This window comes from Streptomyces sp. NPDC048636, assembly GCF_040650655.1.
Classification (GTDB): domain Bacteria; phylum Actinomycetota; class Actinomycetes; order Streptomycetales; family Streptomycetaceae; genus Streptomyces.
The window spans coordinates 907,272-1,022,614 of record NZ_JBEZHR010000001.1; the positions used below are offsets into that span (position 1 = coordinate 907,272).

Consider the following 115,343-nt stretch of genomic DNA (forward strand, 5'->3'; position numbering starts at 1 on the left):
CGCTGGCCTCGGTCCGCGAGGCGTACAACGCCGTGTTCGTGGAGGCCGAGGCCGCCGGTCAGCTGATGTTCTACGGGCCGGGGGCCGGTGGCTCGCCGACCGCCTCGGCGGTGCTGGGCGATCTGGTCGCCGCCTGCCGCAACAGGCTGGCGGGCGCCACCGGACCGGGGGAGTCCGCCTACAGCAGGCTTCCGGTGAGCCCCATGGGCGATGTCGTGACTCGATACCACATCAGCCTCGATGTCGCCGATAAGCCGGGCGTTCTCGCTCAGGTCGCGACAGTCTTCGCCGAGCACGGAGTGTCGATCGATACGGTCCGCCAGCAGGGGAAGGACGGCGAGGCCTCCCTCGTGGTCGTGACCCACCGCGCGAGCGACGCCGCGCTGTCGGCGACCGTGGAGACGCTGCGCCGCCTCGACACGGTCCGCGATGTCGCCAGCATCATGCGGGTCGAGGGTGAGTAGAGAGCGGGTGGAGCGTGGGACGCGGGCATACCGCACAGCAGCGGGGTCAGTAGCAGGGGAGTAAGGAAACCATGAACGCAATCGCCGACGCCGGGCCGCTCATGTCCGGCACCCGCCAGTGGCACGGCTGGCGGGGCATCATCGAGGAGTACCGCGACCGTCTTCCGGTCGGCGGGACGACGCCCGTCGTCACCCTCCGCGAGGGCGGTACCCCGCTCGTTCCCGCGCAGGTGCTCTCCGAGCGCACCGGCTGCGAGGTCCACCTCAAGGTCGAGGGCGCCAACCCCACCGGATCCTTCAAGGACCGCGGGATGACGATGGCCATCAGCGCGGCCAAGGAGGCCGGTGCCAAGGCCGTCATCTGCGCCTCCACCGGCAACACCTCGGCCTCGGCCGCGGCGTACGCGGTGCGGGCCGGGATGGTCTGCGCGGTGCTGGTGCCGCAGGGGAAGATCGCGCTGGGCAAGATGGGCCAGGCCCTGGTGCACGGTGCGAAGATCCTCCAGGTCGACGGCAATTTCGACGACTGCCTGACGCTGGCGCGGGGGCTGTCCGAGAAGTACCCGGTGGCACTGGTCAATTCGGTCAACCCGGCACGTATCGAGGGGCAGAAGACCGCGGCCTTCGAAATCGTCGACATGCTCGGCGACGCGCCCGACATCCATGTGCTCCCGGTGGGCAACGCGGGCAACATCACGGCCTACTGGAAGGGCTACCAGGAGTACGCGGCGCCCTTCGGGGGCCAGGACCCCCGGTCCACCCGCACCCCCCGGATGTGGGGCTTCCAGGCGTCCGGCGCGGCGCCGATCGTACGCGGTGAGCCGGTCCGCGAGCCCAGCACCATCGCCACCGCGATCCGCATCGGCAACCCCGCCTCCTGGACCTTCGCCGAGCGGGCCCGGGACGAGTCGGGCGGCCTCATCGACGAGGTGACCGACCGTCAGATCCTTGCCGCCTACCGGCTGCTCGCCTCCCAGGAGGGCGTCTTCGTGGAGCCGGCCTCCGCGGCGAGCGTGGCGGGCCTGCTGAAGGCGGCCGAGCAGGGGCTGGTCGACCCGGGCCAGCGCATCGTCTGTACGGTGACGGGCAACGGGCTCAAGGACCCCGACTGGGCGGTCGCGGGAGCGCCGCAGCCCGTCGTGGTCCCGGTGGACGCGGACGCCGCGGCCGTGCGGCTCGGACTGGTCTAGTACGGCGCGGGCCGGGGTCCAACGGATCCCGGCCCGTTCCGCACCGGTGCCCGAACCGGCTCCCACCGGCGGCTTTCTCGCAATCCACTCGAGTGGTGGAGGAGATGCACGGGAGCGACGAGGGCGCGCGGAACGCTCCAGTAGAGTGGGCGCGGATGACGGCAGGGAGCGCGACACGCATCGTGCGCCTCCCGTGCGCCCTATGTCGCCACAGAACCTTCCTTCGATAGGCTGTACTGAATCCGCCCCGACGCAGAGTTCCCACCTCTGCGCGGCGTCGCCGTACTTCGCGTGACAACCCCCGCGGTTTTCCGTACCTCTTCGAGCAATCTCACGCACACACAAGGAGAGTCATCGAGCGATGGCCGGTCCAGCGTTCCGCGCCGCCGCCGTCCGAGTGCGCGTCCCCGCCTCGAGCGCCAATCTCGGCCCCGGCTTCGACGCCCTCGGTCTGGCCCTGGGGCTCTACGACGACGTGGTGGTCCGGGTGGCCGACTCCGGTCTGCATGTCGACATCGCGGGCGAAGGCGCACAGACCCTGCCGCGCGACGAGAGCCATCTGCTCGTACGGTCCTTGCGCACCGCGTTCGACCTGCTGGGCGGACAGCCGCGGGGTCTCGAGGTGGTGTGCGCCAACCGCATTCCGCACGGCCGGGGCCTCGGCTCCTCCTCCGCCGCCATCTGCGCCGGGATCGTCGCCGCCCGCGCGGTGACGATAGGCGGCGCCGAAAGGCTCGACGACGCGGCGCTGCTGGAGCTGGCCACCGAGATCGAGGGCCACCCCGACAATGTCGCCGCATGCCTGCTCGGCGGCTTCACCCTCGCCTGGACGGACGCGGGAGCCGCGCGGGCGATCAAGATGGACCCAGCCGATTCCATCGTTCCGGTGGTCTTCGTCCCGAGCCGCCCGGTGCTCACGGAGACCGCCCGCGGACTGCTGCCGCGCACCGTCCCGCATGTGGACGCGGCGGTCAACGCGGGGCGGGCGGCCCTGCTCGTGGAGGCCCTGACCAGGCGTCCCGAGCTGCTGCTCGCGGCGACGGAGGACCGGCTGCACCAGGAATACCGCGCTCCGGCGATGCCCGAGAGCGTGGCCCTGGTGAACCGACTGCGCGCGGACGGCGTCCCCGCGGTCATCTCCGGTGCGGGCCCCACGGTGCTCGCGCTGGTCGAAGACGGTGCGGCCGACAAGGTCGCACGACTGGCGGGTGAGGGATGGGCGGCCAACCGGCTGGCTCTCGACGCCGGGGGGGCGAGCGTTCTGCCGCTCAGCTGACACCACGCCCGGAACCGCCCGGGCGCTGGGAAAACTCGATAGCCGGTCTTGTGAGAGGGGGAATGTTTGTTGGATCCGGTAGTGTTAACCTCAAGTCTGCACTGGATGCCTCTTGGATGTACTCGGAGGCGAGGTGCTCAGTGTCCCCATCCGGGACCACCCTTCTTCCGGGAGCCTCCCAGCACTGCCTGAGCAGCCTGCCTGAGCAGTATCGAGCACGCTCCGGAATCGGCGCGGCGGAGCCGAGGAAAGTCTTCCGTCTCGCCGGAACCATGAATTGATCTTTCCGCCGTAACCCGGCGGACCACCGCCCCGGCCCGGTCCGTAACGGAAGGACCACAGCCGGACAGCACAACCGGTCGCCGAGCCAGACAGGCCGACGCCCGCTCCAGGGAAGGACCCTTCGTGAGCGACACCACCGATCTGATGGGCGTGAACGCCTCCGGCACCTCCGACAGCAGTGTCGGCAATGCCGCCGCGCCCGCTACGGACGCTCCCGCCGCGCCTGCCACCGGTGCTGCCACTGGCGCTGCCCCGCGGCGACGCCGCTCGGGCACCGGCCTTGACGCCATGGTCCTGGCGGAGCTCCAGCAGCTCGCCTCGAGCCTCGGTATCAAGGGCACCGCGCGGATGCGCAAGAGCCAGCTGATCGAGGTCATCAAGGAGAAGCAGGCCGCGGGCTCCGGCGGAGCCCAGAGCTCCGATTCCGCCTCCGACGAGGGGGGGAGCAAGCCCAAGCGCCGTGCCACCTCCCGGGTCCGTACGGGCGATGACAGCGCCGACGCGGCCAAGGAGAAGGCCGCGAAGACCGCCAAGGCCGAGAAGAACGACAAGGCCGACAAGGCCAAGGCGGAGAAGAGCGACAAGGCCGAGAAGGCCGTGGCGCAGGCGCAGATCGAGATCCCGGGCCAGCCGGGTGAGCCGGCCGCCGATGAGCAGCCCGCCGGTGAGCGCCGCCGTCGTCGTGCGACCGCGCCGGCCGCCAGCCCCGAGCAGGGGGCCACGGCCACCGCCGTCGAGACCAAGGCGGACAGCAGGACCGACACCGCGGCCGGTGCCCGCACCGAGGCCAAGGCGGACGCGAAGGCCGAGGCCGCCGTGGACACCGCCGACGGCAAGGGCGGCAAGGGCGGCGACCGTCAGGACCGCGGCCAGAAGGGCGACCGCCGGGAGCGCGGCGGCCAGCGTGACCGCCGCGGCGGCAAGGGGGACGACGGCCAGCAGGGCGGCGGCCGCCAGCAGCGCGACGGACGCGGCCAGGGCCAGCAGCGAGCCGCCGCCGCCGTCGATGACGCGGACGACGACTTCGAGGGCGGGCGCCGCGGGCGCCGCGGCCGTTACCGGGACCGCCGTGGCCGCCGTGGCCGCGACGACTTCGGCAATGAGCCGCAGGTGTCCGAGGACGATGTGCTGATCCCGGTCGCGGGCATCCTCGACATCCTCGACAACTACGCGTTCATCCGGACCTCCGGTTACCTCCCGGGCCCGAACGACGTCTATGTCTCGCTGGCCCAGGTCCGTAAGAACGGTCTGCGCAAGGGTGACCACGTCACCGGCGCGGTCCGGCAGCCGCGTGAGGGCGAGCGCCGCGAGAAGTTCAACGCGCTGGTCCGGCTGGACTCGGTCAACGGCATGGCGCCCGAAACCGGGCGCGGGCGGCCGGAGTTCGGGAAGCTGACGCCGCTTTACCCGCAGGATCGGCTCCGTCTGGAGACCGAGGCCGGCGGGCTGACGACCCGGATCATCGACCTGGTCGCGCCGATCGGCAAGGGCCAGCGCGGTCTGATCGTGGCCCCGCCGAAGACCGGTAAGACCATGATCATGCAGGCGATCGCCAATGCGATCACCCGCAACAGCCCCGAGTGCCATCTGATGGTCGTCCTCGTCGACGAGCGGCCGGAAGAGGTCACCGATATGCAGCGGTCGGTCAAGGGCGAGGTCATCTCCTCGACCTTCGACCGCCCGGCCGAGGACCACACCACCGTCGCCGAGCTGGCGATCGAGCGGGCCAAGCGCCTGGTCGAGCTGGGTCATGACGTGGTGGTGCTGCTGGACTCGATCACGCGTCTGGGCCGTGCCTACAACCTGGCGGCGCCCGCCTCCGGCCGTATCCTCTCCGGTGGTGTCGACTCGACCGCGCTCTACCCGCCGAAGAAGTTCTTCGGCGCCGCGCGCAACATCGAGGACGGCGGCTCGCTGACCATCCTGGCCACCGCGCTGGTCGAGACCGGCTCGCGGATGGACGAGGTGATCTTCGAGGAGTTCAAGGGCACCGGCAACATGGAGCTCAAGCTGGACCGGAAGCTCGCCGACAAGCGCATCTTCCCGGCGGTGGACGTCGACCCGTCCAGCACCCGTAAGGAAGAGATCCTGCTGGCGCCGGAGGAGCTGAGCATCGTCTGGAAGCTCCGCCGGGTGCTGCACGCGCTGGACTCGCAGCAGGCCATCGAGCTGCTGCTGGACAAGATGAAGCAGACCAAGTCCAACGCCGAGTTCCTGATGCAGATCGCCAAGACCACGCCCACCCCGGGCAACGGCGACTGATCCGGCACGCTCCGTAGATCCGTAGAAGGGCCCTCCCGCCACGGCGGGAGGGCCCTTCTGTCATGCGGAACGCCCGCCCGGAACGTCCGTCGGAACGGCCATGGAGATCGTCGCCGACTTTGTCGTTGAGATCTGAACCACAGCGGGCGCACCCCTCACGGACCGGCCGCGAGGGTGTGGTGGACGGCAAACGCGCAGCTCAGGGCGGCGAGAAGGACGAAGGGGACGAACGGCACCGGGTGGTGCGCGGGCGGAAATCCAGAAAAGAACATATGCAACCCTTGCGCTCGGCCTTTCGTCTGTCTGGGCGACACCGATCCGGACCGCGACGCCAGGCCTGACCGTGACGGCAGGGGGTACCCGGGGGACGAGGACTGAGGAGCACATGGCTGACGACAGCAGCAGCACGCCGGTGGACCCGGGCCGTCCACGAGCGCGCGGAGCCGGTGGCCGCCGCCGTAAACGCCCCAGCACGCGCCGCCGTGCCGTGCACTACACGATATGGACCCTGGCCGCCGTGCTGGTCCTCGGAGGCGCCGGACTCGGGTACCTCTACTACAAGCTCAACGGCAATCTCACCAGCGTCGACATCAACGCGGCCCTCGGCTCCGACCGCCCCAAGAACGTCGACAACGGTTCGATGGACATCCTCGTCCTCGGCTCCGACTCCCGGGCCGGGAAGAACGCCAAGTACGGTAAGGACGAGGGCACTTCGCGCTCCGACACCGCGATGATCGTCCATGTCTACCAGGGCCGCAAGAAGGCCAGCGTGGTCAGCATCCCGCGGGACACCATGGTCAAGCGCCCCTCCTGTGTGAAGGACGGCAAGGAGACCCCCGAGGCGCGGCTGGCCATGTTCAACAGCGCCTACGAGGTCGGCGGCCCGGCCTGTGCGGTCAAGACCGTCGAGTCCATGACCCACATACGCATGGACCACTACCTCGAGGTCGACTTCTCCGGCTTCAAGCAGCTGATCAACGACCTCGGCGGCGTCGACATCACCACCACCTCGCCGATCCACGACAAGAAGAGCCACCTCGACCTCGAGCCCGGTCCGCACAACCTCAACGGTGAGCAGTCCCTGGGCCTGGTGCGGACCCGGCACGGTGTCGGCGACGGCAGCGACCTCGGCCGGATCAAGCTCCAGCAGGCGTTCGTCAAGGCGCTGCTGGACCAGATCAAGCAGGTCGACCTGTTCGGCAGCCCGAAGAAGCTCTACGACCTGGCGGACACCTCCACCAAGGCCCTCACCACCGACTCCGAGCTGGGTTCGGTCAACAAGCTGAAGGGCTTCGCCCAGAGCGTCAAGGGCATCGGTTCGGGCGATATGAAGATGACCACGCTGCCGGTCATGTACGACCCCGACGACCCCGACCGGGTGCTGCCCATGGAGCGCAAGTCCGAGCTGATGTGGCGGGCCCTGCGCCAGGACCGGCCGATCCCCGCCTCCGCCACCAAGGGCTCGGCCGGTGAGGCCACCAGCGCGGGCAAGGTCGTCAAGTAGCGCGGGTCCGCACCGCCCCGGCGGGTGCGGCCGGGGCCCGGGAATATCCGGGCCCCACCCCCGGTTTTGGGGGATACGGCCAGTGCTGGCAGACTGGACCGTCGGTCCCGGTTCACGACGGACAACCCGCCCGTCGACCCGGTGCCCTCCCGAATCTAGGAGAATCCCTTGAAGCGCGACATCCACCCGGAGTACGTCGAGACGCAGGTCAGCTGCACCTGTGGCGCGTCCTTCACCACCCGTAGCACCGTGAGCGGCGGCAGCATCCGCGCCGACATCTGCTCCGAGTGCCACCCGTTCTACACGGGCAAGCAGAAGATCCTCGACACCGGTGGCCGTGTGGCGCGGTTCGAGGCCCGCTTCGGCAAGAAGGCTGGGTCCGCCCAGAAGTAGCGACCCGTACGGCGCCGGTCTTCGGTCGCCCCGTCCTGGGGCGACCGGACCGGCGTTTTGTCGTCACCGGCCCTCCCGGCTCTTCCCCGCACGCCCCACCCGCAGACCACCCAGGGAGCCCCGATGTTCGAGGCGGTCGAGGAACTCATCGGCGAACACGCCGACCTCGAGAAGCGGCTCGCCGACCCCGCGGTCCACGCCGACCAGCGCGAAGCGATGCGGCTCAACAAGCGCTACGCCGAGCTGACCCCGATCCTCACCGTCTACCGCGACTGGAAGCGGACGGGCGACGACATCGGAACGGCCCAGGAGCTCGCCCAGGACGACCCGGAATTCGCCGACGAGGTCAAGGAGCTGGAGCTGCGGCGCGAGGAGCTCACCGAGCGGCTCCGGCTGCTGCTGGTGCCCCGCGACCCGAGCGACGACAAGGACGTGATCCTCGAGGTCAAGGCGGGCGAGGGCGGTGAGGAGTCCGCCCTGTTCGCGGGCGACCTGCTGCGGATGTATCTGCGCTACGCCGAGCGCGTGGGCTGGAAGACCGAGATCCTCGAGGCCAACGAGTCCGACCTCGGCGGCTACAAGGACGTCCAGGTCGCGGTGAAGACCAAGGGCTCGACCGAACCCGGTCAGGGCGTCTGGGCGCGGCTGAAGTACGAGGGCGGGGTGCACCGCGTACAGCGGGTGCCGGCCACCGAGTCGCAGGGCCGTATCCACACCTCCGCCGCCGGCGTGCTGGTCACCCCGGAGGCCGAGGAGGTCGAGGTCGAGATCGGCCCCAACGATCTGCGGATCGACGTCTACCGCTCGTCCGGGCCCGGCGGCCAGTCGGTCAACACCACCGACTCCGCGGTGCGCATCACCCACCTGCCCACCGGCATCGTCGTCTCCTGCCAGAACGAGAAGAGCCAGCTCCAGAACAAGGAGCAGGCGCTGCGTATCCTGCGCTCGCGGCTGCTGGCCGCGGCCCAGGAGGAGGCTGAGAAGGAGGCGTCCGACGCCCGCCGCAGCCAGGTCCGCACGGTTGACCGCTCCGAGCGCATCCGTACGTACAACTTCCCGGAAAACCGGATCTCGGACCACCGGGTCGGCTTCAAGGCGTACAACTTGGACCAGGTGCTCGACGGCGAACTCGACCCGGTGATCCAGGCGTGTGTCGACGCGGACGCGGCCGCCAAGCTGGCCGCGGCGTAGCAGAGCACCGACCGGGAACACCCGTGCCCTTGTCCGGACCGGCTGGAGGAATTCAGTGAACGTGCTGCTCGCCGAGGTGGCCCAGGCCACCCAGCGGCTGGCCGACGCGGGCGTGCCCTCTCCGCGCTTCGACGCCGAGGAGCTCGCCGCCTTCGTGCACGGCGTCAAGCGGGGTGAGCTGCACGGCGTCGCCGACGCCGACTTCGACGCCCGCTACTGGGAGGCGGTCGCCCGCCGCGAGGCCCGCGAGCCCCTTCAGCACATCACCGGCCGGACCTTCTTCCGGTATCTGGAGCTCCAGGTCGGACCGGGCGTCTTCGTCCCCCGCCCGGAGACCGAGTCGGTGGTCGGCTGGGCCATAGACGCGGTCCGGGCCATGGACGTCGTCGAACCGCTCATCGTGGACCTGTGCACCGGCTCCGGGGCCATCGCCCTCGCCCTCGCCCAGGAGGTGCCGCGCTCCCGGGTGCACGCCGTGGAGCTGGACGAGGGCGCCCTCCAGTGGGCCCGCAAGAACGTCGAGGGGTCCCGCGTCGTTCTCCAGCAAGGAGACGCGTTGACGGCCCTGCCCGAGCTCGACGGGCAGGTGGACCTCGTCATCAGCAATCCGCCGTACATCCCGCTGACCGAGTGGGAGTACGTCGCACCGGAGGCCCGCGACCACGACCCCCAGCTCGCGCTGTTCTCCGGCGAGGACGGCCTCGATGTGATCCGCGGCCTGGAGCGCACGGCCCACCGGCTGCTGCGTCCGGGAGGCGTCGTCGTCATCGAGCACGCAGACACCCAGGGCGGCCAGGTGCCATGGATCTTCACGGAGGAGCGTGGCTGGGCGGACGCCGCCGACCACCCCGACCTGAACAACCGGCCCCGGTTCGCCACCGCGCGGAAGGCCATGCCGTGACGGCGGCACCGCACCCCACCCTGGCCACGTACGAGGAGGTCCGTTAATGGCACGGCGCTACGACTGCGGGGACGCCACCGATCGCAAGACCGGCCTGCGCGAGGCCGCGTCCGCGGTCCGCCGCGGCGAACTGGTCGTGCTGCCCACCGACACCGTCTACGGGATCGGTGCGGACGCCTTCAGCGCCGAGGCGGTCGGCGATCTGCTGGAGGCCAAGGGCCGGGGCCGCAATATGCCCACCCCCGTCCTCGTCGGCTCTCCGAACACCCTGCACGGGCTGGTCACCGACTTCTCCGAGCAGGCCTGGGAGCTGGTCGACGCCTTCTGGCCGGGCGCGCTCACCCTGGTCGCCCGGCATCAGCCGTCGCTCACCTGGGACCTGGGGGAGACCCGTGGCACCGTGGCGATCCGGATGCCGCTGCACCCGGTCGCCATCGAACTGCTCACGGACTTCGGGCCGATGGCGGTCTCCAGCGCCAACCTCACCGGACATCCGTCCCCCCAGGACTGCGACGCCGCCCAGGAGATGCTCGGCGACTCCGTCTCGGTCTACCTCGACGGCGGGCCCACCCCCGCCGCCGTCCCGTCCTCCATCGTCGACGTCACCGGCAAGGTGCCGGTGCTGCTGCGCCCGGGCGCGCTCACCGCGGAGCAGCTCCGCGAGGTCGTCCCCGACCTCGAGGTGGCCAATTGACAGCCCCTGAGACGGGGCGTGGCATAGCGGAACACCGGGCGAAGCACGCCGAGACCTCCTTCCGCATCCTCCACGTCAGCACCGGCAACGTCTGCCGCTCGCCGATCACCGAGCGGCTGACCCGGCATGCCCTCACCCACCGCCTCGGCAGCGCCCGTACCAGCGGACTGATCGTGGAGAGCGCGGGCACCTGGGGGCATGAGGGCGCGCCCATGGAGGCGCATGCCGCGACCGTCCTGACCGACTTCGGCGCCGACCCGGCGGGCTTCCTCGGCCGCGAACTGCTCGACGAGCACGTGATCCGGGCCGATCTGGTGCTCACCGCGACCCGCGACCACCGCGCCCAGGTCATCTCGATGGGGCACTCGGCGGGTCTGCGCACCTTCACCCTCAAGGAGTTCACCCGGCTGGTGCGGGCCATAGACCCGGCCACCCTCCCCGACCCGGAGGAGACCGGCGGAGTGGTCGAGCGCGCCCGCGCCCTGGTGCAGGCGGCGGCCGCGCTGCGCGGCTGGCTGCTGGCCCCCACCGAGGAGGCGGACGAGGTGCACGACCCCTACGGCGCCCCCATCACCTTCTTCCGCTCCATCGGCGATGAGATCCACCAGGCGCTGGACCCGGTCGTCACGGCCCTGACGGGGGTCCCCGCCCCGGCCTGAGCGCCGCCGCGGCCGCATGGGGGCCACCGGGGGCACGGTGGCCGCACGGCGCGCACCGACGGCCCGCCCGGCCTACATTTGGGGGTGACGCCCGACCGACCCTCCCAAGGCTGTGAGCAGCGATGGCCGTCACCTCCGCGGGGACCAGGGGCGGCGCTCCCGCCGATCCCTCCGGTGCCCCGGGCCGTACCCCCTGGGGCCCCGACTTCGACGCGCTGGCCCGCCAGGACCCCGAGCTCGCGGGGATCATCCTGAGTGAAATGGACCGCGTCTCCAGCGGGCTCCAGCTGATCGCCGCGGAGAACTTCACCTCGCCCGCCGTACTCGCCGCGCTGGCCTCCCCGCTCGCCAACAAGTACGCCGAGGGCTATCCCGGAGCCCGCCACCACGGCGGCTGTGAACTGGTCGACATCGCCGAGCGGGTCGCCCAGGACCGTGCGAAGGCCCTGTTCGGCGCCGAGCACGCCAATGTGCAGCCGCATTCGGGCTCCTCGGCGGTGCTGGCCGCGTACGCCGCGCTGCTGCGGCCCGGTGACACCGTGCTGGCGATGGCGCTGCCGCACGGCGGCCATCTCACCCATGGCTCCCCGGCGAACTTCTCCGGCCGCTGGTTCGACTTCGTCGGCTACCACGTCGACCCGGCCACCGGGCTCATCGACTACGACCAGCTCCGCATGCTGGCCCGGGTGCACCGGCCGAAGGCCATCGTGTGCGGTTCCATCTCCTATCCCCGCCACCCCGACTACGCCGCCTTCCGGGATGTCGCGGACGAGGTCGGGGCGTACCTCATCGCCGACGCCGCGCACCCCATCGGTCTGGTCGCGGGCAAGGCGGCGCCCAGTCCGGTGCCGTACGCCGACGTGGTGTGCGCAACGACACACAAGGTGTTGCGCGGGCCGCGCGGCGGGATGCTGCTGTGCGGCGCGGAGCTGGCCGAGCGCATCGACCGGGCGGTGTTCCCGTTCACCCAGGGCGGTGCCCAGATGCACACCGTGGCGGCCAAGGCGGTGGCGTTCGGCGAGGCCGCCGCGCCCGCCTTCACCGGCTATGCGCAGCGGGTGGTGGCCAATGCCCGGGTGCTGGCGGACGCGCTGGTCGCGGAGGGTCTCGCGGTCGCCACCGGCGGTACCGACACCCATATGATCACCGCGGATCCGGCCCCGCTGGGGCTGGACGGACGCACCGCACGGGGCCGCTGCGCCGGTTCCGGGATCGTGCTGGACACCTGTGCCCTGGCCTCCGCGACGGAGCCCGGAGAGTGCGTCAAGGGGCTGCGGCTGGGCACCGCGGCGGTGACCACCCAGGGCATGGGAGCGCCCGAGATGGAGCGCATAGCCGCCCTGATCGGAACCGCGCTGCGGGACGAGCGCGTCGTACGGGAGAAGGTGGCGGAACTGGCCGGCAGATTTCCGCCCTATCCGGACGAGGGCCGGCGCATGCAACCATCCGAAGGTGTAGGACGTCTGTAAGTACGTTCACCGGTTGCGGTCCGACACGCATAGGGTGTGTGGCTGTGATGGCCAGCGATACCTCTGGGGCAGCCTGTGCGTGAATACCTGCTCACTCTGTGCATCACGGCCGCGGTCACCTATCTCCTGACCGGGCCGGTGCGGAAGTTCGCCATCGCGGCTGGCGCGATGCCGGAGATCCGTGCCCGTGATGTGCACCGCGAGCCCACCCCGCGGCTCGGTGGCATCGCCATGTTCGGCGGGCTCTGCGCGGGGCTGCTGGTCGCCGCCCACCTCACCAACCTCAAGGACGTCTTCGAGCTGTCCAACGAGCCGCGGGCGCTGCTGTCCGGCGCCGGGCTGATCTGGCTGCTCGGTGTGCTGGACGACAAGTGGGGCGTGGACGCGCTGATCAAGCTGGGCGGCCAGATGATCGCCGCGGGTGTGATGGTGCTCCAGGGTCTGACCATTCTGTGGCTGCCGGTGCCCGGTGTGGGACCGGTCTCGCTCACCCCCTGGCAGGGCACGCTGCTGACGGTGGCGCTCGTCGTCATCACCATCAACGCGGTCAACTTCGTTGACGGGCTGGACGGTTTGGCCTCCGGCATGGTGTGCATCGCCGCCGCCGCGTTCTTCATGTACGCCTACCGCATCTGGTACGGCTACGGACTGGAGTCGGCCGCTCCCGCGACGCTGTTCGCCGCCGTGCTGATGGGTATGTGCCTGGGGTTCCTGCCGCACAACATCCACCCCGCGCGGATCTTCATGGGCGACTCCGGCTCGATGCTGATCGGCCTGGTGCTGGCGGCGGGTGCCATCTCCATCACCGGCCAGGTGGACCCCGACGCGATGAAGCTGTTCGCCGGGTCCGAGACGGCCGCGGTGCACGCCACCGTGCCCGTCTACATCCCGCTGCTGCTGCCGCTGACCGTGATCGCTGTGCCCTTCGCCGACTTGGTGCTGGCCATCGTGCGCCGCACCTGGCGCGGTCAGTCGCCGTTCGCGGCCGACCGCGGCCATCTCCACCACCGGCTGCTGGAGATCGGCCACTCGCACAGCCGGGCCGTGTTGATCATGTACTTCTGGTCGGCGCTGATCGCCTTCGGCGCGGTGGCGTACTCGGTGAACTCCGTCGGTACGTGGTTCGTGCTGGCGATCGTGGCGCTGAGCGGAGTGGGCCTGGTGCTGTTGCTGCTGCCGCGCTTCACCCCCCGGGTGCCGCGCTGGGCCGAGGGGTTCGTACCGCCGCGCTACCGCCGCGGATACCGGGACGCGCGAGCCCGGGAAGAGGCGGCGGTCATGGCGGACGGTGAGGCGGAGCCGGCCGTGGCGGCCGGGGAGTCGGCGGCCGAGGCCGAAGCCGGTACCGCTCAGGAGCCGTCGGAGGAGTCCGGGCGCCACCCGGTACCGGCCGGGATCAACGGCGCCACCGCGATCGGCGACCGCTCCCGGTTCACCCACCGCCGGAGGATCGGCACCCCGCGGTAACGCCGCGGTGAACTCCCCGATGATCACTGGGTGATCTCGGCCGAGGAGGACCCCACGGCGTCAGCACGGCGTCGAGTCCATAACTCCTGTGTGTGACGGGCAGCACACTTGGCAGGTAAAGACCTCATCAAATAGTTTGTGATACCGTTCACTAAACCCGGTGCCAGAGCCGAGGGACCGTAGTGCGACGGCCCTTCGTCGCGAGGTTCCCTCATCCCCGGGGATACGCTCGTCCACGACGAAAAGCTGCTTCCGACTCTTGCCGGAGAACCCTTCATGCAGTCCAACGACGCCCGAACGCTTCTGAGTTGCGCCGCGCCCACGGCCGTTGCCGGGGTGGTCGCTGTCGCTGTCAGTGCTGCGGTCGCCGGTGGCAAGGGCGCGCTCGGCGCCGCCTTCGGGGCGTTGCTGGGTGCCGCGGTGATGGCCACGGGCCTCATCGTGCTGGAGCGCACCGCCAAGCACCTGCCGCAGTTGTTCCAGATGATGGGCCTGGTTCTCTATATGGCCCAGTTCCTGCTGGTCGCGGTGGCGCTCGCGGTGTTCAGGGACACCACCTTGTTCTCCACCAAAGCCTTCGGCCTCGCACTGCTCGCCGCGGTACTCGTGTGGATCGCCGCACAGGCCCGCGCGCATATGAAGGCCAAGATCCTTTACGTGCAGCCCGAAGCCGAGGACGAACGTAAGCCCGGGGGGGCGAACAAGTCCGCTCCCGCCGGGACCACATCGTGATCGGTAGGGCCGGTATAAAGGCACGTCCGCTCACCTGCTATCGTCCGGTGCCATCTGAGGCACAGCGGGCGCAGGTAGCCGAACCCCCGTTTTCCGCGGGATGGAATCGGCGGCCCATGCAGCTGATGCCCGACACAGCATTCGGCTCCCCGCCGATCAGCCGCCCCCACATCCGTAAGACCAGTCCAGTGCCGCTCCGTGGCCGCGTGCCGCGCCGACACAACGAGGTTGCCGTACCCATGCGCCACGCTGAAGGAGCTCGCGGTGAGTGCTGACCAGACGCTCGCCTTCGAGACGAACTGCCACATCTTCGATGGGTGCGGCTTCCCGGCACCCGGACTTCATTCGTTCAAGTTCGAGCCGCTCTTCACGGTGGGCGGATTCGAGTTCAACAAGCCCATGCTGCTGGCCCTGCTGGGCACCGTCGCCGTCATCTGGTTCTTCTGGGCCGCCTTCGGCCGCGCCAAGGTCGTCCCGGGCAAGCTCCAGATGGTCGGCGAGGCGGGCTATGACTTCGTGCGCCGCGGGCTGGTCTACGAGGCCCTCGGCAAGGAGAAGGGTGAGAAGTACGTCCCCTTCATGGTCTCGCTGTTCTTCTTCGTCTGGATCATGAACCTCTGGTCGATCATCCCGGTCGCCCAGTTCCCGGTGACGTCGATCATCGCCTTCCCGGCCGGTCTCGCCCTGATCGTCTACGTCATGTGGATGTACCTGACGTTCAAGAACCACGGCTTCGTCGGCGGCTGGAAGAACATCACCGGCTACGACAAGGACCTCGGCGCGATCCTCCCGCTGATCGTGGTCATCGAGTTCTTCTCGAACGTGATCATCCGGCCCTTCACCCACGCGGTCCGGCTCTTCGCCAACATGTTCGCGGGCCACCTGCTGCTGCTGATGTTCACCATCGGCACCTGGTACCTGCTGAACGGGATCGGGATCGCCTACGCGGGCGCGTCGTTCGTGATGACGATCCTGCTGACCGCGTTCGAGCTCTTCATCCAGGCTGTCCAGGCGTACGTCTTCGTGCTCTTGGCCTGCAACTACGTTCAGGGCGCGCTCTCCAAAGGCCACTGAGCAGCCCAGTCCTCGCCCATCAGACGTCCGGTGGCCAACCCCCACCGGTCCATGAAACAGAAGGAAGAACCGGCATGTCCGCTCTCCAGACCCTCGCCGCCGACGGCGTCACCGGCAACCTCGGCTCGATCGGTTACGGTCTCGCCGCCATCGGCCCCGGCGTCGGCGTCGGCATCATCTTCGGTAACGGCACCCAGGCCCTCGCCCGTCAGCCCGAGGCGGCCGGCCTGATCCGTGCCAACCAGATCATGGGCTTCGCCTTCTGTGAGGCGCTCGCACTGATCGGTATCGTCATGGGCTTCCTCTTCAAGTCCTGACGCACCGCGTTGACCACCACAGACGGAAGGCACTGAGATGAACGCCCTGGTACAGGTGGCGGCTGAGGAGGAGAACCCCCTCATCCCGCCGATCCCGGAGCTGGTCATCGGCCTGATCGCCTTTGCCATCGTCTTCGTATTCCTCGCGAAGAAGCTCCTCCCGAACATCAACCGTGTTCTGGACGAGCGTCGCGCGGCGATCGAGGGCGGGATGGAGGAGGCCGAGGCCGCCAAGGCCGAGGCCCAGCAGGTCCTCGAGGACTACCGCGCCCAGCTCGCGGACGCTCGTCATGAGGCCGCGCGCCTGCGCCAGGAGGCGCAGGAGCAGGGTGCCGCGCTCATCGCCGAGATGCGCGCGGAAGGCCAGCAGCAGCGTGAGGAGATCATCGCTGCCGGTCACGCCCAGCTCGCGGCCGACCGCAAGCAGGCCGCTCAGGCGCTGCGGCAGGACGTGGGCAAGCTCGCCACCGACCTGGCCGGCAAGATCGTCGGCGAGTCCGTCGAGGACGTCGCCCGGCAGAGCCGCACGATCGACCGGTTCCTCGATGACCTCGAGGCCAAGGCCGCCGATGGTTCGAAGGCCGAGGCCGGCCGATGAACGGAGCGAGCAGGGAGGCACTGGCAGCCGCGCGTGAGCGCTTCGACGCCTTGACGGACAACACCTCCGTCGACGCGTCGGCGCTCGCCGATGGGCTGGCCGCCGTCACCGCGCTGCTCGACCGCGAGGTCTCCCTGCGTCGGGTCCTCACCGACCCGGCGCAGCCCGGCGAGGCCAAGGCCGAGCTGGCCGGACGCCTGCTGGGCGGGCAGGTCGGCGGCGAGACCGTCGACCTGGTCTCCGGCATGGTCCGCTCCCGCTGGTCGCGCCCGCGCGATCTGGCGGACGCGGTCGAGGAGCTGGCGGCCGCCGCCGACCTCGTGGCGGCCCAGCGGGCCGGCACTCTCGACAATGTCGAGGACGAGCTGTTCCGGTTCGGCCGGATCGTCGCCTCCACGCCGGAGCTGCGCAGCGCGCTGGCCGACCGGAGCGCGAGCGCCACGGCCAAGGCCGACCTGGTGCGCCGGCTGCTCGGCGGCCGGGCCGACCAGGTCACCGAGCGTCTGGTGGTGCGTCTGGTCACCCACCCGCGCGGACGTAGCCTGGAAGCGGGTCTCGACGAGCTCACCAAGCTGGCCGCGGCGCGCCGCGACCGGACGGTAGCGGTCGTGACCTCGGCGGTACCGCTCAGCGATCAGCAGAAGCAGCGCCTCGGCGCGGCTCTTGCCCAGCTGTACGGCCGCCAGGTCCACCTCAACCTCGATGTGGACCCGGAGGTCCTCGGCGGGATCGCCGTGCGCATCGGCGACGAGGTCATCAACGGGACCATCGCGGACCGCCTCGACGAGGCGGCCCGCCGGATGGCCGGCTGACACAGCCACCAACTCAACAAGCATGTAAGCGGCCCGAGTTGGGCCGTAGTCAGATACTTCGGGCCCAACAAGGAGAGCAGGGAACCCAGATGGCGGAGCTCACGATCCGGCCGGAGGAGATCCGGGACGCGCTGGAGAACTTTGTCCAGGCGTACAAGCCGGACGCGGCCTCGCGCGAGGAGGTCGGTACGGTCAGCGTTGCCGGCGACGGCATCGCGAAGGTCGAGGGGCTTCCCTCGGCCATGGCGAACGAACTGCTGAAGTTCGAGGACGGGACCCTCGGTCTCGCCCTGAACCTCGAGGAGCGCGAGATCGGCGCGGTTGTCCTCGGTGAATTCAGCGGGATCGAGCAGGGCCAGCAGGTGCACCGCACCGGCGAGGTCCTTTCGGTCGCCGTCGGCGAGGGCTACCTCGGCCGCGTCGTCGACCCGCTGGGTGCCCCGATCGACGGCCTCGGCGAGATCGAGACCGACAGCCGTCGCGCCCTCGAGTTGCAGGCCCCCACGGTGATGGACCGCAAGTCGGTGCACGAGCCGATGGAGACCGGCTACAAGGCCGTCGACGCGATGACCCCGATCGGCCGCGGCCAGCGTCAGCTGGTCATCGGTGACCGTCAGACCGGCAAGACCGCGCTGGCCGTCGACACGATCATCAACCAGCGCGACAACTGGCGCTCCGGCGACCCGAAGAAGCAGGTCCGCTGCATCTACGTCGCCATCGGCCAGAAGGGCTCCACCATCGCCGGCGTGCGCGCCGCGCTGGAGGAGGCCGGTGCGCTGGAGTACACCACCATCGTCGCCGCCCCGGCGTCCGACCCGGCGGGCTTCAAGTACCTGGCCCCCTACACCGGCTCGGCCATCGGTCAGCACTGGATGTACCAGGGCAAGCACGTCCTGATCGTCTTCGACGACCTGTCCAAGCAGGCCGACGCCTACCGCGCCGTCTCCCTGCTGCTGCGCCGTCCGCCGGGCCGTGAGGCGTACCCGGGTGACGTCTTCTACCTGCACTCCCGGCTGCTGGAGCGCTGCGCCAAGCTCTCCGACGAGATGGGCTCCGGTTCGATGACCGGTCTGCCGATCGTCGAGACCAAGGCCAACGACGTGTCGGCGTTCATTCCGACCAACGTCATCTCCATCACCGACGGCCAGTGCTTCCTGGAGTCGGACCTGTTCAACGCCGGTCAGCGCCCCGCGCTGAACGTCGGTATCTCGGTCTCCCGAGTCGGTGGCTCCGCGCAGCACAAGGCGATGCGCCAGGTCTCCGGCCGGCTCCGGGTGGACCTCGCCCAGTACCGCGAGCTCGAGGCGTTCGCCGCCTTCGGCTCCGACCTGGACGCGGCCTCCAAGGCGTCGCTGGAGCGCGGTGCGCGCATGGTCGAGCTGCTGAAGCAGACGCAGTACGCGCCGTTCTCCACCGAGGACCAGGTCGTCTCCGTCTGGGCCGGTACCAACGGCAAGATGGACGACGTTCCGGTCGAGGACATCCGCCGGTTCGAGCGTGAGCTGCTGGACCACCTGCACCGTGAGCAGAAGGGCCTGCTGACCTCCATCGTCGAGGGCGGCAAGATGTCCGACGACACCATCGCGGCGCTCGGCGAAGCGGTGGACTCCTTCAAGCGGCAGTTCGAGACCTCGGACGGCAAGCTGCTGGGCGAGGGCTGAGCATGGGCGCCCAGGTCAAGGTCTACAAGAGGCGGATCAAGTCCGTCTCCGCGACCAAAAAGATCACCAAGGCGATGGAGATGATCGCCGCCTCGCGCGTCGTCAAGGCGCAGCGCCGGGTGGCGGCCTCGACTCCGTACGCCGAGGAGCTCACCCGGGCGGTGACCGCGGTCGCCACCGGCTCCAACACCCAGCACCCGCTGACGACGGAGGCCGACAACCCGGCGCGGGCCGCCGTGCTGCTCGTCACGAGCGACCGGGGTCTGGCCGGCGGTTACTCCTCCAACGTCATCAAGGCGGCCGAGCAGCTCACCGGGCGGCTCACCGCGCAGGGCAAGGAGGTCGACACCTACATCGTCGGCCGCAAGGGCGTGGCCTACTACGGCTTCCGTGAGCGCAAGGTCACGGAGTCGTGGACCGGCTTCACCGACAACCCGACCTACGCGGACGCCAAGAAGATCGCGGGTCCGCTGATCGAGGCCGTGCTCCAGCAGACGGCCGAGGGCGGTGTGGACGAGCTCCACATCGTGTACACCGAGTTCGTGTCGATGCTGACGCAGTCGCCGGTCGAGAGCCGACTGCTGCCGCTCAGCCTCGAGGACACGGCGGAGGAGCAGACCAAGAAGGGCGAGATCCTCCCGCTGTTCGACTTCGAGCCGTCGGCGGAGGACGTCCTCGACGCCCTGCTGCCGCGGTACGTCGAGTCGCGCATCTACAACGCTCTCCTCCAGGCCGCCGCCTCCAAGCACGCGGCCACCCGGCGGGCGATGAAGTCGGCGACCGACAATGCCGAAGAACTGATCAAGTCGCTCACGCGGCTTGCCAACGCGGCCCGCCAGGCCGATATCACCCAGGAAATCAGCGAGATCGTCGGTGGCGCGAGCGCCCTGGCCGACGCCTCTGCGGGGAGTGACTGACACTATGACCACCACTGTTGAGCCGACCGCTGCTGGTGGCGTGGCCACTGGCCGCGTCGCGCGGGTCATCGGCCCGGTTGTCGACGTGGAGTTCCCCGTCGACGCGATGCCGGACATCTACAACGCGCTGACCGTCGAGGTCGCCGACCCCTCCGCCGAGGGTGCGACCAAGGTCCTCACCCTCGAGGTCGCCCAGCACCTCGGTGAGGGCGTCGTCCGCGCCATCTCCATGGAGCCCACCGACGGTCTGGTCCGCCAGGCCGTGGTGACCGACACCGGCGACGGCATCACGGTGCCGGTCGGCGATGTCACCAAGGGCCGGGTGTTCAACACCCTCGGCAAGATCCTCAACGACCCCGAGGCCGAGTCCGAGGTCACCGAGCGCTGGTCCATCCACCGCAAGGCCCCGGCCTTCGACCAGCTCGAGTCCAAGACCGAGATGTTCGAGACCGGTCTGAAGGTCGTCGACCTGCTGACCCCGTACGTCAAGGGCGGCAAGATCGGTCTGTTCGGCGGCGCGGGCGTCGGCAAGACCGTCCTCATCCAGGAAATGATCATGCGTGTGGCCAAGCTGCACGAGGGCGTTTCCGTGTTCGCCGGTGTCGGTGAGCGCACCCGTGAGGGCAACGACCTGATCGAGGAGATGGCCGAGTCCGGCGTTCTCCCGCAGACCGCGCTGGTCTTCGGTCAGATGGACGAGCCCCCGGGCACCCGTCTGCGGGTCGCCCTGGCCGGTCTGACCATGGCGGAGTACTTCCGCGATGTGCAGAAGCAGGACGTGCTGTTCTTCATCGACAACATCTTCCGCTTCACCCAGGCCGGTTCCGAGGTCTCGACCCTGCTCGGCCGGATGCCCTCCGCGGTGGGCTACCAGCCGAACCTGGCCGACGAGATGGGCATCCTCCAGGAGCGCATCACCTCGACCCGTGGACACTCGATCACCTCGATGCAGGCGATCTACGTCCCCGCGGACGACCTGACCGACCCGGCCCCGGCGACCACCTTCGCGCACCTCGACGCGACGACGGTGCTCTCCCGGCCGATCTCGGAGAAGGGCATCTACCCGGCGGTGGACCCGCTGGACTCGACGTCCCGGATCCTGGACCCGCGCTACATCTCGCAGGACCACTACGACTGCGCCTCGCGCGTGAAGTCGATCCTCCAGAAGTACAAGGACCTCCAGGACATCATCAACATCCTGGGCATCGACGAGCTCGGCGAGGAGGACAAGCTCACCGTCTTCCGCGCCCGCCGTATCGAGCGCTTCCTGTCGCAGAACACCCACGCGGCGAAGCAGTTCACCGGCCTCGACGGATCGGATGTGCCGCTGGACGAGTCCATCGCCGCGTTCAACGCGATCGCCGACGGTGAGTTCGACCACTTCCCCGAGCAGGCGTTCTTCATGTGCGGTGGCCTGGACGACCTCAAGGCGAAGGCCAAGGAGCTGGGCGTCTCCTGACCCGGTGACTCCTGGAGAGGGGTGGGCCCGGTCCCGCCCCTCTCCGAACGCCCGTTATTCTGTGACGAAAGCCCTGTCGTACCCGGCAGGTAGACCCGAGGAGCCACATGGCTGCTGAGCTGCATGTCGAGCTGGTCGCGGCGGACCGTAGTGTCTGGTCCGGCACGGCCTCCTTGGTCATCGCCCGCACCACATCGGGTGACATCGGCGTGATGCCCGGCCACCAGCCGCTGCTCGGTGTCCTGGAGTCCGGCCCGGTGACCATCCGGACGAGCGACGGCGGAACCGTTGTCACCGCGGTGCACGGCGGATTCATCTCGTTCGCGGACGACAAGCTCTCGCTGCTGGCCGAGGTCGCGGAGCTGTCCGACGAGATCGATGTCAAGCGTGCGGAGCGTGCGTTGGAGCGTGCCAAGGCGGAGGCGGACGCCGCCGCCGAGCGGCGCGCCGACGTCCGGCTGCGCGCGGTGGCGGGAGTGCACTGAGCCTGTCACGTACGGTCGAGAACCTCAGCCGCGGACCTCGCTGGAATTTTGCTTCAGCGGTCCGCGGCTGAGGTGATGCAGGTGCGGTTTTCCGGATGACGCGAGGAGGTCGGTGAAGATGGTCCTCGCTCTGCTTGTGGGCGGCGTGGTCGTCGCGCTGGTGGTGGTGGGACTCTTCGTCTTCGGTCTGCGGCGGCGGCTGATCCAGCGCTCCGGCGGAACCTTCGACTGTTCCCTCCGCTGGGGCACGGACGGTACCGAGAGCCGGGCCGAGCCGAGCGGCAAGGGGTGGGTGTACGGGGTCGCCCGCTACAACGGGGACCGCGTCGAGTGGTTCCGCGTCTTCTCCTATGCCTTCCGGCCCCGCCAGGTGCTCGAGCGCGACGCCATCGAGGTACTGGAGCGGCGTACGCCCAAGGGTGAGGAAGAGCTGGCGCTGCTCTCCGACGCGGTGGTGCTCGCCTGCCTGCACCATGGCACCCGGCTGGAGCTGGCGATGAGCGAGGACGCCCTGACCGGCTTCCTGGCCTGGCTGGAGGCGGCCCCGCCCGGCCGTCGGGTCAACGTGGCCTAGGCCCCCGTCGGGTCGACGTGGCCCAGGGCTCCGGCGGGTTCAACGCGGTCCAGGGCCCTCCACGCCCAGCTCCTGGGCCAGTACCGCGGCCTGCACCCGGCTGCGCAGCCCCAGTTTGGCCAGCACCCTGCTGACATGGGTCTTCACCGTGGCCTCCGCCATGGTCAGCCGTTCCGCGATCTCCGCGTTGGACAGCCCCTGCCCCAGACAGCCCAGCACCTCCCGTTCGCGCGGGGTGAGCGAGGCGAGCGCCTGGGCGTCCGCGCCGTCACCCGCGGAGGGCGGGGCACCGGTCCGGCCGAACTCGGCGATCAGACGGCGGGTCACCGCCGGGGCGATCAGCCCCTCACCGCGGCCGACCGTACGGACGGCCTCGATCAGCGTCGCCGCGTCGCTGTCCTTGAGCAGAAAGCCCGCGGCACCGGCGCGCAAGGCGCCGAAGACATACTCGTCGAGGTCGAAGGTGGTCAGCACCAGCACATCGGCGAGACCTTCCGAGACCACCTCACGGGTGGCCGACACCCCGTCCAGGCGCGGCATCTGCACATCCATCAGCACCAGATCGGGGCGCAGCGCCCGGGCCATCTCCACCGCCCGGCGGCCGTCGGTGGCCTCGCCGACCACCTCGATGTCGGGTGCCGAGCGCAGGATGAGAACGAGCCCGGAGCGCACCGCGGCCTGGTCCTCGGCGACGAGCACCCGGAGGGTCCGCGGTGGGCTGGCTGGCTGGGTCACTGCGGCTCCTGGTCGCTCGGGGAGTGGGCGGTGTTTCCGGCGTTTCCGGTGGTCGTGGTGTTCCGGGCGGTCTCGGCGGCGAGCGGCAGGGTGGCCCGGACCCGCCAGACCCTGCCCGCGGGGCCGTCGGCCGGTCCGGCGTCGAGGGCGCCCTCGAGCAGCGAGACCCGCTCCCGCATCCCGATCAGCCCGCTGCCGGAGCCCGGTGCCCGGGGCGCCGCGCGGTCCTCGCCGTACGGACTGGTGACGCAGACCTCCAGCGGGCCGTCCGGGAGCCGGGCCAGCCGGACGTCCACCCGGCCGGGCCCGGCGTGCTTGACCGCGTTGGTCAGGGACTCCTGGACGATGCGGTACGCGGCCAGCTCGACCGGCGCGGGCAGTGGCGCGGCGTCCCCGGGGCGCTCGTCGCGCAGGACGAACTCCTGGCCGCCGGAGCCCGCCACGGCCGTGGCACGCGCCTGGTCCAGCAGGCTGTCCAGGGCGTCCAGGGTGGGCGCGGGCGCCGGTGCGCCCTCGTCCCCGGCGTCCCGCAGCAGGCCGATCAGCCGTCGCATCTCGGCGAGGCCGCGCACGCTGTTCTCCCGGATGACGCCGAGCGCCTGGTCGGTGGCGGCGGCGTCCTTCAGCGAGAGCGCGGCGGTGGAGTGGATGGCGATGGCGGACAGATGGTTGGCCACCATGTCGTGGAGTTCGCGGGCCATCCGGGCGCGTTCGGCGGTGACCGCCTCCCGGCGGTCCAGTTCGGCCAGGAGCGCGGTCTGCTCGGCGCGCAGCCGTTCGGCGGCGGCGGTGTCGCGGTGCTCGCGGATGGCCCAGCCGGTCCAGGCGGGGGTCAGCACCACCAGTCCGACGACGACTCCGATGAGCAGGGACGCCGGGGTGCGGTAGACCGCGATCGGTACGAGCGTGGCCACGACCGTCAGATAGACCGTGGCCAGTGGAATCTTGCGGCCCATCGCGGGGGTGCCGTACACCACGGCCGCGTACAGCACATCGGTGAACATCACGATGGTGGCGATCAGCGAGCCCGCCAGCTGGTCGGCGGCGAGCGCGGGCACCGCCACGCACAGCGCGACCGCGGGCGCGGTTCTGCGCAGCAGCTCCGCCCCGGCCATCACCACCAGCGGGATCAGGGTCAGGGCCGTCGGTTCCCGGGGGAACTCGTCCCCGCCGATCAGTCCGAGGGACCACATGATCACTCCACCGGCCAGACCGGCGAGAGCGATCAGCACATCGTCGCGGTGCGGACGCTGGAGCAGACGGGGGCGGGACGGCATGCACCCATCCCATCACGGGCGAGGGAGGCGATCCTCGGCTCGCGGGCGGGCTCGGGCGGGCCGTGCCTACATCGAAGGATGCAGTCGGCTTTCATCGCCTCCGACGACGCGGCGGCCCGGATCGCACGGGAGCGTTGAGGGCGGAGCGAGAGGAGCCATCCGTGATTGTCGCGTTGATCATCGCCTGCGAGGTCGGGTTCTGGGTACTGCTGGCCGTCGGTCTCGGCCTGCGGTACCTGGCGAAGATGCCGAAGGCGAGCGTCGTGGTGCTGTTGTGCGAGCCGCTGCTGGAGCTGGTGCTGTTCGTGGCCACCGCGATCGACCTCAAGAACGGGGCGGAACCGGACTGGAAGCACGGGCTCGCCGCCGTCTACATCGGCTTCTCGGCGGCGCTCGGCCATCAGACGGTCAGGTGGGTGGACGCCCGGGTGGCCCACCGCTTCTTCGGCGGTCCGCCGCCGGTCAAGCCGCCGAGGTACGGGACGGCGCGCGCGGTGCACGAGTGGAAGACCGCGCTGCGCTGGATGCTGGCGGCGGTGATCGCGATGGCGCTGTTGCAGGGGGCGATCTGGTACGTGGGGGACGACGGGGACATCGGCTCGCTGCGGGCCTGGCAGACGAAGATGCTGTACCTCATCGGCATCAACGCGATCATCGCGACGAGCTACACGCTGTGGCCCAAGCGGGAGCCCGAGGGCGCCCGGTCCTCGCTGCTGAAGTGAGCCACCTCGCGCACGGGGCCGGGGCCGGGGCCGTGTCAGTGGCCCCGGCCCGTACGCGTCGGCGCCCTGGGGGTGTCAGCGGTTCTCGCCGGGCACCCAGAGCACGTCGCCGGCCTCCTTGTTGGCCGAACGGGCCAGGATGAACAGCAGGTCCGACAGCCGGTTCAGATAGGTGGCGGTGAGCGGGTTCATGGAGTCCGCGTACGTCTCCAGCGCCGCCCAGGTGGAGCGTTCGGCGCGGCGCACCACCGTGCACGCCTGGTGCAGCAGGGCGGCGCCGGGGGTGCCGCCGGGGAGGATGAAGCTGCGCAGCTTCTCCAGCTCCGCCAGGAAGCGGTCGCAGTCCGCCTCCAGCTTGTCGATATAGCTCTGCTCGACGCGCAGCGGCGGGTGTTCGGGGTTCTCCACCACGGGGGTGCACAGGTCCGCGCCCACGTCGAACAGGTCGTTCTGGACGCGGACCAGGACGGTGGCGAGCTCGGCGGGCAGCCCGCCCAGCGCGATGGCCACCCCGATCGCGGCGTTCGCCTCGTTCGCGTCGGCGTAGGCGGAGATCCGCGGATCGGTCTTGGCGGTGCGGCTCATATCGCCGAGGGCGGTGGTGCCCGAGTCCCCGGTGCGCGTGTAGATACGGGTGAGATTGACCATGGGGCCGAGCCTACGCGCCGTGGCTCATGCCCCGGCCTGCCGGAAGAGCCGGGCGCCGAGCGTCACCGCGACCACCGCGAGCCCGGTGGCGACCAGTGCCGCCAGCGCGATCTTGCCGTCCCCGTACTCACCGGCGAAGGCGGCCCGTACGCCGTCCACGAGATAGCGGAACGGTACGCAGTGCGAGGCCACGTCGAGCCAGCGCGGCCCGAGCGTCATCGGCAGCAGCACTCCGGACAGCAGCATCGCGGGCATGGTGAGGGAGTTGATGACGGGGGCGAACTCCTGCGGGGTGGCGACCCGCATGGCCAGCGCGTACGACAGCGAGGCGAGCGAGAGGGTGAGCACGCCGACGAAGACGAAGCCGATCGCCACCCCCGCCACGGGGCGCGCAGCCCCATCACCGTGGCGACGGCCACCAGCACCAGGGACTGTGTCAGCAGCTGGACGACGTCCTTGAGCACCCGGCCCATGAGCAGCGCCAGCCTGCTGACCGGGGTGACCCGCATCCGCTCGATGATGCCGAGGCGCTTCTCCAGCACCAGGCCGATCCCCGCGAACGACGCGCTGAACAGGCCGAGTTGGATGAGGATGCCGGGGACGACGATCCGCCAGGAGTCGCCGTCGCCGTTCAGCGGCAGATCCTCCAGCAGCGGGCCGAAGAAGACCAGGAAGAGCAGCGGCTGGACCAGCCCGAAGACCAGGGCGGGGGTGGAGCGCAGCGTCTGGCGGGCGTAGCGGCCGAAGACGAGCGCGGTGTCGGACAGGACGTGGGGCACGGATTTCCCTTCCGGGAGCATGGGTTGGCCGGTGTGGCCGGCCGGGACGCGGGTTCAGACGGTGAGCGGGGCGGGGTCGGGCCGTGGGGTGCCGCGGCCGGTGAGGGCGATGAAGGTGTCCTGGAGGGTCGCCTCCGGTGAGCCCCCGTACGCGGCCTTGAGCTCTGCCGAGGTGCCCTCGGCGGCGACCCGCCCGTGGTCGACGATGACCAGCCGGTCGGCGAGCGCGTCGGCCTCGTCGAGGTAGTGGGTGGTCAGGAACACCGTCATCCCGTCGTCGTCGCGCAGCGCGCGGATCAGGTCCCACAGATCGGCGCGGCTGCCGGGGTCGAGGCCGGTGGTCGGTTCGTCGAGGAAGAGGATCTTGGGCCGGTGGACCAGGCCCAGGGCTATGTCCAGACGCCGCCGCTGGCCGCCGGAGAGCGCGCCGCAGGGGCGGTCGAGCAGGTCGGCGAGGCCGAGGTCCCGGGCCAGCTCGGTGGCGCGGGCGGCGGCCCGGCCCCGGGCGAGCCGGTACAGCCTGCCCTGGGTGACCAGTTCCTCCCGTACGGAGACGGTCGGGTCGACCCCGCCGGTCTGGGCGACGTAGCCGATCTCGCGGCGTACCCCGGCGGGGTCGCGGGCCAGGTCGTGCCCGGCGACGGTGGCGGTGCCCCCGGTGGGCGGGAGCAGGGTGGTGAGCATGCGCAGCGTGGTGGTCTTGCCCGCGCCGTTGGGCCCCAGGAAGCCGAGGATCTCGCCCGGTTCGACGGTCAGATCGATGCCCCGTACGGCCTCGACGGGGCCGCGCTTGGTACGGAAGGCGCGGGCGAGCCCGCTGGTGGTGAGGACTGCCATGCTCCACAGAAAACCAGGCACAGCCCAAATTTGCAATGACCCCAAAATTTCAACGGCCCCAGCGAAGCTAGGATGGGCGCTATGGCGGAAGGGCTCAGGGAGCGGAAGAAGCGGCAGACCAGGCAGTACATCTCGGACGTGGCGACCGGGCTGTTCCTGGAGCGCGGGTTCGACGCGGTCACGATCGCGGAGATCGCGGAGGCCGCCGAGGTGTCCGTGAACACGGTCTACAACTACTTCCCGGCCAAGGAGGATCTGTTCTTCGACCGCGAGCAGGACATGGTCGAGGGCCCCTCGCGGTGTGTGCTGGCCCGGAGGCCGGGGGAGTCGGCCGCGCACGCGCTGCTGGAGTGTCTGCGCCGGGACATCCGCGACCGGAGCCCGTATGTCGGTCTCGACCCGGGCTTCCCGCGGTTCATGCGGACCGTGCAGGAGTCGTCGACGCTGGTGGCCCGGTTGTTCCGGATGCAGGGACGCACCGTCGACCGGCTCGCGGCCGTGCTGCGTGACGAGACCGGGGCCGCGCCCGAGGACCCGGCGCCCGACTTCGTCGCCCACCAGCTCGTCGGCTTCCAGACCGCCGTTTTCCGCACCGTCGCGCGCGCGATGGCGGAGGGCGAGAATCCGGATCGTGTCGCCGAGGAACTGCTCCGGAAAATCGACGTCATGGAGGGGCTCCTCAGCGAGGCCGTCCTCAACTATGCGGCGAAGAACACACCGTGACTCGCCTTACTAAGGGCTGCCACGGAGGGTGAACGGGCGTTAAGGTCCCGCACATCAGCGTCGATCGAAGGGTGTGTGTCGTGGCCAGGAAGCTCGCGGTCATCGGAGCCGGACTCATGGGGTCCGGTATCGCGCAGGTCTCGGCTCAGGCGGGCTGGGACGTGGTGCTGCGCGATGTGACCGACGAGGCGCTGCGGCGCGGTACGGACGGCATCCGGGCCTCGTACGAGAAGTTCGTCGCCAAGGGCAAGCTGGAGGCCGAGGCGGCCGAGCAGGCCCTCGCCCGGATCACCACCACCACCGACCTCGACGCCGCCGCCGACGCGGATGTCGTGGTCGAGGCCGTCTTCGAGAAGATCGAGGTCAAGCAGGAGATCTTCCGGACCCTCGACGGGCTGGTCAAGGACGACACCATCCTCGCCTCCAACACCTCCGCGATCCCGATCACCAAGATCGCGGCGGCCACCGGGCGTCCGGAGCGGGTGGTCGGCGCCCACTTCTTCTCGCCGGTGCCGATGATGCAGCTGTGCGAGCTGGTGCGCGGATACAAGACCAGTGACGAAACCCTCGCCGCCACACGGGAGTTCGCCGAGAGCGTCGGCAAGACCTGTATCGTCGTCAACCGCGATGTCGCGGGCTTCGTCACCACACGTCTGATCACCGCGCTCGTCGTCGAGGCGGCCAAGCTGTACGAATCCGGGGTCGCCACGGCCGAGGACATCGACATCGCCTGCAAGCTGGGGTTCGGCCATGCGATGGGACCCCTCGCCACGGCCGACCTCACCGGCGTGGACATCCTCATGCACGCCACGGACAACATCTACACCGAGTCCCAGGACGAGAAGTTCGCACCGCCGGAGATCATGCGTCGCATGGTCGACGCGGGGGACATCGGCCGCAAGAGCGGCGAGGGCTTCTACCGCTACTGAGGGCCCGGGCACCGCGCCAGGCCCAGGACTCACCCTCACGGGTGAATTCGGTATCGGTTCGCTTACAAGCGGCAACTTCGTCGCGTGAGGGGCAGTCAGTTCTGTAGACAGAATGGCTCATTGACGACACACGACGCACCGTAGTGGGGAGCGCATATGCACATCAGGGGCGACCACGCCGAGCTGGTCGTCGGGGGCCGACTGGATGTCCGAAGCGCGGCGGACGCCCGGACGGCCCTGCATACCGCCGTCGACTCCGGCGGTGGGGATCTGGTGCTGGACCTCACCGAGCTGGACTCCTGGGACGCCACCGGGCTCGGCGTGATCATGGGCGCCCACCGGCGGGCCGGCCGGGCGGGCCGCAGGCTGGTCCTGCGCGGCGTCCCGCCGCAGATGCAGCGGCTGCTGGTGGCCACCCGGCTGCACCGCATCCTGGCGATCGAGGGCGGCCTCGAGGCCGAATCCCTCCCGCGCGTCTGACACCGCGGACGCCCGGCCTCTCGGATCCCGCCATGGCGCGGGCTCCGAGAGGCCGGGCGGTACCGGGGTGGCGTGCCCTCCCTCCCGGGGAGTGGATACTGTGAGAAGGTCTAGGGTTCGGTACCGCCGAGCCCTTTCCCTACGGCGGCACCGGACCAGAAGCGACGGCGGGGCCGGGGAGCCACACCGCACGCCACGCACTGGGGGGCCATGACCATGGAGCCGATGAACCGCGGACCGGAGGAGCACGGCCGCGACGACGCCGCCGCCCGTCCGGAGGAACCGGCGCACCCGGCGGACGGCCACGGCTCCCCGGCCCTGCCCACCCCGCCGCCTCCGGGTGATCCGCTCCTGCCCCATCTGGACAGCGAAGCCCCGGCGCCCGCCCGTACCGCCCGGATCGTCTCCGGTGACCATCTGCTGACCGTCAACCCCGTGGACGGCAGCGAGATAGCGCCCTGCCCGCCCGGTGCGCGGCCCGAGCGGCCCGAGCGGCGCGGCACCGGGGACCGCGCCGAGCTGCGCCGGGCCGCCGTCGCGCCGCCCCCCTCCGGCACCGTGGTGCCCGAGCTGCCCCTGCTCGAGCGCGAGGAGGAGCGGGAACGGCTGTCCCGGCTGCTCGCCCGCGGCCGCTCGGTACGGGTCACCGGCCCCTCCGGCGCCGGGCGCAGCGTGCTGCTGGAGGCCGTCGCCGCGGACTGCGAGCGGCTCGCCCCGGACGGTGTGGTGCGCCTCTCCGGCTACCGCCGCACCCCCACCGACCTCCTCCATGACCTCTACGCCGCCGTCTACCGCGCCCCGCTGTACCGCCCCGACCGGGCCGAACTGCTGGCGGCCGTCCGGGAGATCGGAGCCGTGGTCGTCCTCGACGACATCGACTTCGGCGGCGCCGCGCTGGACGAGTTCCTCGACGCGACCCCCGAGTGCGCCTTCCTGATCTCCGCCACCCCCGGGATCGCCGCGCCCTCCGCCGACTCGCACCTCGAGGAGGTCTTCCTCTCCGGCCTCAGCCGCACCGCCGGTCTGGAGCTGCTGGAGCGCGCCGTCCGCCGTCCGCTGACGGAGGAGGAGGCGAGCTGGGCCGCGGATCTGTGGTTCGAGTCCGAGGGGCTGCCGCTGCGCTTCGTCCAGGCGGGCGCGCTGCTGCGGCGGCGCGAGGAGCGGGGCGGCGGACCGCTGCCCAGCCGCGCCGAGGCCGCGGCCCCCGTGGCGCCGCTCGCCCGGCAGCTCGGCGGGGCGGCGCAGGACGCCTTGCGGTTCGCGGTCGCGCTCGGCGGCGAACTGCCGCACCAGGCCCATCTGCCCGCGCTCACCGAGGACCCCCACGCCGACGCGGCCCTCGGTGAGCTGCTCGGCTGCGGTCTGGTCACCACCGCCGGATCGCACTACCGGCTGGCCGCCGGAGTGGCCGCGCAACTCGCCGACGAGGGGTTCGCCGGGGACGCCGCCGAGTCCGCGGGGCGGGCGCGCACCGTCGCCCGGCACTACGCCTGGTGGGCCGGACACCCCTCGGTCGCCCCCGAACGGGTCGCCGCCGAGGCGGACGCGGTCCTCGGGGCCATGACCACCCTGGTCGCCAGCCGTGCGGCGGACCACGCCGACGCCGCGGTGGCGCTGGCCCGCGCCGCCGCCCCCGCCTTCGCCGCCGCGCTGCACTGGGGCGCCTGGGAGCGTGCCGTCCGCCATGGCCAGGAGGCGGCCCGGCTGGCCGGACAGGTCTCCGACGAGGCGTACTTCCACCATGAGCTGGGCGTCCTGGCCCTGTGCGCCGGCAATCTCGACCGGGCCCGCGCGGAACTGGAGGCGTCCATCGGGCTGCGCGGCGTCCTCGCCGACAAGCGGGGCACGGTCGCGGGACGGCGGGCGCTGGCCCTGGTGACCGACCGTACGGCCGGGTCGTCCATGGCCGACGCGTTCGGCACGGCGGGCGGCGGCGGTCGTACGGCGGCGGGTGAGGAGGTCCCGGCCGCCCGCCACGAGGAGTCGGCCTCCGCGCCCGGCGCGGTGGACCCCGACACCGAGATCACCGTCGTCCAGCCCAAGGCGGCGGCGACCAGCCCGCCGCCCTCCGTCGGTACGGCCGCCGCGGCGGCGTCCGAGACAAGCGTCCTCGCCGCGGTGACCTCGCGGAACGTGGCGGCCGCGGCGGGGACTCAGAGCCCCGCGGGGAAGCCGCCCGCCGCGGGGCCGGACGACCACCCGCGCGGGCTGCGGCGGCTGGCGGCGGCCGGTGCCCGGCGCAATGTGATCGCGGCCGCCTCCGGCGCGCTTCTGGTGGCGGTCCTCGGCACCGTGGTGACCCTGGGCGCCGCCTCCGACGACAGCGACGGCCCCGGCGACCGCGTCAAGCCCGATCGCACCGCGTCCCAGCAGGACGACGATCCGGACCTCACCGCCGACGACCCGACCAGCGGCACCGACCAGGACTCGCGGTCGGGGCCGACCGGGGTGCCGCGGTCCTCCACCTCGCCCTCCACACCGGCCGGCGGTACACCGGACGGGACGACCTCCCCGGGCGATCCGTCGACCAGCGGTACGCCCACCGAGACCGGCGGGCCGACCTCGCCGTCGCCGGACCCCACCACCCACCGCCCCACCCACCGGCCGACGACCCGGCCGCCGAGCACCGCCCCGACGACGCCGGACGACCCCACGGACGATCCGAGCCCGTCGACCACACCGCCCACCACGGCGCCCACGCCCTCCGGGCACTCCTCGACCACGGCCAGCGCTCCGACCACCCCGCCCGCCACCGCCTCGTCCTCGTCGGTCCCGGCCTAGGCGCTGTGCGGAGAGGTCGCCGACGCGACGCGTCCGCGCCGAAGGCAAACGACCGCATTCGCGCCGGGCGTGAATGCGGTCGGATGGCCTGAAGTAGCGGGTGTGGCCGGGCGGATCCGTCAGAAGAGGCGGAGCTTGTCGTCCTCGATGCCACGCAGCGCGTTGTAGTCGAGGACGGCGCAGCCGATACCGCGGTCCGTGGCCAGCACCCGCGCCTGCGGTTTGATCTCCTGGGCGGCGAACACGCCCTTCACCGGGGCGAGATGAGGATCCCGGTTGAGCAGCTCCAGATAGCGGGTGAGCTGCTCGACACCGTCGATCTCACCCCGGCGCTTGATCTCCACCGCCACGGTGGTGCCGTCCGCGTCCCGGCAGAGAATGTCCACCGGGCCGATGGCGGTGGGGTATTCACGCCGAATAAGCGTCCAGCCATCGCCAAGTGTCTCGATCCGATCGGCCAGCAGTTCCTGGAGGTGGGCCTCCACACCGTCCTTGATCAGGCCCGGGTCGACACCGAGTTCATGCGAGGAGTCATGGAGGACTTCCTCCATGGTGATGATGAGCTTTTCCCCCGCTTTGTTCACGACCGTCCACACATCGTCATCGCCCTCTTTGAGGGTGCATGGCGGAGACATCCAGTTGAGGGGTTTGTAGGCCCTGTCGTCCGCGTGAATGGACACACTGCCGTCGGCCTTGACGAGGATCAGGCGGGGTGCCGAGGGCAGGTGGGCGGTGAGACGGCCGGCGTAGTCCACGGAGCACCGGGCGATGACGAGACGCATGGTCGGCAACGCTACTCGACGGCGGCTGCTCCACGCGATTCGTCCGGCGATGGACCTGTTCGGCAATGGCTGGTTGTGTGCCCATTCTCCTGGTGCGGGGGGAGTGGCCGAATTACCGTTGAAGCGGGCGGTCGCCGGACGGGTACGCTCCGTCGCCGTCCGCCCATCCCATCCCTGAGACCCCGCACCCGGGGTCGCGAGAGGAGAACCCATGTCGCTCGACGTCTCACCGGCCCTTCTGGAACAGGCCGAGCGAGGCGAGGTCGACGAAGCGGAATTCGTCGACTGCGTCCGGAACTCCCTACCGTACGCATGGGAGATGATCAGCTCCCTGGTGGCCCAGCTGAAGGTGGACGGCGGAGAGTTCGCCGACAACCAGACGCCTCCGCCGGACGAGCAGACACGCGGTCAACTGCTGCGCGCACTGGCGAGTGACGCGATACGCGGCGCGCTCCAGCGCCACTTCGGGGTCCGGCTGGCCTTTCAGAACTGTCACCGGGTGGCCGTCTTCCCGATGGACGCGTCGGCGAATGAGCGCCTCGCGCGCTTCACCTCGGTTCGGGGGCAGTTGCTGAACCAGTCGCCCGAACTGCGCGACTGCTGACGCGATGACCGCTGCCGCTCCCTCAGGGGGAGGTGTATCAGCACAGGAGCGGCAGCACCTCACCACCGAGCCTGCGCACATTCTCCTCCGTGGTCGCGAGGTCCCCCGACCCCTCGACCAGCAGCGCGAACCGGCGGATCCCGGTGCGCTCCGCGGTGGCCGCCAGCCGGTCGGCGCACAGCCGCGGCGGGCCGACCGGATGCAGCTCGCACAGCAACTCCGCATAGGCCACCGGATCGCGCATCCGGCGCCGCCGCCCGTCGACGGTGACATGGGCGCCGAGCCCCTGGCGCAGCCAGCCGGGCATCGCCTTGATCAGCGTCTCCGCGGCCTCGGGGCGCGCGTCCGCGATCTGCACCACCCCGGCCGAGACATGCTCCGCCGCCTCGACCTCGTCGGATGAGCGCCCCGCGGCGAGCGCCGAGCTCCGCCACAGCGCGACCGCCTCGGCCTTCTCCTCGTCACCGCAGTGCATACCGAGCAGCATGGGCAGCCCGCGCTCGGCGGCGAGCCGCACACTGCCGGGCGAGGTGCAGGCCACCACCACCGGCGGGGAGACCGCCGCCCGCTCGCCGAGCGGATCCTCACAGCGCGGCACCACCGGCACCTCACGGAAGGCGAACCGCTCTCCCTCCGCCCCCACCCGCGGCTCATGGAGCCAGCGCAGCAGCAGATCGAGGGATTCCGGAAAGCCGTGCTCGAACGCCTCCAGACCGGACCCGAAGACCTCCAGATCCACCCAGGGCCCTCCGCGCCCGACGCCCAGCGTGAACCGGCCGCCGGAGACCAGGTGCAGCAGCGCCGCCTGCTCACCCAGCGCGACGGGATGCGCCGTCGGCAGCACGCTCACCGCCGTGCCGACCCCGAGCGTGCGGGTGCGGCCCAGCAGATGGGCGGCGAGGGTGACCGCGGACGGACATACCCCGTACGGAACGAAATGGTGCTCGGCGAGCCAGACCGCGTCCAGCCCCGCCACCTCCGCCAGCTCGGCCGAGCGCACCGCCCGGTGCAGCGCCTCCTGCTGTCCCTGGCCCGGGAATTGAGCCGCCAGGATAAAAGCCCCCACATGCATCGCCATCTGCCTCCTTGCCACGGATCGTCCGCGGACGCGGGCATACCCCCTCATGGGCATTAACGCCTGACACGTGCCAAGGGCACGGCTTGGCAAGAAGTTTTCATGATGATCAGAGGGTGGGGGTGGACGACGGCTTTCCGGGTGCGTGACCGTAACGCGTAGGCTGGTCACAGCCCGTAGCCCCCAGCGATGTCGCGCTCTGAGTTGTCGAGGTGCCACTGTGTCCCCACGCCGAAACCGCCCGCGAGGCGGCGAGCAGCCCGTCGGCCGTGAGGGTGCCGACCGCTTCGGTCTGGAGCGCACCGAGAGCTGGCAGGACGAGGAGTGGGTGGTGCGGCAGATCAGCGGGGCGGGCGCCACCAAGCACTACCGCTGCCCCGGCTGCGACCAGGAGATCCCGCCGGGGGTGCCCCATGTGGTCGCCTGGCAGCAGCACTCGGGGGCCGATGACCGCCGCCACTGGCACAAGGCGTGCTGGAACGCGCGGGACCGCCGGAGCGCCAAGCTCCAGCGGTCCCGTGGCGCACCGAAGTACTGAGCCCGAAGGCCCTTGGACGTCGGGCCGTCAGACGTCGCGCTTGTCCAGCAGCGCGAAGGCGGCGACCAGCGCCGCGCCGGTGACCCCGGCCAGCGCGCCCAGCTGCGACCAGCCGTTGCCCAGATCGTCGGAGAGCTGGAACAGCGCGGCCAGTGCGTTCGGCGAGGAGTACTTCTGCATGGTCTCGCCGAGCCCCCGAAGGCTCTCGGACATCATCAGGAACGCCGGGAGGATCGCCGGGAGCAGCACCACACCGAGCATCGCGGTGATCGCGCCCGCGGAGTGCCGCAGCATGGAGCCGACGGCCAGCGAGAGCAGCCCGAGCAGCGACACATAGAGCCCGGCGCCGATCGTGGCACCCACCATCTGCTCACTGGTGGGCTCCATGATGCCCGGGCCGCTGTGCATCCCCGATCCGGCGAACGCCACCAGCGCCAGCGAGACGGTCGTGGTGGTGAACGAGAGGGTGAAGAAGACCAGCGCCTTGGCGGTCAGCACCCGCGCACGCTGCGGGCAGGCGGTGAAGCTGGTGCGGATCATCCCGGTGCCGTACTCGGAGGAGACCACCAGTACGCCGAGCGTGACGAGGCACAGCTGACCCAGCAGGGTGCCGAAGAAGCCGGGCAGGGTCGGGGGAGCGGAGACGTAGTCCTGGTCGCCGGTGCTCGCGGCCACCAGCAGCCCGATCCCGACGACCAGCGCGGTCATCACGCCCAGCGTCCAGATCGTGGAGCGCACCGACTTGATCTTGGTCCACTCGGAGGCGAGGGCGTGCCCGAGGTTGGTGCCCCGGATCGGGATGGGCGAGGTGTACGAGCCCACGCCGGCGTACGGCTGGGACGGGTTGGCCCCGGCGGGCGGCGGCGTCGGCTGCGGCATCTGCGGCGGGGCCGGCTGCTGCGGAGGCATCTGCTGCGGGTGCCCGGCCTGCGGAGGCATCTGCTGCTGCGGCGTCTGCTGCGGGGGCATCTGGTGCGGGTGCGCGGTCTGCGGCGGCATCGCGGGCGGCGTCTGCTGCTGCGGCGGCCCCGGCGGGGCGGTCTGCGGCGCCGGCGGCATCTGCGGGGGCGTCTGCGGCGGGACGGGCGCCGACTGGGGCTGGTGGTACGGGGTCGTCATCGGGCGTCCTCGCTGTCGCGCTTGGTCATGTCGGGAACCGAGGCCGGGGCAGCGGCCGGTGCGGCCTGAGGAGCGGCGTGCGGCGCGGCGTGCGGCGCCGCGGGCGGTTCGGCGTACCCCGGCAGCACGGTGCCGGGCGGGAAGCCGCCGGGTCCCGTGGGCTGGCCCGGCATCCCCGGGGCGTAGCCGTACGCCCCGCCCTGCGGCGGCATCCCGGGGACCGGCTCCTGGAGACCGGCGCGCTGGTCGGCGGTGGACCGGTAGTCCACCGCGCCCGACGTCATCCGCATATACGCCTCTTCCAGCGATGCCTGGTGCGGCGAAAGCTCCCAGAGGCGGATACCGGCCCCGTGCGCCAGATCGCTGATCCGCGGCAGCGGCAGCCCGGTCACCCGCAGGGCGCCGTCCTGCTCCGGCAGCACCTGGCCGCCAGCCTCGCTCAGGGCGGAGGTGAGCTTCTCGCGGTCCTCCGGCGCGCCCTCGGGGGTGCGGACGCGGGCGAAGTCCGCCGAGTTGTACGAGATGAAGTCCCGGACGCTCATATCGGCGAGCAGCTGTCCGCGCCCGATGACGATCAGGTGGTCCGCGGTGAGCGCCATCTCGCTCATGAGGTGACTGGAGACGAAGACGGTGCGGCCCTCGGAGGCCAGCTGCTTCATCAGGTTGCGGACCCAGAGGATGCCCTCGGGGTCCAGACCGTTGACCGGCTCGTCGAAGAGCAGCACCTGCGGATCGCCGAGCAGCGCGGCCGCGATGCCCAGGCGCTGGCCCATACCGAGCGAGAAGCCCTTGGAGCGCTTGCCGGCCACGCTCTGGAGGCCCACCACGCCCAGCACCTCGTCCACCCGGCGGGCCGGGATACCGGACAGCTGGGCCAGGCACATCAGGTGCTGGCGTGCGCTGCGCCCGCCGTGCACCGCCTTGGCGTCGAGCAGGGCACCCACCTGGCGCGGTGCGTTGGGGAGGCGGCGGAACGGGTGGCCACCGATGGTGACCTGCCCGGCAGTGGGCTGGTCGAGCCCCAGGATCATGCGCATCGTCGTCGACTTGCCTGATCCGTTGGGGCCCAGGAAGCCGGTGACGGCACCCGGCCTCACCTGGAACGACAAGTTGTACACGGCTGTCTTGGCGCCGTAGCGCTTCGTCAGACCGACTGCCTGGATCATTCTCCGCCCCTCGTGCAAATGGGTCCGGGGCGCGAGCCCCCGTGAGGGTTAGGAGGATAGCGGTGGGTTGACGGTTCCTTCCCCTAGGAGAATGAGAGCGCATCGTAATCACGGGCCCCGGGCGGCCGGGGAGGCCCGTCCCCGGCGTCCTCGGCGTAGCGCCCGAACGCCGCCCCCCGCGGCAGCGCCCAGCCCTCGTCCCGGAAGGCGCGGGCGGCCGCCTCCCGCACCGCGGGATCGGCGCCCGCGCGCCCGACCCAGGAGCGCGGATCCGGGCCGAGCAGGGTGCGCAGCCGGGCCGAGGCGGCCAGCAGCCCGGTCAGCAGCGCGCCCTGGTCGCCACCGCCGGGCAGCGGCGCCGTGGCGTCCGGGTTCCGCAGCACCCCGCGCCTTCCGGCGTAGAGGTACCCGCCGCCGAGCCGCTCCCCGGACGGCAGCACCATCGGGAAGTCCGTCCCGGGCAGCAGCACCCTCCGGTAGTTGGGGTACTCGGTGTCGTCCACGGCCGCGAGCTGCTCGGTGTCCAGCCAGCTCACCACCAGCGGGGTGCGCGCGGACGCAGCGGTGTACGGCGCCGAGGGGACGTAGCCGTAGCGCGCGATATGCGCCGAGCAGCCGACCGCGATCCCGGTGATGTCCACCGGGACCATGGGGACGGCGTACGGGGTGCCCGGCCGGGACAGCTTGTGGTGCAGCTGGGCGGGGGAGGCGTTGGAGCCCACGGCGATGACGGGGGTGCGCGCACCGGCCGTCGGCACGCCGAGCCGGGCCAGTGCGGCGTCGAGCGGTACCCGGTGCCCGTCCGGCCCGGCCACCGGCCAGCTCCCCAGCCGCCCCTCCCCGGGCTCCATCGGCCACAGCTCACCGCCGGTGAGCAGGGCGGGGGAGGTGACGGGCCGGCCGGGGTAGCAGAGCGGCTCCCGGGCAGGCACCTCGGCGAAACCGAGAGCGGCGAGACGGCGGTCGATCACACCGCGAGCCTACGCGCGGGGTGCTGAGCGCGGACCCCGCGCGCGGTGTGAGGGCACGCGCCTCCGACACGACGATGAGGCCCGCCGGGCGGGAGTCGGGGGTCGCGGAGGTGTTGCTGTTCTACGCGCCCCCGGGCGGCGATGAGGCCCGCCGGGCGGGGGCCGGGCGGTGTGGGGTTCGGGGCGCGGGGCCCGATGAGATCCGCCCGGCGGGGGCTATGCGTCGCGACGCTGGAGCGTGAGGTAGCCCGTGGCCAGGGCGGCGGGTGCGGCGTGCGCGGAGCTTCGTGGCGGCGGCGCTGTGGACGCGTCCCTGTGCGGCGATGAGGCCCGCCGGGCGGGGTCTGGGCGTCGCGGCGCGTGCCCGGTGCCTGCGGCGGGCACGGTGGCGGTGTCGCTGTGGGTGCCCCGGCGGGGTGATGAGGGTCTGGGCGCCGCGGGGTTCGGGCGGCGGCTGCGGCGTGCGCGAGCTTCGCGGTGCGCGGGCGGCAGGTATGCCGTCGTCGCGGCGGCGTTGCGCTTCTACGCGTCCGCGGGCGGCGATGAGGCCCGCCGGGCGGCGCGGGGCCCGATGAGCCCTGCCCGGCGGGGGCTACGCGTCGCGGCGTTTGAGCAGGAGGTAGCCCGTGGCCAGGGCGGCGGCGACCCAGAGGCACATGATGGTGAAGCCGCCCCACGGGCCGTAGGGGGCGCTCTCGCCGTCCGGGACCACGCGCATGATGTGCTGGCCCGCCTGGTCCGGCAGATATGCGCCGAACTTCCGGGTCACGTCCACATTGGCCAGGATGTTCGAGATCAGGAAGAAGAACGGCATCAGCACGCCCAGCGACAGCAGCGGGCTGCGCAGCATCGTGGCGACGGCCATCGAGAACACGGTGATGAGCGTCATGTAGAGGCCGCCGCCGAGGACCGCGCGCAGCACCCCCGGGTCGCCCAGTGACGCCCGGTACTGGCCCAGCAGGCTCTGGCCGGTGGCGAAGGCGGCGAAGCTGGTGAGCATGCCGACCGCCAGGGCGAGCAGCGCCGCCACGGTGACCTTGGCGGTGAAGAGCACTCCGCGGCGCGGTACGGCCGCGAGCGAGGTGCGGATCATTCCGGTGGCGTACTCGCCGGAGACCACCAGCACTCCGAAGACGATCATCGCGAGCTGCCCGAGCCCGGTTCCGGCGAAGCTCACGAAGGTCGGGTCGAAGACCCGTTTGTCATGGGGGGACAGATGGGCGAAGTCATGCCGGACCAGTGCGCTGATGAGCGCTCCGAGCGCGATCGTGACCAGCGCGGCCACACCCAGCGTCCACGCTGTGGAGCGCACCGAGCGGATCTTGGTCCACTCGGAGCGCAGTACCCGGGTCACCACCGTCATCGTCAGGACTCCTTCCGTGACCGCTCGGCGGCGCGCCAGGCGGCGGCCGGGGTGGGCTCGTCGGCGCCCGCGGGATGCGCGTGGTACTCCACCGCTCCGGCGGTCAGCCGCATGAACGCCTCCTCCAGGGACGCCCGCTGTCGGCTCAGCTCATGCAGCACCAGCCGGTGGTCGGCCATCAGCTGGCCCAGCCGGACCGGGTCGCCGTCGTCCACCTCCACCGAACCGTCGGAGCCGGGCACCGCCGCGATACCGCCCGCGGCCAGGACATCGCGCAGCCGCTGCTGTTCGGGCGAGCGCAGCCGGACATAGGAACGTGAATGTTCGGTGATGAAATCGGACATCGAGGTATCGGCGAGAAGTCGTCCCTGACCGATGACCACCAAATGATCGGCGGTAAGCGCCATTTCGCTCATGAGATGACTTGAAACGAACACCGTCCGGCCCTGGCCCGCCAGATCCCGCATCAGGTTCCGGATCCAGTGGATGCCCTCCGGATCCAGTCCGTTGACCGGCTCGTCGAACATCAGAATCGACGGATCACCCAGCATCGCGGCCGCGATGCCAAGTCGCTGGCTCATTCCCAGGGAAAAACCCTTGGAGCGTTTACGGGCGACCGAACCGAGACCGACGAGGTCCAGCACCTCCGGGACCCGGGCGGGCGGTACGCCGTTGCTCTGGGCGAGGCACAGCAGATGGTGGAAGGCGCTGCGGCCGCCGTGCACGGCCTTGGCGTCGAGAAGGGCGCCGACGTGCCGCAGCGGGTCCGTCAGCCGCTCGTACGGCCGCCCGTCGATCCTGACCCGGCCGGATGTCGGATGGTCAAGACCCAGCACCATCCGCATGGTGGTGGACTTGCCCGCCCCGTTGGGACCGAGGAAACCGGTGACCTTACCGGGCCGGACGGTGAAGGAGAGACCGTCCACGGCCAGCGTGTCGCCGTAAGCCTTGCTCAGCCCCTCGATCTCGATCATGCGGCCACGCTAAGCGCGGCCCCTGACCCCCGCCACCGGGCCGCCGCCCGCCGGGGGAGCGGCCGCGGTCACCGGGGCGGACATGCGCGTGCCCCGCGCCGCACGGTGCGGCACGGGGCAGGGAGCGCTCCGGGATGACCGAGTGTCACCGGGTCTGCTGCGCGGGGACGCCACGGCTGACCGTCTCGTCCTCCGGCGTACCGGCGGCGGCCACCGCCGCGCCGGTCAGCGTGGCCAGCATCTCGCGGACGTTGGTCAGCTGGGCGTTGATGCTGTCGCGGCGGTTGGTGAGGGCCGCCAGCTCACGCTCGGACTCGCTGCGGATCCGGTCCGCCTTGGCGTTGGCGTCGGCCACGATGTCCTCGGCCTGGCGCTGCGCGGTCTCCACCGTCTGGCGGGCCCGGCGCTCCGCGTCGGTGCGCAGCTTCTCGGCCTCGAGCCGCAGCTGCTCGGCGCGGTGCTCGATCTCCGCGAGCCGCTTCTCGGCCTTGGCCTGACGGGAGGCCAGGTCGCGCTCGGACTGCTCGCGGCGCTTGGCCAGGTTCGTCTCGAAGTCGGCGGCGGCCTGCGCGGCCTTGGCGCGGGTCTCCTCGAAGAGGGAGTCCGCCTCCTCGCGCTTGGACTGGGCGTCCTTCTGCGCCTCCTGGCGCAGGGTGGAGGCCTCGCCCTTCGCCTTCTCGACGATACGCGCGCCCTCGTCCTCGGCCTTCGCCTTGCGCTCGGCGGCGAACGTCTCGGCGTCGTTGCGCACCTGCTGGGCCGCCGACTCGGCGAGCTCACGGTGCTGTTCGGCGGCCCGGCGGGCCTCCTCGCGCAGATCCTTGGCCTCCTCCTCGGCGAGACGGAGGATCTTCTCGACCCGGGCGCCGAGTCCGGCGTAGGACGGCTCCGCGTCGTTGATCTGGGCCTGAGCGTTCTGCGTCTCGAGGTGCAGCTCCTCGATGCGCTTTTCCAGGGAGGTGATACGGGCCAGTGCACTGTCACGGTCGGCGACGAGCTTGGTAATGCGGTCGTCCACCTGACCGCGGTCGTATCCACGCCGCACGAGCTCGAAGCCGAAGGGGGAGGAAGTGTCGCTCATGGGGTTCCTGTCAGAAAGAGACCGGTGAGGTGATAGAGGGAATCCTAGGGGGCCGAGCGGCGTGTCATCGAGTCAACGACTGTTTGATCTGGAGAATGTCCAGCCTTTTGAGTGGCAGTAAGTCCCAACGCTTGTCACTCGTCGGGATGATTCGGACACAACACGGCGTGTGCCGCTAGCCGTCGGAACGTTTTCCGCCCGGTCTGGTCGCACCCGCACCTGCCGCCGTCTTGACTCCGCCGTTCTCCTTGCCCCCCGCGCCGCCCGACGCGGGGGTCTCGAAGGACTCCAACGCCTCCAGCACGTCCTGGACACGGGAGATCTCCGCGTTGATGTCCTCGCGGCGCCGCTTGAGCAACTCCAGCTCCCGCTTGCCCTCGTCCACGATCTCCGTCGCCTCGGCCGTGGCCTCGGCCCGGACCCGCTCCGCGTCCCGCGTCGCGTCGGCCTTCCGCTGCTCGGCCTCCTTCAGCAGGCCCTCGGCCTTCCGCACCGCCGCGATCCGCACCCGGCTGGCCTCGCTGTTGGCGTCCGACACCAGCGACTTGGCCTTCTCCTCGGCCTTCATCAGCTGTGCGGTGGCCGCCGCGACCAGCTTGTCCACCCGTTCGCCGGTGGACTTCATCTGCTCGGCGGATTCCCGGCGGGCCCGCGAGTGCAACTCCTCGACCTCGGTCTCGGTCCGCGACCGCAGCTCCTCGGCGCGCTCCCGGATCGCGGTCGCGTCGCCCCGGGCCTCGCCCAGCATCACATCCGCGTCCGTACGGGCCTTCTCCACCAGCCCGTTGCCCTCCTCGGTGGCCTCCGCGATCAGCCGGTCGGCCTCCTGGCGGGCCACGCCCACCATGGTGTCCGCCTGCTCCTCCGCCGCGGTCGCCGTCCGCAGCGCGGCCTCCCGCGCCTCCGCGGTGAGCCGCTCGGCCTCCGCGGTGGACTCGGTGACCAGCCGGTCCGCCTGCTCCGCCGCGTCCGAACGGCGCTTGTTGGCGTCCTCGCGCGCCCGGTCGACCAACCGGTCCGCCTCGGCCTGTGCCTCGGCCCGGATCCGCTCGGCCTCCGCCGCCGCGTCGGCCGCGATCCGGTCCGCCTCCGCCCGGGTGCGCTCGGCGTGCCGCTGGGCCGAGCCGACGGTCTCCGCCGCCTCGGTGCGCAGCCGTTCGGCCTCCGCGGTGGCCTCCGCGAGCAGCCGCTCCGCCTCGCTCGAGGCCTCGCCCACCAGCCGGTCGGCCTGGGCCGCGGCCTCCGAGCGGATGTTGTTGGCGTCGCCGCGGGCCTGGGCCCGGGTACGCGCCGCGTCCTGCTCCGCGGTGGCCCGCGCGTCCGACGCCTCGGTGCGCATCGCCTGGGAGCGGGCCGTGGCCTCGGCCACCAGCCGCTGCGCCTCGTCGGTGGCGCCTGCCACCAGGGTGTCGGCCTGTTCCGCGGCCTCCGCACGGGTCTTGTGGGCCGAACGGCGCGCCTCGTCGAGCGTCTCATTGGCCTCGGCGCGCAGCCGCTCGGACTCATGGGTGGCCTCGGTGAGCAGCCGGTCGGCCTGCTCGGCCGCCTCCGTACGGCGCCGCCCGGCGTCCTCGCGGGCCTCGGTGGTCAGCCGCTCGGACTCGGCGATCGCCTCCGAAACCGTACGCTCCGCCATCGACTTGGCGGCCTCGGTCTCCTCCTGCGCCTCCCGCCGCAGCCGGGTCGCGTCCTGCGAGGCGCGCTCCCGCTCCGCGTAGGCGTCCGCGCGGACCCGGTCGACCTCCTCCTGCGCCTCGGTACGGCTGCGCTCCGCCGCGTGCTCGGCGGCCGTACGCAGCCCGGTGATCTCGGCCTCGGCCTGCTCGTGCAGCCCCGTGACCGAGTCCCGCACCTGCTGCGCGGTCTGCTCGGCCGTGGCCACCATGTCCGACGAGCGCTGCTCGGCCTCCTCGACCACCCGCTGCGCCTCGGTCTGCGCCTCGGAGACCCGGTTGCGGGCCGCCGTCAGCAGCTCCTCGCTCTGCTCATGCGCCCGGGTCCGCTCGGACTGCGCCTCCTCCCGGGCGTCGGTCAGCAGCTCCTCGGCCTCACGGCGGCGGCGCGCCGCCTCCTCCTGGGCCGCGGCCAGCGCCTCCGCCGCCTCCGTGCCGATCCGCTCGGCGGCGGCGGTGGCCTCCCCGCGCACCCGGTCGGCCGTCTCCTGGGCCTCCCCGCGCAGCCGTTCGGCCTCCGCGGCGGCCTCACCGCGCAGCCGCACCGCCACCGACTCGGCCTCGGCGCGCGCGTTCGACGCGTCGGCCGCGGCCTCCTCGCGCAGCCGGTCCGCCTCGTCCTCGGCCTGCTGGCGCAGGGCGTTGAGCCGCTCGGCGGACTCCCCGCGCTGCCGCTCGATCTCCTCGGCCGTCTCCCGGCGCAGCCGCTCCGCCTCGGTGCGCGCCTCGCCGAGCGCCTCCTCGGCGGAGCCGAGCCGCTGCTCGGCCTCCTGGTGCAGCCGGGTCAGCTCGGTCTCGGCGTCGGCCCGGCGGTCCTGCGCGGCCCGCTCGGCCTCCTCGCGCAGCTCCTCGGCCGCGCTGTCGGCCTCGACCCGGATCTCCTCGGCCCGCTCCTCGGCCGAGGTCACCAGCTCCTCCGCCTCGCCCCGGGCCCGCTTCAGCAGCTCGTCGGCCTGGCGGCGCAGCGCGTTGGCCCGCTCGATCGCCTCGGTGCGGACCCGCTCGCTCTCGCTGGTCGCGCCCGAACGCGTCTCCTCCGCGTCCTGCTTGGCCTTGGTCAGCAGCTCCTCGGCGGTGCTGGCCGACTCCTCGATCTGCTGGACCGCCTCACGGCGCGCCTCGGCGCGGATCCGCTCGCCCTCGGCCACCGCCTCGGACCGCAGCTGCTCGGCCTCGCCGCGCAGCCGTCGCGCCTCCTCCTGGAGCTCGACGGTCTTGGCGCGGTACTCCTTGGTGTCGTCCTTGGCCGCGCCCTTGAGCTCCTCGACGGTGTCCTGCGCCTCCGTGCGCAGCCGGTCCGCCTCGGCCTCGGCCTCGTGGCGGATCCGCTCCGCCTCCTCGGCGGCCGCCTTGGTGGTGGCCTGGGCCGTCTCCGAGGCGCGGGTCAGCACGTCCTCGGCGCTCCGGGCGGCCTTGGCCAGCTGGGCGGCGGAGTCCTCGGCGGCGCGGGCGCGGGCGTCGTCCCCGGCCTCCGAGACCATCCGGTCGGCCTCGGCGCGGGCGTCCTCCCGCAGCTGCTCGGCCTCCGCCCGCAGCGCCTCGGCCTCCTTGGTGGCCTCGCCGACCAGCCGGGCGACCTCCGCCCTGGCGGTACGGGTGCGCTGCTCGTTGTCCGACTCGGCGGCCGAAAGCCGCTTGGCCGCCGCGTCCTTGGCCTCGTTGAGAAGCTTCTCGGCCTCGGCGCGCGCCTCGCGCAGCGCCGTCTCCGCCTCCTGCATCCGCTGCTCGGCGGTGCGGGTCTGCTCGGCGGCGAGCCGGCGGGCCTCGTCCGACTCGGTGGTGGCCCCGGCCCGCAGCTGCTCGGCGTGGTCGGTGGCCTCCTGGGCCTGCGCCCCGGCCGCGTTGAGCAGCCGCTCGGCGTCGGTACGGGCCCGGCGCAGGATCGACTCGGCCTCGGTACGGGCGGACTCCGCCTCCGAACCGAGCCGCTGACGGGCCTGTTCGGCCAGCCGCTGGGCCTCCGCGCGGGCGGCCGACAGCGCGTGCTCGGCCTCGGCGCGGGACTCCTCCAGCAGCCGACGGGCCTGGTCCTCACTGCGGGCGCGCAGTTGCTCGGCCCAGGCGACGTTCTCGTTGACGTGCGACTCGACGGTGGCGCGGCGCTCGGCGAGCTCCTGGTCCAGCCGCTGGCGGCGGCCCACCGCCTCGGCGTGCAGCTCGGCTTCGAGCCGGGCCTGCCGCTCGGCCTGCTCCTGGAGCAGCCGCTGGGTCTGGGCACGGGTCTCGCGCAGCTCGCGCTCGGCGTCCGCGCGCAGTTGGTCGGCCTGGACCTGCGCATTGCGCAGCAACTGTTCTGCCTGGTAGCCGAGGTTGGCGCTGTCGTAGGCAGGACGGGTCGCCAGAGTGCGGCGCGCCTCGTGCAGCTTGGCGCGCAGCACCTCGACTTGGTAGCCGAGGTCGTCGGCGTGCTGGACGGCCTTCTCCCGCTCGGTCTTCAGCCGCTCCATCTCGGCCTCGAACTTCGAGAGCTGATCGTCAGGCTCGTAGCGGTCGTAGCCCCGCACTGCGCGGTCCCATCCGTCCCCTGGTCGCGTTGGCGGCCGGCTCCCTACCTCGCGGTCCCTCGCGGTTCCTCGTGGTCACGGCCCGGCGACTGCTGTGCCGGACGGTGCGGAGCTGGCCCTTCCGAAGAAATGGTGTCAGATCATCGGCAAAGCCCGGGCCGGACCCCGATCCCTTCCGATTCCCGTACCCCGGCCGAGCCTGCACTCTACCGGCCGGGGAAGGGGTAGGTCAGTGGTCCGCTTCAGTGGTCCGCTTCGGACGGGGACGCGGCGGTGACCAGTTCGGTCAGCACCCCATGGCAGTCCTTGGGGTGCAGGAAGGTGATCCGGGAGTCCATGGAGCCGCGGCGGGGCTCCTCGTAGAGGACCCGCACGCCCTTGCCGCGGATCTCCTCGGAGTCGGTGTCGACGTCGGCGGTGCCGAAGGCGATGTGGTGGACGCCCTCGCCGTTCTTGGCCAGCCACTTGCCGACCGCCGAGTCCTCCCTGGTCGGCTCCAGGAGCTGGAGGTAGGAGGCCCCGCCGTCCGAGGTCTCGTTGATCTTGAGCATGGCCTCGCGTACGCCCTGCTCCTCGTTGACCTCGGAGTGGAACACCTCGAAGCCGTACGTGGCACGGTAGAACTCGACGGTTTTGTCCAGGTCGAAGCAGGCGATCCCGATGTGGTCGATTCTCGTCAGCATGGGACCAGTGCACCGCTCCGCGTGGTGGTTACGCAACGTGCGCGCGATCACACTGATGGGCCGGTGACCGCGCGGGTAACCGGTCAGTACATTGACGATAACCCTCGTTAACTTCCTTCGTCTCGTGAAGGGGCCCACCACATGACTGCACCATCGACCGGTAACGCCACCACCTCCGTGATCGTGGCGGGTGCCCGTACACCCATGGGACGGCTGCTCGGCAGCCTGCGCTCGTTCTCCGGTGCCGACCTGGGGGGCATCGCCATCAAGGCGGCGCTGGACCGGGCCGGGGTCGGCGGTGACCAGGTGCAGTACGTGATCATGGGGCAGGTCCTCCAGGCGGGCGCCGGCCAGATCCCGGCCCGGCAGGCGGCCGTGAAGGCCGGTATCCCGATGAGCGTGCCCGCCCTCACCGTCAACAAGGTCTGCCTCTCCGGCCTCGACGCCATCGCCCTGGCCGACCAGCTCATCCGGGCGGGTGAGTTCGACGTGGTGGTCGCGGGCGGTCAGGAGTCCATGACCAACGCCCCGCATCTGCTCCCCAAGTCGCGGGAGGGCCACAAGTACGGCGCCATCGAGATGCTCGACGCGATGGCGCACGACGGGCTCACCGACGCCTTCGAGAACATCGCCATGGGCGAGTCCACCGAGAAGCACAACACCCGGCTGGGCATCCTCCGCCCCGAGCAGGACGAGATCGCCGCCCGCTCCCACCAGCGGGCCGCCGCCGCCCAGAAGAACGGCCTGTTCGACGCCGAGATCACCCCCGTGGAGATCCCGCAGCGCAAGGGCGAGCCGGTCGTCTTCGCCAAGGACGAGGGCATCCGCGGCGAGACCACCGCCGAGTCCCTGGGCAAGCTGCGCCCCGCGTTCACCAAGGACGGCACCATCACCGCCGGAACCTCCTCGCAGATCTCCGACGGCGCCGCCGCGGTCGTGGTGATGAGCAAGGCCAAGGCGGAGGAGCTCGGTCTGGAGTGGATCGCCGAGATCGGCGCCCACGGCAATGTGGCCGGACCCGACAACTCCCTCCAGTCGCAGCCGTCCAACGCCATCGCCCACGCGCTGGGCAAGGACGGGCTGACCGTCGGTGACCTCGACCTGATCGAGATCAACGAGGCGTTCGCCGCGGTCGCGGTGCAGTCAATGAAGGATCTGGGCGTTTCGTCCGAAAAGGTGAACGTGAACGGCGGCGCCATCGCCCTCGGACATCCGATCGGCATGTCCGGCGCCCGGATCGTGCTGCACCTGGCGCTGGAGCTGCGCCGGCGCGGCGGCGGTACCGGCGCCGCGGCGCTGTGCGGCGGTGGCGGCCAGGGAGACGCGCTGATCATCCGGGTGCCCGGAAAGAAGGCGTGACCCCGGCGGTCGCCGGTGAGTGGTTCTGAACGGCGCCGGTCCATCGATCCGGCGGTATGGCGGTACGAGCGTTGAGGAGCGCGGCCCCCATGAGTGATGTGCCCACCCTGGTGGAGCAGGCCCGGCAGGGGCGGCCGCGCGCCGTCGCCCGGCTGATCTCGCTGATCGAGGGCGATTCGCCGCAGCTGCGCGAGGTGATGGCGGCGCTGGCTCCCCTGGCCGGGGGCGCCTATGTGGTGGGACTGACCGGCTCCCCGGGGGTCGGCAAGTCCACCTCGACCTCCGGGCTCGTCTCCGCCTACCGCCGGATCGGCAAGCGGGTGGGGGTCCTCGCGGTGGACCCCTCCTCGCCGTTCTCCGGCGGGGCGCTGCTCGGCGACCGGGTCCGGATGTCCGAGCACGCCTCGGACCCCGGCGTCTACATCCGCTCCATGGCCACCCGCGGCCATCTGGGCGGACTGGCCTGGGCCGCGCCGCAGGCCATCCGGGTGCTCGACGCCGCCGGATGCGATGTGGTGCTGGTCGAGACGGTGGGCGTCGGCCAGTCCGAGGTCGAGATCGCCGCCCAGGCCGACACCAGCGTGGTGCTGCTCGCGCCGGGGATGGGCGACGGGATCCAGGCGGCCAAGGCCGGGATCCTGGAGATCGGCGATGTGTATGTGGTCAACAAGGCCGACCGGGACGGCGCCGACGCCACCGCCCGCGAGCTCAACCACATGCTGGGCCTGGGCGAGGCGCGGGCGGCGGGTGACTGGCGGCCGCCGATCGTGAAGACGGTGGCGGCGCGCGCCGAGGGCATCGACGAGGTCGTCGAGGCGCTGGAGAAGCACCGGGCCTGGATGGAGGAGCACGGTGTGCTGGCCGAGCGCCGGATGCGGCGGGCGGCCGGTGAGGTCGAGACGATCGCGGTGACCGCGCTGCGCGCGCGCATCGGCGATCTGCACGGCGACCGGCGCCTGGGCGCGCTGGCGGAACGGGTCGTGGCCGGAGAGCTGGACCCGTACTCGGCGGCCGATGAACTGGTGGCGGGAGTCACCGAAGGGTCGTAACGCGCAGACGCGGAGGCGGGCCCCGGAGTGCGGGGCCCGCCTCGTAAATGCCTCCGGACGGTCAGTCGTCGTCGCGGTCGTCCGCCTTGTCGTCGTCGGACGCGGTCTGCGCGACCTTGCCGGTCTGCGCGTCGACGGTCAGCTCGCGCTCCTTGTGGTTCTTCACGACCTCGACCTCCCACGCGGCCGCGCGGTCGTCGTCGATGCCGACGGAGGTCACGGTGGAGCCGCCCGCCGCGGCCTTGCGGGCCGCCTCGACGGCGCTCACGTCGGCCTTCTTCAGGGCGGCGCGCTCAGCGGCGTCGTCGGAGTCGGCGGCCTCTTCGCGGTCCACGCGCTGGTTCAGCACCTTGCCGCTGGTGGCGTCGACGCCGACCTCGTGCCACTTTCCGTCCTTGCCCAGGATCTCCGCGTCCCAGGCGGTGGTGCGGGCGTCGTCGTCCAGGTCGATGGAGGACAGCGTGCCCGGTGCGGCCTTCAGGGCCGTGGCCGCCGCGTCGGACAGCGTCACCCGGGCCTTCCCGGCCGACTCGGCGTCGCGGCCGCCGTTGTCGTCGGCGTCGTCCCGGTCCTTCGCGTCGTCCCGGCCATCGGCGTCGTCCGTGTCATTGGCGTCGTCGGCGTCGTCGCGGTCGTCGGCCTGGAAGGCCGCCATCTTCGCGGAGTTCTGCGCCGCACCGGCGGACGAGGACTGCGCGCCGCCCGTCCCGCCGTCCGCCAGGGCGACGGCCGAACCGCCGCCGATCAGGGCGGCCGCGGCGACGGTGGCGATGACGATGTTGCGCTTCATGAGGGTTTCCTCCCCGGTGTGCTGTTCGGACGTTCACCACCTTCACCGAGGGATGCTGAAGCTGAGCTGAAGCCACCTGAAGAGATCTTCAGCTTGGCTTTGGGAGGCTGGTCGCATGCGTTTGCTGATCGTTGAGGACGAACGGCGGCTCGCCGTATCGCTGGCCAAGGGGCTGCGTGCGGAGGGCTTCGCCGTGGATGTGGCGCACGACGGGCGCGAGGGGCTGCACCGCGCGCAGGAGGGCGCCTACGACCTGATCGTCCTCGACATCATGCTGCCGGGGATGAACGGCTACCACGTGTGCGGGGCGCTCCGGGCGGCCGGTCACGAGGTGCCGATCCTGATGCTCACCGCCAAGGACGGCGAGTACGACGAGGCCGAGGGGCTCGACACCGGCGCCGACGACTATCTGACCAAGCCCTTCTCGTATGTGGTGCTGGTGGCACGGGTACGGGCGCTGCTGCGCCGCCGCGGGCCCGCCGCCTCACCGGTGGTGCGGGTCGGCGAGCTGGCGGTGGACCGGGGTGCCCGGCGGGTGGAGCGGGACGGCGGCGAGATCGCGCTGACCGCCAAGGAGTTCTCCGTACTGGAGCATCTGGCGCTGCGGCCGGGGGACGTGGTCTCCAAGGCCGAGATCCTGGAGCACGTCTGGGACTTCGCGTACGACGGCGACCCCAACATCGTCGAGGTGTACATCAGCGCCCTGCGCCGCAAACTGGGCGCCGGGCTGATCGAGACGGTGCGGGGAGCGGGGTACCGGCTCCGTGGGTAAGGTCTTCGGCTCCGTACGGGCACGGGCGGCGCTGGGCGCGACCGTGGTGGTCGCGGTGGCGCTGGTGGCCGCGGGGCTCGCGGTGCTGGCGGTACTGCGGGGCAATCTGGCGGACCGGGCCGAGGTCGACGCCGGGGCCGCCGCCCGGGCGGTCGCGTCGAAGGTCGCCGGTGGGGTGGCCTACCGGGAGCTGGACCTCGGGGACGACACCCCGGTGCAGATCGTGGACGAGGACCACCGGGTCCGGGCGGTCAGCGACGACCTCCAGGCGGTGACGGGCACCGGCAGTTCCTCGGTGCGGCCGGTGGCGGCGCCGTCCGACGACGCCGAGGACGAGCACGAGGACGACGGCGGTTCGGGGGAGGTCTCCTCGAGCCCGGAGTACAGCGGCGGCACCGCCCGGATCGACGGCACGACCGAGGAATACCGCTGGGCGGCCGTGGAGGTCACCGACGCCCACGGCGAGGACGTCACCGTCTACGCGGGCGCCCCGCTGGCCACCGAACAGGGCGCGGTGGGCACCGTCCGGCAGGCGATGCTGATCGGACTGCCGCTGCTGCTGGTGGTCGTGGCCGGGGTGACCTGGCTGGTGACCCGGCGCGCGCTGCGGCCGGTGGAGGGGATCCGCCGGGAGATGGCCGCCATCACCGCGAGCACCGATCTGTCCCGCCGGGTGCCGGAACCCGGCTCGCACGACGAGGTGGCGGCGCTGGCCCGGACGACCAACGAGACGCTCACGGCGCTGGAGGCGTCGGTCGAGCGGCAGCGGGCGTTCGTCGCGGACGCCTCCCACGAACTGCGCTCCCCGGTGGCCTCGCTCCGCACCCAGCTGGAGGTGGGCGCCGCCCATCCGGAGCTGCTGGATGTGGCGGGCGCGGTGGAGGACGTGGTGCGGCTCCAGCGGCTGGCCGCCGATCTGCTGCTGCTGGCGCGGCTGGACGCCGGGGAGCGGCCCGCCCGCGCCGAACGGATCGCGCTGGACGGCATGGTGCGCGAGGAGCTGTCGCAGCGCACGGGGGACCGGGTGGCGGTGGTCACCGAGCTGGCCCCGGCGGAGGTGACCGGTTCGCGGGGCCAGCTCTCCCGGGTGCTGGGGAACCTGGTCGACAACGCCCAGCGGCATGCGCGGGGCGAGGTGCGGGTGTCGGTGCGCACCGAGGGCGGCCGCGCCGTGCTGGCCGTCGCCGACGACGGCGGCGGGGTACCGGAGAGCGAACGGGAGCGGATCTTCGAGCGGTTCGTCCGGCTCGACGACGCCCGCAGCCGCGACGATGGCGGGGCCGGGCTCGGCCTCGCCATCGCGCGGGACGTGGCGGAGCGCCACGGCGGCACGCTCACCGTGGGTGCGGGGCCCGCGGGTGGCGCCCTGTTCGCGCTGCGGCTGCCACTGGCCTAGCTCGTGTCCCGGGCCCGGACCCGCGCGGTGCGTCCCTACACCCGGCCGCGCTGGGCGCGCAGATGCTCGGCGACGGGCACCAGCGAGCCGTACAGCGCGTCGAGGTCGTCCGCCCCGAGCAGGTCGATGAAGTGCTTGCGCACGGAGTCGACGTGGTGGGGCGCGACCTTGCGCATGGTGTCCCAGCCGTGCTCGGTCAGGACCGCGTACAGCCCGCGGCGGTCCGACTCGCAGTTCTCCCGGCGGACCAGACCGGCGTTCTCCATCCGGGTGATCTGGTGGGAGAGACGGCTCTTGGACTGGAGGGTCGCGGACGCCAGGTCGCTCATCCGCATCCGGTGGTCCTCCGACTCCGAGAGGTTGACCAGGATCTCGTAGTCGTTCATGGTCAGGCCGAACGGCTGAAGGTCTCGTTCGAGCTGGTAGGTCAGCAGCCGGCTGACGTCCAGATGGGTGCGCCAGGCGCGCTGCTCGTCGTCGCTGAGCCAGCGCGTGCCGTTTTCGGTCTCCATGGGATGTATTCTACCTATAGAAGTTGAATTCCGAACCAATGGATGTATCGGGCTAGAGGTCACGTGTTCGACGTTACACTCCGCACGCTCTCGCTCACGAACCGGTACCCCCCGTCGTTCCGACGGCTATCGCGTCCATCATCCGCTCCGTGGACTGGAGCAGTACCGTCCCCGCCCCCACGAACTCGAACTGATGCTCCTCGCCGGAAGTTCCCCCGAGGCCGGTGTGGGCCCGGATACCGCCCACGATCCCCCGCAGATAGGCGTGGTCGTAGTGGTGGCAGGGGGAGGGGCAGTCGGCCCAGCCCACCAGGGCCTCCGGATCCACCCGCAGCGGCGGCTCCATGAAGACCACCGGACCGTTGGACGCGGCCACGAACTTCCCGGTGCCGATGAGGGTGAGGAACCCCGGCACGATCGACTGCTTCAGGGCCAGTGACGGCTGGTAGGCGAGGAGGTTGCCGGAGCGGATGGTGAGGTTCCCGTCGTCCAGGTCATAGGAGTTGACGTCGAACGCGCGGTCCGCGAGCACCATCTTGCCCTGGCCCTCGGCCACCACCCAGTCCGCGGCGTGCAGCGGGGAGTGGAAGCTGCCCGCGACCAGCCGGTCGAGCCGGCCGAGGCCGATGCCCTGGAAGTCGATCTTCCCGTAGTAGGCGACCATCTTCCCCTTCTGGAGGAACCACTGGCCGTTGAGGTCCACGCTGAAGGCATAGGGGTTGATGTTGTCGTCGGCGGGGAGGGTGTGGACGTCATGGATGACGGGGCCGTTCACAGCTTCTCCTCCGATGCCTGGACATAGACCGTGCCGCTGCCGGACAGCTCGAGCTGGAACGCCTCGCCCGAGCCGCGGCCCACCATGTCGCGCCAGCCGAGGGCCGTCGAGAGCTTATTGCGGACATCACCCCGGTGGGCGACATACGCCTGTGGGTCGACGTGGACCGGCCGCCCGGGGGTGATCGGCAGCTGGATCACCCCGCCGTGCGCCATGACCGCCGCGGAGCCGGTGCCCTCCAGGGTCGTGGTGAACAGCCCCTGCCCGGTGACCTGGCCGCGCACCATCCCCATCACCCCGCCCTGGGAGCCCATGAACATCGTGCCCTGGCGCAGCGAGCCGTCGAAGGCCAGCAGCCGGTCCGCCTCCACATAGAGGGTCTCCCCGGCCAGATCGATCACCTCGACATGGTGACCGCCGTGGCCGAACATCACGGTGCCCTGGCCCTCGACCGTCATCAGCGGAGTGGCCTCGCCCGCGACCCGGCGGCCGATCATGCCCATCACCCCGCCCTGTCCGCCGGTGATGCTGGGGGTGAACCGTACGTCCCCGCGGTACGCGAGCATCGCGCCGCGCTGGCTGAAGAGCGTCTGTCCGGGTGCGACGTCGGCCTGCACCATCCGCGAGGTCAGCGCGGTGAACGGCATCAGAGCTCACCGCCGACCGTGTTGCGCTCGCTGGGCTGCACATACACCAGACCGTCGCCCTCGAAGCGGATCTGGAACGACTCGCCCCCGCTCTCGCCTATCAGCGCGCGGAAGTTCACCCCCGACTGGAAGTGCTGCTGGAGGTTGCCGGTGTGGGCTATGTACGCGCCCGGGTCCACCTGGAGCGGGGTCTGCGGGGTGACCCGCAGCACGATCGCGGTGCCGTCGGAGAGGATCGCCGCCTGGCCGGTGCCCTCGACGGTCGTGGTGAACAGCCCGTTCCCCTGCGCCGAGCCGCGCAGCCCGGTGAAGGTCGTCCCGGTGCGCAGCGCGCCGTCGGCGCACAGCAGGTTCTCCGCCTCGACGTAGAGCTTCTCGCCGTGCAGCGAGACCAGGTTGATCTCGCTCGCCCGGTCGGCGAAGTAGCACGTGCCGTGCCCCTTCACCTCCATGACGGCCATCTGCTCACCGGTGAGCCGCCGGGTCACCATCCCGCGCAGCCCCTCCCCGCCGCCCGACTTCTTCTTGAAGGTCATCTCCCCCTCGTACGCGACCATCGCGCCGTTCTTGGCCTTGACGGTCTCGCCCGTCATGGCGACGGCGAGCACCTTGCTTCCCTGGAGCCGAAACTGAGCCACGAGCCGACGGTATCGGTCCCCCACGCCGACGGACAGGGAGCAACCGGGGCGATCGGTGCCCCGAGGACGGTGATCGCTGCCGCGGCTGCCACAATGGAGCGAGGCTTGTGCATGGGTTCACAAGCCCTTGCCGTGTCCTCCTTACGCGAAGGTGTGCTCCCGTGGACTTCAAGACCGCCACCGCGCTGCGCCGGCTCCGCCTGGTGTCCGCGCCCGAGGCTGTGTCCTTCCTGCTGCTGCTGGTCTGCTCGGTGCTCAAGCGGACCACCGATTTCGACGCGGTACCGGTGATGGGCTGGGTGCACGCCGTCCTCTTCATCCTCTACCTGGTCTTCTGGGCGGACGCCTGGAACCGCACCAAGTGGCGGTGGCAGACCGCGGCCCTCTACTTCCTCCTCGCCGTCCTGCCCACCGGCGGTTTCTTCGCCGAGCGCAAGCTGAAGCGGGAGGCCGAGGCGAGCGTGATCGCGGCCCGCGCCCGCCGGGAGGGCGTGGTCAACGTCTGATCGCCGCCCGGGGCCGTGCCGGTCGGGCTCCGGCTCAGCCGCCCGCGAGCACGGACAGGGCCAGCGGGGTGCGTTCGTAGAGCACCTGGTGGCCCTGTCGGCGTGAGACGAGCAGACCGGCCGCGCGCAGCACCGAGAGGTGGGCCGAGACCGATGACGGGGCCAGCCGGTGGCGCCGGGCCAGCACGGTTGTCGAGGCGGGCTCCACCAGACCGGTCAGGATCGCCGCCCGGTTGGCGCCGACCAGCCGGACCAGGGCGTCCGGCGCCTCGGCGTCCGGCTCCTGCCAGAGGCCGCCGACCCCGCGGGCCGGGTAGATCACGGTCGGCTGCCAGGGCGGTACGAAGCCGCTCACCACATCCGGCCAGACGAAGACGCTGGGCACCAGCAGTACGCCCCGGCCGCCCAGCGTCTGGGTCACCGGCGGGATACGCGCGGTGTGGACCGTGAGGACTCGGTCGGCGAAGGACATCCGGGGCCGCAGGTCCTGGAAGAGCCGCTCCAGACCGCCGTTGGCCAACTGCCGCGAGCGGTAGGCGATATCGGCCTCCAGCAGGGCGCGCAGCCGTGGCCAGTCCGGCTCGATCAGGGCCCGCCAGGCGCGTTCGGTGACATCGGCCAGCCTCGCCACGGTGGCGGCCGGATCGTCCAGCATGGCCCGGCCGCGCGGGCTGTCGGCCGCGCCCGGGGTGCACCGGAGCGACAGGGCCAGCTCATAGCGGGCGATGGTGGGATCGGTGGCCCGCAGCCGGGCCATCTCGTCCTCGAACGAGGCGTCCGGCACCTCCGGCGGGGGTCCGAGGAAGTCGGGGGTGTAGCCGCCGTACCGCGGCATCAGCAGCAACAGCTCCGACAGCTCGAGACCCTCCGCCGCCCGGCCGATCCGGCGCAGCCACGGCAGGTGATAGGCGTGCCGCTCCCGCCGCCGAAGGGTGCGGATCGCCTCATGGGTCTGACCCAGCGGTGAGATGGCGAACCGGCAGCGCAGCAGGTCCTCGGCGCCGAAGCGCATGTGCAGCGGCATGGGTCACCCCCGGAGATTCGGCTCGGGACGAAACACTAGAGGCCGCTCGCTCCCCCTGGGCACGCTGCCGCCATGTCAACGCCTCCCGGGCCCGGGACCATGGGCCCCCACCAGCCGTCGGACGCCGCGGCGGATGCCTCCCGACCCGAGCTCGCGCCCGGTGACGGCACGGGGACCGCGAGGGGACCGGGGAGCGTTGGCTACCGCGCCGTCTTCGCCGTCCGGGAGTTCCGGGCGGTCTTCGCGGCGCATCTGCTCTCCATGCTGGGCGAGGTGGTCTGCGGGATCGCACTGGCCGTCCTGATCTACCGGCTGACCGACTCCCCGCTGCTGAGCGCGCTGACCTTCGCGGCGGCGATGCTGCCGTACGTCATCGGCGGCACCCTGCTGTCCTCGGTCGCCGACCGCTTTCCGCCCCGCCGGGTGCTGGTGGTGTGCGACCTGGTGCACGCCGCGTGCGTGGCCGCCATGGTGGTGCCCGGGACGCCGGTGGCCGCGCTGCTGGCCCTGCGCTGTGTGACGGCGACCGTCTCGCCGGTCTTCAGCGGCACCCGCTCGGCCACGCTCGGCGACATCCTCGGCGAGGGCGACGCCTTCGTGCTGGGCCGCTCGGTCATCCGGATCACCGCCCAGAGCGCCCAGCTCGCGGGGTTCGCGGTGGGCGGGCTGCTGCTGGCCGCGGTGTCGCCGCGGGCCGTCCTCGTGCTCACCTCGGCGGCCCTGGTCGGCTCGGCGCTGATCCTCCGGTTCGGCACCCGCCGCCGCCCGGCCCGGCTGGGCGCGGGCGGGGACGGCGGGGCACTGCTCGCCGACTCGCTGCGCGGCGTCCGGCGGCTGTTCGGCGACCGCCGGATCCGCGGGCTGCTGCTGCTCTCGTGGGTGCCACCGATGTTCGTGGTGATGCCGGAAGTTCTGCTGACGCCGTACTCCGATGGGCTGGGTCTCGGACCGGCCGGTCTGGGGCTGCTGATGTGCGGGATGCCGGTCGGCGCGGTCGTCAGCGAGGTGCTGGTGGGCTCGCTGCTCGGACCGCGGGCGCGGGCCCGGCTGACGCTTCCGGTGGGGGTGGCGGCGGCGGTGCCGGCCCTCGGCTACGCGGCCCATCCCTCGTTCGGCTGGGCACTGGCCCTCCAGGTGCTGACCGGCTGCGGCATCGCCTACAGCCTCGGCCTGGACCAGTGGTTCCTCGCCGCCGTACCCGAGGAGCTGCGGGGCCGGGCGATGACGGTGCTGACGGCCGGGCTGATGACCTCGCAGGGGCTGGGCATGACGGCCGCCGGGGCGGCGGCCGAGTTCGCGCCGGTGTCCGTCGTCGCCACGGTGTCGGGCGGACTGGGGGCGGTCTGCTCACTGCTGGTGGCGCTGGAGGTACGGCGCGGCGCCGGCGGAGCGGAGCCGTCCGGCCCCGGAACGGAGCGGACCGAACTGTGAGATGGAGCTGACCACGATATGACCGGCCGGTACTGTCGGGCATGTGCCGAAGCCGCTCAGCCTGCCGTTCGACCCGATCGCCCGCGCCGACGAACTCTGGAAGCAGCGATGGGGGTCCGTGCCCTCCATGGCCGCGATCACCTCGATCATGCGGGCCCAGCAGATCCTGCTCGGCCAGGTCGACGCGGTCGTCAAACCGTACGGACTGACCTTCGCCCGCTATGAGGCGCTGGTGCTGCTCACCTTCTCCCAGGCGGGTGAGCTGCCGATGTCGAAGATCGGCGAGCGGCTGATGGTCCACCCGACCTCGGTCACCAATACGGTGGACCGCCTGGTCAAGTCGGGTCTGGTGGCCAAGCGGCCGAACCCCAACGACGGCCGCGGCACCCTGGCCTCGATCACCGACCGGGGCCGGGAGGTGGTGGAGTCGGCCACCCGCGATCTGATGGCGATGGAGTTCGGGCTCGGGGCCTACGACGCCGAGGACTGCGGCCGGATCTTCGCGATGCTCAGGCCGCTGCGGGTCGCGGCGGACGACTTCGAAGAGGGTGAGGGCTTCGCCCCCGAGGACTGACCGGCCCCCGCGTCGACTGACCGGTCCCCGCGTCCGCGGGGGTTTTCGCCGGTGTCTAAGCTCATCCGTATGAAACGAAGTGTCCTGACCCGCTACCGGGTGATGGCGTATGTCACCGGTGTGCTGCTGATCCTGCTGACGATCGGCGTGGTCGCCAAGTATCTGCTGGACATGGACGGCGCCGCGGGCTTCGTGAGCGTCGTCGGTATCGCCCACGGCTGGCTCTACGTCCTCTACCTGGTCTTCGCCTTCGACCTGGGCTCCAAGGCGAAGTGGCCGTTCGGCAAGCTGGCCTGGGTGCTGCTCGCCGGTACGGTGCCCACCGCGGTCTTCTTCGTCGAGCGCAAGGTGCACCGCGAGGTGGCCCCGCTGCTCACCGACGCCCGGCCGGCGCCCGCTCAGGCGTAACGGCCCGCGCGGAGCCCGCCCCGGTCCGCCGGGGCGTCGCGTCCCGATTTCTGTGCCGGACCGCTGACCTGCGAGGACGGTCCGGCAGACCACTCCATCGGCCTGCCGCCGGCCGTCAGCCGTCGACAATTACTTGGACGTCCTAGTAAATTTGAGCCATGGACGCCGAAGGCATTGAGGCAGGCCGCCGTCGCTGGCAGGCCAGGTACGACGCGGCACGCAAGCGCGATGCCGATTTCACCACCCTCTCCGGGGACCCCGTCGAGCCGGTCTACGGACCCGCCCCGGGGGACACCGTGGAGGGGTTCGAGCGGATCGGATGGCCCGGGGAGTACCCGTACACCCGCGGGCTGTATCCCACCGGCTACCGGGGGCGGGCGTGGACCATCCGCCAGTTCGCCGGGTTCGGTAACGCCGAGCAGACCAATGAGCGCTACAAGATGATCCTGGAGGCCGGCGGCGGCGGACTCTCGGTCGCCTTCGACATGCCGACCCTGATGGGCCGGGACTCCGACGATCCGCGCTCGCTCGGCGAGGTGGGCCACTGCGGGGTCGCCATCGACTCCGCGGCCGATATGGAGATCCTCTTCAAGGACATCCCGCTCGGCGACGTCACCACCTCGATGACCATCAGCGGCCCGGCCGTCCCCGCCTTCTGCATGTACCTGGTGGCCGCCGAGCGCCAGGGCGTGGACACCTCGCGGCTCAACGGCACCCTCCAGACGGACATCTTCAAGGAGTACATCGCCCAGAAGGAGTGGCTCTTCCCGCCCGAGCCCCATCTGCGCCTGATCGGCGACCTGATGGAGTACTGCGCCCACGGCATCCCCGACTACAAGCCGCTCTCCGTCTCCGGGTACCACATCCGTGAGGCCGGGGCCACGGCCGCGCAGGAGCTGGCGTACACCCTGGCCGACGGGTTCGGCTATGTGGAGCTCGGGCTCTCCCGCGGGCTCGATGTGAACGTCTTCGCGCCCGGTCTCTCCTTCTTCTTCGACGCGCATGTCGACTTCTTCGAGGAGATCGCCAAGTTCCGCGCCGCCCGCCGGATCTGGGCCCGCTGGATGCGCGATGTGTACGGCGCGACCTCGGAGAAGGCGCAGTGGCTGCGGTTCCACACCCAGACCGCCGGGGTCTCGCTGACCGCCCAGCAGCCGTACAACAACGTGGTGCGGACCGCCGTGGAAGCGCTGTCCGCGGTGCTCGGCGGCACCAACTCGCTGCACACCAACGCGCTGGACGAGACCCTCGCGCTCCCCAGCGAGCAGGCCGCCGAGATCGCGCTGCGCACCCAGCAGGTGCTGATGGAGGAGACCGGCATCCTCAATGTGGCCGATCCGCTGGGCGGTTCCTGGTACGTCGAGGCGCTGACCGACCGGATCGAGGCCGACGCCGAGAAGATCTTCGAGCAGATCAAGGAGCGCGGCCGCCGCGCGGTGCCGGACGGACAGCATCCGATCGGGCCGATCACCTCGGGCATCCTCCGCGGGATCGAGGACGGCTGGTTCACCGGTGAGATCGCCGAGTCCGCCTTCCAGTACCAGCGGGCGCTGGAGAAGGGCGACAAGAAGGTCGTCGGCGTCAACTGCCACCATGGCTCGGTCACCGGCGATCTGGAGATCCTTCGGGTCAGCCATGAGGTCGAGCGCGAGCAGGTGCGGGTGCTCGGTGGCCGCAAGGCCGCGCGGGACGAGGCCAAGGTCGCGGCGGGGCTGAAGGCGATGCTGGCCGCGGCCCGGGACGGCGGCAACATGATCGAGCCGATGATGGAGGCGGTACGGGCCGAGGCCACCCTCGGGGAGATCTGTGACGCGCTCCGCGACGAGTGGGGGGTCTACACGGAGCCGGCCGGCTTCTGATCGTGTCCCCGGGCGGGTTCCGGTGCCGGGGCGATCCCCGCGCCGGAGCCCGCCGCCGCCAGTCCGTGCAGCAGCAGGGTGGCGAAGGCGCGGGCCCACTCCCGGTCCACCGGTTCGGCGCTGACCAGCAGCCGGTGCACCACCGAGCCCGCGATCACATCGAAGATCAGGTCCGCGTTGCGGGCCGCGGCGGCCGGGTCCTCCTCACGCGGCAGTTCGCCGCGCAGCTGGGCCCGCTGCCGGCCGATCAGTACCAGCCTCTTCTGCCGGTCCACGATGGCCGAGCGGACCCGGGCGCCCAGCGCCTCGTCATGGGTGGCCTCGGAGACCACGGCCATCAGCGCCGTCTTGGTCTCGGGACGCTCCAGCAGGGTGGCGAACCGCACCACCACATCCTCGATATCGGCCCGCAGGCTGCCGTGGTCGCACACTTCCAGCTGTTCGTCGAAGACCGCCGCCACCGCGTCCACGACCAGCTCGTTCTTTCCCGCCCAGCGGCGGTAGAGGGTGGTTTTGGCCACTCCGGCGCGCGCCGCCACATCGCCCATCGTCAGCTTCCCCCAGCCGAGCTCGACCAGCGCGGCACGGGTCGCGCCGAGAATCGCGCGATCGGCCTCGGCGCTGCGGGGGCGCCCGGTACGGCGTGCGGGCGTGCTCATGAACGCGACCTTACCCACTGGTGACGGAGGAAGACCTGGTGAGAGAGATCACCGGGAATCGGGGGCCGAAAGACGGGGGCGGGGGTGACGCGGGCGGCCGGGCCGATTACGCTACGGCTCGTAGCGTAAGAGCGATGACCATGAGCGCCGGTTGGGGAGCCGGCGGACCGGTCGGGGGGCCGGTCGATGCGCTTTTCCATTCACCGCGTGAAGAGGGGAGGATAGGACCATGCAGCCACGGAACATGTCCATGAGTGGAGTGGTCGACCTCGCCGCGGTGAAGGCGGCCGGAGAAGCGAAGCAGAAGGCGGAGAAGGCGCGGGCCGAAGCGGCCCGCACGGGGGGCGCGCCCGCCCCCGCCCGCCTGGTCTTCGACGTCGACGAGGCGGGTTTTCAGCAGGACGTCCTCCAGCGCTCCACCGAGGTGCCCGTCGTCATCGACTTCTGGGCCGAGTGGTGCGAGCCGTGCAAGCAGCTCGGTCCGCTCCTGGAGCGGCTGGCCGGGGAGTACGCGGGGCGGTTCGTGCTCGCGAAGATCGACGTCGATGCCAACCAGATGCTCTTCCAGCAGTTCGGCGTCCAGGGGATTCCCGCGGTCTTCGCGGTGATCGCGGGCCAGCCGGTGCCCCTCTTCCAGGGGGCGGCGCCGGAGGCACAGATCCGCCAGGTGCTGGACCAGCTGATCCAGGCCGCGGAGCAGCAGTTCGGCATCGTCGGTACAGCTGTTGAAGGCGACGCCGCGGCCGGCGAGGCCGAGCAGCCCGCCGCCCCGGAGCCGCCCGCCTCGCCGTACGACACCGCGCTGGCCGCGGCCCATGAGGCGCTGGACGCGGGGGATCTGGGCGGTGCCGTCCAGGCGTACCGCAATCTGCTCTCGGACGACCCCGCAAACAGCGAGGCCAAGCTGGGCCTGGCGCAGGCGGAGTTGCTCCAGCGGGTTCAAGGGGTGGACGCCCAGACGGTGCGCAAGGCCGCCGCGGACAACCCGGGGGACGTTTCCACCCAGATCGCCGCGGCCGATCTCGACCTGGTGGGCGGTCATGTGGAGGACGCCTTCGGGCGCTTGGTGGAGACGGTGCGCAAGACGGTGGGTGAGGACCGGGAGAAGGCGCGGGTCCATCTCCTCGGTCTCTTCGATGTGATCGGCGGTGAGGACCCCCGAGTGGTCACTGCGCGTAGTGCGTTGGCGCGCGTGCTGTTCTGACCTCGGACTCCTCAAACAGGACGGCGACCGCTCTTTACTAAAACTTGGTAAACGCGGTCGCTGTTACTGCCAGTAAATGCGCTCCCGTGCTTTGTCCGGTCTTGGAGTAAATCTCCCTCTCTTTCCGGTCACTTGGCGGCGACACTGCGTGCCCGGTCGCGACCGTCCGGACGCATCACGGTTATCGGTCCGTTACTCGCTAGTAACGAACCCCTTGTGCCTCAGCCCCGAATGCACCACGATCGGCCAAGCTCGGTCCATCCCTCCGCAGCCCGGCATCCGGTCGGCGCCACGGCGTGGTTGGGTCCCCACCGAGTAGGTCGGCGGCAGTGGCGTCGGCCTTGGACAGGGGGGTCTCTGCCCCAACAGGCAGGGCCTGTCCAGGAGGTTGCGCGAGAAGCGTGGCCAGTGGTTGTCGCTCGGGGGTGATCGCCGGTGTACGCGGGTGCGGTAAGCGCCTGCGGGACGTGGGCGCTCTCCTTCCCGAGGACGTAGCACTTCTCCCATCCCAGGTCCGGGGTCATGGCCCCGGCCGGAGATGTACGTCCGAGAAGGAGGAAAGTCATGGAGTCTCTGGCTCGTGGCGGGACCAGATGGAAGCGGTTCGCCGTTGTCATGGTGCCGAGCGTTGCTGCCACGGCCGCGATCGGCGTCGCCCTGTCCCAGGGTGCGCTCGCGGCTTCGTTCAATGTGTCCGGCCAGCAGTTCAAGGTCACGGCCGACCAGCTCGACGGTAAGGGATTCGTCCAGTACGGCGCCCTTGACACACAGCATGGCGGGAAGAACATCCCGGTCGCGGTCTCGGCGTTCAAGTCCGCCAAGATCAAGGGTCTGTGCCAGTCGGTTGTCATCCCGGTCCCGGTCTTCGGCGATGTGTCGCTGAAGCTGTCGGCCGGTAACGGCAGCAAGCAGGTCGAGGCGAAGAACCTCTTCATCGACCTGGACCAGCTGGACGCGGATGCGACGTTCCGCGGGATCAATATCGGTGTCGCGGCGGGCGATTCGACCAAGGGTCCGGGCATCAAGAAGGGCGACAAGGCTCTTCCTGGTTCCTTTGCCCAGGAGGCCGACTCGGCCACGCTCACCGATGTGAAGCAGACCGCCTGGGCGACCAGTGCGGGCACGTTCAAGCTCTCCGGCCTTTCGATGAAGGTCAGCAAGGGCAAGAACGAGTGCTTCTGACGCGCTGAGCTGGAGGGTGGGGGGCCGCGGCGCTGCCCCTCACCCGGCATCGCCCAGCCGCGCGGAGGCGCCGCGCAACGAGTACCGCTGTAGAACCGCGATCGTTTCGATCGCCGGCCCCAGGGAGCTGTTTTCAATGAGTGCCGAGTCGCCGGGGGCGCGTGACCGTATCGGCCGTATGCGGAGGTCCTTCCGGGCATGGCGCTGGCAGCGCCCGTTCTGGGCGGGGCTGCTGACCCTGCTGGCCGGGCTGCCGATCATGTACTTCCCGTACAACAACTTCAGCGCGGGCGGGTTCACCATCAACCTGTCCACCACCGCCGGATCGGCTTCGCTGATCATCGGTGTGCTGTTGGTGATCCTGGGCCTGACCATGTGGTTCCAGCCCGTCGTACGGGTCTTCGCCGGAGTCGCCTCGATCCTGCTCGGCCTGGTGTCGCTGCCCGTGTCCAACATCGGCGGCTTCCTGATGGGATTCCTGCTCGCGCTGTTCGGCGGCGGGATGAGCGTCGCCTGGGCACCGGGCGAGACTCCCTCGGCGCAGCCGGCCAAGGGATCGGGTGCCGCACCGAAGGGCGACGAGGACGGCGACAGCGTGCCCGAACCGGCCGGAGCCGTGGCCGCGCCGGACCAGGAATCCACCAATGGGAGGCACCGTGCGGGGTGACCAGGAGCAGCCGGAGGGCGCAAGCGCGCGCCGGGCGAGAACGGGACCGCGGCACGCGGCACCCAGGAAGTCGATGCTCACTCGCCTTCAGGTGCCCGCGGGCAAGGCCATAGCGCTGGCCGCCATGCCCACCGCCGTGCTCATGGGCATGGGGCTGACGCCTCAGCTCGCCTCGGCGAGCCCCCGGCCCGAGGACCGCTACAAGGCCGGGCCGTGTGTGTCCCAGCCGGATGAGGCCGACAAGGACGCCAAGGACGAGAAGTCCGACAAGGACGCCAAGGATACGGCGGACCCGAAGGATCCGGCGGAGTCCAAGGACCCCAAGGGTTCCGAGGACGGCTCCGGCTCGACCGGAGACGGCGGCACCCCGGCGAAGCCGGACCCCACGCCGACCCCGTCGAAGGACACGTCCACGCCCAAGCCCACCCCGTCCGATTCCTCCTCCGACTCCGCGGACGACAAGGAGCCGAGCTCCTCGCCGAGCCCGTCGGAGTCCGAGACCAGGAATCCGCTGGACCCGCTGGGTCTCGGGGACAAGCTGCACGACATCTTCACCCCGGGCGACGAGGACGAGGACGCCGACAAGGAGCCCAGCTCCTCACCGAGCCCCTCGGAGTCCAGCAAGCCCACCCCGTCCGCGACTCCGTCGTCCGAGAAGCCCACCGATCCGGTCAAGGACACGGTGGACAAGGCCGGCGACGGGGTGAAGGACACCGTCGACAAGGCGAAGAAGACGGTCGAGGACACCAAGGACAAGGCCGAGAAGGCCACGCCCTCGTCCTCTCCGTCCGCCTCGGAGTCCGGCGGCAAGGACGGCAAGGACGCCTACCCTTGTCCGGAGTTCGACGCCGACGCGTACAAGAACGCCGAGACCGACCCGACCTCCAGCCTGCTGCCCGACGACCCCTGGACGCTCCAGAGCAGCATGCTGAGCCTGCACGGCCTGGACTACAAGGGCATCGTGGAGGTCAAGACGTACAGCGGTCAGGTCAAGAAGGTCCTCAAGTTCACCGCCAAGGGCGTGGACATCAAGGACCTGCACCAGACGGTCATCGGACCGGGCGGCACCACCACGCACGTGCAGGCGCGCGACGGCTCCACCTCGACCATCCGCAACGGCACCGTGACGATGTACACCGAGGAGCTCTCGGGCAATCTGCTGGGGATCATCCCGATCACCTTCAGCCCGAAGAGCCCGCCGCCGCTCAATCTCCCGGAGATCTTCTTCACCAAGGTCACCGTCAAGCAGGCCGGCCAGTTCGGCGGCGATCTGACGGTGCCGGGGATGCACCTGTACAAGACCGGGGAATGACCCCGCGACCACACAGACCCGTTCGGGAGCCGCAGAAAACCCTCCTTCGGGAGGGAGCGCCCATGGGCACCAACTCCGTTGCGAATTGGTGCCCATGGGCGTATTCGTGCGTGCCGGGGCCTATGATTACCTTGGGTGTCCGAACGAACGCGCTCCATGTCGCTCGGGAGTGGGCCATGGTGAGGCGCGTGTGTGAGGCGTGTGGGGGAAGCACGTGGGGAACCGCACGGGGGCAGCGGGTGCGAGCTGGTGGACTCCCGGGTGGTGGAGATCATCGGGCCCGGCACCCAGACCCCGACCGGCCATATCCCCTTCACCCCGCGCACCAGGAAGGTGCTGGAGCTCACCGCGCGGGAGGCCGTGACCTTCGGCCATGACCACGTCGGGCCGGAGCATCTGCTGCTCGGTCTGGTGCGGGAGGGCGAGGGGGTGGCCGCCCAGATCCTCATCGGCGTCCTCGGCGAGGAGGCCGGTCGGCGGGTGCGCGACCGGGTCGTCCAACTGCTCACCGTTCCGCCCCCGGAGGCGGAGCCGCCCGCGGCCACCGCGCTGCGTGATCTCACCGAGGCGGCGCGGGATTCCTTGCTTGATCCGGTGGCCGGGCGCGAGCGGGAGATCCAGCGGGTGATGCGGGTGCTGATGCGCAAGTCCCGTAACAGCGCCCTGCTGGTGGGGGAGGCGGGGGTCGGCCGGACCTCGATCGTCATGGGTCTTGCCCAGCGGCTGGCGAGCGGTGAGGCACCGGCGGGGCTGTCCGGGGTGCGGCTGTGCGCCGTCGACCCCGGGCGGCTGCGCACGGCGCTGGAGGGGCTGCGGGATCCGGCCGACACCGTGCTCTTCCTCGACGACGCCGAGCTGGACGAGGGCTCCGACACCCTGTCCGCGCTACGGGAATCCGGGGCCCGGGTGATCGCCGTCGTCGAACCGGCCGGGCACCGGCCCGCGCTCGAGACGTTCTTCCAGCCGGTCCCGGTGAGCGAGCCCGGCCATGACGACATGGTGGCCATCCTGCGGCTGCTGCGCCCCGAGTACGAGCGCCACCACGCCGTCGCCATCACCGATGACGCCCTGGAGGCCGCCGTCACCCTCGCCGTCCGCCACCTTTCCGGCCGGGTGCTGCCGGGCGGGGTCATCGAGGTGCTGGACGAGGCCGGGGCCCGGGTCCGGCTGACCGACGGCGCCCAGACGGTGGACGCGGCGGTGGTGGCCGAGCTGTTCGCGGAGTCCGCGGGGCCGGCCCGGGCATACGACGACGACCGCTATGTGTGGGCCATGAGCTGAGGCCGGTACGCCGACGGCCGGAGCCCGAGGGAGTCCTCCGAAGGAGCCCCGATGGAGTCCGGCCGTCCGCCGCTCATCGAAGAGGGTTACGCGCCCTCGCCGCCCAGGTGGTGCACCCGCACCATGTTGGTGGTGCCGGGGACACCGGGGGGCGAACCGGCAGTGATGATCATGGTGTCGCCCTCGGAGTAGCGGCCGAGCTTCAGCAGTTCGGCGTCGACCAGGTCCACCATCGCGTCGGTGTTCTCGACGTAGGGCACCACGAAGGACTCCACGCCCCAGCTCAGCGTGAGCTGGTTACGGGTGGCGGCGTCGGTGGTGAAGGCCAGGATCGGCTGCTGGGCGCGGTAGCGGGAGAGCCGCCGGGCGGTGTCACCGGACTGGGTGAAGGCCACCAGCGACTTGGCTCCCAGGAAGTCGGCGATCTCGCAGGCCGCGCGGGCCACCGAACCGCCCTGTGTACGGGGCTTCTTGCCGGGCACCAGCGGCTGGAGGCCACGCGAGAGCAGCTCCTCCTCGGCGGCCTGGACGATCCGGGACATCGTCTTGACGGTCTCGATCGGATACGAGCCGACCGAGGACTCGGCGGAAAGCATGACCGCGTCCGCGCCGTCCAGGATCGCGTTGGCGACATCGGACGCCTCGGCGCGGGTGGGACGGGAGTTGGTGATCATCGACTCCATCATCTGGGTCGCCACGATCACCGGCTTGGCGTTCCGGCGGCCCAGCTCGATCAGCCGCTTCTGCACCATCGGGACCTTCTCCAGCGGGTATTCCACCGCCAGGTCACCACGGGCCACCATCACGCCGTCGAAGGCCGCGACGACCTCGGCCATATTGGCGACCGCCTGCGGCTTCTCCACCTTGGCGATCACCGGCACCCGGCGCCCCGCCTCGTCCATCACCCGGTGCACATCGCGGACGTCGCCCGCGTCCCGGACGAAGGACAGCGCGACCATGTCGCACCCCATGCCCAGGGCGAACTTCAGGTCCTCGATGTCCTTCTCGGACAGCGCCGGGACATTGACCGCCGCGCCCGGCAGGTTGATCCCCTTGTGGTCGGAGATCACCCCGCCCTCGATCACGATGGTCCGCACCCGCGGCCCCTCGACCGCGGTGACCCGCAGCTCCACATTGCCGTCGTTGATCAGGATCTGGTCGCCCTTGGACACATCGCCCGGCAGCCCCTTGTAGGTGGTGCCGCAGATGGTCCGGTCACCGGGGACATCCTCGGTGGTGATGATGAACTCGTCCCCGCGGACCAGCTCCACCGGACCGTCGGCGAAGGTCTCCAGACGGATCTTGGGGCCCTGGAGGTCGGCCAGCACGCCCACCGCGCGCCCGGTCTCCTCGGAGGCTTTGCGGACGCGGTGGTACCGCTCCTCGTGCTCCGCGTGGCTCCCGTGGCTCATATTGAATCGGGCCACGTTCATCCCGGCCTCGATCAGTGACTTCAGCTGGTCGTAGGAGTCGACGGCGGGGCCCAGGGTGCAGACGATTTTGGAACGGCGCATGAGGCTGATCCTATCGGTTTGTTTCGGAGCGGAATATTTCAGGCCGGAGAAGGCCGGACAACGATCCGACGGCTACTCGCTGACCAGGTCGAACGTCTGGCTGGCGATCTCCAGCTCTTCATCGGTGGGCACCACGGCGACCGCGACCCGGCTGCCCTCGGTGGAGATCAGCCGTGCCCCGGAGCCGCGCAGCGCGTTGCGCACCGCGTCCACCTCGACACCGAACGCGGTGAGCCCGCGCATCGCCGCCTCCCGGACCGCCGCGGAGTTCTCCCCCACGCCGGCGGTGAAGGCGATGGCGTCCACCCGCCCGAGTACCGCGGTGTAGGCGCCCACATACTTCCGCAGCCGGTGGATGTAGATGTCGAAGGCGAGCTGTGCTTCGGAGTCGTCCTCGCCCATCCGGCGGCCGATCTCGCGCATATCGTTGTCCCCGCAGAGCCCCAGCAGTCCGCTGCGCTTGTTCAGCAGGGTGTCGATCTCGTCGATGGACATCCCGCCCACCCGGGACAGATGGAAGATCGCCGCCGCGTCCAGATCGCCCGAGCGGGTGCCCATCACCAGGCCCTCCAGCGGGGTGAGCCCCATCGAGGTGTCCACGCACACCCCGCCGCGCACGGCCGAGGCGCTGGCCCCGTTGCCCAGGTGCAGCACGATCGTGTTGACCTCGGCGAGGGGCCGGTCCAGCAGGGCGGCGGTGGCGCGGGAGACATACGCGTGCGAGGTGCCGTGGAAGCCGTAGCGGCGCACCCCGAACCGGTCGGCGGTGTCCATGTCGATGGCGTAGCGCGCGGCGGCCTCCGGCATCGTCGAGTGGAACGCCGTGTCGAACACCGCGACCTGGGGGAGGTCCGGGCGCAGCTCGCGGGCCACCCGGATCCCGGTGACATTGGCCGGGTTGTGCAGCGGGGCCAGCGGGATCAGCTTCTCGATCTCCTCGACCACGTCGTCGGTGATCAGCGCGGGCTCGGTGAACCGGGTGCCGCCGTGCACCACCCGGTGGCCGACGGCCGCCAGCTCCGGGGAGTCGAGTCCCAGGTCCTGCCGGGCCAGCTCGTCGGCGACCTGCTTGAGGGCCGCCGCGTGGTCGGCGACCGGGCCCTCGCCGATCCGCTCGACGATGCCGGAGGCGAGCCGGGCGCCGTCGGCCATGTCCAGCAGCTGGTACTTGACCGAGGAGGAGCCGGAGTTGAGGACGAGGACGCGGGAGCCGTTCACGCGGACTGCACCTTCTGTGTCGGGGAGGTCGGGGAGGTCGGGGAGGTCGGGGACTGGGCCTGGATGGCGGTGATGGAGACGGTGTTGACGATGTCCTGGACGAGCGCCCCGCGGGACAGGTCGTTCACCGGTTTGCGCAGCCCCTGGAGGACCGGGCCGACCGCGACCGCGCCCGCCGAGCGCTGGACGGCCTTGTAGGTGTTGTTGCCGGTGTTCAGGTCCGGGAAGATCAGCACGGTGGCCCTGCCCGCCACCTCGGAGTCCGGCAGCTTGGTCGCCGCCACGGCCGCGTCCACCGCGGCGTCGTACTGGATGGGGCCCTCGACCAGCAGGTCCGGGCGGCGCTCGCGCACCAGCTCGGTGGCCTTGCGCACCTTGTCCACATCGGCGCCGGAGCCGGAGGTGCCGGTGGAGTACGAGAGCATCGCGATCCTCGGCTCCACCCCGAACTGGGCGGCGGTGGCCGCCGACTGGATGGCGATGTCCGCGAGCTGCTCGGCGTCGGGGTCCGGGTTGACCGCGCAGTCGCCGTACACCAGCACCCGGTCGGCCAGGCACATGAAGAACACCGACGAGACGATATGGGCGCCCGGCGCGGTCTTGATGATCTCGAAGGCGGGCCGGATGGTGGCGGCGGTGGAGTGCACCGCGCCCGAGACCATTCCGTCGGCCAGCCCCTCCTGCACCATCAGGGTGCCGAAGTAGGAGACGTCGGCCACCACGTCGTAGGCCAGCTCGTAGGAGACGCCCCGGTGGGCGCGCAGCTCCGCGTACTTCTCGGCGAAGCGCTCGCGCAGCGGCGAGGTCTGCGGATCGACGACATCGGCGTCCGCGAGCTGGATGCCCAGCTCGGCGGCGCGCTTGCGGACCGCCTCCTCCGCGCCGAGCAGGGTGAGGTCGCAGACGTCACGGCGCAGCAGTACGTCGGCCGCCCGCAGCACCCGCTCCTCGGTGCCCTCGGGGAGGACGACCCGGCGCCGGCGGGAGCGGGACCGCTCGATCAGCTCATGCTCGAACATCATCGGGGTGACCCGGGCGGAGCGGGCCACCGCGATCCGCTCGGTGAGCGCCGCGGTGTCCACATGCCGCTCGAAGAGGCCGAGCGCGGTCTCCGCCTTGCGCGGCGCGCCCGCGGTGAGCTTGCCCTCGATCGCGAACAGCTCGGCCGCGGTCGGGAAGGACCCGCCCGCCACCGCCGCGACCGGGGTGCCCGGGGCCAGCCGGGAGGCGAGCGCCAGGATGTCCGGGCCCGGCCGCTCGTCCAGGGTGAGCAGCACTCCGGCGATGGCCGGGGCGCCCGCGCTGTGCGCGGCCAGCGCGCCCACGATCAGATCGGCCCGGTCCCCGGGCGTCACCACCAGACAGCCCTCGGTGAGCGCGGGCAGGAAGCTGGGCAGCATCGCGCCGCCGAAGACGAAGTCCCGTACGTCCCTCGAGAGTCCGGCGTGATCGCCGAGCAGCACCTCGGCGCCCAGGGTGCGGACGATCTGCGCGACGGTGGGCGCCGACAGCGAGGCGTCCTCGGGCAGTGCGTAGCAGGGGACCGGCAGCCGGGAGCCCAGCCGCTCGGCGATGGCCTCGCGGTCCTCGGCGGCGACCCGGTTGACCACCACCGAGACCACGTCGCAGCCCTGCGCCTCATAGGCCCGGTAGGCGTTGTGGGCTTCGGCGCCGACCGACTCGGCGGTCTGGTTCTGACCGCCCACGACGGTGATCACCGAGGCGCCGAACTCATTGGCGAGACGGGCGTTGAACCCCAGCTCGTCGGGGAGGCTGGTGGCCGCGTAGTCGCTGCCCAGCACCAGGACGTACTCATAGGCGCGGGCGACCTCGTGGAACCGGCCGACCAGCTGGGAGACCAGCTCGTCGGTGCCCTGCTCGGCCTGGAGCGAGGCCGCCTCCTCGTAGGTCATGCCCAGGGCGGACGCGGGGGACTGGCTCAGCCGGTAGCGGGCCCGCAGCAGGTCGAAGAGGCGGTCGGGGTCGTCGTGCACCAGGGGCCGGAAGACCCCGACGCGGTCGACATGGCGGGTCAGGAGCTCCATCACTCCCAGCTCGACCACCTGGCGTCCGTCGCCACGTTCGATCCCGGTCACGTACACGCTGCGCGTCACGCGTGATCTCCGTTTCCTCGGCGTTCCTCGGTGTTGTCCTGGGTTGCGTCCTTCGGACACAAATTGGCCACATTGTATGGCCCAGTCCTCTTGACAATACCTGCGGCCGTGATTAAGGCGCTCGGCAGTGCGAGGGATACAGCACCACCGAGCCCATGAAACAATCGGACTGGCTCAGATCTACCCGTAGGGAGCAGGAGACACAGCACGATGCGCATCGGAGTTCTCACCGCGGGCGGCGACTGCCCCGGCCTCAACGCTGTGATCCGGTCGGTCGTCCATCGCGCGGTGGCCGGTCACGGTGACGAGGTGATCGGGTTCGAGGACGGTTTCAAGGGCCTCCTCGACGGCCGCCACCGCAAGCTGGACCTCGACGACGTCGGCGGCATCCTCGCCCGCGGCGGCACCATCCTCGGCTCCTCCCGGCTGGAGCGGGCCCGGCTGCGCGAGGCATGTGAGACCTCCCGGGACCACGCCCGCGACTACGGCATCGATGTGCTGATCCCGATCGGCGGCGAGGGCACCCTGACCGCCGCCCGGATGCTCTCGGACGCGGGGCTGCCCATCGTCGGCGTCCCCAAGACCATCGACAACGACATCTCCTCCACCGACCGCACCTTCGGCTTCGACACCGCCGTCGGCGTCGCCACCGAAGCCATGGACCGGCTGAAGACCACCGCCGAATCGCATCAGCGGGTCATGGTCGTCGAGGTCATGGGGCGGCACGCGGGCTGGATCGCCCTGGAGTCCGGTATGGCGGGCGGTGCCCACGGCATCTGTCTGCCGGAGCGGCCCTTCGAGGTCGACGCCCTGGTGAAGATGGTCGAGGAGCGCTTCTCCCGCGGCAAGAAGTTCGCCGTCGTCTGTGTGGCCGAGGGCGCGCACCCCGCCGAGGGCTCCATGGAGTACCAGAAGGGCGAGATCGACCAGTACGGCCATGAGCGCTTCGCCGGGATCGGCAACCGCCTGGCGGCCGAGCTGGAGCGCCGCCTCGGCAAGGAGGCCCGCCCGGTGATCCTCGGTCATGTGCAGCGCGGTGGCACCCCCACCGCGTACGACCGGGTGCTCGCCACCCGCTTCGGCTGGCACGCCGTCGAGGCCGCGCACCGCGGCGACTTCGGCATGATGACCGCGCTGCGCGGCACGGACATCGCGATGGTGCCGATCGCCGACGCGGTCACCGAGCTGAAGACCGTACCGGTGCACCGCATGGACGAGGCCGAATCGGTCTTCTGAGCCCTGACGACCCCTTCGCGGCGGCGGCCGTGACCCTCGCTTCCGCGGGTGGTCACGGCCGCCGGGCGTTTTTCACCCGTCGACGAAGTTCACCCTTGAACAATCGGCGTGAGTGAACAAGGCTGTTCCTGTCCGGGACACACCCCGGACCCGTCCCGGACGGCGCCGGGACACACCGGCGGGGGAGAACCACAGATGGCCCAGGTCGTCAGCGCTCCGGATCCACTACACGCCCGGAGCCCCGAGGAGTTCATCGCCCGGCTGCGGGCGCTCAAGGACTGGTCGCGCCTGACCTGCCAGGAGTTGACGGCGCGTGCGCACGCGGCCGGGGACGTCCTGCCGCCCGGCGCGGTCGCCGAGCTGCTGGCGAGCGCCACGCTGCCGCGCGCCGGACTGGTCGCCGCGTTCGTCCGGGCCTGTGGGGCCGGGCCCGCGGAGCTCACCGTCTGGCTGGCCGTCAGGGCGGAGCTGGCGGTCCCCGCGGAGCCTGCTGTCCCCGCGCGGCCGACGGTCCGCGAGAAGCCGACGGTCCGCGGTGCGTCCGGGGGCGGTCCCGCCGCCACCACCGTGCGTACCACCGTTCCCGCCACCGTCGTCGTCCCTTTCCCCGCCCGCGCGGAACGGGACGACGACGGGGACACCGCGCCCGCGGAGCCGCCCCTCACCCCGCAGGGGCTGCTCGCGCTGTCGTCCTTACGCCGCTCCCGCGCGGTGTCCCTGCTCTCCGTCCTGGCGCTGACCGCCACCGTCGTGGCCATCGCCGTCACCACCCGCGGCAGCCACCACGGCGGACCGGTGACCGGGCGGGCCCAGGAGGGCGTACGGCAGCAGCCGGGCTCCGGCGCGGCCTCGACCTCCGGTGCCGCGCTGCTCGCGCCCGCCGCCGGCGCGTACCGTATCCGGGCCGCCCACTCCGCGCTGTGCCTGTCCGAACGCGAGGGCGAGCGCCCCGCCTGGGTCTATCAGGCGCCGTGCCAGGACGTCTTCCCCGGTTACTCGCTCGAGCGGCTGGACGGCGGATACTGGCGGCTCGCCACCCGGCACCCCGAGCACGGCCCCGGCTGCTCGGGCATCGTCGGCGGGCGGAGGACCGAAGGGGCCTTCCTGGCCGACGGCGACTGTGACTCGCGGGGCCCCGGTGAGAAATTCCGGCTGGAGTCCGTCAACCGCCCCACCGCCGGATACCGGCTGCGCCCGGTGCACACCGACTTCTGTCTGACGGTCCCCGGAGGCACCCGCGACCCCTGGGCCCACGTGGTCCAACTCCCTTGTGGCGAGGGCGAATCGGGGCAGGTGTTCCGTTTCGACCCGGTGGCCTCCGGGGCGAAGAGCTGACCCCCCGTCCCCTCTGGTACTGTCCCCCGCGATCACGGAAGCCACCCGGGCCCGCGCGCACCGGGGGAGACCTGATCACGGGGGACACCTGATCGTGGGGCAAGCTTGATCAGGGGGGACGAAGGAGTAGCGGGCGGGATGCGGGGTTTACCGGACCGTGGGTGGCTGCGCCCAGCGGGCCTCATCGTGGTCGTCATGGCGCTGGTCGTGGGCGTGGTCCTGGCGACCCGGGGCAGGGAGGGCGGTCATCGCGCCGCCAACCGGGCCCAGTTGAGGAAGGCGTGCGACGGCACCCTGCCCTACGGCGACCTCGCGCACCTGGTGCCCGACGGCAGCCGGGGCGAACTGCGGCAGTACGGCACGATGCTGGCCCCGGGCCAGGACAGCCGTTCGCTGCTGGACTGCGCCCTGTCCTGGGGCGACGGCCATGAGGTCACGGTCCACGCCGAGGCGCTGGTCTCCGATGTGCCCGAGGAGGTCAAGACCCGGGAGCTGCTCGACCCGAGCGGTGGCGAGGGCACCTTCGTGGCGCCCGGCACCACCGGCCAGTACGGACGCCATGGCGCCTGGCTGGTGGCCGACTGCCGGAGCGGACTCGCCGGACGCACCCGGTCCACCACCGATCTCTACGTCCGCGCGCGGGTCACCACCGAGGGCGACGCCGACGACGGGGCGGACCGGAGCGGCCAGGAGCGCGCCACCGCGCTCGCCGGGTTCCGCACCGCCGTCCACGTCGCCAACGCCATCACCGCCTCCCAGCACTGCGGCGGAGCCCCGCTGCCGATGCCGACCGATGTGGTGGACACCTACGAGGCACACACCGCGAAGGGCGGGTGGCGGTCCGAGCGGATCGATGAACCCGGCCGCGATCTGCGCAAGTGCGGCTGGATCGGCCACCCGGCGCCGCGCGGGGTGAAGTCCGGCCGCTGGACCAGCCTCGGCGACCTCCAGGAGTCCGGCGCGCTGAGCGCCTGCGTCGGCGACTGGGACGAGGACGCCGAGGAGAACGACGGTGAGTCCGCGGAGGAGTGGGACATCACCGGCGTCGAGGCGGCCAGCTGGTCGGGGATCCTCGGCCGGTCGGCGTACGACGCGTATGAGCGCGAGGGCCATGTGCCGGGCTGGGGCGCGGACGAGGAGGAGGGCGGCCCGGCGCGGGAGAAGCCCGCGCCCGGCGGCGAGTCCGGTGCCCGCGGCGACAAGGCCGAGGACCGCATTTCGTCGTATGCCGCACACCCCCAACTCGCCCTCTGGGCCCGGTCGGTGTGCGGCGGCCGGGCCACCTACCACCGGGTCTCCGTCCTCCCCGAGGTCCGCTTCGACGACGCGGACACCGCCGTCCTCGGCGCCGAGGACCGGGCCAGGTTCTCCCGGGCCGTCCGCGCGGTGCTGGACCGCTATCTGCGGTCCGAGGACGCCTGGCCGAGGTCGGCGGGGTGCCGGGACACCACGGTGCTCGGAGAGGTGGAGCAGTGGCACTGATCCAACGGCCTTTCACCCGGCGGCGGTTGCGCGCCCTCGCCGCCGTCGCGGTGGCGCTCGCCGCCCTCGCGGGCGTGATCCTCTGGTTCGCGGGCAGCGAGGACCGGGCGCTGGACGAGGCGTGCGACGGGGTGCTCCCGGTCGGCGAGGTCCGCGCGGTGCTCGGCGACGGCGATATGGAGATCACCAACCGTACCGAGGGCTCCTTCGACGGCGCGGGCGAGAGCGAGCGGGGCAACTCGCTGTCCGTACGGTGCGAGGTGCGGAGCGAGGGCACCGGCCGCCTCACGGTGACCATCGCGGGCGCGCCCCGTCCGAGCGCCGAGCACGGAAAGGCCGAGCTGTACGCCGCCGTACCGTCCCGGCACACCCTCCCGGTGCCCCTCGGCCACGGCTGGTCCGGTCTCTTCGCCACCGACAGCGCCCGGCTCGGCGACGGCGAGGACGGTGGGGCCACCACCGCCGTACTGCTCCCGTGCGCCAAGGGCGGCGACTCCCTGCTGATCACCGTGGCCAGTGTGCTCGGCCGTGATGTCACCCTCGACAACCCGGCCGGCCGCCCCGGCTTCATCCGTACCGCCACCGCCACCGCCGAGGCCGCCAACGACCACTGGGACTGCGGGGCACGGCTGGGCACCCCGGTGCGCGAGGTCGATCTGCCGGTCAACGAGGACGAGTACGAACCGCTCATCGGCGCCAAGGGCACCTGCGCCGGAGTGCCGACCGCCGCCCGCTCCGCCGTCTCCACCGCGCGCGAGACCGCCCGTGCGGACGCGCCCCGCGAGACCTGCGCCCTCGGCGCCCGGGACGGCTCCCCGCGCTACCGGCTGGACGCGTACTACGGCCCCTACGCGGAGGACGCCCGCGCCCAGTTCACCCACGACTACGACTACGAGAACGTCACCCCCGCCGAGAAGCCCGCGGGGCGGCTGGGCAGGAGCGCCTACTGGGCCGGGGCCACCTGCCCCAAGGGCGCCGCCTCCGCGCTCTATCTGATCCGCGCGGACGACGCCGACGGCGACGCCCGCCGCAGCCCGGACCTGGGCTATGAGCGCGCCGCCCTCAAGGCGTTCGCCACCCGCTCCGCCGCCCACCACGGCTGCGCCGCGCCGTCGCTGCCGGGCGGCTGAGGCGGCGGGCCATCAGAGGGCCACGGCCGGGGGTACGTCCTGGAGGTTGCGCAGCTCGGTCCTGGCCTTCTCCCGCTGCTCGACATCGCGGCGGTCGTCGGTGACGAGGGCCTCCAGCAGGGCCCGTGCACGTTCGTGATGGGCCCGGCCGAGCCCGCCCACCCGGGCGGCCGCGCGGACCCGGAACTCCGCCGGGCACTCCTCGTCGGCGGCGAGGGCCAGCAGCACATCGGCCACCGACTCCAGCGCCCTCGGGCCCGCCGCGGGTGCCGCACCTCGTCACGGATGTCCCGGTAGCGCAGGGCCCGGTGCAGGCGGCGCTGGTCGGAGCGGGGCAGCGCCGGACAGAGCCGGTCGGAGGAGTCCCTTGCCTTCTCGTCGATCAGCCCGTGCCCGGCGTAGTAGACGAACAGCGTGTCCGTCGCCTCGGCGGCCGCCTGGGCGACGGCGTCCACCACCTCCTGGGCGTAGCGTGGCTGGGCGATCACGATGCTCGAAGTCATGCACGCCGATCAGCACGGCGCGCGAGGTGGCCGGGTCCGGCAGCCGCACGCGCTCAGCCCTCCGGCGGGGAGTCGGCGCCGTCGGGGGCGAGGGCTTCCAGCAGCCGTCGCACCTCGTCCGGATCGTCGCTGTGCACCGTGACCGTCACCCCGCCGCGCTCAACGGTGAGCGGGGGCGCGGACGGCCGGGTGGAGCGCCAGGTGGCCACCGCCAGCGCGAGGCCGCTCAGCGCGGTGGCGTGGGTGAGCACGACATCCACCGTGTCCCAGGCGCCGCCCATGGCGCCTTCCTCCGTCGGGGCCTCCCGCAGCTCGACCTCCGCCGTCCGTTCCAGGGACATGTCCTCATGGAGCCAGCGGTAGAGGGAGAGCAGGGACTCCTCACCGTCGTCCCCCTCGTCGGTGCGGATGCGGATCTCCACCTGCGCGCCCCTTCGCTCGCTCAACTGCCGTGCCACCAAGGGCCCGTCAGCGCGGATTTTCTCATGACGCGCCGTCGGCTCACCCCTTGACGGCACCGCCCAGCGCGAAGCCGCCGCCCAGCCGACGGGCGATCAGGACGTACAGCAGCACCACCGGGGTGGAGTAGAGGATCGAGAACGCGGCGAGCTGGCCGTAGACCACCTGCCCGTAGTTGCCGAAGAAGGTGAAGATGGACACCGAGGCGGGCAGCTGCTCGGGGGAGAGCAGCAGCATGAAGGGGACGAAGAAGTTGCCCCACATCATGATGAAGCTGTAGATCATCACCACTGTGATACCCGGCCCCATCAGCGGCAGGATCACCCGGGTCAGGCTCTGGAGCCAGGACGCGCCGTCCGTCCAGGCCGCCTCCTCCAGGATCACCGGCACACCGTCCATGAAGTTCTTCATCAGCCAGATGGCGAACGGGAGTTGGGAGGCGGCGAGGAAGAGCGCGGTACCCGCCATGGTGTCGATGAGGTCCACCTGGACGAAGAGGCCATAGACCGGAACCATGATCGCGGTGATCGGCAGACAGGTGGTGAACAGCACCGTCAGCAGATACGGGCGCACCAGCCGGGAGCGGAAGCGGGAGAGCGGATAGGCGGCCAGTGCCGCGCACGCCACCGTCAGCACGGTGGCCCCGCCGCACAGCAGCAGACTGTTGAGCATCGGGGTGAAGGTGATCTCGTCCGTCCACACCGCCGAGAAGTTGTCCAGGGTGGGCGATCCGGGCGCCGCGACCCGCAGGGTGGCCTCGCTGTCGACCGAGGCGAACAGCAGCCAGGCCAGCGGGAGGAGGAAGGCGGCGGCGACCGCCAGCAGCGCGGTGTCGGCGGCCAGCCGACGGCGGGTGCGGGGGGACCAGCGGGGGAGGCGGAGGGGCGCCGCCGGGTGGACGGGGCGCGGTGACGGATGCGGACGGGAGAGCACGGACAACCTCGGACCTCCTCGCGCGACAAGCGCAGTCGATCAGCGTCCCGTCCATGAAACCGCTTGTCCCGGGCGTGGCGGAAGAGCGGTGCAGCCGTCCGCTCGGGGCCGCCTCACGGAGTACCCCGGGCTACTCCACGAAGTAACTGTCGTGGCGGACCAGGAACTCCGCGAACTCCTCCCCACCGCGCCGGGCCATCTCCGCCACCTGCTCGAAGTACTCCTCGCGCGGCGCGCCCGGGGAGAACAGCAGCAGCATCGAGGCCGGGTCGTCGGAGTCGTTCCGGAACGCGTGCAGCCCGCCCACCGGGACATACAGGAAGTCCCCGGCCCCCGCCGAGACCCAGCGGTCGCCGTCGTAGAGCCCGACGGTCCCGGACAGGATGTAGAAGGACTCCGAGATCGAGCGGTGGAAGTGGGTCTTGGGGCCGGGTGCCCCCGGCCCCAGGTCCACCTTGTACAGCCCGAACTCACCGCCGGTGGTGGCGTGGGTGGCGAGGTAGTGGGTCCGGTTGCCGGACGGGGAGGACAGCTCGGGCGCGGTGTCCGCTCCTCGGAACACCGCGTTCACCTCGCCGCTCGCCCCCAGATAGCGGGGCTCCGGATACGACATGACCAGCTCCTTCGATCGTCCTCGGGATCTTTCGCGGTGCGTGTCGATTCTGGTCCCACGAGGTGGCCGGGGACATCGGACGCGCGCGGGAAGACCCCCGCACGAGGGCGGGCCCGGCCGGTCCTAGGCCCTCAGGCCCCAGCCCCTCAGGCCCCCGTCACCCCGTCGACGCCCTCGCGCAGGAAGTCCGCGTGCCCGTTGTGGCGGGCGTACTCCAGCAGGACGTGCACCAGCACCATCCGCAGCGACACCTCCTTCTCCCAGCGCGGCTGATAACCGGCCAGATCCAGTGACACGGCCTCCCGTTCGATCCGCCGGGAATTGTCGACCTCCGCCTCCCACGCGGTGAACGCCTCGGCCCGGGTCGACCGGCTCGCGTCGTACGCGGCCTGGAAGTCGACGATGTCCGACCACACCATCGGCGCCTCGTGGTCCTCGAACACCCGCCGGAACCAGGCCCGTTCGACCTCGGCCAGATGGCGCACCAGGGCGAGCAACGACAGCGTCGAGGGCGGCATCGACCGCTGCCGCAGCTCCTCGTCGGTGAGCCCTTCGCACTTCATGGCGAGCGTGGCGCGCTGGAACTCCAGGAAGGCGCGCAGGGTCTCCCGCTCATCGCCGAGGCGGGGCGGTGCCGGGCGGGGGTCGGTGGTCATCGGGGTGGCTCCTCGGTCGTGGCCGCCGCTCGGTCGGCTGTACGGCTCGCTGTGGCGCATACGATCACGGCCGGGTGCGGTTGTCGTCCGACTTTCGCCGCTCCGGCGTCGAGGTACCGGCGGGCCGCGCTAGTGGGCGAAGGCGTCCGCACCGGTCAGCTCGGCCGACAGCCGCCAGAGCCGGGCCGCGGCCGCCCGGTCGGTGGCGTACTCGCGCACGCCGTCGATCAGCTCCCCCTCGCCCGCGCGCTCCGCGATATCGCAGTCCTCGCAGTAGGCGCCGCCCAGCTCGGCCAGGGCCGGGGAGGTCGCCGCCCACACCTGGGTGGCCGCGCCCTGCTGCGGTGTCTTGAACGCGCCCGCCACGTTGCCGTGTTCATCGATCCACCCCGCGGAGATCATCTCCTCCCGGGGCATATGGCGGGCCAGCCGGGTGGCGATGGTGCCGGGGTGGACGGAGAACGCCCGCACCCCGGCGTCCCGGCCGAGTACGTCGAGCCCGACGGCGAACAGCGCGTTGGCCGTCTTCGCCTGGCCGTACGCGGCCCACTTGTCGTAGCCGCGCTCGAACTGCGGATCGTCCCAGCGGATATCGGAGAGCTGGTGTCCGTTGGACGACACCACGACGACCCGCGCCCCGCCGCCGCGTGCGCCCCCGGCGGCGATGGCGGACCAGAGGAGGTTGACGAGCGCGAAGTGGCCGAGGTGGTTGGTGGCGAACTGCGCCTCCCACCCCGGTCCGACCCGGGTCTCCGGAGTGGCCATGATCCCGGCGTTGGCGATCACCATGTCCAGCGGGCGGCCGGAGGCGGGGAACCGCTCGGCGAAGCGGCGGACACTGTCGAGGTCGGCGAGGTCCAGCTCCTCGACCTCCACCTCCCCGCGGACCCCCGCGACCGCCTCCCGCGCCGCCGCCACCCGCCGCGCCCCGACCACCACCGTCGCCCCGGCGCCCGCGAGCGCCCGAGTCGTCTCCAGCCCGAGACCGGAGGCGCCACCGGTGACAAGGGCGGTCCGGCCGGTGAGATCGATTCCGCGCAGAACATCGTCCGTGGTGCTCCGGGGCCCGAAGCCCGAGCCGATCCGCTGCTGAGGTGTGGTCATGCCGGGGAAACTACGTCCTGGAGCACACACGAAGGCAACGCGCGGGGCGGGGGCACCACCGGTTTCACTCCGGTGCGGGTCGCCCAGGCCGCTTCGAGGCGTACCGCGACGCGTACGAGGTGCCGCCCCGCGGCTCTCACTCCCTCAGCTCGGACCACACGATCCGTGCCCGGTGCCCGGCGTCCTCGGGCCATGAGGCGACCACGCTCCGCAGCAGATCGCGGTGGTCCTCGATCAGGTGCTCGTAGGTCAGGCCGACCGCCGCCTCCACCTGGATTGGCGGCTCGGGCGAGCGCACCGCCCGCAGCAGTACGGCCGTGACCGCCGGGGAGGGGAGGTCGAACAGCGCGACGACGGCGTCGGCCCGTTCGGCCACCTCCACCGCGTCGTCGAAGACGAGTTCCTCGAGGGCGGCCACCACGTCTTCGTCCACCGCCGGCCACCGTTCCAGGCAGCGCTGCGCGGCCAGCACCGCACGCTCCCGGACCAGCGCGGGCCCCCTCGCCCGCAGTGCCGTGGTCAGCTCCGCCGCGTGCTCGGGCCCGGCGTACCACTCCAGGGCGTGCAGTGCCCCGGCGTGCTGCGCACCGGTACCCGACAACGGCTGCCGCAACACCTCCCGGGCGACGGTGGTCACCTCTGTCGCGAAGGCGGATGTGGCCAGCCCGAACCGGCCGAGTCCGTCGTCCTGGTGGGAGTGGTCGAGGGCGATCCCCACGGCCACCGGCCGTCCGCTGTGCAACATGGCGCGGAACGCCCGCCGGTGCGCCTCCTCGCCGGTGGGCGAGCGCAGCTCCCGGTGCGCCGCCCGCAGGTCCTCGCTCTCCGCTTCGCACCCCTCCCAGTACAGGCTGTGCGGGCCCTCGGCGAGCAGGTAGGGGAGGTTGCCGCCGGCCACCTCCGGGTCCAGCCGCTCCAGCACCGTGCGGTGGGCGTAGAAGCGGGTGCCCGACGCCAGGGCGTCGGCCGCGCACCTGCGGATCCCGGGTTCCTCGTCCTCCCCGAGCGCGCGGACCAACAGCGCGTCCACCTCCGCGCTCCGCGCGTACCGCAGCGTTCTCAGCGCCTCCTCGCGATAGCCCTGCTCCAGCGTCCGGTTGAACGCCAACCCGCTGACGAGGGCGACCAGCCGCGGCTCGGGTTCCGGCGCGTCCTCGAAGATCGTGTGCGCCACCATCAGGGCGTTCTCCAGCACACTCCCCTCCGGCGCGCGCTCCAGCACCCGCAGCAGCGTCTCCGTGTCCTCGGGACCCGCGTCATGGCGCAGCGCGAGAAGCGCGCTCGCGTGGTTGGCGCCCTCGTAGGTGTGGTCGTCCTCGGGCCTCGGCGGCTGCCGCAGCAACTCGCGGGCGACCGCGATGACCTCCCGCTCGTGCGCGGCGAACGGATTCGGCTCCCCGAACCGCCCCGTCGTCTCGGCCCGGTCGAAGAAGTCCAGCGCGGTTCCGCGGGCGACCGTGTCCTCGCTGCGCAGCAGCACCAGGAACGCCCGCTCGAACTCCTCCTGCGTGGTGGCGGTCGTGAACGACGCGTAGGCCGCGCGCAGTTCGGGGTCATCGAACTCGGTGTGCCAGTAGTAGGAGTCGAACTCCTGAAGGAACTCCACCATGAACATTGCGGAATTACAGCACGGTGTACCGGACGGGTTACCCCGGCGGGGCCACCAGCTCCCCGGCCTGCCCCGAGCGCCGCAGCGCGTCGGCCACGAAGCCGTTCGCCTTCAGTTCCTCGATGAGCTCCCGCAGGAACCGGACGGTCTCGGGCCGTCGGCCCTTCGTCGTGCCCAGCGCCTGCCGGATCTGCATGAACCGGTCCTCGATCAGCCGCAGATCCGGGTGGGCGGCCACGTACGCCGCGAGCGGCTGCCGGATCCCGGCCGCCACCTCCAGCTCCTCGGCGCGGAAGACCTCGACGCCCTCCGCTCCGCGCACCACGCTCGCGTGACGGAGGGTGCGGGAGAGGAACAGGTCGTACGCGGACCCGTGCTTCACCCCGATCCGCACCCCGTCCCGGTCCACCTCGGCCGCCGTGGTGTACGGCGCGCCCTGGGGCACGGCGTACACGCCCTCGATGACGACGTACGGCGGGGTGAAGGCCACCTCCGCCTCCCGCGCGGGCTCGACCGCCAGGAAGCAGATGTCCGCCTGCCCGGTCGCCATCGCCTCGTACGACTTGCGCGCCGCGTCGAAGCACGCGAACTCCACCGGCACCCCCAGCCGCGCGCCGATCTCCCGCGCGATGTCCACGGTGATACCGGACGGCGCCGCCGGGGTCCCCTGGGCCAGTACGGGATTGCCCAGGTTGATCGACGCCCGCAGCGTGCCTTCCGGAGCCAGGTCGTGGATGACGGCGGTGTTCACGGTCCCCATGGGGTGGAGTGTATTTCGGCGCTCACGCTTCGGGTGGTGGCGTAGCGAGGTCGAGTTCCGCCCAGATCTCCTTGCCGACGGTGCGTTCGCGCACTCCCCAGCGGGCGGCCAGGGCGCGGACGATGAGCAGTCCGCGCCCGTTCTTCTCGCTGGGGGAGGGGCGGCGTGGGCGCGGCATGCGTTCGCCCAGGGGATCGGTGACGGTGACGCGTAACCGCGTCTTGGTGAGGGTGAGACAGACGCGGAACAGCCGCCCGGGTACGTGGCCGTGGCGTACGGCGTTGGTGGCCAGCTCGGACACGATGAGCGCGGCGTCGTCGGCGACGGATGGATGCCCCCACTCGGCCACGAGCCGTGTGGCGTGCTGACGGGCGCGGGTCACGCTTATCGGGGACGGGATGTAGTCGACGCGGGACTCCTGGACGACGGGGTCGCCGGGGTCGGTGATCCGGGGGTCTTGGGGCGCGCAGGCCATCGCGTTCCTCCAGTGGGCAGGGCAGGGCGGAGTCCGTCCGCCAACTGACGTCCCTGTGCGAGCGGTTCATCACGGAAGGTAGTCTCATTTCGGCGTGCGAGGCAATCCGCTCGGGGAAATTTGTAACCGATCTTGCGTGCGGACTGTGCCTGGGCACACACTGGGCGTAAGGCAGGGAGGGTGCCAAAGTGGCAGAGGAGCAATCCGCCCAAGGGAACCGCGTCTCAACGGTTCTGGGGCGCAAGCTGGGTGGGGAGCTCCTGCGGTTGCGGACCATGGCCGGGTTCACGCAAGGTCAGGCCGCTGACGCCATCACTGCGTCCACTGGCAAGGTCGCCAAGATGGAGAGCGGCTGGGTGCCCATGCGTGAGCCGGACATCCGGGCGCTCTGCGCGCTGTACGGCGCGAGCGATCCGGCGACGGTGGGCACGCTCCTGGAGTTGGCGCGCATCGACCGCGAACGCCGCAAGGTCAAAGGATGGTGGAACGACGTCCAGATCCCTGGAGCCATGAAGGAGTATGGGCCACTGGAGAATGCCGCGACCGCAGTCAAGGCTTGGCAGGTCTCCTATGTTCCGGGCCTGCTTCAGACTCCTGGCTACATGCGAGCCCTACGGCGTACAGCAATGCCGGACGAGCATCCTGAGGTGACCGAGGGGTTCGTGACTGCGCGGCTCGCTCGGCAGCACAGGCTTTCAGGGGAGTCGCCGCTGTCGTTCTGGGCGGTCATTCCCGAAGCCGCGCTGCGCATTGCCGCGTTCGATCCCGAGATGCTGCGGGACCAATTGACGATGCTCCTCGACTGGGGCGAGTGTCCCCACGTCACGCTCCAGATCCTTCCCTTCGGCGCAGGATTCGCAGAGGGGCTCTCCGGCTCGTTCAACGTGCTCTCGTTCGCCGAACCGGGAGCTATGGACGTGGTCTACGTGGAGTCCTCGTACTCGCACGTGTGGATCGAGGGTGGCGATGGTGCCGCCCGGCACGTGAGTATCTTCGAGAAGACCGCGCAACGTGCCTTCCCCGAGCCGGAGTCGGCCGCGTTCCTGGAGCGACTCATCAAGGAACTGTGAGTGACACCCTTCGTTTTCCGAAAGTCGAGCTACAGCAACCCCGAGCTTGAATGCGTGGAGGTGGCGACCAACCACCCCCACACCGTCGCCGTGCGCGACTCCAAGAACCCCCGCGGCCCCGTCGTCCACTTCAGCCCGGCCGCCTGGGCCGCGTTTCAGACCTCCTCTCTCATCAGCCGCAGATAGACCAGCGAGAACAGCGCGCCGACCAGCAGCAACAGCAGGGCCACCGCCGTGCCGTAGCCGATGAGGGCCTTGTTGAACGCCTGGTCGTACATGAAGACCGGGAGGGTCTGGCTGCGGTTGCCGGGGCCGCCGCGGGTCATGGCCCAGATGAGGCCGAACACCGACAGCGTCTGCAACGTGTTCAGCATCAGGTTGGTGCCGATGGAGCGGCGGATCATCGGCAGGGTGATGTGCCAGAAGCGGCGGATCCCGCCCGCGCCGTCGGCCTCCGCCGCCTCCGTGATCTCCTTGGGGATCTCGGCGAGCGCGGCGGAGTAGACGAGCATCGAGAAGGCCGTGCCGCGCCAGACGTTGGCGAAGGACACCGCGAGGATCGGCAGGGTGTAGAGCCAGTTCTGCGACGGCAGGCCCAGCGTGTCCAGGACCGAGTTGAGGGTGCCCTCGCGGCGGAAGAAGGCGTACAGCAGGAAGCCCGCCACGATCTCGGGAAGCACCCAGGCCGCGATGACGATCGAACCGGCCACCGTGCGCACCGGTTTGGAGGCGCGCCGCATCAGGGTGGCCAGGGCGAGGCCCAGGGTGTTCTGGCCGATGAGCGAGGAGACGAAGGTGAAGACGAGGGTGAGGACGACCGCGTTGCGGAAGTCGTCGTCGCCGAAGGCGCGGCGGAAGTTGTCGAGGCCGACGAAGTCCGTGGTGGCCGCGCCGGTGAGCTGCATATTGGTGAAGGCGATATAGACGCAGTAGCCGATCGGCCCGCCGAGGAAGAGCAGCAGCAGGACCGTGGCGGGGGCGAGCGGCAGCCAGCGCAGGGGGCGGTGGCGACGCCGCCCCCGACCTGGCACCGCCACCTTGGTCGCGGTGGTCATCGGGGTCAGCCCTTGCTGACCGTGGCGCCGTCGGCGATGGACTTCAGCTGGTCGGCGTAGGCCGCGGCGGCGCCGCGCGGTGAGTCGTCGCCCGTGGTGACCGCCTCCATCGCCTCGCCGATGGCGGAGGACACCTGGGGGTAGACGGGGAGCGCCGGGCGGTAGTGGGTGTGCTTCACCAGACCGGTGAAGAAGGTGATGCCGGGCATGGACTTCAGATACTCCGGATCCTTCGCCACGTCCTCCCGCACCGCGATCTGCGCGCCGACGATGTCCCACCGCACGGCGTTCTTCCGGGTCTGGAGCTGCTGGATGAACTTCCAGGCCAGATGGGGGTTCTTGGACTTGGCGGTGATCGACCAGGTCCAGCCGCCGGACATGCTGACCTTGCCGGGGGCCTGGCCGTTCCGGGTCGGCATCGGGGCCTGGCCGAGGGTCTTGGACCACTCGGGCCACGGCTTTCCGCCGGTCTTCAGCCAGTTCTGGCCGAGCCAGGAGCCGTCGAGGGCGATGGCGAGCTTGCCCTCGGGCAGCCATTCGCTGAAGACCGTGGTGCCGACGTTGGGGTCGAGCGCGTCGGAGGTGTCGGGGCCCAGCTTCTCGGAGTAGACGGTGCGCAGGAACGACAGCGACTGCTCGAAGCCCTTGCCGCCGACGATCCACTTCTTGGCGGCGGGGTCGTAGAGGGGGTCCTCGCCGGTGCCGTACAGCAGCATCTCGAACCCCTGCATCACCGAGGTCTCACCGGGTGCCTTGCCGGTGTAGACGTTGAGCGGAGTGACACCGGGGACCTTCTTCTTGATGGTGCGGGCGGTCTCGAGGATCTCGTTCCAGTTCTTGGGCGCCCAGTTGGCCGGCAGCCCGGCCTTGGCGAAGATCTCCTTGTTGAACCACAGCCCGCGGGTGTCGGTGCCGTCCGGGATGCCGTAGGTCTTGCCGTCCTCGGCCTCGGCCGCGCTCTTCGCGGTGTCGACGAACTGGTCCCAGGTCTTCCACTTGGCCAGATAGTCGTCGAGGGGGCGCAGATAGCCCGCCTTGATATCGGAGTTGATCCGGAAGGTGTCCTCGTAGACCAGATCTGGCGCGGTCCGGGGCGACCGCATCATCTGCTGGACCTTGGTGGCGTAGTCGTTGTCCTGCGCCTGGATGGGGATCAGCTTGACCGTCTTGCCGGGGTTCGCCTTCTCGAACTGCTTCTTCACCGCGGCGAGATGGTGGTCCTTGAAGCGGATCTTGTTGTCGGTGGAACGGTTGTAGGCGACCTTGACGGTGTCCGGGTCGCTTCCCGAGCCACCGCCGCAGGCGGTGAGACCCGCGGTGGCGACGAGGGCGGCGGAGAGGAGCAGTGGACCGGTGGGGCGCACGAGCACGACCTCCTTGCGCTGGCCTCGATGGGCTGGCGCGCCGACCGTAAGGTCGGCCTCAGCGCAAGGTCAATCCCTGTGACCAGGAACGGACTTGATCGAACGCCGATGCGGGCGGGGTGTGCGGCGGGTGGTCCGCCGGTGTGTCACGGCGTGTCGCTCAGCCAGCGGTAGCGGAGCTCGGGGCGGCCGATCTGGCCGTAGTGGGGGGTGCGGGCGGCGCGGCCCGCCTCCACCAGGTGTTCCAGGTAACGGCGTGCGGTGATGCGGGAGATGCCCACCTCCTCGGCGGAGGCCGCGGCGGAGATGCCGTCCTCGGCGGCGCGCAGGGCGTCGGTGACGGCCTGGAGGGTGGCCTGTGTCAGCCCCTTCGGCATCGCGGCGGGCCGGGGCGCGCGCAGGGCGGCGAGGGCGCGGTCCACCTCCTCCTGGCCGCTGGCCTCGCCCGCGGTCGCCCGGAACTGGGCGTAGCGCAGCAGGCGGTCCCGGAGGGTGGAGAAGGTGAACGGTTTGAGCACGTACTGCACGACGCCGAGCGAGACGCCGTCGCGGACCACGGCGAGGTCGCGGGCCGAGGTGACCGCGATGACGTCCGCGCCGTGCCCGGCCGCGCGCAGCGCGCGTACCAGCTGGAGGCCGTGGCCGTCGGGCAGGTAGAGGTCCAGCAGCAGGAGATCGGCGGGGGTCCGCTCCAGCAGCCGCTGGGCGTCCCCGCCGCTGTGGGCGGTTCCGACGACGGCGAATCCGGGGACGCGCCCCACGTACATCCGGTGCGCGTCGGCCGCGACGGGATCGTCCTCGACGACGAGCACCCGGATCGGCGCCGGGTGCGCCTGCGGCGGGCCCATGGTCATGGACGGACTCCTCTCGGGGACGCGGGGCGGTCGGTGGGCGTCGAGCGGGGGTGCGGGGGTGTGGAGCCAGGGGCTCCAATTTACGGAGCGTAACGGAAGGGGGCCAGTCCCGGAGCGCGCCGGGTCCACCTGCCGGACGGGGCGGGGGCGGCGCCGGGGGTCAGCGGGAGGCGGATGTCGTCAGGGGGAGGTGGACGGTGAAGGCCGCGCCGCCCTCGTCCGCCGTGGAGACCCGGACCGTGCCCGCGTTGCGGTGGACCGCCTGCTGGACGAGGGCCAGGCCGAGCCCCCGGCCCGGGGACTTCGTACTCCAGCCGCGGCGGAAGATCTCCTCGGCCGTCGCCGGGGCGAGACCGGCGCCGGTGTCGGCGACCCGCAGGGTCAGCTCGCCGTCGGTCGCGCGGGCGGTGACCGTGACGCGGGCGCTGCGGGCGGCGCCGCTGCCGACGCCCTCCGCCGCGGCGTCGGTCGCGTTGTCGAGCAGATTGCCGAGGATGGTGACCAGGTCTCGGGCGGGCAGACCGGGCGGCAGGACTCCGTCGTCGATCCGGCTGTCCGGGGCCAGGACGAGTTCGACGCCGCGCTCGCTGGCCTGGGCCGCCTTGCCCAGCAGCAGGGCCGCGAGCACCGGCTCGGCGACGGCGGCGACCACCTGGTCGGTCAGCGCCTGGGCCAGCTCCAGCTCGGCCGTGGCGAACTCGACCGCCTCGTCGGCCCGGCCCAGCTCGATCAGGGAGACGACGGCGTGCAGCCGGTTGGCGGCCTCGTGGGCCTGGGAGCGCAGGGCCTCGGCGAAGCCGCGGACGGAGTCCAGTTCACCGGAGAGCGCCTGGAGCTCGGTGTGGTCACGCAGGGTGACCACGGTGCCGCGCTGTTCGCCGCTGCTCACCGGGGAGGTGTTGACGACCAGCAGCCGCTCCGCGGACAGATGCAGCTCGTCCACGCGCGGCTCGGTGGCCAGCAGGGCGCCGGTCAGCGGCGGGGGCAGACCCAGCTCGGAGACATAGGCGCCGACCGCGTCGCCGGACAGCCCCAGCAGCTCCCGTCCGCCGTCGTTGATCAGGGCGATCCGCCGCCGTCCGTCCAGCATCAGCAGCCCCTCGCGCACGGCGTGCAGGGCGGCCTCGTGGTAGTCGTGCATCCGGCTCAGCTCGGCGGCGTTCATGCCGTGGGTGTGGCGGCGCAGCCGGGCGTTGATGACATACGCGGCCACCCCGCCGACCGCGAGGGCCGCGAGGGCGACGCCGAGCAGGGCGAGCAGCTGGCGGCGCACCTCGGCGCTGATGGTGTCCACCGTGATGCCCGCGCTGACCAGGGCGGTGATCCGGCCCCCGGCGGCGGCGTCGCGGACCGGGGCGACCACGCGCACCGAGGGGCCGAGGGTGCCGGTGTAGGTCTCGGGGAAGATCCGCCCGCGCAGGGCGGGCTTGATGTGGCCGAGGTAGCGGGCGCCGATCTGGTCCGGGTCGGGGTGGGTCCAGCGGATCCCGTGGGTGTCCATGATCGTCACAAAGGTGACCCCGGTGTCCCGGCGCACCTTCTCCGCGTACGGCTGGAGCCGGGCGCCGGGGTCGCCGGACCGTACGGCCTCGGCGACGGCGGGGGAGGCGGCGATGGCGGCCGCGGCGGCGGTGGCCTGGCGGCGCGCGGCCGCCTCCGCCTGCCGTCCGTCGGTCACATAGGCGAAGACGGCGCATCCGGCCACCAGGGCGGCCACCAGGACGACCTGCATCGCGAAGAGCTGACCGGCCAGGCTCCGGGGGCGGGGCACGCGCATGCCCCTCAGTCTGCACACGCATCTTTGCGTGAACGAAATGAACGGAAGGGTGACCCCGATCACAGGGTGGGGCATAGTCGCCGGGACCGTTCAAGGCGGTGTGCGAGCCGCACACGATGCAGCGCCGGGACAGTTGGACGGCACACACAGAAGGAGGCAGCACCGTGGCTGCGCAGACCTCGCCGACCGGACCGGGAAGTGCGAAGCCCAAGGTGGCGAAAGCCGGGCGGGCGAAGAAGGAAAAGATCCACTACCTCTATCTCGCCGTGATCGCCGCGGTGGCGCTCGGCATCGTGGTGGGCTTCGCCGCGCCCGGGGTGGCGGTGGAGCTGAAGCCCATCGGCACCGGCTTCGTGAACCTGATCAAGATGCTGATCTCGCCGATCATCTTCTGCACGATCGTGCTGGGCATCGGCTCGGTGCGGAAGGCCGCGAAGGTCGGCGCGGTCGGCGGGCTCGCCCTCGGCTACTTCCTGCTGATGTCGACCGTGGCCCTGGCCATAGGGCTGGTCGTCGGGAACATACTCGAGCCCGGCAGCGGGCTGCATATGAGTCATGAGGCGGCCCAGGCCGGGCAGAGCCAGGCCGAGGGTGCCAGCGAGTCCACCGCGGACTTCCTGCTCGGCATCATCCCCACCACTCTCGTCTCCGCGTTCACCGCGGAGCAGGTGCTCCAGACCCTGCTCGTGGCCCTGCTGGTGGGCTTCGCGCTCCAGGCTCTCGGCCGGGCGGGCGAGCCGGTGCTGCGCGGTATCGGCCACATCCAGCAACTGGTCTTCAAACTGCTGTCGATGGTGATGTGGGCGGCGCCGGTCGGTGCCTTCGGCGCCATCGCGGCGGTGGTCGGCGAGACCGGTCTCGACGCGCTCAAGGCGCTCGCCGTCATCATGGTCGGCTTCTATGTCACCTGTGCCCTGTTCGTGGTGGTCGTCCTCGGCACGGTGCTGCGGCTGGTCGCCGGGGTCAATCTGTTCCTGCTGCTGAAGTATCTGGCGCGGGAGTTCCTGCTGATCCTGTCGACCTCGTCGTCCGAGTCCGCGCTGCCGCTGCTGATCGCCAAGATGGAGCACGCGGGCGTCTCCCGCCCGGTCGTCGGCATCACCGTGCCCACCGGCTACTCCTTCAACCTGGACGGCACCGCGATCTACCTGACGATGGCGTCGCTGTTCATCGCCGAGGCGATGGGCGACCCGCTCTCGATCGGCCAGCAGATCTCCCTGCTGGTGTTCATGATCGTGGCGTCGAAGGGCGCGGCCGGGGTGACCGGCGCGGGCATGGCGACGCTGGCGGGCGGCCTCCAGTCGCACCGGCCCGAACTGGTGGACGGCGTCGGCCTGATCGTCGGTATCGACCGCTTCATGAGCGAGGCCCGCGCGCTGACCAACTTCGCGGGCAACGCGGTCGCCACCGTCCTCGTCGGCACCTGGACCAAGGAGATCGACAAGGAGCGGATGACCGAGGTCCTCTCCGGGCGGCTGCCGTTCGACAGCGAGGCGTTCGCCCGGAACGGCGGTGGACACGGCCCCGCGGACACCGACGGCGGGGTGCCCGAGCAGCGTGGTGGTGACACGGCGAAGGAGCAGGTGCCCGCCTGAGGCCCGCTCCCGCGCCGACGCGCCCCGCGCGACCGCGGCCCTGCCCCCCTGAATCGGGGCAGGGCCGCGGGTGTTGCGTCAGGCGCGCGGGCCGGGCCGCAGCCAGACCGTGGCCAGTGGGGGCAGCACCGTCAGCACGCTGGCGGGGCGGCCGTGCCAGGCGGTGGCCTCCGCCTTCAGCGGTTCGGGGTTGGCCACCCCGCTGCCACCGAACCGCTCCTGGTCGGTGTTGAGCACCTCGTACCACTCCGCCGTCCCGCCGGGCACCCCGACGCGGTACTCGTGCCGGACCACGGGGGAGAAGTTGCTGACGGCCAGCAGCGGCGCACCGTCGGCGTCGAAGCGCAGGAACGCGAACACGTTGTCCTCGCGCGCGTCCCCCTCCACCCAGGAGAAGCCCTCCGGGTCGGTGTCCCGCTGCCACAGCGGGGGAGTGGCCGCGTAGACCCGGTTCAGCTCGCGCACCAGGTCCCGGACGCCCCGGTGGTCGGCCTCGGCGGAGTACGAGGGGTCCAGCAGCCACCAGTCCGGGCCGTGGCCCTCCGACCACTCCGCGCCCTGGGCGAACTCCTGCCCCATGAAGAGCAGTTGCTTGCCCGGGTGGGCCCACATGAAGCCCAGGTACGCGCGGTGGTTGGCCCGCTGCTGCCACCAGTCCCCCGGCATCTTGGACACCAGCGCGCCCTTGCCGTGCACCACCTCGTCATGCGAGATGGGCAGGACGTAGTTCTCGCTGTAGGCGTACACCATCGAGAACGTCATCTCGTGGTGGTGGTACTTGCGGTGCACCGGCTCATGCGCCACATAGCCCAGCGAGTCGTGCATCCAGCCCATGTTCCACTTCAGCCCGAAGCCGAGGCCGCCGAATCCGCTGGCGCCCACATGGTGGGTGGCGCGGGTGACCCCGTCCCAGGCGGTGGACTCCTCGGCGATGGTGAGCACTCCGGGACAGCGGCGGTAGACGGTGGCGTTCATCTCCTGGAGGAAGGCCACCGCGTCCAGGTTCTCCCGGCCGCCCTGCGCGTTGGGCGACCACTGGCCCGGCTCACGGGAGTAGTCGAGGTAGAGCATCGAGGCCACGGCGTCCACCCGCAGTCCGTCGATATGGAACTCCTCGCACCAGTAGACCGCGTTGGCCACCAGGAAGTTGCGCACCTCGGTGCGGCCGTAGTCGAACTCCAGCGTGCCCCAGTCCGGATGCGCGGCCCGCTGCGGATCGGCGGGCTCGTACAGTGGACGGCCGTCGAACTCCGCGAGCGCCCACGCGTCCCGGGGGAAGTGCGCGGGCACCCAGTCCACCAGCACCCCGATTCCCGCCTGGTGCAGCGCGTCCACCAGGTACTTGAAGTCGTCGGGGGTGCCCAGCCGGGCGGTGGGCGCGTAGAAACCGGTGACCTGGTAGCCCCAGGAGCCGCCGAAGGGATGCTCGGCCACCGGCATCAGCTCGACATGGGTGAAGCCCAGGTCCCGGACGTACCCGGGCAACTGCTCGGCGAGCCGGCGGTACGTCAGCCCCGGCCGCCAGGACGGCAGATGCACCTCGTACACCGAGAACGGGGACTCGTGCACCCGCTGGCCCTCGCGGCGGGCCATCCAGAGCTGGTCGTTCCACTGGTGGTGCGAGAGGTGCACCACCGAGGCGGTGGCGGGCGGGCACTCGGTGCGCCGGGCCATCGGATCGGCCCGTACGGTGTGGCTGCCGTCGGGCCGGGTGATCTCGAACTTGTACAGCGCGCCCTCGCCGACCCCGGGCAGGAACAGCTCCCACACCCCGCTGCCGCCCAGCGACCGCATCGGGAAGGCGGTGCCGTCCCAGTAGGTGAAGTCCCCGGTGACCCGCACCCCCAGCGCGTTCGGTGCCCAGACGGTGAACCGGGTCCCGGCCACCCCCTGGTGGGTCATCGGCCGCGCGCCCAGCGCCCGCCACAGCTCCTCGTTGCGGCCCTCGCCGATCAGATGCAGATCGAGTTCGCCGAGGGCGGGCAGGAAGCGGTACGGGTCCTCCAGCTCCAGCTCGGTGCCCTCGTACGCCACCAGCAGCCGGTAGTCGGGGATCTCCGTCTGCGGCAGCACCCCGGAGAACAGCCCGTCGCCCTCGGAGCGCAGCCGCGCCCGCAGCCCGGTGGCGGTCACCGTCACCGAGCGGGCGTACGGGCGCAGGGCCCGGATCAGCACCCCGCCGCGCACCGGGTGGGCGCCGAGCAGACCGTGCGGATCGTGGTGGGTACCGCCGAGCAGCCGCCGCCGGTCGTCGTCGCCGAGGGCGGGCGCGGGCCGCACCCCGTGACCGTCGTCGGCGCCGGGGTCGGGCTCGGGGCCGGGCGCGGGGCCGGTGACCGGGCGTCCGGTGACGGGCCGCCGGGCCTCGGCCGGATCCGCCGCCCGCTCCGCCTCGCCCACCGCGGCCGCGCCGTCCGTACCGTCCCGGCGGACGGCGCGCGGTACGGGCGGGGAGCCGTAGGAGGTTCGGGACCCGGCGCGCTGTGGCGGCCGGAAGGTCGGCGGAACCGCCCGGGCGGACGGGTCCTCGCCGCGGGCGGCGGGGTCCTGGTCCGGCCCTTCGCCGGACGGGTACGGGCGGGACGGCGGACGTGCGGTCACGGGGTGGTCCTCCCGGAGGTGTCGGCGGCGAGGCGCCGGATCGCGGTCATGGGGATGGACAGCCAGTCGGGGCGGTGCCGGGCCTCGTAGAGCACTTCGTAGACGGCCTTGTCGGTCTCGTGGGCGCGCAGCAGCTCCGGTTCGTCGCGCGGATCGCTGCCGGACGCCTCGGCGTAGCCCGTGCAGTAGGCGGCGCGGGTGTGCCCGGCCCACTCCTGGGGGTCCTCGTGGCGGCCCACGGCGGCGGCGTAGTCGAAGGAGCGGAGCATGCCCGCGATATCGCGCACCGGCGGCTGCGGACGGCGGCGCTCGGCCAGCGGACGGGACGGCTCGCCCTCGAAGTCGATCAGCGACCAGCGGCCCTCGCCCCCGCCGGGGGCCGCCGTGGTCAGCAGCGCCTGGCCGAGGTGCAGATCGCCGTGGATGCGCTGGGCGGACCAGGTGCGTCCGGCGCGGCCGAGCGCGGCGAGATCCTCATAGGCGAGGTGCAGCGCGGCGCGGTAGGGCTGGAGCGCGGGCACGGCGGCCGCGGCGGAGTCCAGCCGCTCGCTCATGGCGGCCGCCAGGTGCTCGATCTGACGGCGGCGCAGCACCGAGGTGGGCAGTGCGCGGGCCATCGCCAGATGCACCTCGGCGGTGGCGCGGCCGAGGGCGCGGGCGGCCTCGGTGAAGTCGGCCCGTACGGCCAGGGCGTCCAGCGCCAGCCGCCAGCCGTCGGCGGAGCCCGCCAGATAGGGCTGGAGCACCCCGAGGGTGAACGGCTCGGGGCGGGGTCCGGCACCGTCGGCGGGTGAGGCGGCCTCGAACCAGGCGGCGGGCGCGGGCACCCGGGTGCACTCGGTGCGGGCGAGGGCCAGCGGCAGTTCCAGATCGGGGTTGGTACCGGGGCTGACCCGCCGGAAGAGCTTGAGAATAAACGTATCGCCATAGACGACCGAGGAGTTGGACTGCTCGGCGGTCATCAGCCGTGGGGCGAGTACGGCGGGGATGGCGGTGGCCGGTTCGCGGACGAAGCGCAGCGGGCCCAGCCGCCCCGGCACTCTCAGCCGCTCCAGCAGTAGCGCGGCGAGCCGGGGGTCGGCCAGCGCCTCGTACAGGGTGCGTCCGTCCAGCGGTCCGCCGTCCGGGCGTCCCACGAGCGCCGGGGCCAGCGGCGGCGGCAGCGCCGAGCGCACCCCCAGCAGGATCTGGTAGCAGTCGCTGGCCGCCGCGCCGCGCCGGTGCCCGCAGCCGTAGCCGTGCCGGTGGCCCGGTGGCTCCGGCTGCTGGGCGCGGATCAGCAGATGGAGCAGACCGGGGGTGGCGCCGCCCGCGGCGCAGGGCAGCAGTTCGGTGGCGGACACCAGCGCGAAGCCGGTGACCGGGCGCCCCTTGCCCGCGAACCAGCGCTGCCGGGGGAGCCACTCGGCGAGCAGCGGGGCGAGCGAGGCGAGCAGCCCGCGTCCGTCGCCGGGCGCGGTGGCGGAGGCGGACGGGGGCTGGGTCCGCGGTACTGCGGTCGGCGGGTGATGTGCCCCCCGGGAGAACGGAGCTTCCGGCATGGCGTCGCGTCCTTTCCCCGGGCACACGACAGATCAGGGCAAAGTGTCCCGGATTGCGGCATTGACTGTGCGACGGTGCGGGACGTGTCGGGCGAGGATCGTCCGTACGGTACGTACGGGGTGCGCGATCGGCTCCGCCAGTGGCGGTCCTAGGACAGAGTGCCCATGACGGGGTGTCGAAAACGCCCGTACGCGCCCGGAGGGGACGCGTACGGGCGGTGGTGCCGCGATCGGTGGCCGAAACCCGGTGGGGTGCGGGGACGGTCGGCTCAGTCGGCCCGGTGCACGGCGGCGGCGTCGTTGCGCCGCAGCCGGAACCAGTAGAAACCGTGTCCGGCCAGGGTCAGCAGATACGGCAGTTCACCGATGGCCGGGAAGCGCACCCCGCCGATCAGCTCGACCGGATGGCGTCCGGCGAAGGCTTGCAGATCCAGCTCGGTGGGCTGGGCGAAGCGGGAGAAGTTGTGCACGCACAGCACCAGGTCGTCCTCGCCGTCCCGGGTGGTGGGCGCCTCGCGCAGGAAGGCGAGCACGGCCGGGTTGGAGGAGGGCAGCTCGGTGAAGCTGCCCAGGCCGAAGGCCGGGTTCTGCTTACGGATCTCGATCATCCGGCGGGTCCAGTGGAGCAGCGAGGAGGGGCTGCTCATGGACGCTTCCACATTGGTGACCTGGTAGCCGTAGACCGGGTCCATGATGGTCGGCAGGAACAGCCGCCCCGGGTCGCAGGAGGAGAAGCCCGCGTTGCGGTCGGGGGTCCACTGCATGGGGGTCCGGACGGCGTCGCGGTCGCCGAGCCAGATGTTGTCGCCCATGCCGATCTCGTCGCCGTAGTAGAGGATCGGCGAGCCGGGCAGGGACAGCAGCAGCGCGGTGAACAGCTCGATCTGGTTCCGGTCGTTGTCCAGCAGGGGCGCCAGCCGCCGCCGGATGCCGATGTTGGCGCGCATCCGTGGATCCTTGGCGTACTCCGCGTACATGTAGTCGCGCTCTTCGTCGGTGACCATCTCGAGCGTCAGCTCATCGTGGTTGCGCAGGAAGATGCCCCACTGACAGCCCGACGGGATGGCCGGGGTCTTGGAGAGGATCTCGGAGACCGGATAGCGCGATTCGCGCCGCACCGCCATGAAGATGCGCGGCATCACCGGGAAGTGGAAGGCCATATGGCACTCGTCGCCGCCCTTGGCGTAGTCGCCGAAGTAGTCGACGACGTCCTCCGGCCACTGATTGGCCTCGGCCAGCAGCACGGTGTCGGGGTAGTGGGCGTCGATCTCCGCCCGGACGCGGCGGAGCATCTCATGTGTCCGGGGCAGGTTCTCGCAGTCGGTGCCTTCCTCGGCATACAGATACGGGACTGCGTCGAGTCGGAATCCGTCGATACCGAGGTCCAGCCAGAAGCGCAGGGCGGCCAGTACTTCCTCCTGGACGGCGGGGTTCTCGAAGTTGAGGTCCGGCTGATGCGAGAAGAAGCGGTGCCAGTAGTACTGCTTGCGTACAGGATCAAAGGTCCAGTTGGAGGCCTCGGTGTCGACGAAGATGATGCGGGCGTCCTGGTACTGCTTGTCGTCATCCGCCCAGACGTAGTAGTCGCCGTAGGGTCCGTCCGGATCGCTGCGGGACTCCTGGAACCACGGATGCTGGTCGCTGGTGTGGTTCATGACAAAATCGATGATCACGCGCATCCCGCGCTGATGCGCGGCGTCGACGAACTCGACGAAGTCGGCGAGGTCGCCGAACTCCGGCAGCACCGCCGTGTAGTCCGCCACGTCGTAGCCGCCGTCCCGCAGCGGCGAGGCGAAGAACGGCGGAAGCCACAGGCAGTCCACGCCCAGCCACTGGAGATAGTCCAGTTTGGCCGTGAGTCCCTTCAGGTCGCCGACGCCGTCGCCGTTGCTGTCCTGGAAGGAGCGGACCAGGACCTCGTAGAAGACGGCACGCTTGAACCAGTCGGGGTCACGGTCCTTGGCGGGCGTGTCCTCGAAGGTGTCCGGTACGGGCTCGTTGACGATCATGGTGTGGGTGACCCTCCGATCGGTGAGGACGGTCGCAGGGAGAAGATGTGCGCGGGGGCCATCTCACGCCCCGGCTCGAGGCGCACGAAGTTGTCCCTGCCCCAGTGATAGGTCTCGCCGGTGAGCTCGTCGCGCACCGGGACGGACTCGTGCCATTCCAGGCCGAGTTCCGGCATGTTCAACGAGACCGTCGCCTCCTGGGTGTGGTGGGGGTCCAGGTTGACGACGGTGAGTACGCACGAGTCGCCCGCGCGCTTGGAGTAGACGATGACGGAGTCGTTGTCGGCGTGGTGGAATCTGAGGTTGCGCAGCCGGCGCAGGGCCGGATGGCGGCGGCGCACCCGGTTCAGCCGGGTGAGCAGCGGGGTGAGGGTGTGGCCCTCGCGTTCGGCCCCGGCCCAGTCGCGCGGCCGCAGCTCGTACTTCTCCGAGTCGAGGTACTCCTCGCTCCCGGCGCGCAGCGGGGTGTTCTCGCACAGTTCGAAGCCCGCGTAGACACCCCAGCTGGGGGAGAGGGTGGCGGCCAGCACCGCCCGCGCGGCGAAGGCCGGACGGCCGCCCTCCTGGAGGTAGGCGTGCAGGATGTCGGGGGTGTTCACGAAGAAGTTGGGCCGCATCCAGGCGGCGGACTCCCCGGCCAGCCCGGTGAGGTACTCGGTGAGCTCCTGCTTGGTGTTGCGCCAGGTGAAGTAGGTGTACGACTGCTGGAAGCCGATCGCGCCGAGGGTGTTCATCATCGCGGGGCGGGTGAACGCCTCGGCGAGGAAGAGCACATCGGGGTCGGTGCGGTTGATGTCGCCGATCACCTTCTCCCAGAACACCACGGGTTTGGTGTGCGGATTGTCCACCCGGAAGATCCGCACCCCGTGGGACATCCAGAACCGCAGCACCCGCTCGGTCTCCCGGACGATGCCGGGGAAGTCCTGGTCGAAGGCGATCGGATAGATGTCCTGGTACTTCTTGGGCGGGTTCTCGGCGTGGGCGATGGTGCCGTCGGCGCGCCGGTGGAACCACTCGGGGTGCTTCTCCACCCAGGGGTGGTCCGGTGAGCACTGGAGCGCGAAGTCCAGCGCCACCTCCATCCGCAGCTCCTGAGCGCGCGTCACGAAGTGGTCGAAGTCGTCCAGGGTGCCGAGGTCGGGGTGGACCGCGTCGTGTCCGCCGTCCGGCGAGCCGATCGCCCAGGGCGAGCCCACGTCGTACGGGCCCGCGGAGAGCGTGTTGTTGGGGCCCTTGCGGAAGGCGGTGCCGATGGGGTGGACCGGGGGCAGATAGACCACGTCGAAACCGGCGGCGGCCACGGCGGGCAGCCGGTCGGCGGCGGTGCGCAGGGTGCCGCTGACCGGTCTGCGCCCCTCGGCGATCTTGGCCCCCTCCGAGCGCGGGAACAGCTCGTACCACGAGCCGAACAGCGCGCGCTCCCGCTCGACCTGGAGCGGCATCGGACGCGAGGAGGTCACCAGCTCGCGCAGCGGATGGCGGTCCAGGGCGTCGGTGACATCGGGGGCGAGGGCGGCGGCGAGCCGGTCGGCCACCGGACGGCGCTCGTCGCGCAGCCCGTCGACCGCGCCGAGCACCGCCTCCCGGCCGTCGCTCTTGGGCACTCCGGCCGCGGCTCTCTCGTGCAGCGCGGCGCCTTCCTCCAGGACCAGATCGGTGTCGATCCCGGCCGGGACCTTGATCCCGGCATGGTGGCGCCAGGTGGCGATCGGATCGCTCCATGCCTCGACCGTGTACGACCAGCGGCCGGGCGCGCCGGGGGTGATCTCGGCGCCCCAGCGGTCGGTGCCGGGGGCGAGTTCGCGCATCGGGGTCCACGGGCCGGTGCGGCCGGCCGGATCGCGGAGGATGACATTGGCGCTGACCGCGTCATGACCCTCCCGGAACACGGTGGCACTGACCTCGAAGGTCTCGTCCACCACCGCCTTGGCGGGGCGGCGGCCGCAGTCGATCAGCGGGCGGATATCCAGGACGGGAATGCGACCGATCATAGGATCACCTGACGGCGTTGCGGATGTATGTGCTTCGGTGGCTTTTGTCCTTTGTATCGGTTCTGTCGCCGGGCGACGGGTTGCGGGCATGACAGCTCCTGTCCGCGTTCACTCTGGTGGGCGGATGGGGTCGGCCATGGGGGCGCGCCGGGAGAGCCTCCCCATGCGGCACCGGGCGACAACCCGCGTTCCCGTGAACCACCGGTTCGTAACGCCGGGTAAGGGGACGGGCTGCTGCGCGTGGCGGGGCCGTCCAGTCGCATGAGTACGCCGGTACGTCAGTTGGCCACCTGGAGCAGACGGTTCGATGAACCCCGGCCCGCGTCCCGTACCGCACCGGTTCCCGCGGCGGCGGTCAGCGCCGCGCCCACCCGGGCCGGGGAGGCCGACGGGTGGGCGGCCAGATACAGCGCCGCGGCACCCGCCACGTGCGGTGCGGCCATCGAGGTGCCGGAGCGGGTGGCCGCCGCCGTGTCGCTCGTGTTCGACGCCGAGACGATCCGGTCGCCGGGCGCGAACAGATCAAGGGCGGGGCCCCAGTTGGAGAACGCCGGGCGCCGGTCGAAGCGGTCGGTCGCCCCGATCGTGAGGGCCTCCCGCACCCGGCCCGGCGAGGAGGAGCCGGCGGCCAGGCCCTCATTGCCCGCCGCGACCGTGAAGGTGAGTCCGGAGGCGATCCCGGTCCGCACCGCCGCGTCCCACGCGGGCACCGGTGCCGGATCCGTCGTCCCCAGGCTCAGATTGACGACCGCGGGCCGTACGGCGTGCCCCAGTACCCAGTCGAGCCCGGCGAGCACCTGCGCGCTGGTGCCCCGGCCGCGGTCGTCCAGCACCCGGACGGCCACGATGTCGGCGCGCTTGGCCACCCCGAAGCGGGTGCCCGCCGCGGTGGCGGCCACATGGGTGCCGTGGCCGTCGCCGTCCTCGGCCACCGGGTCGTCGTCGACGAAGTCCCAGCCGGAGCGGGCCCGGCCGCCGAAGTCCCGGTGGGAGACGCGCACCCCGGAGTCGATGACATAGACCGTGACACCGCGCCCGCCGTCCGCGGATGCGGAGTACGCCCCGTCCAGGGCGCGTTCCGCTGGCCCGCCGGGCACCGGGTCCCGCTGGTCGATCCGGTCCAGGCCCCAGGACGGGGGATAGGGCTGGGTGCGCGGGGACGGCTTCGGGGCGGTGGACGCGCGCAGCGACACCTCCGCGTCCGGGGTCACCGAGGCCACCGCCGGATCGGCCGCCAGCCGTCTCGCCTGTGTCTCGTCCGCGCGTATCGCGAAGCCGTTGAGCGCGGTGCGATAGGTGCGGCGGATGCTCACCCCGTAGCGCTCCACGGTCCTCCGGCCGTGTCCGGAGCAGGCCGACGGCGCCCGCGGACCGTCTTTGAGCGCCACGATGTAACCGCCGTCCACCGCCGCGCCCCGGCCCTGGTCCCGGGCGGGGACCGCCTCGGCGGGCGGCGCCAGTGCCAGTACCGCCACCGCGGCGGCCAGCGCCCCCGCCGTGCGGCGGCGGCGCCCATGGGTGTGTGCCATGGATCGATCCCCCTCCCGAGTCGACGTGCGTCAGCGTCTCGTGGCGGCGAAGATCCGGACAAGGGCGCACCCGGGGGCGGAATCGGCCATACCGACCGCGCGCGGAGTACGGAGGGTTGCGGCGGTTCTCGGCCTTGTCCGCGCGCCGGCCGCCCGCCCGTGGCGCTCAACTGACTGGGCGCCGAGCCCTGTTGGGGCTAGGCTGGTGGTGGACCACGGAGCAACGGGGGAGTTGCACCCCATGTCCGACGTCATGTGGTGCACGAAAATAGCCGGCCGTCAGGCCGGAACGCTCGGTCCCGCGGGGCGAAGCCCCGCGTAGCACGTGAGATCTTGGATGTCGGCAGGACCTCAGCTGACCACCGTATGCGGTGGTCGGGCTGAGCCTGCCGGGCCACCAGTTCGACCACCCGACTGAAGGGTTGAGAACTGGTGGACTGGGACACCATCACCCTGCTCGTGCTCGCGGCCTTCGGTCTGGCCGGGCTCGTGCTGACCCTGGCAGCGGAGACTCTGTCCAAGGTGCCCGCGGTCATCGAGGCATGGCGCCGGGTCCGTACCACCTGGCGCGGCGGAGACGACGGTTCCCGATGACGCCGCCGGGCCGCCGGACCATCGCCGAAATTGAACACTCGACGAACACCGCATGAGGGTTGGACCACATGGGCCCCGGCTCCGCCATGGGCACCTACATTCACCCCCTGAGGCCATGCCGGGTACGGGGGGACACCATGAGGTGGCTGGAACAACTGCTGGCCCCGGAGAACCTGTTGGCGCTGCTGGGCGTCGGCGTCACCGTCGGGGGGCTCTCCTACGAGCGGCTGATCCCGGGTCGCAAGCGCATCGGGTACCGCGTGCAGATGGACACGCTGATAGACGACAGCACCCACGACGGGCCCATCCATCAGCGGCTGCGGATGCTGGAGAACACCCCGGAGCTGGCCGGGGCCTCCCTCGTCCTGCTGAGGATCGAGAACGACGGGTTCCGCAGCATCGACGTCGACGACTACATCACCGCGCCCTCGGCCGAGCACCGCGGGCTGACCGCCACGTTTCCCCACCGTGTCGTCCGGGATGTCGCGGTCACCGAGCCCAGCCATCCGGATCTGCTCCGCTATCTGCCGCGGAACGGTACGTCCGAGCATCCGGGGCTGATCTGCCGTGGCGATGAGATCGCGCTGCCGAGGGTCCCGCTGAACAAGGGGGATCACTTCAAACTGCTAGTGCTGCTGACGGGTGCCGGGACCACCCTTCGGTACCCAGCTGCTGCGGGAGGAGCCGCTTCCCCGGGGGTGCGCCACCGGCCGGCTGACGATCGTGGGCTCCACCGCGTTCGAGCCGGTGGCAAGGGATCTGGGCGAGGCGTACCACGGCGACTGCGCGGGGACCACGGTCGAGGTGGCCGCCCAGGGCAGCGGGCGCGGGGCGGCGACCCTGCGCGGTGCCGGGGAAGCGGCCAAGGGAGGGTTTCCCCCGTATCTCTCCTTCTCCGACGGCCCGCAAGGGGGCGGGCAGCCGCGGCTGAAGGAGCATCTGGTGGCGCTGTCCGTCTTCACGATGGTGGTGAACGACGACGTCCGGATGCGGGATCTCACCCTGAAGGATCTGCGCGGGCTCTACTCGGGCCGGATCACCAACTGGAAGCAGCTGCCCGGCGGCCCCGACATCCCGGTCCGGCTGGTGAGCCGGGACGCGCGATCGGGGACCCGGGGGGTGTTCGAGGGCCGGGTGCTGGGCGGCAATGAGACCTCGCGGACCTCCGACGACTGCCGGAAGCCGAAATTCGCCGAGGACACGGTGGTGCGCTGTGAACTCGACAGCACACGAGAGGTGTTGGGGGTGGTGGCGCGGACGCCGGGCGCGATCGGCTATGCCGAACTGCACACCGCCGAGGTGGACGCGGCACACGGCCGGGTCGATCTGGTGAGCCTGGGCGGACACCGGCCGTCCACCGGCGCGGTCCGGACACGGTCGTACCCCTTCTGGGAGCCCGAGTACGCCTCCACCTACGGCACGCCCCCGGCCAATTCCCTCACCTCCAAGTTCCTCGACTACCTGGCCCAGGACACCGGGCGGAACCTCATCGAGAAACACGGTCATCTGCCCTGCTCGATCCCGGAGAACCAGCAGGCGTGCCGGGACGCCGGGGCCGGGGACCGGCGGGGCGGGAGCCGGGCGGGCTGAGGAGCCCGCCCGGCCGGGGACTAGGTGACGTTCACGCCGCCCCAGGCGTTGTCGACCGCCTTGTACTCGGTGCTGTTCGCGCCGTACAGGGCCTTGGCCGCCTTGAGGGTGGCGGTACGGGCCTTGGCGTAGGTGGTGGTCGAGGTCATATACGAGGTGAGCGCCTTGTACCAGATCTGCTCGGCCTTGGCGCGCCCGATGCCCTTGACGGTGCGGCCGTCCTTGGTCGGGCTGTCGTAGGTCACCCCGCCGATGACCTTCCGCCCGCTGCCCTCGGCCAGCAGGTAGTAGAAGTGGTTGGCGATACCGGAGGTGAAGTGCGGATCGTCGTCGCCGACGCCGCGTTTCCAGTAGTCGTAGGAGTAGCCGTCCTTGCTCGGTTTGTCCATGTAGCGCAGCGGGGTGCCGTCGCCATTGATGTCGATCTTCTCGCCGATGAGGTAGTCACCCGGGTCCTTGGCGTTCTTGGCGTAGAACTCGACCGCCGTGCCGAAGATGTCGGAGGTGGCCTCGTTCAGCCCGCCGGACTCACCGCTGTACTCCAGATTGGCGGTGGCGGAGGTCAGACCGTGGCTCATCTCGTGGCCCGCGACATCGAGCGAGGTGAGCGGGTTCTTGTTGTCCTGGCCGTCGCCGTAGGTCATGCAGAAGCACTCGTCGTCCCAGAACGCGTTGACGTACGCGTCGCTGAAGTGGACGCGCGAGTACGCGGCCTTGCCGTTGTTCCGGATGCCGTTACGGTGCAGCACCTTCTTGTAGTAGTCCCACGTCATGGCGGCGCCGTAGTGGACATCCACGGCGGCGGTCTGGGCGATGGTGGGCTTGCCGTTGCCCCAGACGTTGTCGGGGTCCAGGAACTTCGACCCCTTGCCCTCTTCCTTGTGCTTGAGGTTGTAGGTCATATGGCCACCGCGGGCAGTGTCCTTCATCAGCCACTGGCTGCCGCTCTTGACGGTGCCGACGGGCACCTTGCCGTTGTGCTGGCCGGTACCGGTGCCGGTCTCGATGGCCTCGTAGGAGTAGAGCCCGGCGCCGGTGTCGGCGTCGGTGACGATGTGCGTCCGGCTGGGGGTGCCGTCCTTCCGGACACCGCGCACCACGGTCTCGTAGGCGAGCACCGGCTTGCCGGTGGCGGCCCAGATCACCTTGCGGGGCGCGCGCTCGGTCCCGGCCTTGGCGCCGGCCGAGGACTTCGCGGCGCTCAGCGCGGTCCGCCGGGCGTCCGAGGGGGCGAGGGAGGCGCGGGTGTCGGACACCGCGATCCTCGCGTCGGTGGCCTTGGTGACACCGTCGGCGGCGCCGCTCGCGGAGGTGTGGACGACCAGGTCGCCGCCGAGGACGGGCAGTCCGGCGTAGGTGCGCTCATAGCGGGTGTGGGTGGCGCCGTCGGCGTCCTTGACCACATCGCGGACGATCAGCTTCTCCTTGCCGCCCAGCCCCAGCGAGGTGGCGGTGGAGACCGTACCGGCGCCCGCCTCGCGGAGCAGCTCGGCGCGGACCGAGGCGGAGAGCGTCAGGGGCTGGGCGCCGGTGGCGGTGGACTTCGGGGTGGCCGCGTCCGCGGCGCCGGTGGTGAACCCGGCGGCGAGGAGCGAGGCGGCCACGGTCGCCGCTCCGGCGGTCAGGGCGGCGCGGCGTCTGCGGCGGGTTCCGGTTATGACAGAGGTCGAGCGTGAATCCACGCGTATCTCCTGTTGTCATGGGAAGTTGGAGGGCATGCCGTCCAACACGGCAAAGATGTGTCTTTGCGGTGAAGAAAACATACCGGCGCCCGGGGCGATTGCCCCGGGCACCGGCTATGTGGTGAGCCCAACTCCGCTTGTTTTACTTGACGTTGACCCCGGCCCAGGCGGCTTCCACGGCCTTGGTCTCGGCACCGTCGGCGCCGAAGAGGTCGTTGGCGGCCTTCACGGTCGCCTCACGGGCGGCCTTGTAGTCCGTGGTGGACGTCATGTACGTGGTGAGCGCCTTGTACCAGATCTTCTCGGCCTTGTCGCGGCCGATGCCCTCGACCTTCTTGTCGTCCGCGGTCGGGCTGTCGTACTTGACGCCGTTGATCTCCTTGGCGCCACTGCCCTCGGAGAGCAGGTAGAAGAAGTGGTTGGCGACACCGGACGAGTAGTGCACGTCCTGGTTGCCGACATCGTCGGACCAGTTGTCCGCGGACTGGCCGTCCTTGCTCGGCTTGTCCATGTAGCGCAGCGGGGTGCCGTCGCCGTTGATGTTGATCTCTTCGCCGATGAGGTAGTCGCCGACGTCTTCCTTGTTCTTGGCGGAGAACTCCACCGAGGTGCCGAAGATGTCGGAGGTGGCCTCGTTCAGGCCGCCGGACTCACCGGTGTACTCCAGACCGGCGGTCTTCGAGGTGACACCGTGCGACATCTCGTGCGCCGCGACGTCGAGGGCGGTGAGCGGAGCCTTGTTGCCCTCACCGTCGCCGTACGTCATGCAGAAGCACTCGTCGTCCCAGAAGGCGTTGACGTAGCTGTCGCCGTAGTGGACCCGGGAGTACGCGCCCTTGCCGTCGTCGGCGATGCCGTTACGGCCGTGCACGTTCTTGTAGTAGTCCCAGGTGACAGCGGCACCGTACTGGGCGTCGACGGCCGCGGTCTGCGGGTCGTCACCCTTGCCGTTGCCCCACTTGTCGTCCTCGTCGGTGAACGCCTTGCCCTCGCCGTCCTCCTTGTTCTCGAGGTTGGTGGTCTTGTGACCACCGCGGTCGGCGTCGGTCAGGGTGAAGCCGTTGCCCTCCTTGGAGGTGCCCAGCTCGACCGAACCGGAGTACTGGCTCTCGCCCGTGCCGGTCTTGATGTCCTGGAACTGGAAGAGCTTCTTACCGGTGGAGGCGTCGGTGATGACGTGCAGCTGGTTGGGCGTGCCGTCCTTCTGGACACCGCCGACCACGGTCTCGAAGGCGAGCACCGGCTTGCCGTTGGCGGCCCAGACGACCTTGCGCGGGGTCTCGGCGGTGGCCTTCTTGGCGCCGTCGGCCTTGGCCGCCTTGACCGCCGTCTTGGCCGCGCTGGTCGGGGCGATCGAGGCGGTGGTGGCGACCTTGATGGCGGACTTGGTGGCCTTGGTGACGCTTCTGGCGTCGCCGCCCTTCTTGCCCTTCGCCTCGTGGACGATCAGGTCGCCACCGAGGACGGGCAGACCGGCGTAGGTGCGGTCGTACCGGGTGTGGACGGTGCCGTCCTTGTCCTTGATGACATCCTTGACGACCAGCTTCTCCTTGGCGCCCAGGCCAAGGGTCTTCGCGGTCTCCACCTTGGTGGCGTTGGCGTCGCGCATCAGCTCGGCACGAGCCGACGCGGTCAGCTTGGCGGACAGCGCTCCGGTGCGGACGGTGTCCTTGGCCGGTGCGGCACCGGCCGAGCCGGTGGTCATTCCGGTGGCCAGCAGGGCCGCCGCGGCGACCGCCGCACCGGCGGCGATGGCGGAACGGCGCTTGCCGCCACGGGATATGGGCATGGTGAACGTCTTGCTCACGCGAATCTCCTCAAGCTGTGGGGGGGTCAGCGCCGGGCAGCGGGGAAGTGCGGCCCGGTGCTGAACAAGAGGTGCGTAATGCCTCGGCAGACTGTCATACAAGTCGAGGACATGTCACTGGTTTGGCGCCAGGACGGCCGGAAAATGTTCGTTGAATGTTGATCATTCTCCGGATACCGGATGCAACGGAGCAGGCCGCGGCCCCCGTCCGTGGTCCACGACGGGGGCGCGAGGGGGCGTACGGGGGCTTGTTACGGCCAAGTAGCCCTGCTGCGGCGGCTGCTGGGCGCACGGAGGGGCGCACGCATGGAGGCGCCGCCAGGGGGAGTCGGGCCACCCCTGGCGGCGCCTGCTGTGTGGGAAGGGTCACACCCTCATCGGGCGCGGTTCACTGAACCACGGTCAGAAGGTGAGCTTCCAGCTGTTGATGGTGCCGGTGTCCTGCCCGTACACGTCCTGCACCTTGAGCTTCCAGGTCCCGGACGCGGTCTCGGACGAGGCGTCGACCGTGTAGGTGGTCTTCACATCGGCCGCCGAGTCGAAGAGGCTGGAGTCCTTCAGCCGGTACGCGGTGCCGTCCGGGGCCACCAGGTCGATCACCAGGTCACCGCGGTAGGTGTGCGAGATGTCCACGCCCACCTTGAGGCCCGAGGGCGCGTTCCCGGGCCGGCTCACCGTGATGGGCGAGGTGACGGCCGCGCCCGCGTCCGGGATGGCCACATGCGTCGTGTTCTCGAAGACGCTGCCGCCGGTGGTGTTCACGGTCCAGGTGAAGGACGCCGTGCCGCTCTTGCTCTTGGAGTCGGTCACCGTGACCGTCACCGCGCTGGCACCGGTGGCGGTCGGGGTGCCGGAGATCAGACCGGACGAGGAGTTGATCGAAAGACCGGCGGGCAGCCCGGTGGCGGCGTAGGTCAGCGCCCCCGTGTTGGAGCTGCTGGCCTTGATCTGGAGGCTGACCGGCTGGCCCACGATGCTGGTCTGGTCGCCGGGGCCGGTGACCGAGACGCCGTCGGCGATCCGGGTGCCCACATTGACCCCGGCCCAGGCGTTGGCCACCGCGTTGTACTGCGCGCTGCCCTGGCCGAACAGCTCGCCCGCCGCCCACAGGGTGGCGTCACGCGCGCCCGCGTAGTTGGTGTTGGAGGTCATGCGCTGGCTCAGCGCCTTGAACCACACCTTCTCGGCGTTCTCCCGGCCGATTCCGGTCACCGGGACGTTGTCGTAGGTGGGGCTGTCGTACTTGACGCCGTTGATCTCCTTGGCGCCGCTGCCCTCGGAGAGCAGATAGAAGAAGTGGTTGGCGATACCGGACGAGTAGTGCACGTCCACGTTGCCGACCCCGGAGTACCAGCTGTCCTTGGAAGCCCCGTCCTTGCTGGGCTTGTCCATGTAGCGCAGCGGGGTGCCGTCGCCGTTGATGTCGATCTTCTCGCCGACCAGGTAGTCGCCCGGGTCCTTGGTGTTGTTGGCGTAGAACTCCACGGCGGCGGCGAAGATGTCGGAGGTGCCCTCGTTGAGGCCGCCGGACTCCCCGCTGTAGACCAGCTTGGCGGTGGCCGCGGTGACGCCGTGCGTCATCTCGTGTGCCGCCACGTCGATGGAGGTGAGCGGCTTGGCGCTGCCCTGCCCGTCGCCGTAGGTCATACAGAAGCAGGAGTCCTGCCAGAAGGCGTTGACATAGCCGGTGCTGTAGTGGACCCGGGAGTAGGCGCCGACGCCGTCGCCCCGGATGCCCGAACGCCCGTGGACGTTCTTGTAGTAGTCCCAGGTCTCGGCGGCGCCGTAGTGGGCGTCCACCCCGGCGGTCGCGGCGTCGGAGTTGGTGCCGTTGCCCCAGACGTCGTCCGCGTCGGTGTAGAGCGTGCCGGTGCCCGAGGTGCCGCGGTTGAGGTTGTACGTCTTGTGCCCGCCGCGCCCGCCGTCGGTCATGTTGTACGAGCCGGAGCTGCCCGAGGTGCCGAGGGTGACCTGGCCGCTGTACTGGCTGTTGCCGGTGCCGTTCTGGACGGCCTGGTACTGGTACAGCTTCTTGCCGGTGGTGGCGTCGGTGATGACGTGGAGCTCGTTGGGGGTGCCGTCCTCCTGGAGGCCCCCGACCACGGTCTCGTACGCCAGCATCGGAGTGCCGTTCGCGGCCCAGATCACCTTGCGCGGGGCGCGGTCGGCCGCGGTCTTCTTCGACCCTTGCGCCTTCGCCGCGTTGACGGCGGCCTTCTCCGCGGTGGCGGCCTTGACGGTGGCGCTCGTGGTGGGAACCTTGACCCGCGCCTTGGTCGACTTGGTGATCGACCGCACCGTGCCGCTCTTCGCCCGGTCGATGACCAGGTCGCCGCCGAGCACCGGAAGTCCGGCGTAGGTGCGCTCGTAGCGGGTGTGGGTGGTCCCGTCGACGTCCTTGACGACGTCCCTGACGACCAGCTTCTCCTTGGCACCCAGGCCCAGGGTCCGGCTGGTGGAGCCGGTGGCGGCCTCGGCGTCCCGCAGCAGCGCGGTGTGCTGGGCGGGGGAGAGCTTGACCGGCAGGGCGCCCGGGTCCGCCTTGACGGCCATCGTCCCGGCGGCGGGCGCGGAGCCCGATCCGTCCGGGCGGGCGGACGCCGTACCGGCCTGCACACTGACGGCGATCATCGTGGCGGCCGCGACGAGCGCGCCGGTCGCGACGGCACGCCGGCCGGGTCCGCGGGAGCCGGGTCTGAGCTGTCGTTGGGGGAGTGATCTCACGCTTACTCCTTCTGCGCTGGCCGCGCGACGGCGCGGCCGGGACGACCGGGCGGCTGGGTCGCCGTCCGGGCAGGGCGAGGCAGAACAAGCAGATCTTTGAGGTGCGGTGGGGGGTGGCTGTCTTTGGTGCGACGACAGACGGTCGGACCGCTGTCTCAGCCGAGGGAAGAGTCCCACCGATCGATTCAACCTGTCAGGGTCGCGACAAAGATTGACTGGAAACTGTCCGTTGACATATGTGCTGTGTCCGTATTTCGGAAGACGTGGTGTTATTCCGGACGTCTGGCGAGACGGTGGGATGTCAGCGGTGCCTCTGCCTCCTGGCATCGTGCCGTCCGGCTGGGCCGCGCCGGAGCCGCTGGGCTCCTGGCCCATGCCGAACGGCGCCGGCCGCGCCGGGGGTTCGCCCGCTGCGGTCCGGGCCCGGTTCGAGGAAGAGCGCGCCCCGGTCGCGGGCGGCCGTCGAGGGCGTACCGCCGCAGCGCCGGGAGCGCACCGGGGCCGCTTCGCCGCCGAGGCCGACGCCCCGTCCCTGGGCTGGAGCGCCGGGCCGCGGCTCAGGTGGACGGCGGCGCGGGGGCGTCGCCGTGCCAGGAGTGCCAGAGCGCGGCATAGGCCCCGCCACGGGCCACCAGCGCGTCATGGGTGCCCAGTTCGGTGAGTCGGCCGTCCTCCATCACCGCCACCCGGTCCGCGTCATGCGCGGTGTGCAGCCGGTGGGCGATGGCGATCACCGTCCGGCCCTGGAGGACGGCGGCCAGCGCCCGTTCGGCGCGGCGGGCGGTGCCGGGGTCCAGCAGGGCGGTGGCCTCGTCGAGGATCAAGGTGTGCGGATCCGCCAGGACCACTCGGGCCAGGGCAAGTTGCTGCGCCTGCGCCCCGTCCGCCGGATGGGCCGACGGGCCCAGTTCGGTGTCCAGGCCGGACGGCAGCTCGTCGTACCAGTCGGCGCCGACGGCCGTGAGCGCGGCGCGCAGTTCGGCGTCGGTGGCCGAGGGCGCGGCGATCAGCAGATTGTCCCGGAGGGTCGCCAGGAACACATGGTGCTCCTGGGTGACCAGCACGATCTGCCGCCGCAACTGCTCGGGACCGAGCCGGGAGACCGGGACGCCGCCGACCGTCACCGTGCCGGTGCGCGGTGCGTCGATCCCCGCCATGAGCCGCCCCAGCGTGGTCTTGCCCGCACCGGACGGACCGACCAGGGCCAGCCGCTCACCGGGCCGCACCGTGAGCCCGACGCCGTGCAGCACATCGCCCCCGCCCTCGTACGCGTAAGCCACCCCGGACACCTCGATCCGGTCGCCGTCCGGGACCACCGCGGTGTCCGGGACCGCCGACGGGGCCTGGCCCACGCCCTCGACCCGGGCGAACGAGGCACCGCTGCTCTGGAGTTGCTCCACCCCCATCAGCACCACGTCCAGCGGTTCGGTCAGCTGCCGCAGATACAGCGCGGCGGCCACCACGGCGCCCACGCTCACCACGGAGTGGCGGTGCAGCACACTGCCGACCAGCAGCACCCCCGCCACCGGGACGAGGTAGCAGATCTCCACCGCCGGGAAGAACCGGCTGCGCAGCGACAGCGTCCGCAGCCGGGTGCGGCGGCAGGCGGCGATCGCCTCCCGGCTGGCCCCGATCCGTCGCCGCTGGAGTCCGAAGGCGTCGACCGTACGGGCCCCGGCGGCGGTGGCCGTGAGGATCTCGGCCAGTGCCGAGTTGGCCGCGCCTTCCGCCAGATACGCGGTGCGGGCCCGCCGCAGATACCAGCGCACGGCGAACCAGATGCCCATCAGTCCCAGCGCCCCGCACCCACCGAGCACCGGATCGAGGACGAACAGCGCCCCGAAGACGAACAGCACCTGTACCGCGGCGATCAGCATCTCCGGCCCCACATCCCGCAGAGTGGTGCCGACCGCGGTCACATCCGCGGTGCCACGGGCCGTCAGATCCCCGGTGCCCGCGCGCTCCACCACCGAGGCGGGCAGCGCCAGGGCCCGGTCCACGAACCCCTCGCGCACCCGGGCCAGGGTGCGCTCCCCGAACCGGTGCGCGGTGTACCGGGCCCAGCGCGCCAGCAGCAGCTGCACGAGCGCGCACACCACGAGGGCGCCGGCCAGCCGGTCCACCGCGGCCGCCCCGGCGCCCTCCCGGACCCGGTCCACGATCCGGCCGACCAGCCACGGACCGGCCAGCGCCGCCACCGCCGCCAGCCCGTTGAGCAGCAGGACGAGGGCGAACGCCCGCTTGTCGGCGGCGATCAGCAGGGCCGCCGCCCGGCGCACCCGGGCCGGACCGGCGACGGGCAGGGACCTCGGCGCCGTCATCGGGCGTCCTCCTCACACCACATGTCCGCCGCCCCCTCCTCGCCACCGCGGGAGACCAGCCGTCGATAGCCGGGCTCCTGCGCCAGCAGCCTGTGATGGCCCGCGCCGACGGCCGCCACCTTCCCGTCGACCAGGTAGTACACCCTGTCCGCCCGCGCCAGCAGCAGCGGTGAGGTGCTGGTGACCACCGTCGTCCGGCCGGACCGCGCGGTGCGCAGCCGCTCCGCGACCGCCGCCTCGGTATGCGCGTCCAGCGCCGAGGTGGGCTCGGACAGCATCAGCACCTCGGGGTCGGCCAGCAGCGCCCGCACCAGCCGGATCCGCTGCCGCTGCCCGCCGGAGAGATTCCGCCCCTGGGCCTCTACCGCCGAATCCAGGCCGTCCGGCAGCGCGTCGGCGATATCCCGCGCCACGGCCGTACGCAGTGCCCGGCGGATCTCCGCCTCATCGCGGTCCGTACGCCCGCTGACCACCTCGCGCAAGGGGCCCGCGAAGAGATCGGCCTCGTGGTCCGCGAGCAGGATCCGCGCCCGCACCTGATCCACCGCCACCTCGTCCAGCCGTACCGCGCCCCAGGTGGCCTCCGACTCCGTGAACCCGCCGAGCCGGTCCAGTACCGCGGCGGACTCCGCGGGCCGGGCGGACACCAGCGCGGTCAGCGCGCCCGGCCGCACCTCGACCCCGGACGCCGGATCGCGCAGTACGGACGGCTCCACCGGGGCGTCCCCCGTCGCCCCGCCGGTGGCGTCCGGCTCCAGGGACAGGAAGCGCACCACCCGGCGGGCGGCGACCAGACCACGGCTGATCTGGTAGCAGCACTCCAGCAGGAACGCCACCGGCATCGCGAGCATCGCCACATAGCCGTAGACCGAGACCAACTCGCCCACGGTGAGCTCGCCTTGTGCGGCCGGCCGGGCCGCCAGCCAGGTGACCACCGCGAGGAACAGCGCGGGTCCGCCCACGCCCAGGGCCTGGATCCAGCTGGTCACCGCGCCGACCCGGTAACCCCGGTCCCGTAACTCCCGTGACCGGAGCCGGAAGGCGTCGGCGAACAGCTCCTTGCCGCCGAGGCCGCCCAGCACCCGCAGCCCTCCGGCGAGATCCGCGATCCGGGCGGTCAGCTCCCCCTGCCGCTCGCGGTACGCCCCCTCCGCGCCCTGGAGCCGCCCCAGCAGCGGGCCGACCACCACCGCCAGCACCGGCACCCCCAGCAGCACCACCACCGAGAGCAGCGGGGAGACCGCCAGCAGCAGCCCGGCCACCACCGCATACGCCACCGCCGCGCCCAGCCCGGGGCCGACCACGGTCAGCGACTGGCTGATCTGCTGGACATCGCTGATGCCGATGGTGGCCACCTCGCCGGTGGCGGTCTGCCGGGACAGCGCGGCACCCAGCCGGGTCGTCTGCCCCACCACCACTTTGACGGTGCGCAGATTGGCGTCCATCCGCAGCCGGGTCATGGTGCGGTGCCGCATCACGCTCACCCAGGCGTTGAACACCCCGATGCCCAGCAGCACCGCGACCCAGCCGGTCAGCGCCGCCGTGTCCCCGGGCACCAGTCCGTCGTCGATGGCGCGGGAGAGCACATACGGGCTGAGCGCCAGCAGCACCATCCACACCGTGCCCAGCGCCGCGCCCGCGGCGGCGCGGTGCGGCTGCCGGGCCAGCAGCCACCACAGGTACCGTCCGGGGCCCCGGCGGTCCGGGGTGCCCGGTTCGCCGTACGCGTCCACCGGGCTCATACGAGACTGTCCCGCCACGCCTGGTGCAGCGCGGCGAACCGGCCCTCGCCGGAGATGAGTTCATCCGGTGCGCCGTCCTCCACGATCCGGCCGTCGGCCATCACCAGCACCCGGTCGGCGATCTCGACGGTGGACAGCCGGTGCGCGATGACCACGGCGGTCCGGCCGCGCAGCACCGTGTGCATGGCGTGCTGCACCGCGCGCTCGCCCGGGATGTCGAGGGAGGAGGTGGCCTCGTCGAGGATGAGCACCGAAGGATCGGCGAGCAGCGCCCGGGCGAAGGCCACCAGCTGACGCTGGCCCGCCGAGATCCGGCCACCGCGCTTGCGGACGTCGGTGTCGTAGCCGTCGGGCAGGGCGGTGATGAAGTCATGGGCGCCGATCGCCTTGGCCGCCCGCTCGACCTCCGCGCGGGTGGCGTCCGGGCGGCCGATGGCGATGTTGTCCGCGACCGTGCCGGAGAACAGGAACGCCTCCTGCGTCACCATCACCACCCCGCGCCGCAGCTCGGGGGTGGCGAGGCCGCGCAGATCCACCCCGTCCAGCAGCACCCGCCCCTCGGTGGGGTCGTAGAACCGGGCGAGCAGCTTGGCCAGGGTGGATTTGCCCGCGCCGGTGGCGCCCACCACCGCCACCGTCTGCCCGGCGGGCAGGGTCAGCCCGAAGCGGGGCAGCACCTCGCCGCCGGTGCGGTAGGCGAAGCGCACCGCGTCGAAGACGACCTCCCGGCCCGGGGCGTCCGCCGGGCGCGGCGGCAGCGGCGTGGGGTCGGCGGGCTCGGGTACGGAGGGCCGCTGCGCCAGCAGGCCCGCGATCTTCTCCAGCGAAGCGGCCGCCGACTGATAGGAGTTGAGGAACATCCCGAGCCGGTCGATCGGGTCGTAGAGCCTGCGCAGATAGAGCGCCGCCGCGGCCAGCACCCCGAGCGCGAGCCCGCCGGAGGCGACCCGGTGGGCGCCCCACAGCACGAGCGCGGCCACCGCCGTGTTGGCCACCAGCCGGGAGCCGACCACATAGCGCGCCATCTCCAGGATCGCGTCGCCGTTGGACCGCTCATGGCGGCGGTTCAGCTCATGGAAGCGGGCGTCATTGGCGCGCTCCCGGCGGAACGCCTGCACCGGGCGGATGCCGTTCATGGTCTCGGTGAACGCCACGATGACGGCGGCGATGGCCGTCGACCGCTCGCGGTACACCCGCATGGAGCGGCGCTGGAAGGAGCGGATGAGCAGGTACAGCGGCCAGAAGGAGAGCACCGCCGCGCCACCGAGACCCCAGTCCAGATACAGCAGTGTGGCCGAGATGTAGACGGCCGCCAGGGCGACGCCGAGCAGCTCCTCGAGCCCCTCGTTGAGCAGTTCGCGCAGCGATTCGACATCGGTGGTGGCACGCGAGATCAGCCGCCCGGAGGTGTAGCGCTCGTGGAAGTCCACGCTGAGGACCTGGGCATGGCGGAAGATCCGGCCGCGCACCTCCAGCAGTACGTCCT

Annotated in this window: 100 protein-coding genes and 1 pseudogene (2 of these 101 cut by a window edge); 52 read left to right on the top strand and 49 right to left on the bottom strand. The window is 71.3% G+C overall.

The annotated features are described in order from the left end of the window. The 22 genes from AB0C66_RS04180 to AB0C66_RS04285 all read left to right on the top strand — a co-directional run. Positions 1-464, top strand: partial view of a homoserine dehydrogenase gene (locus tag AB0C66_RS04180; RefSeq protein ID WP_362432537.1) — the final stretch only. It extends 829 nt beyond the left edge of the window; only the last 464 of its 1,293 coding nucleotides appear in the window; the start codon falls outside the window, past its left edge; the stop codon is at positions 462-464. Between the two features lie 101 nt (positions 465-565). Beyond that, positions 566-1,654, top strand: a complete 1,089-nt coding sequence (gene thrC / locus AB0C66_RS04185; protein ID WP_362433365.1) for a threonine synthase — start codon at positions 566-568, stop codon at positions 1,652-1,654. Positions 1,655-2,015: 361 nt separating this feature from the next. Then, the gene (gene thrB / locus AB0C66_RS04190; protein WP_362432540.1) at positions 2,016-2,930 is read left to right on the top strand and encodes a homoserine kinase; all 915 of its coding nucleotides are present in this window, start codon (positions 2,016-2,018) and stop codon (positions 2,928-2,930) included. Positions 2,931-3,335: 405 nt separating this feature from the next. Continuing rightward, positions 3,336-5,474, top strand: coding sequence for a transcription termination factor Rho (gene rho / locus AB0C66_RS04195; protein ID WP_362432542.1), 2,139 nt, complete (start codon positions 3,336-3,338; stop codon positions 5,472-5,474). Between the two features lie 385 nt (positions 5,475-5,859). Further along, positions 5,860-6,978, top strand: coding sequence for an LCP family protein (locus tag AB0C66_RS04200; protein ID WP_362432545.1), 1,119 nt, complete (start codon positions 5,860-5,862; stop codon positions 6,976-6,978). A gap of 168 nt (positions 6,979-7,146) precedes the next feature. Next, entirely contained in the window at positions 7,147-7,371 is a 225-nt protein-coding gene (gene rpmE, locus AB0C66_RS04205; RefSeq protein ID WP_362432547.1) for a 50S ribosomal protein L31, read from the top strand. 123 nt (positions 7,372-7,494) lie between these two features. After that, on the top strand, positions 7,495-8,562 hold the full coding sequence (prfA, locus tag AB0C66_RS04210) for a peptide chain release factor 1 (protein WP_362432549.1): 1,068 nt from the start codon (positions 7,495-7,497) through the stop codon (positions 8,560-8,562). Positions 8,563-8,617: 55 nt separating this feature from the next. Next, positions 8,618-9,463 carry a peptide chain release factor N(5)-glutamine methyltransferase gene (gene prmC / locus AB0C66_RS04215; RefSeq protein ID WP_362432552.1) on the top strand — a complete coding sequence of 282 codons (846 nt, stop codon included), beginning with the start codon at positions 8,618-8,620 and terminating at the stop codon, positions 9,461-9,463. A 46-nt stretch (positions 9,464-9,509) separates the two neighbouring features. Further along, the gene (locus tag AB0C66_RS04220) at positions 9,510-10,157 is read left to right on the top strand and encodes an L-threonylcarbamoyladenylate synthase (RefSeq protein WP_362432554.1); all 648 of its coding nucleotides are present in this window, start codon (positions 9,510-9,512) and stop codon (positions 10,155-10,157) included. Further along, positions 10,154-10,816, top strand: coding sequence for a protein-tyrosine-phosphatase (locus tag AB0C66_RS04225; protein ID WP_362432556.1), 663 nt, complete (start codon positions 10,154-10,156; stop codon positions 10,814-10,816). The genes AB0C66_RS04220 and AB0C66_RS04225 overlap by 4 nt, the downstream gene beginning before the upstream one ends. Positions 10,817-10,938: 122 nt before the next feature. Further along, positions 10,939-12,285: a serine hydroxymethyltransferase gene (glyA, locus tag AB0C66_RS04230; protein ID WP_362432559.1), complete on the top strand. Its 1,347-nt coding sequence runs from the start codon at positions 10,939-10,941 to the stop codon at positions 12,283-12,285. A 63-nt stretch (positions 12,286-12,348) separates the two neighbouring features. Continuing rightward, positions 12,349-13,752 (top strand): MraY family glycosyltransferase, encoded by a 1,404-nt coding sequence (locus AB0C66_RS04235; RefSeq protein ID WP_362433368.1) that lies wholly within the window; start codon positions 12,349-12,351, stop codon positions 13,750-13,752. Between the two features lie 276 nt (positions 13,753-14,028). Next, the gene (locus AB0C66_RS04240; protein ID WP_362432561.1) at positions 14,029-14,484 is read left to right on the top strand and encodes a hypothetical protein; all 456 of its coding nucleotides are present in this window, start codon (positions 14,029-14,031) and stop codon (positions 14,482-14,484) included. A gap of 264 nt (positions 14,485-14,748) precedes the next feature. Continuing rightward, positions 14,749-15,558, top strand: a complete 810-nt coding sequence (gene atpB, locus AB0C66_RS04245; RefSeq protein ID WP_362432564.1) for a F0F1 ATP synthase subunit A — start codon at positions 14,749-14,751, stop codon at positions 15,556-15,558. A gap of 74 nt (positions 15,559-15,632) precedes the next feature. Continuing rightward, entirely contained in the window at positions 15,633-15,875 is a 243-nt protein-coding gene (gene atpE / locus AB0C66_RS04250) for an ATP synthase F0 subunit C (RefSeq protein WP_020868408.1), read from the top strand. Between the two features lie 37 nt (positions 15,876-15,912). Then, positions 15,913-16,473, top strand: coding sequence for a F0F1 ATP synthase subunit B (locus tag AB0C66_RS04255; protein WP_362432567.1), 561 nt, complete (start codon positions 15,913-15,915; stop codon positions 16,471-16,473). Continuing rightward, positions 16,470-17,285 (top strand): F0F1 ATP synthase subunit delta, encoded by an 816-nt coding sequence (locus AB0C66_RS04260; protein WP_362432570.1) that lies wholly within the window; start codon positions 16,470-16,472, stop codon positions 17,283-17,285. The genes AB0C66_RS04255 and AB0C66_RS04260 overlap by 4 nt, the downstream gene beginning before the upstream one ends. An 89-nt stretch (positions 17,286-17,374) precedes the next feature. Further along, complete coding sequence (gene atpA / locus AB0C66_RS04265; protein WP_362432572.1) at positions 17,375-18,946, top strand: F0F1 ATP synthase subunit alpha; 1,572 nt, start codon at positions 17,375-17,377, stop codon at positions 18,944-18,946. A gap of 2 nt (positions 18,947-18,948) precedes the next feature. Then, positions 18,949-19,863 (top strand): F0F1 ATP synthase subunit gamma, encoded by a 915-nt coding sequence (locus AB0C66_RS04270; RefSeq protein ID WP_362432575.1) that lies wholly within the window; start codon positions 18,949-18,951, stop codon positions 19,861-19,863. A gap of 4 nt (positions 19,864-19,867) precedes the next feature. Next, the gene (gene atpD / locus AB0C66_RS04275) at positions 19,868-21,322 is read left to right on the top strand and encodes a F0F1 ATP synthase subunit beta (protein WP_362432577.1); all 1,455 of its coding nucleotides are present in this window, start codon (positions 19,868-19,870) and stop codon (positions 21,320-21,322) included. 107 nt (positions 21,323-21,429) lie between these two features. Then, positions 21,430-21,807, top strand: coding sequence for a F0F1 ATP synthase subunit epsilon (locus tag AB0C66_RS04280; RefSeq protein ID WP_362432580.1), 378 nt, complete (start codon positions 21,430-21,432; stop codon positions 21,805-21,807). Between the two features lie 118 nt (positions 21,808-21,925). Continuing rightward, a complete protein-coding gene (locus AB0C66_RS04285) occupies positions 21,926-22,381 on the top strand; it encodes a DUF2550 domain-containing protein (protein ID WP_362432582.1) in 456 nt (151 codons plus the stop codon). 39 nt (positions 22,382-22,420) lie between these two features. Here AB0C66_RS04285 and AB0C66_RS04290 read toward each other — a convergent pair whose 3' ends face one another. Both AB0C66_RS04290 and AB0C66_RS04295 read right to left on the bottom strand, forming a co-directional pair. Further along, on the bottom strand, positions 22,421-23,116 hold the full coding sequence (locus AB0C66_RS04290) for a response regulator transcription factor (RefSeq protein WP_362432584.1): 696 nt from the start codon (positions 23,114-23,116) through the stop codon (positions 22,421-22,423). Beyond that, on the bottom strand, positions 23,113-24,393 hold the full coding sequence (locus tag AB0C66_RS04295; RefSeq protein ID WP_362432587.1) for a histidine kinase: 1,281 nt from the start codon (positions 24,391-24,393) through the stop codon (positions 23,113-23,115). Before AB0C66_RS04295 ends, AB0C66_RS04290 begins: the two co-directional genes overlap by 4 nt. Before the next feature lie 161 nt (positions 24,394-24,554). Between AB0C66_RS04295 and AB0C66_RS04300 the strand changes: the two genes are divergently transcribed. Next, entirely contained in the window at positions 24,555-25,115 is a 561-nt protein-coding gene (locus tag AB0C66_RS04300) for a hypothetical protein (RefSeq protein ID WP_362432590.1), read from the top strand. A 75-nt stretch (positions 25,116-25,190) separates the two neighbouring features. Here the strand turns inward: AB0C66_RS04300 and AB0C66_RS04305 are convergent, their stop codons facing one another. The 3 genes and pseudogenes from AB0C66_RS04305 to AB0C66_RS04315 form a co-directional block, all read right to left on the bottom strand. Continuing rightward, positions 25,191-25,763: a cob(I)yrinic acid a,c-diamide adenosyltransferase gene (locus tag AB0C66_RS04305; RefSeq protein ID WP_362432592.1), complete on the bottom strand. Its 573-nt coding sequence runs from the start codon at positions 25,761-25,763 to the stop codon at positions 25,191-25,193. A 24-nt stretch (positions 25,764-25,787) separates the two neighbouring features. Further along, a pseudogene (locus AB0C66_RS04310) lies at positions 25,788-26,563 on the bottom strand (ABC transporter permease). A gap of 33 nt (positions 26,564-26,596) precedes the next feature. Further along, positions 26,597-27,379 (bottom strand): ATP-binding cassette domain-containing protein, encoded by a 783-nt coding sequence (locus tag AB0C66_RS04315; protein ID WP_362432594.1) that lies wholly within the window; start codon positions 27,377-27,379, stop codon positions 26,597-26,599. Between the two features lie 81 nt (positions 27,380-27,460). Between AB0C66_RS04315 and AB0C66_RS04320 the strand changes: the two genes are divergently transcribed. From AB0C66_RS04320 to AB0C66_RS04335, 4 genes are all read left to right on the top strand, one after another. Next, positions 27,461-28,102 carry a TetR/AcrR family transcriptional regulator gene (locus AB0C66_RS04320; RefSeq protein WP_362432596.1) on the top strand — a complete coding sequence of 214 codons (642 nt, stop codon included), beginning with the start codon at positions 27,461-27,463 and terminating at the stop codon, positions 28,100-28,102. 80 nt (positions 28,103-28,182) lie between these two features. Beyond that, positions 28,183-29,031, top strand: a complete 849-nt coding sequence (locus AB0C66_RS04325; protein WP_362432598.1) for a 3-hydroxyacyl-CoA dehydrogenase family protein — start codon at positions 28,183-28,185, stop codon at positions 29,029-29,031. 156 nt (positions 29,032-29,187) lie between these two features. Further along, positions 29,188-29,511 carry an STAS domain-containing protein gene (locus AB0C66_RS04330; protein WP_055547659.1) on the top strand — a complete coding sequence of 108 codons (324 nt, stop codon included), beginning with the start codon at positions 29,188-29,190 and terminating at the stop codon, positions 29,509-29,511. Positions 29,512-29,736: 225 nt separating this feature from the next. Beyond that, positions 29,737-32,292, top strand: a complete 2,556-nt coding sequence (locus AB0C66_RS04335; protein ID WP_362432600.1) for an ATP-binding protein — start codon at positions 29,737-29,739, stop codon at positions 32,290-32,292. 119 nt (positions 32,293-32,411) lie between these two features. On the opposite strand, the gene nucS is transcribed toward AB0C66_RS04335, so the two are convergent. Continuing rightward, positions 32,412-33,074, bottom strand: coding sequence for an endonuclease NucS (gene nucS, locus AB0C66_RS04340; RefSeq protein ID WP_362432603.1), 663 nt, complete (start codon positions 33,072-33,074; stop codon positions 32,412-32,414). Between the two features lie 211 nt (positions 33,075-33,285). Between nucS and AB0C66_RS04345 the strand changes: the two genes are divergently transcribed. After that, a complete protein-coding gene (locus AB0C66_RS04345; protein WP_362432605.1) occupies positions 33,286-33,678 on the top strand; it encodes an SCO5389 family protein in 393 nt (130 codons plus the stop codon). Between the two features lie 37 nt (positions 33,679-33,715). Here the strand turns inward: AB0C66_RS04345 and AB0C66_RS04350 are convergent, their stop codons facing one another. Further along, positions 33,716-34,750, bottom strand: coding sequence for an LLM class flavin-dependent oxidoreductase (locus AB0C66_RS04350; protein ID WP_362433370.1), 1,035 nt, complete (start codon positions 34,748-34,750; stop codon positions 33,716-33,718). Positions 34,751-34,973: 223 nt separating this feature from the next. Between AB0C66_RS04350 and AB0C66_RS04355 the strand changes: the two genes are divergently transcribed. Further along, positions 34,974-35,291: an ATP/GTP-binding protein gene (locus tag AB0C66_RS04355; protein ID WP_362432607.1), complete on the top strand. Its 318-nt coding sequence runs from the start codon at positions 34,974-34,976 to the stop codon at positions 35,289-35,291. A gap of 27 nt (positions 35,292-35,318) precedes the next feature. Here the strand turns inward: AB0C66_RS04355 and AB0C66_RS04360 are convergent, their stop codons facing one another. The 8 genes from AB0C66_RS04360 to mce form a co-directional block, all read right to left on the bottom strand. Then, positions 35,319-36,410 carry an ABC transporter permease gene (locus AB0C66_RS04360; protein ID WP_362432609.1) on the bottom strand — a complete coding sequence of 364 codons (1,092 nt, stop codon included), beginning with the start codon at positions 36,408-36,410 and terminating at the stop codon, positions 35,319-35,321. Then, complete coding sequence (locus AB0C66_RS04365; protein ID WP_362432612.1) at positions 36,407-37,576, bottom strand: ATP-binding cassette domain-containing protein; 1,170 nt, start codon at positions 37,574-37,576, stop codon at positions 36,407-36,409. Before AB0C66_RS04365 ends, AB0C66_RS04360 begins: the two co-directional genes overlap by 4 nt. Positions 37,577-37,659: 83 nt before the next feature. Then, positions 37,660-38,547, bottom strand: coding sequence for a hypothetical protein (locus AB0C66_RS04370; RefSeq protein WP_362432614.1), 888 nt, complete (start codon positions 38,545-38,547; stop codon positions 37,660-37,662). A gap of 592 nt (positions 38,548-39,139) precedes the next feature. Further along, entirely contained in the window at positions 39,140-39,910 is a 771-nt protein-coding gene (locus AB0C66_RS04375; RefSeq protein WP_362432616.1) for an ABC transporter permease, read from the bottom strand. 2 nt (positions 39,911-39,912) lie between these two features. Next, positions 39,913-40,884, bottom strand: a complete 972-nt coding sequence (locus tag AB0C66_RS04380; protein ID WP_362432619.1) for an ABC transporter ATP-binding protein — start codon at positions 40,882-40,884, stop codon at positions 39,913-39,915. Positions 40,885-41,029: 145 nt separating this feature from the next. Beyond that, positions 41,030-41,965: a cellulose-binding protein gene (locus AB0C66_RS04385; protein ID WP_362432622.1), complete on the bottom strand. Its 936-nt coding sequence runs from the start codon at positions 41,963-41,965 to the stop codon at positions 41,030-41,032. Between the two features lie 175 nt (positions 41,966-42,140). Then, the gene (gene scy, locus AB0C66_RS04390) at positions 42,141-46,142 is read right to left on the bottom strand and encodes a polarized growth protein Scy (RefSeq protein WP_362432624.1); all 4,002 of its coding nucleotides are present in this window, start codon (positions 46,140-46,142) and stop codon (positions 42,141-42,143) included. A gap of 242 nt (positions 46,143-46,384) precedes the next feature. After that, positions 46,385-46,825 (bottom strand): methylmalonyl-CoA epimerase, encoded by a 441-nt coding sequence (gene mce / locus AB0C66_RS04395; protein ID WP_362432627.1) that lies wholly within the window; start codon positions 46,823-46,825, stop codon positions 46,385-46,387. Positions 46,826-47,002: 177 nt separating this feature from the next. On the opposite strand from mce, the gene AB0C66_RS04400 reads away from it, so the two are divergent. Together AB0C66_RS04400 and meaB are read left to right on the top strand one after the other, a co-directional pair. Continuing rightward, entirely contained in the window at positions 47,003-48,184 is a 1,182-nt protein-coding gene (locus AB0C66_RS04400; protein WP_362433373.1) for an acetyl-CoA C-acetyltransferase, read from the top strand. 89 nt (positions 48,185-48,273) lie between these two features. Beyond that, on the top strand, positions 48,274-49,233 hold the full coding sequence (gene meaB, locus AB0C66_RS04405; protein WP_362432629.1) for a methylmalonyl Co-A mutase-associated GTPase MeaB: 960 nt from the start codon (positions 48,274-48,276) through the stop codon (positions 49,231-49,233). Between the two features lie 61 nt (positions 49,234-49,294). On the opposite strand, the gene AB0C66_RS04410 is transcribed toward meaB, so the two are convergent. Continuing rightward, positions 49,295-50,023, bottom strand: coding sequence for a PepSY domain-containing protein (locus AB0C66_RS04410; protein ID WP_362432632.1), 729 nt, complete (start codon positions 50,021-50,023; stop codon positions 49,295-49,297). A gap of 115 nt (positions 50,024-50,138) precedes the next feature. Between AB0C66_RS04410 and AB0C66_RS04415 the strand changes: the two genes are divergently transcribed. Next, entirely contained in the window at positions 50,139-50,795 is a 657-nt protein-coding gene (locus AB0C66_RS04415) for a response regulator transcription factor (protein ID WP_362432635.1), read from the top strand. Next, on the top strand, positions 50,788-52,191 hold the full coding sequence (locus AB0C66_RS04420; RefSeq protein ID WP_362432637.1) for a HAMP domain-containing sensor histidine kinase: 1,404 nt from the start codon (positions 50,788-50,790) through the stop codon (positions 52,189-52,191). The genes AB0C66_RS04415 and AB0C66_RS04420 overlap by 8 nt, the downstream gene beginning before the upstream one ends. Before the next feature lie 35 nt (positions 52,192-52,226). Here the strand turns inward: AB0C66_RS04420 and AB0C66_RS04425 are convergent, their stop codons facing one another. From AB0C66_RS04425 to AB0C66_RS04440, 4 genes are all read right to left on the bottom strand, one after another. Beyond that, the gene (locus AB0C66_RS04425; RefSeq protein ID WP_362432639.1) at positions 52,227-52,703 is read right to left on the bottom strand and encodes a MarR family transcriptional regulator; all 477 of its coding nucleotides are present in this window, start codon (positions 52,701-52,703) and stop codon (positions 52,227-52,229) included. A 94-nt stretch (positions 52,704-52,797) separates the two neighbouring features. After that, positions 52,798-53,478, bottom strand: a complete 681-nt coding sequence (locus AB0C66_RS04430) for an AIM24 family protein (protein WP_362432641.1) — start codon at positions 53,476-53,478, stop codon at positions 52,798-52,800. Continuing rightward, the gene (locus AB0C66_RS04435; RefSeq protein WP_362432644.1) at positions 53,475-54,125 is read right to left on the bottom strand and encodes an AIM24 family protein; all 651 of its coding nucleotides are present in this window, start codon (positions 54,123-54,125) and stop codon (positions 53,475-53,477) included. Before AB0C66_RS04435 ends, AB0C66_RS04430 begins: the two co-directional genes overlap by 4 nt. After that, positions 54,125-54,763: an AIM24 family protein gene (locus tag AB0C66_RS04440; RefSeq protein WP_362432647.1), complete on the bottom strand. Its 639-nt coding sequence runs from the start codon at positions 54,761-54,763 to the stop codon at positions 54,125-54,127. The genes AB0C66_RS04435 and AB0C66_RS04440 overlap by 1 nt, the downstream gene beginning before the upstream one ends. A 161-nt stretch (positions 54,764-54,924) precedes the next feature. Between AB0C66_RS04440 and AB0C66_RS04445 the strand changes: the two genes are divergently transcribed. Further along, positions 54,925-55,269, top strand: coding sequence for a DUF3817 domain-containing protein (locus AB0C66_RS04445; RefSeq protein WP_362432649.1), 345 nt, complete (start codon positions 54,925-54,927; stop codon positions 55,267-55,269). 34 nt (positions 55,270-55,303) lie between these two features. On the opposite strand, the gene AB0C66_RS04450 is transcribed toward AB0C66_RS04445, so the two are convergent. Further along, a complete protein-coding gene (locus tag AB0C66_RS04450) occupies positions 55,304-56,293 on the bottom strand; it encodes a DUF5937 family protein (RefSeq protein WP_362432652.1) in 990 nt (329 codons plus the stop codon). A gap of 72 nt (positions 56,294-56,365) precedes the next feature. Here AB0C66_RS04450 and AB0C66_RS04455 point away from each other — a divergent pair, with 72 nt between their 5' ends. From AB0C66_RS04455 to AB0C66_RS04470, 4 genes are all read left to right on the top strand, one after another. After that, on the top strand, positions 56,366-57,724 hold the full coding sequence (locus AB0C66_RS04455) for an MFS transporter (protein WP_362432654.1): 1,359 nt from the start codon (positions 56,366-56,368) through the stop codon (positions 57,722-57,724). 43 nt (positions 57,725-57,767) lie between these two features. Further along, positions 57,768-58,298 (top strand): MarR family transcriptional regulator, encoded by a 531-nt coding sequence (locus AB0C66_RS04460; RefSeq protein ID WP_362432656.1) that lies wholly within the window; start codon positions 57,768-57,770, stop codon positions 58,296-58,298. Between the two features lie 69 nt (positions 58,299-58,367). Then, a complete protein-coding gene (locus tag AB0C66_RS04465; RefSeq protein ID WP_362432658.1) occupies positions 58,368-58,706 on the top strand; it encodes a DUF3817 domain-containing protein in 339 nt (112 codons plus the stop codon). Positions 58,707-58,864: 158 nt separating this feature from the next. Next, positions 58,865-60,565, top strand: coding sequence for a methylmalonyl-CoA mutase family protein (locus AB0C66_RS04470; protein WP_362432661.1), 1,701 nt, complete (start codon positions 58,865-58,867; stop codon positions 60,563-60,565). On the opposite strand, the gene AB0C66_RS04475 is transcribed toward AB0C66_RS04470, so the two are convergent. Further along, complete coding sequence (locus AB0C66_RS04475) at positions 60,541-61,224, bottom strand: TetR/AcrR family transcriptional regulator (RefSeq protein ID WP_362432666.1); 684 nt, start codon at positions 61,222-61,224, stop codon at positions 60,541-60,543. The genes AB0C66_RS04470 and AB0C66_RS04475 overlap by 25 nt on opposite strands. A 229-nt stretch (positions 61,225-61,453) precedes the next feature. Between AB0C66_RS04475 and AB0C66_RS04480 the strand changes: the two genes are divergently transcribed. The 5 genes from AB0C66_RS04480 (at position 61,454) to AB0C66_RS04500 (ending at position 66,870) form a co-directional block, all read left to right on the top strand. Continuing rightward, entirely contained in the window at positions 61,454-62,428 is a 975-nt protein-coding gene (locus tag AB0C66_RS04480) for a tetratricopeptide repeat protein (protein ID WP_362432668.1), read from the top strand. A gap of 564 nt (positions 62,429-62,992) precedes the next feature. Further along, positions 62,993-63,610: a DUF6230 family protein gene (locus AB0C66_RS04485; RefSeq protein WP_362432671.1), complete on the top strand. Its 618-nt coding sequence runs from the start codon at positions 62,993-62,995 to the stop codon at positions 63,608-63,610. 136 nt (positions 63,611-63,746) lie between these two features. Beyond that, positions 63,747-64,277, top strand: a complete 531-nt coding sequence (locus AB0C66_RS04490) for a DUF6114 domain-containing protein (protein ID WP_362432674.1) — start codon at positions 63,747-63,749, stop codon at positions 64,275-64,277. 73 nt (positions 64,278-64,350) lie between these two features. Beyond that, on the top strand, positions 64,351-65,589 hold the full coding sequence (locus tag AB0C66_RS04495; protein ID WP_362432676.1) for a hydrogenase expression protein HypF: 1,239 nt from the start codon (positions 64,351-64,353) through the stop codon (positions 65,587-65,589). A 249-nt stretch (positions 65,590-65,838) separates the two neighbouring features. Then, positions 65,839-66,870, top strand: coding sequence for a Clp protease N-terminal domain-containing protein (locus tag AB0C66_RS04500; protein WP_362432679.1), 1,032 nt, complete (start codon positions 65,839-65,841; stop codon positions 66,868-66,870). A gap of 86 nt (positions 66,871-66,956) precedes the next feature. On the opposite strand, the gene pyk is transcribed toward AB0C66_RS04500, so the two are convergent. The 3 genes from pyk to pta all read right to left on the bottom strand — a co-directional run bounded on the left by pyk (position 66,957) and on the right by pta (position 71,716). Then, positions 66,957-68,384, bottom strand: coding sequence for a pyruvate kinase (gene pyk / locus AB0C66_RS04505; protein WP_362432681.1), 1,428 nt, complete (start codon positions 68,382-68,384; stop codon positions 66,957-66,959). A gap of 72 nt (positions 68,385-68,456) precedes the next feature. Beyond that, positions 68,457-69,602: an acetate kinase gene (locus AB0C66_RS04510; protein ID WP_362432683.1), complete on the bottom strand. Its 1,146-nt coding sequence runs from the start codon at positions 69,600-69,602 to the stop codon at positions 68,457-68,459. Beyond that, entirely contained in the window at positions 69,599-71,716 is a 2,118-nt protein-coding gene (gene pta / locus AB0C66_RS04515; protein ID WP_362432685.1) for a phosphate acetyltransferase, read from the bottom strand. Before pta ends, AB0C66_RS04510 begins: the two co-directional genes overlap by 4 nt. A gap of 210 nt (positions 71,717-71,926) precedes the next feature. Between pta and AB0C66_RS04520 the strand changes: the two genes are divergently transcribed. From AB0C66_RS04520 to AB0C66_RS04535, 4 genes are all read left to right on the top strand, one after another. Next, positions 71,927-72,952: a 6-phosphofructokinase gene (locus AB0C66_RS04520; RefSeq protein ID WP_362432688.1), complete on the top strand. Its 1,026-nt coding sequence runs from the start codon at positions 71,927-71,929 to the stop codon at positions 72,950-72,952. Positions 72,953-73,147: 195 nt separating this feature from the next. Then, positions 73,148-74,287, top strand: a complete 1,140-nt coding sequence (locus AB0C66_RS04525; RefSeq protein WP_362432690.1) for a hypothetical protein — start codon at positions 73,148-73,150, stop codon at positions 74,285-74,287. Between the two features lie 195 nt (positions 74,288-74,482). Further along, entirely contained in the window at positions 74,483-75,769 is a 1,287-nt protein-coding gene (locus AB0C66_RS04530) for a hypothetical protein (protein WP_362432692.1), read from the top strand. Continuing rightward, a complete protein-coding gene (locus AB0C66_RS04535; RefSeq protein WP_362432694.1) occupies positions 75,760-76,899 on the top strand; it encodes a hypothetical protein in 1,140 nt (379 codons plus the stop codon). Before AB0C66_RS04530 ends, AB0C66_RS04535 begins: the two co-directional genes overlap by 10 nt. Before the next feature lie 12 nt (positions 76,900-76,911). On the opposite strand, the gene AB0C66_RS04540 is transcribed toward AB0C66_RS04535, so the two are convergent. The 9 genes from AB0C66_RS04540 to AB0C66_RS04580 form a co-directional block, all read right to left on the bottom strand. Continuing rightward, positions 76,912-77,136: a hypothetical protein gene (locus AB0C66_RS04540; RefSeq protein ID WP_362432696.1), complete on the bottom strand. Its 225-nt coding sequence runs from the start codon at positions 77,134-77,136 to the stop codon at positions 76,912-76,914. A 319-nt stretch (positions 77,137-77,455) separates the two neighbouring features. Continuing rightward, on the bottom strand, positions 77,456-77,824 hold the full coding sequence (locus AB0C66_RS04545; protein ID WP_362432698.1) for a hypothetical protein: 369 nt from the start codon (positions 77,822-77,824) through the stop codon (positions 77,456-77,458). Between the two features lie 79 nt (positions 77,825-77,903). After that, complete coding sequence (locus AB0C66_RS04550; RefSeq protein ID WP_362433375.1) at positions 77,904-78,794, bottom strand: carbohydrate ABC transporter permease; 891 nt, start codon at positions 78,792-78,794, stop codon at positions 77,904-77,906. A gap of 130 nt (positions 78,795-78,924) precedes the next feature. Next, positions 78,925-79,407, bottom strand: a complete 483-nt coding sequence (locus AB0C66_RS04555; protein WP_362432701.1) for a cupin domain-containing protein — start codon at positions 79,405-79,407, stop codon at positions 78,925-78,927. A 146-nt stretch (positions 79,408-79,553) separates the two neighbouring features. Beyond that, positions 79,554-80,063, bottom strand: a complete 510-nt coding sequence (locus AB0C66_RS04560) for a DinB family protein (protein WP_362432703.1) — start codon at positions 80,061-80,063, stop codon at positions 79,554-79,556. Between the two features lie 129 nt (positions 80,064-80,192). Then, a complete protein-coding gene (locus tag AB0C66_RS04565; RefSeq protein ID WP_362432705.1) occupies positions 80,193-81,167 on the bottom strand; it encodes an oxidoreductase in 975 nt (324 codons plus the stop codon). 136 nt (positions 81,168-81,303) lie between these two features. Next, complete coding sequence (locus AB0C66_RS04570) at positions 81,304-82,782, bottom strand: hypothetical protein (RefSeq protein ID WP_362432707.1); 1,479 nt, start codon at positions 82,780-82,782, stop codon at positions 81,304-81,306. A gap of 31 nt (positions 82,783-82,813) precedes the next feature. Next, positions 82,814-83,536, bottom strand: coding sequence for a transporter substrate-binding domain-containing protein (locus tag AB0C66_RS04575; protein WP_362432709.1), 723 nt, complete (start codon positions 83,534-83,536; stop codon positions 82,814-82,816). A 22-nt stretch (positions 83,537-83,558) separates the two neighbouring features. Further along, complete coding sequence (locus AB0C66_RS04580; protein WP_362432711.1) at positions 83,559-84,011, bottom strand: ATP-binding protein; 453 nt, start codon at positions 84,009-84,011, stop codon at positions 83,559-83,561. A gap of 188 nt (positions 84,012-84,199) precedes the next feature. On the opposite strand from AB0C66_RS04580, the gene AB0C66_RS04585 reads away from it, so the two are divergent. Then, the gene (locus AB0C66_RS04585) at positions 84,200-85,081 is read left to right on the top strand and encodes a helix-turn-helix transcriptional regulator (RefSeq protein WP_362432714.1); all 882 of its coding nucleotides are present in this window, start codon (positions 84,200-84,202) and stop codon (positions 85,079-85,081) included. Next, positions 85,082-85,267, top strand: a complete 186-nt coding sequence (locus tag AB0C66_RS04590; protein WP_362432717.1) for a DUF397 domain-containing protein — start codon at positions 85,082-85,084, stop codon at positions 85,265-85,267. Here AB0C66_RS04590 and AB0C66_RS04595 read toward each other — a convergent pair. The 4 genes from AB0C66_RS04595 to AB0C66_RS04610 all read right to left on the bottom strand — a co-directional run bounded on the left by AB0C66_RS04595 (position 85,237) and on the right by AB0C66_RS04610 (position 90,131). Beyond that, a complete protein-coding gene (locus tag AB0C66_RS04595) occupies positions 85,237-86,136 on the bottom strand; it encodes a sugar ABC transporter permease (protein ID WP_362432719.1) in 900 nt (299 codons plus the stop codon). The genes AB0C66_RS04590 and AB0C66_RS04595 overlap by 31 nt on opposite strands. A gap of 5 nt (positions 86,137-86,141) precedes the next feature. Then, positions 86,142-87,500, bottom strand: a complete 1,359-nt coding sequence (locus tag AB0C66_RS04600; protein WP_362432722.1) for an extracellular solute-binding protein — start codon at positions 87,498-87,500, stop codon at positions 86,142-86,144. Positions 87,501-87,646: 146 nt separating this feature from the next. Further along, positions 87,647-88,348: a response regulator gene (locus tag AB0C66_RS04605; protein ID WP_362433377.1), complete on the bottom strand. Its 702-nt coding sequence runs from the start codon at positions 88,346-88,348 to the stop codon at positions 87,647-87,649. A 166-nt stretch (positions 88,349-88,514) separates the two neighbouring features. Then, positions 88,515-90,131 carry an ATP-binding protein gene (locus AB0C66_RS04610; RefSeq protein ID WP_362432724.1) on the bottom strand — a complete coding sequence of 539 codons (1,617 nt, stop codon included), beginning with the start codon at positions 90,129-90,131 and terminating at the stop codon, positions 88,515-88,517. 212 nt (positions 90,132-90,343) lie between these two features. Here AB0C66_RS04610 and AB0C66_RS04615 point away from each other — a divergent pair, with 212 nt between their 5' ends. After that, entirely contained in the window at positions 90,344-91,726 is a 1,383-nt protein-coding gene (locus tag AB0C66_RS04615; protein WP_362433379.1) for a cation:dicarboxylase symporter family transporter, read from the top strand. Positions 91,727-91,804: 78 nt separating this feature from the next. Here AB0C66_RS04615 and glgB read toward each other — a convergent pair whose 3' ends face one another. The 5 genes from glgB to AB0C66_RS04640 all read right to left on the bottom strand — a co-directional run bounded on the left by glgB (position 91,805) and on the right by AB0C66_RS04640 (position 101,397). Beyond that, positions 91,805-94,006 carry a 1,4-alpha-glucan branching enzyme gene (gene glgB / locus AB0C66_RS04620; protein WP_362433381.1) on the bottom strand — a complete coding sequence of 734 codons (2,202 nt, stop codon included), beginning with the start codon at positions 94,004-94,006 and terminating at the stop codon, positions 91,805-91,807. A 317-nt stretch (positions 94,007-94,323) separates the two neighbouring features. After that, positions 94,324-95,868, bottom strand: a complete 1,545-nt coding sequence (locus AB0C66_RS04625) for a phosphotransferase (RefSeq protein WP_362432726.1) — start codon at positions 95,866-95,868, stop codon at positions 94,324-94,326. Between the two features lie 269 nt (positions 95,869-96,137). Then, complete coding sequence (treS, locus tag AB0C66_RS04630; protein ID WP_362432730.1) at positions 96,138-97,877, bottom strand: maltose alpha-D-glucosyltransferase; 1,740 nt, start codon at positions 97,875-97,877, stop codon at positions 96,138-96,140. Next, a complete protein-coding gene (locus tag AB0C66_RS04635; protein WP_362432733.1) occupies positions 97,874-99,868 on the bottom strand; it encodes an alpha-1,4-glucan--maltose-1-phosphate maltosyltransferase in 1,995 nt (664 codons plus the stop codon). Before AB0C66_RS04635 ends, treS begins: the two co-directional genes overlap by 4 nt. A gap of 278 nt (positions 99,869-100,146) precedes the next feature. Then, on the bottom strand, positions 100,147-101,397 hold the full coding sequence (locus AB0C66_RS04640) for a S8 family peptidase (protein WP_362432736.1): 1,251 nt from the start codon (positions 101,395-101,397) through the stop codon (positions 100,147-100,149). Positions 101,398-101,829: 432 nt separating this feature from the next. On the opposite strand from AB0C66_RS04640, the gene AB0C66_RS04645 reads away from it, so the two are divergent. Next, entirely contained in the window at positions 101,830-101,991 is a 162-nt protein-coding gene (locus tag AB0C66_RS04645) for a hypothetical protein (protein ID WP_362432739.1), read from the top strand. 642 nt (positions 101,992-102,633) lie between these two features. Next, a complete protein-coding gene (locus AB0C66_RS04650) occupies positions 102,634-103,581 on the top strand; it encodes a substrate-binding domain-containing protein (RefSeq protein WP_362432742.1) in 948 nt (315 codons plus the stop codon). A 20-nt stretch (positions 103,582-103,601) separates the two neighbouring features. Here the strand turns inward: AB0C66_RS04650 and AB0C66_RS04655 are convergent, their stop codons facing one another. The 6 genes from AB0C66_RS04655 to AB0C66_RS04680 form a co-directional block, all read right to left on the bottom strand. Next, entirely contained in the window at positions 103,602-105,263 is a 1,662-nt protein-coding gene (locus tag AB0C66_RS04655; RefSeq protein ID WP_362432745.1) for a M4 family metallopeptidase, read from the bottom strand. Between the two features lie 142 nt (positions 105,264-105,405). Then, a complete protein-coding gene (locus AB0C66_RS04660; RefSeq protein ID WP_362433384.1) occupies positions 105,406-107,052 on the bottom strand; it encodes a M4 family metallopeptidase in 1,647 nt (548 codons plus the stop codon). A 420-nt stretch (positions 107,053-107,472) separates the two neighbouring features. Continuing rightward, complete coding sequence (locus AB0C66_RS04665) at positions 107,473-109,701, bottom strand: M4 family metallopeptidase (RefSeq protein ID WP_362433387.1); 2,229 nt, start codon at positions 109,699-109,701, stop codon at positions 107,473-107,475. Positions 109,702-110,351: 650 nt separating this feature from the next. Next, entirely contained in the window at positions 110,352-112,115 is a 1,764-nt protein-coding gene (locus AB0C66_RS04670) for an ABC transporter ATP-binding protein (protein ID WP_362432748.1), read from the bottom strand. After that, a complete protein-coding gene (locus tag AB0C66_RS04675; RefSeq protein ID WP_362432750.1) occupies positions 112,112-113,857 on the bottom strand; it encodes an ABC transporter ATP-binding protein in 1,746 nt (581 codons plus the stop codon). The genes AB0C66_RS04670 and AB0C66_RS04675 overlap by 4 nt, the downstream gene beginning before the upstream one ends. After that, positions 113,854-115,343: the 3' portion of an ABC transporter ATP-binding protein gene (locus AB0C66_RS04680; protein WP_362432752.1), read on the bottom strand. It continues 403 nt past the right edge of the window; 1,490 of the gene's 1,893 nt are visible here — the last part of the coding sequence; its start codon lies beyond the right edge, outside the window; its stop codon occupies positions 113,854-113,856. Before AB0C66_RS04680 ends, AB0C66_RS04675 begins: the two co-directional genes overlap by 4 nt.

What these genes read in the sequence shown, in the direction of transcription:
- AB0C66_RS04530 (WP_362432692.1), top strand. Translation starts at nt 74,483, where the DNA reads ATGGCGCTGGTCGTGGGCGTGGTCCTGGCGACCCGGGGCAGGGAGGGC.
- AB0C66_RS04365 (WP_362432612.1), bottom strand. Translation starts at nt 37,576, where the DNA reads ATGATCCAGGCAGTCGGTCTGACGAAGCGCTACGGCGCCAAGACAGCC.
- AB0C66_RS04490 (WP_362432674.1), top strand. Translation starts at nt 63,747, where the DNA reads ATGAGTGCCGAGTCGCCGGGGGCGCGTGACCGTATCGGCCGTATGCGG.
- AB0C66_RS04520 (WP_362432688.1), top strand. Translation starts at nt 71,927, where the DNA reads ATGCGCATCGGAGTTCTCACCGCGGGCGGCGACTGCCCCGGCCTCAAC.
- AB0C66_RS04465 (WP_362432658.1), top strand. Translation starts at nt 58,368, where the DNA reads ATGAAACGAAGTGTCCTGACCCGCTACCGGGTGATGGCGTATGTCACC.
- AB0C66_RS04595 (WP_362432719.1), bottom strand. Translation starts at nt 86,136, where the DNA reads ATGACCACCGCGACCAAGGTGGCGGTGCCAGGTCGGGGGCGGCGTCGC.
- atpD (WP_362432577.1), top strand. Translation starts at nt 19,868, where the DNA reads ATGACCACCACTGTTGAGCCGACCGCTGCTGGTGGCGTGGCCACTGGC.
- AB0C66_RS04270 (WP_362432575.1), top strand. Translation starts at nt 18,949, where the DNA reads ATGGGCGCCCAGGTCAAGGTCTACAAGAGGCGGATCAAGTCCGTCTCC.
- AB0C66_RS04565 (WP_362432705.1), bottom strand. Translation starts at nt 81,167, where the DNA reads ATGACCACACCTCAGCAGCGGATCGGCTCGGGCTTCGGGCCCCGGAGC.
- AB0C66_RS04330 (WP_055547659.1), top strand. Translation starts at nt 29,188, where the DNA reads ATGCACATCAGGGGCGACCACGCCGAGCTGGTCGTCGGGGGCCGACTG.
- AB0C66_RS04320 (WP_362432596.1), top strand. Translation starts at nt 27,461, where the DNA reads ATGGCGGAAGGGCTCAGGGAGCGGAAGAAGCGGCAGACCAGGCAGTAC.
- AB0C66_RS04605 (WP_362433377.1), bottom strand. Translation starts at nt 88,348, where the DNA reads ATGGGCCCGCCGCAGGCGCACCCGGCGCCGATCCGGGTGCTCGTCGTC.
- mce (WP_362432627.1), bottom strand. Translation starts at nt 46,825, where the DNA reads ATGCTGACGAGAATCGACCACATCGGGATCGCCTGCTTCGACCTGGAC.
- AB0C66_RS04375 (WP_362432616.1), bottom strand. Translation starts at nt 39,910, where the DNA reads ATGACGGTGGTGACCCGGGTACTGCGCTCCGAGTGGACCAAGATCCGC.
- AB0C66_RS04570 (WP_362432707.1), bottom strand. Translation starts at nt 82,782, where the DNA reads ATGTTCATGGTGGAGTTCCTTCAGGAGTTCGACTCCTACTACTGGCAC.
- AB0C66_RS04345 (WP_362432605.1), top strand. Translation starts at nt 33,286, where the DNA reads ATGTCGCTCGACGTCTCACCGGCCCTTCTGGAACAGGCCGAGCGAGGC.
- AB0C66_RS04450 (WP_362432652.1), bottom strand. Translation starts at nt 56,293, where the DNA reads ATGCCGCTGCACATGCGCTTCGGCGCCGAGGACCTGCTGCGCTGCCGG.
- AB0C66_RS04455 (WP_362432654.1), top strand. Translation starts at nt 56,366, where the DNA reads ATGTCAACGCCTCCCGGGCCCGGGACCATGGGCCCCCACCAGCCGTCG.
- AB0C66_RS04315 (WP_362432594.1), bottom strand. Translation starts at nt 27,379, where the DNA reads ATGGCAGTCCTCACCACCAGCGGGCTCGCCCGCGCCTTCCGTACCAAG.
- AB0C66_RS04485 (WP_362432671.1), top strand. Translation starts at nt 62,993, where the DNA reads ATGGAGTCTCTGGCTCGTGGCGGGACCAGATGGAAGCGGTTCGCCGTT.
- glyA (WP_362432559.1), top strand. Translation starts at nt 10,939, where the DNA reads ATGGCCGTCACCTCCGCGGGGACCAGGGGCGGCGCTCCCGCCGATCCC.
- AB0C66_RS04425 (WP_362432639.1), bottom strand. Translation starts at nt 52,703, where the DNA reads ATGGAGACCGAAAACGGCACGCGCTGGCTCAGCGACGACGAGCAGCGC.
- AB0C66_RS04360 (WP_362432609.1), bottom strand. Translation starts at nt 36,410, where the DNA reads ATGACGACCCCGTACCACCAGCCCCAGTCGGCGCCCGTCCCGCCGCAG.
- atpE (WP_020868408.1), top strand. Translation starts at nt 15,633, where the DNA reads ATGTCCGCTCTCCAGACCCTCGCCGCCGACGGCGTCACCGGCAACCTC.
- AB0C66_RS04280 (WP_362432580.1), top strand. Translation starts at nt 21,430, where the DNA reads ATGGCTGCTGAGCTGCATGTCGAGCTGGTCGCGGCGGACCGTAGTGTC.
- nucS (WP_362432603.1), bottom strand. Translation starts at nt 33,074, where the DNA reads ATGCGTCTCGTCATCGCCCGGTGCTCCGTGGACTACGCCGGCCGTCTC.
- AB0C66_RS04480 (WP_362432668.1), top strand. Translation starts at nt 61,454, where the DNA reads ATGCAGCCACGGAACATGTCCATGAGTGGAGTGGTCGACCTCGCCGCG.
- AB0C66_RS04260 (WP_362432570.1), top strand. Translation starts at nt 16,470, where the DNA reads ATGAACGGAGCGAGCAGGGAGGCACTGGCAGCCGCGCGTGAGCGCTTC.
- AB0C66_RS04200 (WP_362432545.1), top strand. Translation starts at nt 5,860, where the DNA reads ATGGCTGACGACAGCAGCAGCACGCCGGTGGACCCGGGCCGTCCACGA.
- prfA (WP_362432549.1), top strand. Translation starts at nt 7,495, where the DNA reads ATGTTCGAGGCGGTCGAGGAACTCATCGGCGAACACGCCGACCTCGAG.
- AB0C66_RS04410 (WP_362432632.1), bottom strand. Translation starts at nt 50,023, where the DNA reads ATGAAGCGCAACATCGTCATCGCCACCGTCGCCGCGGCCGCCCTGATC.
- pyk (WP_362432681.1), bottom strand. Translation starts at nt 68,384, where the DNA reads ATGCGCCGTTCCAAAATCGTCTGCACCCTGGGCCCCGCCGTCGACTCC.
- AB0C66_RS04625 (WP_362432726.1), bottom strand. Translation starts at nt 95,868, where the DNA reads ATGCCGGAAGCTCCGTTCTCCCGGGGGGCACATCACCCGCCGACCGCA.
- AB0C66_RS04610 (WP_362432724.1), bottom strand. Translation starts at nt 90,131, where the DNA reads ATGCGCGTGCCCCGCCCCCGGAGCCTGGCCGGTCAGCTCTTCGCGATG.
- treS (WP_362432730.1), bottom strand. Translation starts at nt 97,877, where the DNA reads ATGATCGTCAACGAGCCCGTACCGGACACCTTCGAGGACACGCCCGCC.
- AB0C66_RS04665 (WP_362433387.1), bottom strand. Translation starts at nt 109,701, where the DNA reads ATGATCGCCGTCAGTGTGCAGGCCGGTACGGCGTCCGCCCGCCCGGAC.
- thrB (WP_362432540.1), top strand. Translation starts at nt 2,016, where the DNA reads ATGGCCGGTCCAGCGTTCCGCGCCGCCGCCGTCCGAGTGCGCGTCCCC.
- AB0C66_RS04220 (WP_362432554.1), top strand. Translation starts at nt 9,510, where the DNA reads ATGGCACGGCGCTACGACTGCGGGGACGCCACCGATCGCAAGACCGGC.
- AB0C66_RS04305 (WP_362432592.1), bottom strand. Translation starts at nt 25,763, where the DNA reads ATGGTCAATCTCACCCGTATCTACACGCGCACCGGGGACTCGGGCACC.
- AB0C66_RS04660 (WP_362433384.1), bottom strand. Translation starts at nt 107,052, where the DNA reads ATGCCCATATCCCGTGGCGGCAAGCGCCGTTCCGCCATCGCCGCCGGT.
- AB0C66_RS04525 (WP_362432690.1), top strand. Translation starts at nt 73,148, where the DNA reads ATGGCCCAGGTCGTCAGCGCTCCGGATCCACTACACGCCCGGAGCCCC.
- AB0C66_RS04495 (WP_362432676.1), top strand. Translation starts at nt 64,351, where the DNA reads ATGCTCACTCGCCTTCAGGTGCCCGCGGGCAAGGCCATAGCGCTGGCC.
- AB0C66_RS04560 (WP_362432703.1), bottom strand. Translation starts at nt 80,063, where the DNA reads ATGACCACCGACCCCCGCCCGGCACCGCCCCGCCTCGGCGATGAGCGG.
- AB0C66_RS04635 (WP_362432733.1), bottom strand. Translation starts at nt 99,868, where the DNA reads ATGATCGGTCGCATTCCCGTCCTGGATATCCGCCCGCTGATCGACTGC.
- AB0C66_RS04475 (WP_362432666.1), bottom strand. Translation starts at nt 61,224, where the DNA reads ATGAGCACGCCCGCACGCCGTACCGGGCGCCCCCGCAGCGCCGAGGCC.
- AB0C66_RS04335 (WP_362432600.1), top strand. Translation starts at nt 29,737, where the DNA reads ATGAACCGCGGACCGGAGGAGCACGGCCGCGACGACGCCGCCGCCCGT.
- AB0C66_RS04295 (WP_362432587.1), bottom strand. Translation starts at nt 24,393, where the DNA reads ATGCCGTCCCGCCCCCGTCTGCTCCAGCGTCCGCACCGCGACGATGTG.
- AB0C66_RS04575 (WP_362432709.1), bottom strand. Translation starts at nt 83,536, where the DNA reads ATGGGGACCGTGAACACCGCCGTCATCCACGACCTGGCTCCGGAAGGC.
- AB0C66_RS04285 (WP_362432582.1), top strand. Translation starts at nt 21,926, where the DNA reads ATGGTCCTCGCTCTGCTTGTGGGCGGCGTGGTCGTCGCGCTGGTGGTG.
- AB0C66_RS04240 (WP_362432561.1), top strand. Translation starts at nt 14,029, where the DNA reads ATGCAGTCCAACGACGCCCGAACGCTTCTGAGTTGCGCCGCGCCCACG.
- AB0C66_RS04675 (WP_362432750.1), bottom strand. Translation starts at nt 113,857, where the DNA reads ATGAGCCCGGTGGACGCGTACGGCGAACCGGGCACCCCGGACCGCCGG.
- AB0C66_RS04640 (WP_362432736.1), bottom strand. Translation starts at nt 101,397, where the DNA reads ATGGCACACACCCATGGGCGCCGCCGCCGCACGGCGGGGGCGCTGGCC.
- atpA (WP_362432572.1), top strand. Translation starts at nt 17,375, where the DNA reads ATGGCGGAGCTCACGATCCGGCCGGAGGAGATCCGGGACGCGCTGGAG.
- AB0C66_RS04255 (WP_362432567.1), top strand. Translation starts at nt 15,913, where the DNA reads ATGAACGCCCTGGTACAGGTGGCGGCTGAGGAGGAGAACCCCCTCATC.
- meaB (WP_362432629.1), top strand. Translation starts at nt 48,274, where the DNA reads ATGAGTGATGTGCCCACCCTGGTGGAGCAGGCCCGGCAGGGGCGGCCG.
- thrC (WP_362433365.1), top strand. Translation starts at nt 566, where the DNA reads ATGTCCGGCACCCGCCAGTGGCACGGCTGGCGGGGCATCATCGAGGAG.
- AB0C66_RS04415 (WP_362432635.1), top strand. Translation starts at nt 50,139, where the DNA reads ATGCGTTTGCTGATCGTTGAGGACGAACGGCGGCTCGCCGTATCGCTG.
- AB0C66_RS04380 (WP_362432619.1), bottom strand. Translation starts at nt 40,884, where the DNA reads ATGATCGAGATCGAGGGGCTGAGCAAGGCTTACGGCGACACGCTGGCC.
- AB0C66_RS04580 (WP_362432711.1), bottom strand. Translation starts at nt 84,011, where the DNA reads ATGGCCTGCGCGCCCCAAGACCCCCGGATCACCGACCCCGGCGACCCC.
- AB0C66_RS04385 (WP_362432622.1), bottom strand. Translation starts at nt 41,965, where the DNA reads ATGAGCGACACTTCCTCCCCCTTCGGCTTCGAGCTCGTGCGGCGTGGA.
- AB0C66_RS04670 (WP_362432748.1), bottom strand. Translation starts at nt 112,115, where the DNA reads ATGACGGCGCCGAGGTCCCTGCCCGTCGCCGGTCCGGCCCGGGTGCGC.
- AB0C66_RS04555 (WP_362432701.1), bottom strand. Translation starts at nt 79,407, where the DNA reads ATGTCGTATCCGGAGCCCCGCTATCTGGGGGCGAGCGGCGAGGTGAAC.
- AB0C66_RS04435 (WP_362432644.1), bottom strand. Translation starts at nt 54,125, where the DNA reads ATGCCGTTCACCGCGCTGACCTCGCGGATGGTGCAGGCCGACGTCGCA.
- AB0C66_RS04470 (WP_362432661.1), top strand. Translation starts at nt 58,865, where the DNA reads ATGGACGCCGAAGGCATTGAGGCAGGCCGCCGTCGCTGGCAGGCCAGG.
- AB0C66_RS04350 (WP_362433370.1), bottom strand. Translation starts at nt 34,750, where the DNA reads ATGCATGTGGGGGCTTTTATCCTGGCGGCTCAATTCCCGGGCCAGGGA.